The sequence below is a fragment of the Zoogloea sp. LCSB751 genome, from assembly GCF_002028455.1.
In the GTDB taxonomy this organism is placed as follows: Bacteria; Pseudomonadota; Gammaproteobacteria; order Burkholderiales; family Rhodocyclaceae; genus Zoogloea.
Genome location: NZ_MWUM01000010.1, coordinates 1 through 114,005, shown reverse-complemented (window position 1 = coordinate 114,005; position 114,005 = coordinate 1). Strand labels below are relative to the sequence as shown.

Genomic DNA, 114,005 nt, shown 5'->3' with positions numbered 1-114,005 from the left:
TCCTTTTCCAGCTCGTGAAAGGCGCGGGACGTGTAGCGGGCGTAGGCGATGTCGGCGTCGCCGAGAAACTGGTAGCTCGGCTCGGTGAGATGGGCCGGCGGCTGGTCGCCGTCGGCGCGGATGATTTCGGCGGTGCTCGGCCCCGGGCAGCGGGCGGCGCCGGGCGGCAGGATTTCGGCCGGGTGGTTCATGGGTGCTTCTCCTCCGTGATGCGTCACGCGCTGCGCCGCTCGGCACTGCGCGCTTCCGGTGCCGCCGAGGCGGCAGATTAACGCACTACAAACAGATTGATCTGTCTTTTATATTGTGCAATGCGGCAGCCGGGCTCAGCCCAGCTCGCCGCGGGCGGCCAGGTGCAGGGCCGGCTGGTCCTTCAGGAAGGCGTCGGCGGCCGCGTCGGTGCGGGCCCAGTCGACGATCTCCTTGCGGCGGGCGATCTTCCAGCCCTGGCCGCGATCTTCGTACTCGTCGTGATAGCGGCCGGCGACGAAGAGGTCCTTCTTCTCGCCGTTCTCGGTGATGCGGTGGTGGGCGATGAAATACACCTCGCCCTTCGCCTTGCGGCCGTCCAGCGTGATGCTGACCTGGCCGATCAGGTGCTGGCTGGCGTCGCAGGCGGCCAGGAAGCCCTGGGCGAAGTCGATGAACGCCGCCGCCGGACCGGCGAACAGGCCGCAATCCACCCACGCGTCGGGATGGAAGGCCAGGCGCTGGGTTTCCGGCAACAGGCGATCCTGGCCACGCATGTAGTGGTTGAGGGCCTGGTGGATGTCGCGGCGGGCCGCCAGGTCGGCCACCTCGGCGCGCAGTTGCTGCAGTTCGCGGTCGTTCATCGGATCGTTTCCCCGTTGTCGATGACCACCGAGATGCCGGTGATGTGGCGGGATTCGTCGGAGGCCAGGAAGACCACCAGGTTGCCGACGTCCTCGGGCTTGCCCTGGCCGTGGTTGTGGATCTGCTCGAGGCCGGCCGCGGCGTCGTCGAGGGAGGCCAGCGCGGCGGCGGTCATCGGCGTGTCGTGGGCGCCGGGCAGGATCACGTTGCAGCGGATACCGTAGCCCTGCTCCTGGCAATGCACGGCGATGCTGCGGGTCATGGCCAGGATCGCGCCCTTCGCCACCGCCTCTCCTTGCTCGGCGTTGATGTCGGTGAGCACCACCCGTGCGCCCTCGGCGGCCAGCAGGCGCGCATCGGCCGCCCCCAGCCCCGACGCGGCGCCGGTGACGATGGCCACCTTGCCTTGCAGTCTGTTCATGTAGCCCTCCTCATGAAAGCAACCGGCCCGGCCCGCCGCAAAGGCAGGCCGGGCCGGCGTCGGGTCAGCGCACGCCTTCCTGGGCGATGGCGGCCGAATCGTAGAAGCCGGCCTGCTTGGCCTCCGTCGGCTTGGTGACGACCATCATGCCGCCCTCGGCCGGGGTGTAGGCCTGGCGGACGTAGGCCCCGCTGTTCAGGTCGTGCACGACGAACTCGTGGGGGTTGTGGCCGGTGGTCTCGTAGAAGGGGTAGTAGTTGATCTGCGAGACGCGGAAGATCTTGCCGGCATCGTCATAGTTGTCGGCCATGCCGACCGCCGGAATGTCCTCGTCCCAGTAGATCGTGCGGCGCGGGTAGATATGGCGCTTGCCTTCCTTCAGCGTGGCCTCCACCACCCATACCCGGTGCAGTTCCCAGCGCACGCAGTCGGGGTTGAGGTGATTGGGGGTGAACACCTTGTCGCTGGGGCACAGCTTCTCGTCGTGCAGCCTGAAGGTGTTGTAAGGAATGAAGATCTCCTTCTTGCCCACCAGCTTGTAGTTGTAGCGGTCCTGGGCGCCGTAGAAGACCTGGGTGTCATCCACGGTGCCGACGCCGCCGCCGGCCGGGCTGGGGGTGTCGTAGGCCACGTCCGGCGACAGCTTCACGCGGCGCTGGCCGGGCAGGTAGGTCCACGCGCGGCGGCCGACGTTGAGCATGTCCACCGAATCGTGCAGCACCAGCTTCTCGCCGGCCTTGCGCGCCGGGCCGGTCCAGTCCACACGGCCGTATTCGAGGATGTCATCGGATGAGATCGGCTTGCTGCGGCCCGGCTCGTAGTGGGGATAGGTCTGCCAGTAGGCGAAGGAGCCGGTTTCCACGCGGCGGCCGCTGCGGTCCACCAGCGTCGAGGTCTGGCCCGGCGACTGGTAGGCGTACTGGTCGTACTTGAGGGTACGGTTCCACATCACCTCGGCGCCGTTCTTGGGGATCGGGAAGGGCACGCCACCGAAGCAGGTGCCGGCCAGCTGCAGCAGGTTCGGCGCGAGCGCGCAGCTGGCGGCATTCTTCAGCGTGTTGTCGATGACGTACTTGGGGTACTTAGCGGTGCGGTGGCTCGGATAAACGTCGATGCGGAAGGTGGCGTACTTCTTCAGCATCTCCTTCTGGCCGGCGCTCAGCTTGTCCTCGTACTTGGCCATGTTGGCGGCGGTGATGGAGAACAGCGGCTTCTCATTGGCGAAGGGGTCGGGCCGGAACTGGGGCTTCTTCGGATCGTAGCTGGGCGGCGGTTCGATGCCGCCGCTGTAGGCGGGAATGCTGCCGTCGGCATTGCCGGCCTTGATGGCGCCCCACGGCGTGAGGGTGGTGCCGAGCTGCTTGATTTCCTCCGGCGTCAGCGCGGCGCCGGCAATGCCCGATGCGCCGAGGGCCAGCATCAGGGTGAGGGTCTTTGCACAGGTCTTCATGGGATAACCTTTATTCCTTGGATCAGAAGGTAGCCTTGACGGTCAGGGAGACCCAGCCGCGGTCGCGCAGGACGCCGCTGCCGTTGGTGCCCTGCCACACTTCGCTGGCGACGCCGGGCACGGCGACCGGGTTGGGGCCCATGCTGTAGCCGCCGAAGTAGTCGTTGTAGGAGAGGTTCACGGTGTACTTGGAGAAGATGTCGAGGCCGACACCCAGGCTCCACGCACCGGAGTTCTCACCCGGCCCGAGCGGCACCGGCGAATTGCCCTTGAGGCCGCGGCTGTAGTTGATCGGCAGGGTCACATCGACGCCAGGCAGGACCTGGAACCAGGTCGGCGTGAAGGCCACGTTGAAGCCCCACGCGTCGTTGGTCGCGCAGCCGGAGCGGATGCCGGTGGTGCAGCCGTAGTCCTTGTGCTTGAAGAAGGCCGCGGTGTCGCCATTCACGTCGTCGAGGCGCACGTAGTTCACTTCGACGGTCAGCGGCGCCGAGTCATACAGCGGCGTCTTGCCGAAGTAGGCGATCACGTTGGCCAGCGCGTGCCAGGTGTTGCCAAGGGCCAGGCCGGTGCCGTTGGAGGCCAGCGCCGTGCCTTCCCGGCGCGATGCCTCGGCGCCGAAGGACACCGAACCGATCTGCTTCGACAGGCTCAGGCCGTAGAGCTTCACGTCCTTGGCATAGGCGTTGTACATGTAGTCCGGACCGCTCACCATGGTCGGGTAACGGTCGTCGAAACGGCGGTAATAGACGCCGACGTCACCGCCGATCAGTTCCGAGCGGAGCTTGCCCATCACGCCCCAGCTGCCGGTGTTGCCGGGCTTGCGGTTGGGGCCGGTGGACAGATCGCCGACGACCGGATAGCCGAGGTAGTTGGTGCCGCCGAGGAAGCTCAGATCGGCGCCGCCCAGGTAGGTGCCGCCTTCCGGCAGGCGGTGCGGGTCCCACTGCAGGTAGTAGTTGGCGGCGACGCTGATGCTGGGGGTCAGCTGGGCGCCCAGCGACACCTGGTTCTGCGGCAGGAACAGCTCCTTCGCCTCGACGCCGGGCGTGGAGGTCGCCTTGCGCAGATCCAGCGGACCCTGGCCGTAGGCGATGCTGTTGGCGAAGGTGAACAGGGACTCGCCCCAATACACGTTGTGGCGGCCGACGCGCAGGTTGATCGGCACCTCGGCCACATCCACACGGGTGAAGGCAAAGGCGTCGAGCAGCTCGCCCGATCCCTTGTACCAGCGCTCCACGTGCTTGGTGAAGCTGTTGTTCGGGTAAGCGGTACCCAGCCCGGCCGCCTGGTAGGCCGGATTGCCATGCACGCGGCTGGTGTAGGCGAAGTCGTTCCAGGCCGTGGCGGACACGCGGAAGCCATGGTGCTGCTTGTAGATGAAATCGAATTCCGACAGCACGTCCACCCGGTTGGTCACCAGGTCACCGGAGTTCCAGCCATAGTTGGTAGCCTGCGATACCCAGTTGTCGCCGAGCTTGTTGTCGCGCCCTTCGGCGCGCCAGCCGGCGTTGTACTTCAGCGTGTTGTCCCAGCGGATCTTCACGTCCGGGTTGTCGGTGTCGATCTCGAAAGCGCCGGCCTGCATGCTCGCCATCAGCAGCGCGGTCCCGCCGACGAGGTTCAGCGCAATGCCGCCAACGCGGGCGGCACGCAATTTTCTTTTCTTGTTGTGCACTCGTTCTCCTCCTTTGGATGTGGTCGTCCATACCGGGCGAACCACACATTAAAAACAAATCAACATCTTTTTATTTTGCTTGTGCGACGACTCCTTTCTTCCCAATGGCAAAGCGACGCCACGACCGGGCGTGCCGACCGACCATGCAGGAAACGGGGAAACGGATAAGGCGGAGTCCCGGCAGTCCGGGAACGGGATGCGTCACCCACCCGAGGGGCAGGTTCGAAGAAAGGCGCGGACAGTGTTGCTGCCCGGGAAGATGAAGCCAAAAGCGTATTGAAGCATCTGACGGACTCCCGCACCGGTTCCCTCGGCCAGCAGGCGCAGGGACAACGGTGACGATGAATTCAAGGGTGTCCCCGTTCAGCGGAACGGCGACTGCGCAAAGCTCGCGTCAAACAATCAAAAACAGTCTTGTTCGTTTTTATATTACTCTGGGCAAAAACTCCTTTCAAGCCCGATGTGCAAAAAACATCCCTTCCCGAGACATGGCGCCGGGCGCGATTCCACCGCAGCCCGGACTGCAGACGCCCCTGCGTCAGGGGCTCCGCGAGCCATCCCCGCGCAACGCCCGGGAGACGCCGCTTACGGCCGCTGGCCGCCCATGCACAGGTACTTGATCTCCAGGTACTCGTCGATGCCGTGGCGGGAGCCCTCGCGGCCGACGCCGGATTCCTTGACCCCGCCGAAAGGCGCCATCTCGTTGGAGATCAGGCCCTCGTTGATGCCGACCATGCCGTATTCCAGCGCCTCGGCGACACGCCACACGCGGTGGATGTCGCGGGAATAGAAGTAGGCCGCCAGGCCGTAGGGCGTGTCGTTGGCCAGCGCGATGGCCTCGTCGTCGGTCTTGAAGCGGAACAACGGCGCCACCGGGCCAAAGATTTCTTCGCGGGCGATACGCATGTCGGCGGTGATGCCGGCCAGCACCGTCGGTGTGTAGAACCAGCCCCCACGCGGGTGGCGCGCGCCGCCGGTGACAACCCGCGCCCCCTTGGCCAGCGCGTCGCCGACCAGGCTTTCCACCTTTTCGAGCGCTGCCGCGTTGATCAGCGGGCCGACCTGGGCGCCGGCGGCCAGGCCGTCGTCCACCTGCAGCGCGGCGGCCGCCTCGGCGAGGCGGGCCGCGAAGGCGTCATAGATGCCGTCCTGCACCAGGATGCGGTTGGCGCACACGCAGGTCTGGCCGGCATTGCGGTACTTGGAGGCGATGGCTCCGGCCACTGCTGCGTCCAGGTCGGCGTCGTCGAAGACGATGAAGGGCGCGTTGCCGCCGAGTTCCAGCGACAACCGCTTGACCGTGTCGGCACACTGGGCCATCAGGCGCTTGCCGACCGGCGTGGAGCCAGTAAACGACAGCTTGCGCACCACCGGGCTGGCGGTCAGCACGCCGCCGACCACCGCCGGCCGGGCCGTGGTGACGATGTTCAGCACGCCGGCCGGGATGCCGGCCCGCTGGGCCAACTCGGCCAGCGCCAGCGCGCACAGCGGCGTCGCCTCGGCCGGCTTGACCACCGAGGTGCAGCCCGCCGCCAGGGCCGGCGCAACCTTGCGGGTGATCATCGCGATCGGGAAATTCCACGGCGTGATCGCCACGGTGACACCAACCGGCTGGCGGATGGCCAGCAGGCGCTTGTCGGGGGTCGGCGCCGGGATGGTCTCGCCATACACGCGCTTGCCCTCCTCGGCGAACCATTCGACGAAGGACGCGCCATAGGCCACCTCACCGCGCGCCTCGGCCAGCGGCTTGCCCTGTTCGCAGGTCATCAGCAGCGCCAGGTCGTCCTGATTGGCCATGATCAGCTCATACCAGCGGCGCAGCAGCCCGGCCCGGTCCTTGGCCGAACGGGCGCGCCAGGCCGGCAACGCCCGCGCCGCGGCGTCGATGGCGCGCTGGGTCTCGTCGGCTCCCATGTCGGGTACGCGGGCGATCTCGGCGCCGGTGGACGGATTCACCACCGGATGGGTCTCTCCACCGGCCGCAGCAACCCATTCGCCATCGATGAAAGCCTGCCGGCGCAGCAGGGAATTGTCCTTAAGTTTCATTATTTTCCTTTCGCGAGAAGCAAGCGCACTACAACATTCAGGAAATGTGATGGGCTCACTCTTTCCGTGCACGTCAAACCGTTAAAATCGGTGTCGATTGTCCAACGATAAGAAAAGCAAGGAAACAACTCCATGCACAGATATGCTCCCGGCAGAACCGACGAACAGGGTCAGGCGGTCGACGACACCGAGGAAATCGGCGGCCGCGTGCTGATCGTGGACGACGAAAAAGTCACCCGTGCCTTCCACCGCGCCATCCTGGCCCGCCATTTCGACGTGCTGACCGCCTCGTCGGGCAGCGAGGCACTGGAGTTGTGCGTCGGACAGACGCCGGACCTGATCGTGCTGGACGTGGAGATGCCCGGCATCGATGGCTACGAGACCTGCCGCCGCCTGCGCGCCTTCACCAGCGTGCCGATCCTCTTCGTGACTGGCCACCAGTCCCTCGAGGAACACCTGAAGGCCTTCGATGCCGGCGGCACCGACCTGATCACCAAGCCGGTCAATGCCGACATCTTCCAGCGCAAGGTGGCCGTGGCGATCCGCCAGTACCGCGCCGCGGCCGCGCTGGCCGAGGAAAAGAAGGCCCTCGAGCGGATGGCGATGGGCTTCCTGTCGAGCGTCAGCCAGACCGGCATCCTGCTCGACTTCATGCGCAAGAGCATCGCCAGCCACGACTACCGCGCCCTGGCCGACAGTCTGCTGGCGGCGATCCAGGAGCTCGGCCTCACATCCTGCGTGCTGGTCCGCCACCCGGACGGCGAGGCCACCGCAGTCACCGACCACGGCGAGCCCACGGCCCTCGAACAATCCATCCTCGACCACGTCTCCGAAATGGGCCGCCTGTTCCAGTTCAAGCGGCGCCTGGTGGTGAACTACGACCGGGTGTCGATCATCGTCTCCGACATGCCCGACGAGACCGAGGAAACCGAGAGGGCCGGCATCCTGCGCGACAGCCTGGTGATCCTCGCCGAATCGGCGGAGGCCCTGTCGGTCAATGTGGACATCCGCCAGGAAGGCCAGAAGCGCGCCGAACAGCTGCAGATCGCCCTCAGCGAGGCCGAAGTGGCGCTGACGGGCCTCGGCGAACAGAACAAGGCCGCAATGCGCGACACCCGCCTGTTGCTGCAGGAGATGGTGGACAGCATCGAGAAGACCTACGGCTGGCTCAACACCAGCCAGACCCAGGAAGCGACGATCAACGCCACGATGGAACAGGCCATCCAGCGCATCCTCGAACGCCTGGCCAGCGGCGGCGACTTCGACACCCAGTTCGCCCAGGTGCTGCAGGCACTCAACGCGGGACGCAGCCACAACGCGGTCGAGCTGTTCTAGGCGGGCCCGGGCCCCAGCGTCCCGGGCTCCCCCCTCGCCCCAACGGGTTCCGTGGAGCGGTTTCCTTTTACCTGGATCAAACCCGCCGCAAACCTTCCTTGACGGGATCGCCATAGCATCCTAGCGTTACCCCATCATGACAATCAGCGTGTTTTCGTGGTGGTCGCTGTTGTGCGCGGTGGCCGGGCTCAACATCCTGGCCTGGCTGTGGTCCGCTTCCGCACTCAACCGGCGCCAGGGTCTTCTTTCGGCCGAGGCCTACGGGTGGCGACGCTGGCAGCTGCTGCTGTCGGCGGGCTACGTGTTCGGCTGTGCCTACCGCTCCTTCCTGCCGGTCTTCGACGTGCCGCGCCTGTGCCTGTTCGACTCCTGGCTGTCCAGCGTGATCGTCGGCCGCTCGGTGGCGACCATCGCCGAACTGTGCTTCGTCACCCAGTGGGCGCTGATGCTGCGCGAAGCCGCCCAGGCCACCCGCAGCACACCCGGCCGGCTGGCGTCGAACGTCATCGTGCCGCTGATCGTGGTGGCGGAAACCTGCTCCTGGTACGCGGTGCTGACCACCGCCAACCTCGGCCACGTCATCGAGGAATCCCTATGGGGCGTCAGCGCGGCGCTGCTGGTGGTCGGCCTGCTGGCCGTGTGGCCGCGTCTGGCGGTGGCCCAGCGACCGCTGCTGGCCCTGTGGTGCGTGGCTGGCGTCGGCTATGTGTTCTACATGTTCGGCGTGGATGTACCAATGTACTGGGCCCGCTGGCTGGCCGATGAAGCCCACGGCCGCCCCTACCTGAGCCTCGCCCAAGGCGTGCTGGACGCCTCCAGCCGCTGGGTGGTGTCCCACCGCTGGGCCGACTGGCAGAGCGAGATGGTGTGGATGTCCCTCTACTTCAGCGTCGCGGTGTGGCTCAGCATCGCGCTGATCCACGTCCCGACGCCAGCGCCGGCGCGCGCCCTGCTGCGCCTGGTGGCGAGCCGGCGGCCCGCAGAGCGGGCGCTGCGCTACTGACGGCCGCGCGGGCCGTCGTCAGGGCTACTGCAAGGCCTCTTCAAGCCTTCTTCACGAACTCCGACTTCAACTGCATCGCGCCGAAGCCATCGATCTTGCAATCGATGTCGTGGTCGCCGTCCACCAGGCGGATGTTCTTGACCTTGGTGCCGACCTTCACCACCGAGGACGAGCCCTTGACCTTCAGGTCCTTGATCACGGTGACGCTGTCGCCGTCCTGCAGCACATTGCCGTTGGCGTCGCGGACGACCTTCTGTTCCTCGGCGGGCGCCGCCTGCGGCCACTCGTGGGCGCATTCGGGGCACACGAAGTTGGCACCGTCCTCGTAGGTGTATTCGGAGCCGCACTGAGGGCACTTGGGCAGACTGCTCATGGAGATTTCCTGTATCGGTTGCGGAGTTCAGGCGCTGCGCTTCTTCAGCAGCACGCCGCACTCCAGGTGGTGTGTGTAGGGAAACTGGTCGAAGGCCGCCGAGGCGGCAATGGCGTGGCTGTCCTGCAGCGCGGCGACGTTGTCGCGCAGGCTCTCCGGGTTGCAGGAGATGTACAGGATGTTGTCGAAACCGCGGGCCAGCGCGACGGTTGGCGCGTCGAGGCCACTGCGCGGCGGATCGAGAAACAACGTGGTGAAGTTGTAACCGGCCAGGTCCACGTCCTTCATGCGGCGGTATTCGCGGCCGCCGGCCAGCGCGTCGCTGATCTCGTCGCTGGACATGCGCACCATCGCCACCGTGTCGATGGCGTTGGCTTCGAGGTTGTAGTGGGCGGCATGCACCGACGACTTGCTGACCTCGGTGGCCAGCACGCGGCCGAAATGGGGCGCCAGCGCGATGGTGAAGTTGCCGTTGCCGCAGTACAGCTCCAGCAGGTCGCCACCCAGCCCGCGGGCCTGGGCACAGGCCCAGCCGAGCATCTGGCGGTTAACCCCACCGTTGGGCTGCGTGAAGCTGCCCTCGATCTGCTTGTAGCGCAGCGTACGGCCGTCCAGCTCGAAGGACTCCAGCAACCAGTCGCGGCCGATGACGATCTTCTGCTTGCGGCTGCGGCCGATCACCTGCACCCCCATGTCGGCGGCCAGCTCAGTGGCGGCGGCCTCCCAGGCGGCGTCGAGGGGACGGTGGTAGACCAGGCAGATCATCAGCTCGCCGCTCAGCGTGGCAAGGAAATCCACCTGGAAGATCTTGCGCTTGAGGGCCTCGCTGGCCATCAGACGCTCGCGCAGCACCGGCATGGCGCGGGCAATGGGCTCGCAGGCCGGCGGAAAGTCGTCGATGACCACCGGCACCTTGGGCTCGGCCGGGTCGAACATCGCGTAATCCACCCGCGGCCCCATGTGCCACATGCGGAACTCGGCGCGCAGCCGGTAATGCAGCGGCGCGGAGCGGAACACGTCCGGCTCGGGCAGGCCGAAGGGCGCGAAATCCTGCTTGAAGCGCGCGACCTTGGCGACCAGCTGGGATTCGTAGTCGGCGGGGTTGAAGCTGGGCAAGGGCATGGTGTTCGGGCACGTCCAATTCGCCCCGGCCACGGGCCGGCCGGCAGCGGAGGACGGACTATACGCCTGTCCCCGGCCCACGGCGATGCCGCCCTGCCATCCAGCCCCTGCGCGATGCTGCGGCCCTTGCTGCAGGGACTTTACATTCGCCCCCTTCCAAAGTCCCCTTCGTTCAGCCGAACAGGCGGGCGGCGCTGGTGCAGGACCGTCGGGCCGTGGTCGTCGGCGCCGAACACGTAGTTGCCGGCCTGCGTCCAGTAGCAGCCGCTCAGCGCTGCCGGCATCGCGCCCCCCCTCAGTGCGGGTAGTAGCCGACCGCCACCACCAGCCCGCCGACCTTGCGCAGCAGGGTGTGCTTGCGCTCGACCTTGCTGGTGACGGTGTTGCGCCAGGCATAGTCGATCTCGCCCTGATCCTTGTCCTTCACGCGGGCCAGCAGCGCCTCGATGAAAGGCTTGCCGTCGGCGTCCCGGAGGGCCAGCGCGTCGCTGCCGACCAGGCGCGGGATGGCGCCGTGGGCCTTGAAGCGCTTGTCGTCGAGGCCGATCGCGAAGACGTAGAGGTCGTCCTCGCTGAAGCTGCCGTTGAGCTCGTTGAAGGCGGCGATGGCCTTGGCCGGGTCGTCCTTCGCGGCGGCGGCGGCCCGCTCCAGCAGCGCCCGGGCCTGCTCGGGGCTGCCGTGGGGCAGGTAGTAGCCGACGGCGATGATGCGGTCCTTGACCTGCTCGAAATAGGTCAGCTTGCGCTCCACCTTGCCATCGCGGCGGTTCAGCCAGCGGTACTCCACCGAGCCCCCGCCCTTGGCCTTGGCGACGTCGAGCATCTCGCGGAAGAAGGGCTTGCCGGCGGCATCCTTCATGTCGGCCACGTTGCGGTCGATCAGCGCGGCCGACGAGCCGCCGCTGGCCAGCATGGTGCCCTTGCTGTCCAGCACGTACACGTACAGGCTGGGGGTCAGGAATTCGCCCTGGCGGCTGAAGGCGCCGAGGGCCAGGTCCTGCTTGTCCTTGTAGTAGGCCACGGCCTTGGCGAGCAGCGCCTGGGCCTGTCTGGCCTCGTCCTCGGCGGCCTGGGCCAGCAGCGCGCTCGACACCAGCAACGCGGCAGCAAATTTGGGGAACATCGGTTCTTCCTTTCGTCGTTCAGACCAGGTCCGGCACCAGCACGCCGCGCCCGACCAGTTTTCCGTCACGCAGGTCCTGCAGCACCTGCGGCCCCTGCTCGATGCCGAAGTAGCTGGCATCCACATGGATGCGCCCGCTCTGGGCCAGCGCCATGACTTCCATCAGCTCGGCACGGGAGCCCCACAGCGGGGTACTCACCGAGCAGCCGAAGGGCAGCGTCCATTGGGTCAGCGGGATCGTCCCGCCACCGACGCCGACCACCGTCAGCTGGCTGTTGCGGCCGACCAGCTGCACGGCCAGATCGAGGGTCGGCTGGATGCCAACGAAGTCCAGCACCAGCGCCGCCTTGCGCCGGCCGGTGAAGGCGCTGATCTGCTCGGCTGCCGCCGCAGCGTGGCGGGAATTGACCACCAGTTCGGCGCCCAGCTGGCGGGCGTGCTCCAGCTTGCGGTCGTCCACGTCCACCGCCACCACGCGGGCGCCGCACAGCACGCGCAACAGCTGCACCGCCATGTGGCCGAGGCCGCCGACGCCGATCACCACCGCCGTCGCATCCGGCGTCAGCAGGTGCAGGCCGCGCTTGATGGCGTGGTAGGGCGTCAGCGCCGCGTCGGTCAGCGGCGCGGCCTCCCGCGGCGCCAAGCTGCCCAGCGGCACCAGCAGGCGCGGCGAGGGCACCAGCATGTATTCGGCCATGCCACCGTCGGTGCCGATGCCGCCGCCGTTGTTGGGCAGGCTCTCCCAGTTCTCGCAGTAGGCCTCCATCGACAGCAGACAGGCGTGGCAATGGCCGCAGCCCCAGAAGCCGAACACCGCCACCGGATCACCCTCCTTCAGGCCGGTAACGCCGGCGCCCAGCGCGGCCACCCAGCCGGCGTTCTCGTGGCCGAGGGTGAAGGGGCCATGGAAATGCATCGCGCCATGGTCCAGCACATGGAGGTCAGAATGGCACACGCCGGCGCCACCGATCCTGACCAGCACCTGGCCGGGGCCAGGCTGCGGGATCGGGACTTCCTCGACGATGGGCGGCGCGCCCGGAACGGTGAAGCGGACAGCTTTCATGCTCATGGATGCATCCTTCGCGGGGCGGCGGGTGTCAGCGGGAAGTAGCGGCGGCGAGGCCCTGGAACATCAGTTCGTAGGCCATGCGCAGGAAGGCGTCGGCCTCATCAGGCTGGCCGGATTCGGTGGTGAATTCGCTGTGGTAGTTGAGGCGGCTGCGCCCGCCGGCCAGCGCTTCGATGCGCCCGGTGGCCTGGTAGGCGGTGATGCCGGCGGGGCGCTGGCCGACGATGGACAGCTTGTAGGTCATCGTCGCCGGATCCTGGAAATCCAGCCGTTCGCTGACCGGCGCGGCAAAGCCCTTGTTGTAGATGTGGCGGGTCAGGCCGATGCCCTCGCCTTCGAGCTCGACGCGCTCGATCTGCACGGCCGGCACGTCCTGCGGCCACCAGCGTTCGATGTGGGCGAAGTCGGCGAGGAGGTCCCACAGCAGCGCGGCGGGGGCGTCGAAGTCGTGATGGGTGGTGATCTGGTGCATGGTGTCTCCGGGTTTTTTATTTATCGGGGTGCTGTGCTCACGGCTACGGCAGCGCGGCCGACGGCCGTGCCGCAATGCGTTCGCGCCAGGCGGCGAGGCGCCGATGGGCGGGATCGAGCCCCTGCCCCACCAGCGCGCCGAACTCCACGAAGCAGAACAGCAGGAGGTCGGCCACAGTCAGCGCGTCGCCGGCAATATACGGCTTGTCGCCGAGCTGCGCCTCGAACCACGCGAGGCCCTCGCGGGCGCTCTGCTTGAGATCGTCGGCAGCCTGGGGCAGGCAGCGCACCCGTTTCTGGAACAACGACAGGCCCTCGGCACCGCGGAAGCCGGCGGTCATCGGCTGGACCACCAGCAGGTCCACCCGCCGCCACCACATGCGCGTGACGGCGCGGGCCTCCGGCGTGGCACCGATCAGCGCCGGCGCCGGCCGGAACTCCTCCAGGTACTCGCAGATCGCGGTGGTCTCGGCGATGCGCAGGCCGCCCTCCAGTTCCAGCACCGGCGTCGTGCCGGTCGGGTTGATGGCCTGCCAGGCAGGCTGGCGGTTCTCGCCGGCGATGATGTCCACCACCACGTGGTCGAGGGAAAGGCCCTTCTCGGCGGCGAACATCCTGACGACGCGCGGGTTGGGTCCGATGGAGGTGTACAGCTTCATGGCCGGCGCTCTCCGCTCAGAACTGCACGCGCTTGGTGTAGCCGCCGTCGATCACCAGGTTGGTACCGGTGATGTAGGAGGCCGCCGGGCTGGACAGGAAAACCATCGCGCGGGCCACGTCCTCCGGCGCGCCGAAGCGGCCGAGGGGCATCTCGGAGAGGGTCTTGTCGTACAGCTCGGGCATCGCCTCCTTGATCATCGACCAGTTGCCGCCCGGGTAGGCGATGGGGCCGGGGCACACCGTGTTGACGCGGATCTGCTTGGCGGCCCACAGCTGGGACAGCTGCTTGGCGTAGGTGATGATGGCCGCCTTGATGGCGTTGAAGGCCTGCGGGTAGATGAAGGTCTCCACGGCCGCGGTGCTGGACATCAGGATCACCGACGGGGATTCGGACTTCTCGAGGAAGGGCTCGAGGGTCTGGCAGCCGGTGACGGCGCCCATCATGTCGAGGCGGAACGTCATGTCCCAGTCGGTGGTGCCCTGGGCACCGGACGAGCTGGCGTTGTGGATGAAGATGTCGCAGCCGCCCAGGCGCTCGGCGGCGCTGGTCAGCCAGGCCTGGTAGGCAGCGCCGTCGTTCATGTCGAAGGCGTCGCCGATGACCTTGCCGCCGTGCTGGCGCAGCTCGCCGACGGTCTGCTCGACGCGTTGCTTGTCGCGGGAGAAGAAGGCGATGTCACAGCCTTCCGCCGCGTAGATTTCCAGCGCCGCCTTGCCGATGCCGCGGCTGCCGCCGTTGATGATGACTTTCTTACCGCGCAGTCCGAGTTCCATTTGTCTCTTCCTTTCGAGTGAAGTGCGGCGGGCTGGCGCCCGTCTGATCTTGCTTGTGTGCGGTGGGCGAATGAATTCGCCCCTACATGTCGGTGCTGCCTTTTCGTGGGGGCGAATTCATTCGCCCGCCGCCGGTTCGGCCCGGCCTTTGCCCCAGGCGATGCCCCGGCGCAGCAGCTCGTAGAACACCGGCTGCTCCCACGCGCATTTCTGCTTCTCGGGCCAGTAGTCCATGAAGGGCTGCATGTCGTAGTGGCCGCGGCAGTGGCCGAGGGTCAGGTAGAGCACCGCGCCGGCGCCGATGGGGCGCAGGTAGAGCACCGGGTGGCGGGCGCGCTTCCACTTGCTGCGCGCGAAGCCGGTGCCCTCGCCTTCGAATTCGGTGTCGAGGAGCACGTGCAGTTCGGCGTGGATGTCGGACAGGTAGAGCTCGTCCACCACCTCGAAGGGCTCGATGCCCTGCACCAGCTCGTGCTTCGGGTCGGCCACCCCGACCCGGTAGGGGCCGATCGGCGGATGGGCGATGAACTGGCTGCCGAGGGTTTCCATGAAGTGCGGCGCCAGCGCCGGCGAATCCACCAGGCCGTTGTCGAGGAAGCGCAGGATCGACGCGGTGCCGTGCAGCGCGTACCAGCGCCCGCCGCCGGCCACCCAGGCGCGCAGGGCTTCCTGCTCGTCGAGGCTGGGGATCACGTCGCAGGTGTAGGTCACCAGGAAGGCCGCGTTACGGATCGCGTCGAGGTTCGAGTAGTCCTCGAAGACCCGCACGCGGATACGCTCGTCCTCGCCGAGCAGCTTGAGCAGTTCGAGGCGCGCGAAGTCGATGTCGTGGAACTTGCCGGAAGCCACCAGCACGCAGTCGATGCGGCCGGGCGTGTTGCTGTCGCTCATCGCCGCCTCCTCAGCCCACCGCGCGGATCGGCTCGCTGCCGTCCCAGTGGCGGGCGGCATCGCGCATCACGTCGAAGAAGGCGTAGTTGTCCGGCGGGAAGCAGATCATCTCGATCAAGCTGCCCGGGCCGCCGCCCGCATCCACGTAGATCGCCTCGCCGCCGCCGGGCAGCCAGATCTCCTGCAGCACCGTGGCGCCGGCCTCGGCGCAGATCCCCCGCGCCCTGGCCATGTCGGCGACGACGATGCACACATGGTGCAGGCCTTCGCGGCCCTCGCTGCGCCAGCTTTTATAGATCGACGGTGCGTCGTTGTGCTGCTCGATGATCTCCACCTGGGTGTCGCCCCAGTAGGCGATGTACACCGAGAAGTCGATGCTGGCCGGCTCGCCCTTGTACTTGGCGGCATCGACGGCGATGTTGGACAGCTTGAAGAACGGGCCGACGCCCATCGTCTCGGTCCAGTAGCGCAGCGCGCCGGGCACGTCGGCCGGTACGTAGGCCATCTGCATCACGCTGCCGAGGCGGCTGATGAGGGATTGATTGCTCATCGCGGCGCTCCTCAAGCCTGGGCCGCCGCGGCGACGGCGGCCTGGATTTCTTCGCGGGTGGGGTTGCGGCGCAGGGTCAGGCCGCCATTCACCTGCAGGTTCTGGCCGGTCATGAAGCACTCGTCGCTGGCCAGCCACACGGCGGCGGCGGCGATGTCCTCCTTGGTGCCGATGCGCCCCAGCGGGTAGCCGGACAGGAAGCTGTCGAAGAGGCCCGGCACGTCCTTGGCGCCGGCCGTCATCGGCGTGTCGGTGAGCCCCGGCGAGATGGAGTTGGCGCGGATGCCGCGCTCGCCGAACTCGTGGGCGACGCAGCGGATCACGTGGTCGGTGCCGGCCTTGGTGCCCATGTAGGCGGCGTGGTCGTTGAGCATGATGGTGGCGGTCGCCGAGCTGATCTGGATGATCGAGCCGCCCTTGGCCAGCGTATCCACCGCCGCCTGGCAGAAGTAGAACGGGCCCTTGAACTGCAGGTCGGTGATCTGGTCGATCTCCGCCACGGTGGTTTCGGTGAAGCCCTTCAGCAGGCCCCAGCCGGTGGCATTCACCGCGATGTCCACGCGGCCGCCCCAGTCCTTGGCAAAGGCGAACAGGGCCGCGACCTCGTCCTTGCTGGTGATGTCGCACTGGTAAGCCGCGCCGCCGATGGTCCTGGCGAAGCGGTCCAGCTCGTCCAGCTTGCGGCCGGCGACGACGACCCGTGCGCCTTCGTCATGGAAGCGGCGGGCGATGACCTGGCCCATGTTGTCTTTGCCGGCGGCGCCGAGAACGATCGCCACCTTGCCTTCGAGTTTCTTGCTGGCTGCCATGTCAGGCTCCTCCGCCGATGATCGATGAAGCGTTGTCGAGAACGATGTGGGCGCCGCTCATGTGGCGCGACTCATCGGATGCCAGGAACAGCACCGTGTTGGCCACGTCGGTGGGCTGGCCGAGGCCGGGCAGCGTGTCGGCGCCGACCGCCGCCAGCAGCGGGGTGTTGATCATTCCGGGCAGGATCGCGTTGCAGCGCATGCCATAGCCCTTCTCGCGGATGTGCGCGGCGAGGGTGGTGGTCAGCGCCAGGATCGCCCCCTTGGCGGCGGCGTAGGTGATGACCCCCGGAAAGCCGCGGATCGCCGACAGGGACGAGATGTTGATGATCGAGCCGGTGGCGCCGGGGTTGGCCTTCATCGCCCTGATGGCGGCCTGGCAGCCGAGGAAGGTGCCCTCGGCGTGGATCGCGTTGAGCAGCCGGTACTGTTCCAGCGTGGCCGTCTCGATGTCGGCCGGCACCACGATGCCGGCGTTGTTCACCAGGATGTCGAGCTTGCCGAAGCGCTCCAGCGCGGTGCCTACGGCCTTGTGCCAGTCGTCCTCGCTGCGCACGTCGTGGCGCACGAAGACCCCGTCGATGTCCTTGGCGAGGGCCTGGCCGGCGTCCTCGTTGAGATCGGTGACGACCACCCGCGCCCCTTCGCGCGCCAGCGCCAGCACATCGGCGCGGCCGAGGCCGGACGCAGCGCCGGTGACGAGGGCTACCTTTCCATTCACACGTGCCATTCTTTTGTCTCCTTCGGTCGATCTGCGCGGCCCGCCTCGAGGGGCGGACTCACTTTAAAAAACAGACTTGATTCTTTGCATAAAAAACGGACGCCGGGACCAATCTGGGGACCGCCACTTTCCCGGCGTCCGGGCGCAAGACTCAGTCCTGCAGCGCCTCCTCCGGCATCAGCGCCTTTTCCGCGGGGGTCATGACGTGGTTCTTCACGGTCTCGCCCTTGAGCAGGAAGTGGGACAGGGCCGGGATCAGGATCAGCGCGCCGAGCATGTTCCACAGGAACATGAAGGTCAGCAGGATGCCCATGTCGGCCTGGAACTTGATCGGCGACCAGGCCCAGGTGATCACGCCGGCGGCGAGGGTCACGCCGACCAGTGCCACCACCTTGCCGGTGAAGGCCACCGAGCGCTGGTAGGCCTCACCGAGGGAGTAACCCATGCGCTGCTGGGCCAGCTGCACGCTGAGCAGGTACAGCGCGTAATCCACGCCGATGCCGACGCCGAGGGCCACCACCGGCAGCGTCGCGACCTTCACGCCGATGCCCAGCTTGACCATCAGGGCTTCGGCCAGCACCGAGGTGAGGACCAGCGGCAGAACCGCCACCACCACCGCCCGCCAGCTGCGGAAGGTGATCGCGCACAGCAGGATCACCGACGCATAGACGTAAAGCAGCATGGTGCGGTTGGCTTCGCGGACCACGATGTTGGTGGCCGCATCGACGCCGGAGCTACCGGCCGCCAGCAGGAACTGGCGATCCTTGGTGTCGTGCTGGGCGGCGAACTCGCTGGCCGCGGCGACGACGCGGTCGAGGGTCTCGGCCTTGTGGTCGGACAGGAAGGCCAGCACCGGGATCAGCGAACACTGGGTGTTGAGGAACTCGGAGTTCCAGCTCATCGCGTTGCCGATCTGCGCGTCGATCAGGCCCTGGTTGTCGCTGACGGTGATCCACTTCGGGTTGCCCTCGAAGCCGCCGGCGGTGTAGTTGCGCACCGTGTCGGCCAGGGACACCGTCTGCTGCACGCCGGGCACCTGGGCCAGGTGCCAACTCAGGCGGTCGGTCTCGGTGAGGGTCTCGAAGGAGCGGCAGCTGTCCGGCGGCGTCTTCACCATCACCGCGAACACGTCGCTGGAGATGCCGTAGTTGGCGGTGATGAAGGCGTTGTCCTGGTTGTAGCGGGAGTCCGGGCGCAATTCGGGCGCACCGGCGTCCAGGTCGCCGATCTTCAGGTCGTGGGAGACGACGAAGCCGATCACGCCGAGCACGGTGCTGGCGACGATGGCGATGGTCGCCCAGCGGCGCTCGGTGAAGTGGTCCAGGCAGGCCCACAGCTTGCCCATGCCGCGGCCCTTGATCTCGTCGCTCTCTTCCTTGAGGCTGCGCCTGGCGGCCGCCGGGCTGACGCCGACATAGGACAGCAGCACCGGCAGCAGGATCAGGTTGGTGGTGATCAGCACCGCCACGCCGAGACTGGCGGTCATCGCCAGTTCGCGGATCACCGGGATGTCGATCACCATCAGCACCGCGAAGCCCACCGCGTCGGCCAGTAGCGCGGTGAGGCCGGCCAGGAACAGGCGGCGGAAGGTGTAGCGGGCCGCCACCAGCTTGTGGGTGCCGCGGCCGACGTCCTGCATGATGCCGTTCATCTTCTGGGCGCCGTGGCTGATGCCGATGGCGAAGACCAGGAAGGGCACCAGGATCGAGAACGGGTCGAGGCCGTAGCCGAAGGTCACCACCAGGCCGAGCTGCCAGATCACCGCCACCAGCGAGCAGAACAGCACCAGACCGGTACTGCGCACGCAGCGGGTGAACATGTAGATGATGATGGTGGCGATCACCGCAGCGATGGCGAAGAAGGCCATCACCTTCTGCAGGCCGTCGATGAGGTCGCCGGCCAGCTTGGCGAAGCCGATCACGTAGATGTTGACCTTGGCGTCCGGGCCGCTGGCGTAGCGGGCGCGGATGTCTTCCAGCGACTTCGACAGGTCGTGGTAATTGACCGCGTTGCCGTCGCCGTCCTTGGCCAGCAGCGGGATCTGGATCATGCTCGAGGTGTAGTTGTTGGCCACCAGGCTGCCCACCACGCCGGCGCGGCCGATATTGATGCGCAGATCCTCGATGGACTTGGCCGAGCCGTCGTAGTCGTTGGGCAGCACCGGGCCGCCGGTGAAGCCTTCCTCGGTCACCTCGACCCAGCGCACCACCGGCGTGAAGATGGACTTCATCCAGGCCCGGTCGACGCCCTTCAGGATGAAGATCTCGTCGTTGATCTTGGCCAGGGTGGCGAGGTAGTCGGCGTCGAAGATGTCGCCCTTGGGGTTCTCGATGACGACCCGCACCGAATCCCCGAGACCGCGCAACTGCTCCCGGTTTTCCAGGTAGTTGGCGATGTAGGGATGGCTGTGGGGCAGCATCTTGTCGAAGCTGGCGTTCACCGTCATGCCGCGCAGCTGGAAGGCGAAGAAGAGGGTGATCACCAGGCAGCCGAGCACGAGCAGCGCCCGGTTGTTGAAGATGAGTCGTTCGAGCAGGCTGCCGGAGCGTTCGTCGAAATCCTTCGGATCCGAGATCACGGCCATCTGCTGCTGATTGTGGCTAAGGTCCATGGCACTCACACTGAGGTTGGCAGGGGCGGCAGGGGCGCGCTCACTGGATGGATTCGAGGCGCACGCCTTCGGCGCCGACCAGGACGATCCGCTTGTCGTCCAGCGGGGCGAGGCCGAAATAGGCCATCGGGCGGCTGGTCTTGACCGGCTGGAAGGTCTTGCCGTCGTCGCGACTGACGTTCACCGCGCCGGCCTGGGTGGTCAGCAGCACGTTGCCGCCGGCCAGCGCCACGCCGCCGGTGATGCCGGCCGGGGTACCGAGGGAGGCCTTCTCCCAGCTGCGGCCCTGGTCGTCGCTGCGGTACAGGCTGCCGCGCATGCCGAAGGCCAGCACGGTGTCCTTGTCGGTGACGACGAGGCCGAACAGCGTGCCCTTGTAGGGCGTGGCGGCCTGCACGAAGCGCTGTGAGGCCTTGTCGAAGCGCCACACCGCGCCCTGCTCGCCAGTCAGGTAGAGACTGCCGGCGCGCCCGCGGATGCTATAGAAGTGCAGCTCGCCGGGGTTGTCGGTGCGGTCCATCCACGGCGTCCAGGTCTTGCCGCCGTCGGTGGTACGGAACAGGCGATTGAAGGTCCCGACGACGAAGCCGGTCGTCTCGCTCTCGAAATACACATCGAGGAAGGGCTGGGTGCCGCCGCCGGCCTGCAGGTTCTTTTCCCGCTCGACCAGCATCGCCGCCTCCGGCGCGCCGGAACCCTGGAACTGGCGCAGCGCCAGCTCGGCCGCCTGCACGCCGTCGAGCTGCTTGACCCAGGTGGCGCCGCCGTCGCGGGAATGCAGCACGACGCCGCCGTGGCCAACCGCCCAGCCCAGCTTGGGGCTCGGAAAATTGACCGCCACCAGGTCGGAGCCGACCGGCACGCGGGCCTGGGTCCAGCTGGCGCCGGCGTCGTCGGAATAGATGATCATGCCGCGCAGGCCGACGGCGACGATGCGCGTACCGGCCACCGCCGAGCCGAGCAGCGCGCTTGTCGCGCCGATCTTGCTCTGGGCGGCGGGGATGTTGATCGGATTGTCGAACGCCAGGGCGGTCCCCGCCTGCGTCGATGCGATGAGTAGCAGGGACGCGACGACCCCTGCCTTTTTTATTATCGGCAACACGTGTGTTCTCCTTCCACCAGGTGGGACTGGGGCGGGCGCCGGGCCGGATGTACCGGCCCGCGCCTGTCGGGGTGAGGCTGGGTGCGGGCTTAGCGGATACCGCCGCCGGCCAGGGCCTCGGAGCTGAAGAAGTTGTTGGGCTTGGCGTCGGTGACGATCCAGCCGCCGGTTTCGGTCACGTTCTGCTGGCGGGCGTAGTTGCCGGTAGCCAGGTCGGCGGTGACCCATTCGTCGGTGGAGTGGTGGCCCGGGGCGTCATACAGGGAGATCGGCAGGCTGTAGGTGACGCGGTAGATCTGGTTGGCCGAGTCGTAGCCCTCGGCCATGCCGATGCCGGGCATGTCCTCGTCCCAGTACAGGGTGCGCTTCGGATAGACGTGGCGCTTGCCGTCCTTGACGGTCGCTTCCACCACCCACACGCGGTGCAGTTCCCAGCGCACGCAGTCGGGGTTCAGGAAGTTCTTGGTGGCGAAGGCGGTGGAGCTCGGGCAGCTCTTCGGATCGCGCGCCTTGTAGGTGTTGTACGGGATGTACATCTCCTTCTTGCCGACCAACTTGAAGTTGTAACGGTCCAGCGCCCCGTAGAACACCGCCGCCTCGTCCACCGTGCCGGCACCGCCGCCGGTCGGGCTGGGCGTGTCGTAGGCGATGTCCGGCGACAGCTTCACGCGGCGCTGGCCGGGCAGGTAGGACCAGGCGCGACGACCGACGTTGACCATGTCCACCGAGTCATGCACGACCAGCTTCTCGCCGGCCTTGCGGGCGGGGTCGGCATAATCGACACGGATCTTCTCGTAGGGCTCGTCGGCACTGATCGGGGTGGTGCGCTTCGGATCGAAGATCGGGTACTGGATCCACATCGTGCCCACGCCGGTGGTGGTGGAGTTGCCCTGGGTATCCACCACGGTGCCGGTCATGCCTTCCGACATCAGCGCGTAGCCGTCGTACTTGAACAGGCGGTTCCACATCACCTCGTTGCCGGTCTTGGGGATCGGGAACGGGATGCCGGCGTAGCAGCCTTCCAGCTGCAGGCCGTTGTTGATGGTCTTGCAGGCGGTGGCGTTCTTGATCGAGTTGTCCAGATAGAACTGCGGATAGGTGATGTTGCGGTGGGTCGGATAGACGTCGATGCGGAAGCCGGCGTACTTCTTCATCATCGCCTTGATGCCCTCGGACAGCTTGCCGGCATGCTTGTCCATGTTCTTGGCATCGATGGAGTACAGCGGCTTCTCGTTGGCGAAGGGGTCGGGGCGGTGCTTGGGGTTCTTCGGGTCGAAATTGGCCGGCGGCTTGATCGGCCCGCCCAGGTCGGGAATCGTGCCTTCCTTGTTGCCCTTCTTCTCGGCGCCCCACGGAGTCAGCGTGGAGCCGAGCTGCTTGGCCTCCTCGGCGGTGACGGCGGCCAGGGCGGACGCGGAAACGGAAACGGTCGAGGCGACAGCCAGCGCGACCAGGGTGCAGATGTTCGTTTTCATGCCTTGTCTCCTGCCAGATTTTTAGAATGTGGTCTTGAACGTGAAGGACAGCCAGCTGCGGTCGCTGATCGCCGCGTTGCCGTTGAAGGCCGCCACGGTGCCGTTGGCGGCACGCAGGTAATTGCCGAAGTAGTTGGTGTAGGCCAGGTCGAACTTGTACTTGGCCATGTACTCGGCGCCGACCCCGATGCTCCAGGTGCCGCTGTTCTCGTTGCCGCCGAAGGGCACCGGGGAATTGCCCTTGAGGCCGATGTCGTAGTGGACCGGCAGGGTGATGTCGACGCTGGGCAGGGCCTGAAACCAGGTCGGCGTGAAGGTGGCGGAGACGCCGTAGGCCGAATCGGTGGAACAGCCGGACTTCACGCCGGAGCAGGCACCGTACTTGTCGCCGCCGAACAGCGCCTTGGAGCCTTCATCCACGTGGGCCAGGCGGCTGTAGGAGAGTTCGGCCATCAGCGTCGCCGAATCGAACACCGCCGTCTTGCCGACGTAGGCCAGCGCATTGACCAGGCCGTGCCAGGTGGCGCCGCGGGCGATCTGGCTGGCGCCGGACACCGTGTTGAGGGCGCCGTTGTCGCGGCGGACCAGCTCGGCGCCGAAGGCGATGCCGGAGATCTGCTTCGACACGCTGACGCCCCACAGGCGCACATCCTGCGCGTAGGCGTTGTACATGTAGCCGGCCGGGTTGGCGAGGATGGTCGGCACCTTGTCGTCGAAGTGGCGGTAGTACAGGCCCACGGTAGCCTGCAACCATTCCGGCGTCAGCTTGGTATTGACGCCCCAGCTGCCGCGGTTGCCCGGGGTGTGGCCGCTGCGGTCGCCCAGGTAGGGCGTGCCGAAAACGTTGGTGCCGCCGGCGAAGAAGGGATCGGCGCTGGCCAGGTAGGTACCGCCTTCGGGCAGGCGGTACGGCGCCCATTCAAGGTAGTACTGGGCCGCCACCGACACGGTGTCGTTGAGCTGGGCCTGGGCCGACAGCTGACTCAGCGGCAGGTAGAGTTCCTTGGCCTCGGAGCCTGGCGTCGCCAGCGCCTTGCGGAAATCCACCGGGCCTTGCGAGTAGGACACACCGTGGATCGGCGTAAACAGCGACTCGCCCCAGTAGATCGTGTGGCGGCCGAACTTCACATTGACCGGCACGTCGCCGATGTCCAGCCGGCCGAACACGAAGGCGTCGAGCAGCTCGCCGGACTTGGTGTAGTAGCGCTTCACCGTGTCGGTGTAGCGGTTGCCGGCATAGGGCGACGGCAGCGCCGCCAGGGCCGGGTTGCCCTCGAACTTGTCGTTGTAGGCCGCGTCGTACCAGGCCGCGCCGGACAGGCGGAAGCCATAGTTCTTCTTGACCACGAAATCGAACTCGGAGAGCAGGTCGACGCGGTTGGTGACCAGGTCGCCCTTGTCGAACTTGCCGTCGCTGCCGTTGTGCAGCCAGGTGTTGTAGATGCTGGCGTCGCGCCCCTTGGTACGCATGCCGACGTTGTACTTGACGGTGTTGTCCCAGCGGATCTCCACGTCCGACTCCGGCGCCGTCGGGATCTGGAACGCCATGGCCTGGCCAGCGGCCAGGGATGCTGCCGCGACCGTGACTGCGGTCGCCATCCGACGACGCGGAATACCGCTGACGAATCTGTTTTTCACGCCTATACCTCCTCCGGTTTGAACACTGCAAGGCTCTCCGGACACCTTCCCGATCCGGCCCAACCCAGTCTCTTTGCTTGATGTAAAAAACCATCTAGCTCGTTTTTTTTGAAAGATTACTCCCAAACTTTTGAACTGCCAAGCGGGAATTTGGAAATCTCGACAGAAGCACCATGGGCGGTGCCAGAAGACACCCGCACCGCCCTCACGGAACTGGCGGAAAGCCATGCGTGGCGCGGATCTCAGTGAAACCGGGGAATGCCCTGCAGAACGGCGGACAGGCTGGATGGGATGCGGAAACTACGGCTTTCAGGCCCGCCGCAAGGCGACGTGGGAGCGGATCAGATCGAGGGCGTCGGCGCGGAAACACTCCCCCGGCTCGCTCGACAGCCAGTGCTTGATGAGTCCGCTGAGAAACAGGAAAGTGTCCTGGGCCACCACGGCCGGATCGAAACCGGCCCGCAGCACGCCCTTCGCCGCCGCCCGCCGGTAGGCGGCGGCGAGGCTGGCCAGGAACTCCAGCTGGCCGGCCGTCCGCTGGCGCAGGCCGCTGAATTCTTCAACGTATTCGCACTTGTAGCTGAGGATCTCGATGGTCTCCCGCGTCTCCGGTTCATCGGACAGGATATGGATGACCTCGCCCAGCGCACGCTCGATCCCCTGCAGCGGGTCGCCTTCGACCTCGTCGAACACCACCCGGTCCACGAACGGCAGCGTGGCCTGCTCGCGCATGGCAAAGAAAAGATCAGTCTTGTTCTTGAAATGCCAATAGACTGCCCCGCGGGTCACCCCGGCGGCGGCGGCAACCCTTTCCAGCGTCGTCCGGGCCACCCCGCATTCCAGGAAAACCCGCCGGGCAGCATCGAGAATGTGACGGCGGGTGAGCTCGGCCTCTTCTTTTGTATTACGAACCATTCGGGTTTTCCGATATCTGAAATTTGTCGTAACATCATTTACATACATCCGTGATTGTATAAACTTTTCCTGATCACAACCAAAAATCCAGCCCCAGGAAGTCACCCATGAACGCCACCCCGACCGCCTCCTGTACGTTCGCGCGCCGCGCGACCCTGCCCACCCTCGTCGCCGCAGCCCTGCTGCTGGGCGCCTGTACGAGCAAGGACCAGCAGGCCGGCCCACCACCGGGCGCCGGCCAGGCCCTGCCGGTAACGGTGCTGGCGGTGCAGCCGACCCGCGTCGAAACCAGCGTCGAAGCGGTGGCCCAGACCGAGGGCGCGAAGGAAGTCGAAGTGCGCGCCCGCGTCGGCGGCATCCTGACCAAGCGCATCTATGAAGAAGGCACCGCCGTGAAGGCCGGCCAGCCGCTGTTCCAGATCGACCGCGAGCCGCTGGAAGTGGCCGTCGCCCAGGCCAGGGCCCAGCTCGCCCAGAGCAAGGCCCGCCTAGAGCAGACCGCCCGCGAGGCGGCCCGCTTGAAGGCCCTGCTGGCCCAGCAGGCGATCAGCCAGCGCGAATACGATACCGCCGCCTCCGACGACGCGGCCGCCCGCGCCGCCGTGCAGGCCGCCGAGGCCTCGCTGCGCCAGGCCGACCTGAACCTGACCTGGTCGTCGGTCAGCGCGCCGGTGTCCGGCGTCACCGGCCGCGCCGCGGTGTCGGAAGGCAATCTGATCAGCACCGGCGGCCTCCTCACCACGGTGGTCCAGGTGAATCCGATGTGGGTGCGCTTCTCGGTATCGGAGAACGAACTCAACGCGGCAATGCCCGGCGGGAAGTTCAAGCCTCAGGCGGTGCGTGGCGTCGAGCTGGTGATGCCGGACGGCAGCACCTACCCGGTACGCGGCAAGCTCAACTTCGCCGCCAGCCAGATCAACCCCGGCCTCGGCACCCTGCAGCTGCGCGGCGAATTCGCCAACCCGGACGGCGCGCTGCTGCCTGGCCAGTTCGTGCGCGCCCGCCTGCTCACCGGCGAACGCGACGGCGTCTTCAAGGTGCCGCAGAACGCGGTGATGCAGACCGACAAGGGCGCCGTGGTGATGCTCGCCGGCGCCGACAACAAGGTCGAACCGCGGCCGGTACAGACCGGCGCCTGGAGCGGCAAGGACTGGATCATCCTGGGCGGCCTGAAGGCCGGCGACAAGCTCATCATCGACAACCTGATCAAGGTCCGTCCGGGCGCCCCCGTCGCCCCCCACGCGCCGGGCGAAGGCCCCGGCGCCGCCGGCAAGCCGGGCGCCGCCCCTGCCGCGGCACCGGCGGCTGCGCCGGCCAAGGGTTGAGGGAGCACGGTCCATGTCGCGTTTCTTCATCAGCCGCCCGATCTTCGCATCGGTCATCTCGATCATCATCGTGATCGCCGGCCTCATGGCCTCGCTCACGCTGCCGGTCGCCCAGTACCCGGAGATCACGCCGCCGACGGTGATCATCTCCGCCACCTTCCCCGGCGCCAACGCCGAAACCCTGTCGCGCACCGTCGCCGCCCCGATCGAGGAGCAGCTATCGGGCGTCGAAGGCCTGCTGTACTACAACTCCCAGAGCACCTCGAACGGCACGGTCAGCATCACCGCCACCTTCGAGGTCGGCACCAACCCGGACACCGCGCTGATCGCCGTCAATAACCGCGTCAAGGTGGCCGAGCCGCGCCTGCCCGACGACGTGCGGCGCACCGGCGTGCTGGTGCAGAAGCGCTCCAACAACATCCTGATGCTGGCCGCCGTCCGCTCGCCGGACAACACCTTCGACACGCTGTACCTGGCCAACTACGTGGCCATCAACATCATCGAGGAAATCCGCCGCATCCCCGGCGTCGGCGACGCCCAGCAGTTCGACCCGCTGTACGCGATGCGGGTGTGGCTGAAGCCCGACGTGATGGCCAAGCTGGGCGTCACCACCACCGACGTGGCCAACGCGATCAAGGTGCAGAACACCCAGAACGCGGCCGGCAAGATCGGCGCCGAACCGGTGGTGAACGGCCAGCAGCTGACCTACACCGTCAGCGCCAAGGGCCGCCTGCTGACCCCCGAAGAGTTCGGCAACATCGTCCTCAAGGCCAGCGGCCCCAACGGCGTGGTGCGCCTGAAGGACGTCGCGCGCCTTGAACTGGGTGCCGACAACTACGACCGCAGCGCCAAGGTGAACGGCTCGCCGGTGTCCGGCATGGGCATCTACCTGCAGTCCGGCGCCAACGCGCTGGACACCGCCAAGGCCGTGCGCGCACGCCTGGACGAGATGCAGAAGCGCTTCCCGAAGGGCATGGAGTACTTCGTGCCCTACGACACCACGCGCTTCATCCAGGAATCCGCCAAGGAGGTGATCCACACCCTGATCGAAGCGGCCATCCTGGTGATCGCGGTGGTCTATCTGTTCCTGCAGAACTGGCGGGCCACGCTGATCCCCATCGTGGCGGTGCCGGTGTCGCTGATCGGCACCTTCGCCGGCATGTGGCTGTTCGGCTTCTCGATCAACACCCTGACCCTGTTCGCGATGGTGCTGGCGATCGGCATCGTCGTGGATGATGCGATCGTCGTGCTGGAGAACGTCGAGCGCCTGATGAGCGAGCAGAAGCTGTCGCCGAAGGACGCCGCCATCGAGGCGATGCGCGAGGTGTCCGGCGCGGTGGTGGCCATCGTGCTGGTGCTGTGCGCGGTGTTCATCCCGGTGGCCTTCCTCGGCGGCATCGCCGGCAAGCTGTACCAGCAGTTCGCCGTCACCGTGGCGGTGGCGGTGGTGATCTCGGGCATCGTCGCGCTGACCCTCACGCCGGCCCTGTGCGCGCTGCTGCTCAAGCCGACCCATGAAGAGAAGCCGCTGTTCCGCCCCTTCAACCGGGCCTTCGAAGGCTTCACGCGCCTCTACACCAACACCGTCGGCCTGACCCTGCGCCACGGCATCGTCGGCACCGTCGTCTTCGTGCTGACCATCGCCGCCGCCTTCGGCCTGCTGCGCGTCGTGCCGGGCAGCTTCGTGCCGGCCGAGGACCAGGGCTACCTGTTCGGCTTCGTCACCCTGACCGACGGCGCCTCGGCGCAGCGCACCGGCGTGGCCGCCGAGCAGATGCGCCAGCGCATCATGTCCGACGACATCGAGAACATCTTCTTCATCAACGGCTCGGATTTCATCACCGGCAACAACCGCCCCAGCGTGGCGACGACCTTCATCGTCTTCAAGCCGTGGGACCAGCGCCAGGTGACCACCACCGACATGGCCGGCAAGTTCATGGGCATCGGCATGAGCCTGACCGACGGCCTTGGCCTGGTCTTCAATCCGCCGCCGATCCAGGGCCTCGGCACCGCCGGCGGCTTCGAGGTGTATGTGCAGAACCGCGCCGACGGCGACCCGCGCACGCTGGCGGCGGTCAGCGCCCAGTTCGTCGAAGCCCTCAAGAAGCGTCCCGAGCTGACCGGCATCAACACCTTCTTCCGGGTCACCGCGCCGCAGCTGTACGTGGAGGTGGACGAGCCGAAGGCGCTGGCGATGGGCCTTCCGCTGGATGCCATCTACGCCACCCTGCAGGCCAACACCGGCACGCTGTACGTCAATGACTTCAACCGCAGCGGCAAGACCTTCAAGGTCCAGGTGTCGGCCGACTCGGCCTACCGCATGAAGCCGGACGACCTGCTCAAGCCCTACGTGCGCAGCGCCAGCGGCGAAATGGTGCCGCTGTCGGCGGTCGCCACCGTCAAGACCATCACCGGTCCCGAGATGGTGGAGCGCTTCAACGGCTTCGTCGCCGCCAAGGTGCTCGGCAACTCCGCCCCCGGCTACAGCTCCGGCGACGCCATCAAGGCGGTCGAGGAAGTGTCCCGGGAGGTGCTGCCGGAAGGCTACCGCGCCGAATGGGTCGGCCAGGCCTTCCAGGAGAAGCGCACCGGCTCGGCGTCGATCATCGCCTTCGTGTTCGGCATCATCATGGTGTTCCTGATCCTCGCCGCCCAGTACGAGAAGTGGTCGCTGCCGCTGGCGGTGATCATGGCGGTGCCTTTCGCGATGTTCGGCGCGCTGGTCGCGGTGCTGTTGCGCAACATGCCCAACGACATCTACTTCCAGATTGGCCTGGTGGTGCTGGTCGGCCTCGCCGCCAAGAACGCGATCCTGATCGTCGAGTTCGCCGCCCAGAAGCAGGCCGAAGGCATGAAGATCGTCGACGCGGCCATCGAGGCGGCACGCCTGCGCTTCCGTCCGATCGTGATGACCTCGCTGGCCTTCGTGCTCGGCGTGCTGCCGCTGGCCATCTCCAGCGGCGCCGGCGCCGCCGCACGACGCTCGATGGGCACCGGCGTGGTCGGCGGCATGCTCGCCGCAACCTTCATCGCGACGATCTTCGTTCCCCTGTTCTTCAAGTGGCTCAGCCGCGGCAAGGTCCGCCATCCGGCCGGCGACCTGCCCAAGAACCACTCCAGCCACGACGAGGTGAAGCCATGAACCGCCCCCGACTGACCGGCCTTCCGCCCCTGCTGGCGCTGGCCCTCGCCCTCGGCGGCTGTGCCCTCGGCCCCGACTACGCGCGCCCCGACGCCGCCGTCGCGCTGCCCGAGGCCTACACCGCCGCCGCCCCGCTGGCCCAGAGCCCCGGCGTGGAAAGCAACTGGTGGAGCCTGTTCGGCGACGGCCAGCTCGACGCGCTGGTCAAGCAGGCCCTGGCCAGCAGCCCCGACGCCCGCCTCGCCGCCGCCCGCATCGAGGAAGCCGACGCGGTGCTGGCCCAGGTGGACGCCGCGCTGCTGCCCCAGGTGGACGGCAACGCGTCGAGCACCCGCAGCCGCACCGTGCTGCCCAACACCAACCCGCCGAAGAACCTGACCCGCACGGTCAACAAGCTTGGCCTGTCCACCTCCTTCGAGCTGGACGTGTGGGGCAAGCTGCGCCGCGCCTCCGAAGCCGCCCGCGCCCAGGCGCTGGGCACCCGCTACGCCAGCGACACGGTGTCCCTCAGCCTGTCCGCCGCGGTGGTGCAGGCCTACCTCAACCTGCGCGCCATCGATGCCCAGCTGCTGGTCACCCGCGACTCCCTCGCCGCCCAGCAGCGCAGCACCGAGCTGACCCGCAGCCGCTTCAGCGGCGGCATCGCCTCGCGCCTCGACGTGGAACAGGCCGAAGGCGCGCTGGCCAGCTACACCGCCGTGCAGCTGCAGCTCGACAAGAGCCGCGCCCTCGCCGAGAACCTGCTCGGCCTACTGGTCGGCCAGCCCGGCCTGAAGGTCGCCGCCGGCGACCTGCGCAGCCTGCCGCTGCCGCCGGTGCCGCCGGCCGGCCTGCCGTCCGCGCTGCTGGAAGCCCGCCCCGACGTGCGCCAGGCGGAAACCGCGCTGATCGCCGCCAATGCCAGGATCGGCGTCGCCAAGGCCGCGCTGTTCCCGAGCATCACCCTCACCGGCAGCTTCGGCCGCGAAAGCGCGGACCTCTCCAAGCTGTTCGACGCACCGGCCACGGTGTGGTCCCTCGGCGCCGGCCTGACCCAGCCGATCTTCGAAGGCGGCCGCCTGCGCGCCCAGGTGGACCAGGTCAGCGCCCAGCAGAAGCAGAGCCTCGAGAGCTATCGCAAGGCCGTGCAGACGGCCTTCCGCGAAGTGAACGACGCGCTGGTCAGCGTGCGCCAGAACGGCGAAGCCGAAGACGCCTACGGCAAGGCGATGGACGCCGCCAAGCGCGCCCTGCAGCTGGCCCAGACCCGCTACGAGCACGGCTATTCCGCCTACCTCGACGTACTGGTCGCCCAGCGCACCGCCAACGACGCCACGCTGGCCTGGGTGCAGAACCGCCAGGCCCGCCTCAGCTCGACGGTGGACCTGTTCAAGGCCCTCGGCGGCGGCTGGAAGGCCGGCTGAGCGGCAAGGCCACAGCGCACGACGAAAAGGCCAGGGCCGACGCCCTGGCCTTTTCGTTTGCACCGCGAGGGCCTGTGCAAAAATGGCGTCCCGCTACCGACACCCGTCCAGCCCATGTCCGCCGACCGCCCTGCCCTCGTCCAGCTCCATACCGACATCGACACCCGCGTCGCCGGCATCCGCACCGATCACCCCGACTGGCTGTGCGCCAAGGGCTGCGCCACCTGCTGCCGGCGCCTCGCCGACGTACCGCAACTGACCGCCGCCGAATGGACGCTGCTGCAGGAAGGCCTCGCCGCGCTGCCGGCCGAACGCCTGCAGCGCATCGCCACAGCGATGGCCGCCCTCGGCGAGCACCCGCCGCGCCCCGTCACCTGCCCACTGCTCGACCCGGCCACCGACGCCTGCCTCGTCTACGCCCATCGCCCGGTGGCCTGCCGGACCTACGGCTTCTACGTGCAACGGAACAAGGGCCTGTACTGCCACGACATCGAAACCCGCGTCGCGGACGGTGCACTCGACGATGTGGTGTGGGGCAACCACGATGCCATCGACCAGCGCCTTTCCGGGCTCGGCGAGAGCCGGGCACTGACGGCGTGGTTCAGGGAATGGAAAGACGACCCGGACAGCCGTTCCCCGTGATGCACACCATTCCGAAAGAATATTTCCGTACTGGCGGGACACTTCCCGCGGACGCGGGGGAGCGGCTTGCCGAATGCATCCGCCAGCGTCAGCGGTACGGTGCCGTTCAGCTCATTTGCCATTTCGCTTGACCCGGAAATATCGGGCGGCACCCGTTCCCTGCATTTCGAACAGTCCCGTCGCCTTCAAGGCATCGGTCAGGGTCGAGCGTCCCGACTCCTTCACTGTTCGACCCAGGGTTTTCAGCTTTTGTCCGATAGTACTGACCGGTGCCCAACCATTGGCACTGGTTGCCGCAGTAACAGCCTTGAGCAGCGCCTCGCTATAGGCCGATGCCTTGACCGGCTTTCCAGCCATTGCCTGCATCTTTTGCGGGATGAAATTCTTCGGCCGGCAGAAATAAACTTGTCCGTTCTTATGCGAGCGCAATTCGATATCGAAGGCCTCAGTCTTCTGGAGTAGCTCGATGAATTTCGCACAGCCATAACTCCGGGGGTCGAAGTCCGAATGATTGGCATGGATATAGGAAGATAATTGGCCGAGCATCGCCCACCCCTGCTCGTCCGCCACGTTTGTATAGGCTCGCAGCAGGACATGCATCGCCAGAGAGGGCGGCCTGAAATTGACTTTTGGAGACTCCGTTTTGATCGCGGGTTCAGGCGGAACCTTTTCTACGCTGACGATCGGCTCCTCAATGGGAAGCACTTCCGCATCAGTCGGCAAGTCCTCCACGAGATCAGGCGTACGCACCTCCACGACAACAGGAGTTGCGACCTCTTCATTGCCGCCATTCGGTGGGGAAGTCGTCAGGTTTTCCACATAGATATAACGATCGCAGGCGTTGACGAAAGCTTTTGGCGCCTTCTTTTCGCCAAAGCCAAAAACGGTCAAACCATCCTCGCGAATACGCGTGGCCAGCCGGGTAAAGTCGCTGTCACTGCTGACAAGACAAAAGCCTTCGAAACGCCGGGAATGCAACAGATCCATCGCATCGATGATCAGCGCACTATCGCTGGCATTCTTGCCGACCGTATTGCGGTATTGCTGAATGGGCTGAATCGCATGGTCTGCAAGCTTGTTACGCCAACCAGCCAGATTTGACGTGGTGAAGTCGCCATAGATCCGCCGTACAGTCACACGACCATGTCGCGTAATTTCTTCGAGAATCGGCGAGATACTGTCTAAGCGGACGTTGTCAGCATCAATGAGTACCGCAAAAGCAGGAAGGTCGTGCTTCATCCGAGCTCAATAAGCCATTCGTTATATCCAAAACGGATGATGCCACCCCACATCGGGCATGGCCCAGTGGCACAAAGCGCAGGAAATGTGTGACGGAATTCCGGCGCTACGGACATTTCTGATGCGCCGGAATCGGACATCCCTAATTTCTTTCTAAGAGACCGATCGAAGACCTTGACCCCCGCCGCAGCCCGAGCCGATACTCCGCTCGTCACTCAAACAACGGTGACCGGGTGTGAGAACCCGGAATGACATAGGCCGATACGATCAGGCTGCGTTATACGCGGTCCTCTCATTTCGGTGCATGGCTACGCCCATTCAATGGCGGTCCGTGCGGGGCAGCCGCGAGGCTGGCCGGTTCCTATGTCCCGGTTTCTCACCCCCGCACGGTTCCGCCGCCCACCGTGAGAAGTGGGTTGCGGAGATTCAGACCGCCGACATAGGAGCCACCTTCATGCACCGCTTCACACCGGACCGAGTTGTCCGAGCCACGTCTCATTGCGCCTGCCAACCTGCCATTGCTGTCCTGACGACACAGCCGCCGACCGCCACCGGAAGGAGTGCCGTATGAGCACCCCGATGAGTTTCCCCGCAACAACCGATCCGCTCTATCTGCTCAACGACGATGTCGACGCCATGGCCCTCGTCGATCAGCTCTCCGCCCGGCAGATGCAGCTCCAGGCACTGCTTGCGCGAACCTTCGGCGACTCGGGCGACGCCTTCCGCCGCCTGAACCCCACACTCCAGGACAATTACCTGTGGGCCTGCTTCATGATCGCCGAGGAGATGCGGGGGCTGTCCGAAGCGCTACTGGGGCGGAACTCAGGATAAGACGCGGTCTCCACCTTCGCGTCAGGCGTGGCCGCGCAGCCGTGCTTCCGCCTCGGTAAAGCGCAAGCTGTCGATGAGTTCCCCGAGCGCATCGACCTCGTCGGCACCGAAACGCGCGGCGAGGCCGGCGCGGAGGGCGTCGAAAAGCCGCAGGGCATCGACGTCCTGCTCTGCCAGCGCGGTGAGCAAGGCCTGCAGTGCGTCGCGGTCCAGCTCGGCGGGAGGCTTCTCCGCCTCGCCGGCGGGCTGCGCCGGGGCATCCAGCAGCGGCGCCAGATCAGCCCTCAAGCGAGTCATCGCGTGTTGCAGCGCCTCGAGCAGAGGCGCCGGGTCGGTGGCGGCGGTTTCGCTGAAAAGGCTTTCCAGCTGTCCTGCCAGTCCGAACACCTCACCGGCCGCCACATTGCCGGCCTGCCCCTTCAGCTTGTGTACCCGCTGGGCGGCAGCACCCGTGTCATTGCGCGCCAGATCGGCACGCAACTGGGCAACCACGTCGGCAAACTCGTCGCGCAGACCGCGCAGGGCCCGCAGGAACAGGGCGCGATCGTCCAGGAAGCGCCCCCTTGCCTCGTCGCCGTCGATGCCGGAAATGACCGGGAAGGGCTCGCCGGCCGCCGGCATGGCGTTGGGAAGTGGCATCGGACGGGCCCGGCGGGCCTTGTCACCAACGTGGCGCAGGACCGCCGCGACCAGCGCATCCAGCTCGAAGGGCTTGGTCAGGAAACCGGACATCCCGGCCGCAAAGGCCCGCTCACGCTGGCTGGACAGCACGCCGGCGGTGAGGGCGATGACCGGCAACGCAGTGAGCCCCAGCTCGCTGCGGATCAGCCGTGTCGCCTCCAGGCCGTCCATGACCGGCATCTGCACATCCATCAGGACCAGATCGAAGGCCGCCGGCGCGACCCGCAGCAACTCGACGGCCGCCTCGCCATTGTCCATGAGTTCCACCCGCGCGCCCTCGAACTCCAGCAGTCGGCGGGCCACGTCCTGGTTCACCGTGCTGTCGTCCACCACCAGCACGCGGATGCCGGCCAGGCGCAGGTGCGCGTCGCGGTCCGGGCCGTGCGTCTCCAGTACTTCGGACACAACGGCCACGTCGAAGGGGAGTTCGAACCAGAACTCGCTACCCTTGCCGGGCTGGCTGGCGACACCGATCTCGCCGCCCATCAGACTCACCAGTTGCCGGCAGATTGCCAGGCCCAGGCCGGTACCGCCGAACTGGCGGCTGGTGGACGCATCGGCCTGCACGAAGGCATCGAACAGCCGTGCGATCTTGTCGGCGGCGATGCCGATGCCGGTATCGCGGACCGTGAAGCGCAGGCGGACGTGCCCGGCATCCAGGCTGACGACGCGGACCGCCAGCACCACCTCGCCGGCGGGAGTGAACTTGATCGCGTTGCCGGCCAGGTTGTGCAGGACCTGCGCCAGGCGCTGCGCATCGCCGATCAACGCATGCACGTCGGCCGGCAGCGGTTCGAGCCGCAGGGCCAGCTGCTTGGCCGCCGCCGATGCGGTCAGCACGTCCACCAGGTGGCTCATCACGTTGGCGAGCACGAAGGGTTCGGGGGCCAGCTCGAAGTGGCCGGCCTCGATCTTGGAGAAATCGAGGATGTCGTTGATGACCGCCACCAGGCCGCGGCTGGCAGTCTGAACGGTGTGCACCAGATGGCGCTGCTCGGCGTCGAGGCGGCCGCGCGCCAGCACCTGCACCGTGCCGACGATGGCGTTGAGCGGGGTGCGGATCTCGTGGCTCATGTTGGCGAGGAATTCGCTCTTCGCATGGTTGGCGCTCTCGGCCTGGCGCCGCGCCTCCTGCAGCACCCGCTCGGCCTCCCGGTGGCTGCTGATGTCGGTATAGGTCAGCAGGGTCCACCCGTCAGGCAGAGGCGTGCCCTGGATCTTCAGCGACACGCCATTGAACTGGGTACGCTCGAAGACCACCGGCTGTGCGTCTTCCATGGCCTTCACGAAAACCGGCAGGACCTGCTCCAAACTCGCCCCGCCATGGTCGCCACGGGCCACGTTGAAGCGCACAAAATCGTCGAAACGCACGCCGTCGCGTCCGCACAATTCCGGCGGGTAATCCAGCAGCGCGGCGAACAGGCGGTTCTGCAGCGCCAGCCTGCGCTGCTCGTCGTAAACCACGAGGCCGAAGGGCAGGCTCTCGATCACGCCACTCAACAGGCGGGCCTGCCGCTCCAGACTCCGGTTGGCGTTCTCGGTTTCGAGGCTGCGCACGCGCAGCTCGGCATTCGCCGCCTCCAGATCCTGCTGGATACGCTTGAGATCGGTCACGTCGAAGAAGGTCGCCAGAAAGACACCGTCCAGCGACACACCCGACACCTCCACGTCGCGCACGCCGCCATCCAGGCACTGCACGCGGATCTCGAGGGGCGTGGTGGCGCGCCGCTCCGCCAGGCCCTGCTGCACGGCGGCAGCCCATCTGGCCCGCGCCCAGGCCTGGTAATCGGGATCGGGCACCGTGCAGCGCCACCACTCGTCGAGGCTGCGCACCTGCTTATCGGTGTAACCGAACAGGCGCACGAACTGCTCGTTGCGCATGGCGATGCGCTCGTCCTCCAGCGCCGCCATGGCAATCGGAGCACGCTGGACAAAGTCGCGGAAACGGTTGCGGGCCGCCTCCAGCTGCTGAGTCCGTTCGGAAACCCGTGCTTCGAGCCCGGCCGCCGCCTCGGCGAGCGCCTCCCGCCGGGCCAGCAGGCTGCGGGTCATCGCCTGCACCGCGTCGGCGAGGTGACGGATCTCGGTGGTGCGCGAACGGACCTCGGGCAGCGCCTCCTCCTCCCCCTGCTGGACGCGCCGGGCCGAATCGGCCAGCAGCTCAAGGGGCTGGCTCAGGCGGCGGGCGAACAGGAAGACCACCGCGCCCAGGCCGAGAGTCGTCAGGATGGCCAGCAGCAACTGGGCCCGGCGCAACGCGGCAACCGGCGCGAGCCCCGTGCCCACCGGCTCACGCACCACGATCTTCCAGCCGAGGGCCGCCGCCACCGGACTCGGCAGCAGCGCCGCGGCAGTGAAGAAACGTCCCTCCTTGCCCCACTCCACCTGCGCGTAGCCCACGTCCTTGGGCAGGTCCAGCGGCACCTCGCCGGCACCGACCGCCTGGTAGGGGTACAGCACGGCATTGCTGCGGCTGAGGACGAAGACCTCGACCTGGTCGGTGAGCGCCTCTGCCGGCAGGGCTGCCGAGATGATGTGTTCGACCCAGCTCCAGTGGGAATGGCTGGCCAGGATGCCCCGCCATTCGCCCTGGTCGTCATAGATCGGCGCGGCAAAGTCGATGAAACGCAAGGGCTCGCCCGAACGCGGCGGCGGCAGGTGCTTGGCCAGCAACACGGCCTCGTGGATATCGCCGATGTAGGGGCGCTTCTGCCCCTCGACGAACCACGGGCGCTCCCGCACGTTGGCTCCGGCCAGCATCCCGTCGGCGGAATTGAGCACGATGCCGTCAGGACCGGCGACGCCGATCCAGGCGTACTGGGGGTGGGAATGCTTCATGCGTTCCAGCACGCCGCGCAGATCACCGGCCTCAAGGCTGCCGCGGATCATCCCCGGCGACTGGGCCAGCAGGGTGATTTCCCGCGCCCGTTCCTGGATGTTGCCATCCAGCTGGACGGCGATCGCGTGGGCCAGATTACGCAGCGCAGCGCCCCGCTCGCGGGTCAGGGCCGCGGTGGTGACCTGCTCCAGGTAGAGGTTGTGGCCCAGCGCGACGGCCAGCGACAGGCCGCCGAACAGCAGGGTCAGGCGGACACGGAAGGAGTAGAGCCAGTCAGGCATCGGCCTCGTATCCCTGCCCGACGATTCCGACCCGGTCCACCACCCGCGCCCGACCGTCGGCCTTGGCCGCGTACAGAGCTTCGTCGGCGAGGGCCAGCAGCGCCTCCGGCGCAGCCAGGCAGTGGGGCGCCTGATCACAGTCGTGGCAGGCCGCGCGGGGCGGCTCCGCGCCATCGCAGGGCAGGACCAGCGTGGCAACGCCAACGCTGACGGTGACATGCGCCGCCGCCGACGACGCGGCATGGGGAATCCCCAGCGCCGCCACGCCCTGACAGAGGCTCTCGCCCAGGCGGAAGGCATCGAAGGCGTTGGTGGCCGGCAGGAACAACGCGAACTCCTCGCCCCCGTAGCGGGCCACCAGATCGCCAGCCCGCCGGGCCGTCTGCGCCAGCACGCGGGCGACCGCGCGCAGGCAGGCATCGCCGGCCGGGTGCCCGTAGGTGTCGTTGAAGCGCTTGAAGTAATCCACGTCCACCATCAGCAGCGACAGCGGGGCATGGCTGCGCAGTGCACGCCGCCATTCCAGCTGCAGGCCGTCGTCGAAGGCGCGCCGGTTGGCGATGCCGGTCAACGCGTCGGTGGCGGTCAGGCGGCGCAACACATCGCTCTGGCGCTTGAGGGCCAGGTGGGTGCGGACCCGCGCCTGGACCACCGGCGGATTGAGCGGCTTGGGGATGAAATCCACCGCGCCGATGGTGAGGGCGTGGGTTTCCGAGGCGGTGTCGGTGTGGGCGGTGACGAAGATCACCGGCACATGGACCAGCGCCGGATCGGCCTTGAGCTGGCGACAGGTTTCGTAGCCGCCCAGGCCGGGCATCTCGGCATCCAGCAGCACCAGATCCGGCGGGTTCTGGCGGATCTGCAGCAACGCGTCCTCCCCGCTGGTGGCGAAATGGATGCGCGCCATTCCTGCCAGCAGGCGGCTCAGCAGGCGCACCATGCTGGGGTCGTCATCGACGACCAACAGCCGTTGCATGGGATCGGCGGGATCCGGATTCAGTGCGTCCACGACCAGGGCCCTCGTCAGGCGCGTTATTTGTCATATCGTAGCGGAAGCCATGGCTCCCCGTGCGGGCGAATTCATTCGCCCGCCAGCCCGACATGACTGCGGTACAGCCGGCGGCGCTCCGCCGGCACCGGCATCAGGCCGGTTCGCCCCGCTCGGCGTCCGGCATCACGGTGACACGCACGTCCGGCGCCTGGGCCAGGCCGCCGAGGATCACCCCGCGCAGCGGCGAGACGTCCTGGAAGTCGCGCCCCCAGCCGAGGGTCACGTGGCGCAGGTCGGGCTGGATGCCGTTGGTCGGGTCGTACTCGACCCAGCCGTTCTTCGGACACCACACCGCCACCCAGGCATGGGAGGCATCGGCACCGATCAGGCGCGGCTTGCCCGGCGGCGGATCGGTGAGCAGATAGCCCGACATGTAGCGGGCCGGCAGGCCGATGGAGCGCAGCGCGGCGATCATCAGGTGGGCAAAGTCCTGGCACACGCCGCGTTTGCGCTGCAGCACCTCGTGGACCGGGGTATTCACCTCGGTGGCCTTGGCATCGAAGGTGAAGGTCTTGAAGATCAGCGCCATCAGCGCCCTGGCGCCGACCAGCAGCGGCACGCCGGGCGCAAAGGCCTGGCCGGCGAAGGCCGCCAGTGCGGCACTGCAGGGCACCCGCGGCGAGGTGTAGAGATAGCGCAACGCATCGAGGGAGTCCGCGCTACGCGGCTTCGGGTAGTAGCGCAGGCTGTCACGCACGGTTTCCCAGGGCGGCGAGTCCTCGGGCTTGGGCAGCTCCCGGCTCATCACCGTGACGTGGCTTTCGGCGCGCACCAGCAGGCCGTCGTGGGGCGTGTCGAGGGACAGCCAGGCCACCGGATTGCCGAAGGCGTCCTCGCCCTCGCTGAGGTAGCCCAGATCCGGCTCGACGACAATGCGCCCGGACTCGCGGCTCTGCCACGGCAGCTCGCGGGGAATCAGGTGCAGCAGATGCTGGGACAGGGACACCGGCACGCCGCAGGGAGCGTAGTCGGTTTCGTGCAGGATGGTGTAGGCGGCGGAGCGGGTCATGGGGCCTTCAGGCGGCAAAGGTGGCCTGGCCGGTCTGGCCGACGTGGCTGAAGAAACGCATCGCCAGGCGATCGGACAGCGTACGGCCGGCGGCGCCCAGGCGGTCGAAGAGGTCGGCCAGCTGCCGGCTGGCGTCTACCCGCTCGAGGGCCGGACAAACCGCCTCCAGGCGCCCCCAAGGGAAAGTACGGATCGCTGCGAAGCAGGCCTCCAGTTCGACCACGCCGAGGTCCACCTTCTCTTCGGCCTCGAAGCGGGCCAGGTAATTGCCGAGCATGCGCACCTGGAAGGCCAGCGAGTGGGGGTTGCCATCGTCGGTCGTCAGCATGTGCAAGGCCGGTAACAGCTCGGGCTGGGCGCGATAGCGGGTGCGGTAGGTAATGATCGAGTCGCACAGCTCGAGCAGGGCCTCCACCGCCAGCTCCCGCTGCAGCGGGCCGTTGATGTCGCCATAGCTGCGCAGGAAGCGGGCCAGGCTGCGGGCCAGGTTGTCGAGGCGCTCGACGCGGCGGCCCACGATGTGCAGACGCCAGCCGGTATCGCGGGTCATGTTGTCCATCGCAAAACCGGACAGGGACACGAAGGTGGTCAGCGCACCGTCGAGGAATTCGAGCAGCGCCGACACGTCGCTGACGCTGGCGCGGGCATCTTCCAGCTCCGCGGACAGGCGCTTGAGGGCGTGCCAGTGGTCGAGGGAGAGGTGCTCGCGGGCCTGGGTGGCGCACCAGGTCAGGCGTTGCAGGTTGGCCGCCAGGCCGCTGTCGGAGCGGCGGTCGAGCACCGCGCGGAACAGGTCCAGCTCGGCCTTGGCGATCGGCAGCTTGGTCACCCGGGACTCCACCAGGCCGGCGCCCTCCGCCAGTTCGAGCATCATCGTCAGTGCCCCGACGCGCTCCGAGCGCCGTCCTTCCGACAGCCGCAACAAGGCCAGGCGGGCCAGGCGGGCGACGGAATCGCAGCGCTCGCCATAGCGCCCGAACCAGAACAGGTTCTCGGCCAGGCGCGACGACAGGGCGCCGGTTTCCTCGATCAGGTCACTGACGCGGATGTTGTTGTTGAGCAGGCTGAAGCTGGCCAGCGGGCCATCGGACAGCACCCAGGTGTCCTTGCTGCTGCCGCCCTTCTGCATGGTCAGGATGCGCGTGTTGTCCACCCCGGCGATGCGCGCCAGGCCGCCGGGCAGCACGCTGTAGCCTTCCGGCGTGATCGCCGCATAGACCCGCAGGCCCATCGAGCGGGTCAGCAGCTTGCGACGCTGGCCGCCACCCCAGGCCGGCGCACGGGACAGCTTGACCAGTTCCTGGGCGACGAAGGCCGACGGTTCGGCCTCGATGCGCCGGGCGACCTCGTCGAACTGGTCCTCGGCGAGCTGGTCGCCGAAGATGATCTCGTTGCCGCCCCCCGGAAAGGTCGGCTTGATGACCAGGCTGCGCAAGTTCTCCAGCACCTCCTTGCGGGCCGGCGCCTCGCCGCACCACCAGGTGGCCACCGACGGCATGGCCAGCTCCTCGCCGAGCAGGTGGCGGCAGATGCCCGGCAGGAAGCCCGGCAGCGCCGCCGATTCGAGCAGGCCGCTGCCCAGCGCGTTGGCCACCAGCACCTTGCCGGCACGCACCGCGCCGAGCAGGCCGGGCACGCCGAGGGCCGAGTCGGCGCGCAGCTCGACCGGATCGCAGAAGTCGTCATCGAGGCGACGCAGGATCGCATGCACCCGCTTGAGGCCGGACACCGTCTTCAGGAAGACCGTGTCGTTGCGGACCGTCAGATCCTGCCCCTCGACCAGCGGGAAACCCATGTTGCGGGCCAGGTAAACGTGCTCGAAATAGGTTTCGTTGAAAGGGCCCGGCGTCAGCAGCACCGTCAGCGGCGGCTCCCCGTCGGTCGGCGCCTGGCTGGCCAGGCTGCGCTGCAGGCCGCGGAAAAAACCCGACAGGCTGCGCACCTGCATGTCGCGGAACAGGTCGGGGAAGGCCCGCGACACCAGCTGGCGGTTCTCCAGCGCGTAGCCGGCACCGGACGGGCTCTGGGTGCGGTCGGCGATGACCCACCAGCGGCCGTCCGGCGAACGGGCCAGATCGGCGGCGTACAGGTGCAGGTAGGCGCCGCCGGGCGGCTTGAGGCCCGAACACGGCCACAGGAAACCCTTGTGGCCATACACCAGCTCCGGCGGCAGCAGGCCTTCGGAGAGCGTCGTCTGGGCGCCGTAGAGGTCGCCGAGCAGGGCGTTGAGCAGGCGGGCGCGCTGCGTGATGGCGGCCGAGATGCCGCGCCACTCGTCGGCGGGCAGGATCAGCGGCAGCAGGTCCACCGACCACGGGCGGTCGGCACCGCGGGGGTCGGCGTACACGTTGTAGGTGACGCCGTTCTGCTGGATGCCGCGGGAGAGCTGGGCGGCACGCACCTTCAGGGTGTCGGCGCTGGATTCGTCGATGTGGTCGAGGAAGTCCTGCCAGTGCGGGCGCACCCCATCCTCGCCGAACAATTCGTCGTAACTGTCCGGTCGATAGGGGTAATGGGCAAGGATTGAGCTGGGCATCTTGCGAAACTAGCACACACCGACCGGCCGACCGTGCCGCAGACGGCACGGAAGTTGTTGATTTTGGTAAAGCGTGCGGGCTTCCCGGGGGGAGGAGCCCCCGGCAAAACCGGCCCCCCTGGGGAGGCCGGCCCGCCCTCAGCGCCGAAGATCCAGCGTGAAGGGGAACTCCCTCTCCACCGGCGAGACCTGCACCGCCGGTTCGCCCGGCGTGTGGCCCATGCGGAAGAAGCGCGCCAGGCGGCGGCTCTCGGCCTCGAAGGCGTTGATCGGGAAGGTCTCGAAGCTGCGCCCGCCCGGATGCGACACGTGGTACTGGCAGCCGCCGAGGGAACGGCCGGTCCAGGTATCCACCAGGTCGAAGACGAGCGGCGCATGGGACGGAATGGTCGGGTGCAGGCAGGACGGCGGCTGCCAGGCCCGGTAGCGCACGCCGGCGACGTGTTCGCCGACGGTGCCAGTGGGCTGCAGCGGGATCGTGCGGCCATTTACCGCCAGCAGGAAGCGGTCGTCGGACATGCCGGTCGCCTTGACCTGCAGGCGCTCGACGGACGAATCGACGAAGCGCACCGTGCCACCGATGGCGCCTTCCTCCCCCATCACATGCCAGGGTTCGAGGGCACTGCGCAGTTCGACCTGGATGCCGCGCACCGCGAAGTCGCCGATCTTCGGGAAGCGGAACTCCAGGTGCGGCGCGAACCACTCCGGCTTGAAGTCGAGGCCGTGGCCCTGCATGTCCTCCATCACGTCGTTGAAGTCCTGCTCGACGAAGTGCGGCAGCAGGAAGCGGTCATGCAGCTCGGTGCCCCAGCGCACCAGACGCTCCGGCGCATAGGGCTTGTCCCAGAAGCGGGCCAGCAGGCCGCGCAGCAGGAGCTGCTGGGCCAGCGACATGCGCGCGTGGGGCGGCATCTCGAAGGCGCGCAGTTCGAGCAGACCGAGGCGGCCGGTCGGGCCGTCCGGCGAGTACAGCTTGTCGATGCAGAACTCGGAACGGTGGGTATTGCCGGTCACGTCGATGAGCAGGTTGCGCAGCAGGCGGTCGATCAGCCACGGCGGCACCTCCTCGCCGGCCTTCGGAAACTGGCGGAAGGCGGTCTCGATTTCATACACCGAGTCGTTGCGCGCCTCGTCGATGCGCGGCGCCTGGCTGGTCGGGCCGATGAACAGGCCGGAGAACAGGTAGGACAGGCTCGGGTGGTTGTGCCAGTAGGAGATCAGGCTGCGCAGCAGGTCCGGCCGGCGCAGGAAGGGCGAGTCGGACGGCGTGGCGCCGCCGAGCACGAAGTGGTTGCCGCCGCCGGTGCCGGTATGGCGGCCGTCCACCATGAACTTCTCGGTGGTCAGGCGCGAGTAGTGGGCTGCCTCGTAGAGGTGAGTGGTGCGGTCCACCAGCTCTTCCCAGTTGCGCGACGGGTGGATGTTCACCTCGATCACGCCGGGGTCGGGGGTGATGCGGAAGTGGGTCAGGCGCGGGTCGGACGGCGGCTCGTAGCCTTCGATGACGACCGGCGTGCCGAGGGCCTCGGCGGTCGCCTCGATGGCGGCGACCAGCTCCAGGTACTTCTCGAGGCTGGACAGCGGCGGCATGAAGATGTGCATCGTGCCGTTGCGCGGCTCAGCACACATGGCGGTGCGGACGATCCAGTCGGCGGACTTGAACGGCTCGGGCCGGCGGTCGGTGGGGCTCAGCTTCTCGGCGTCGCGGGCCGCCTTCAGCGCAGCGGCAGCACGCGCCGCGGCGGACGAGCCGAAGCCGGCCTCGCCGTCCTTCAGCGCGTTGAGCACGGCGGTCTGGCCACCCGGCAGCTGGCGGCGGATGGCGGCGTACTCGGGCAGCGGCGGGAAGACCTGGTGGTGATCCGGCGGATTGACGTAGGGATAGTCGCCCTTCGCCACCCACGGCTGGGAATCCAGCGGCAGGCGGTAACCCAGCGGCGAGTCGCCGGGAATCAGGTAGCAGCGTTCGTCACGCAGGAACCACGGCCCGGTCTGCCACTCGCCGGTGTAGCTGTTGAGGCTGACCGGCAGCACGTAACCGACCGGGTTGGGCAGGCCATGTTCATAGACGCGACGGATGCGGTCGCGCTCCAGCGGGTCGTCGAGGCGCGCATCGAAAGGATCGACGTTGCCCGGCAGGCGGCGCTCCCGCCACAGGTAGTAGAAGGCGTCCTCGAAGGCCGGGAAGACCCGCCGCGGGTCCAGCGCCAGCCGTTCGGCGATGCCGGCCAGGAAAGCGTTGGCCTGGGCGGCGTCCACTTCGCCCGGCGTCGAGGCATCGGCGATCAGGTCCGGATTGGTCCAGATCGGCTGGCCGTCCTTGCGCCAGAAGCAGGTCAGCGACCAGCGCGGCAGCTGCTCGCCCGGATACCACTTGCCCTGGCCGAAGTGGGCCAGGCCAGTGGGGCCGTACTTCTCGCGCAGGCGGTGGTAGAGGTCTTCGGCGCGGACGCGCTTGGTCGGGCCCATCGCCTCGGTGTTCCACTCGGCGCCGTCCGGGTCGTCGATGGACACGAAGGTCGGCTCGCCGCCCATCGTCAGGCGCATGTCGTTGGCGTCGAGGTCGACGTCGATGCGGTGGCCGAGGGCCTCGATCTCGGCCCATTGCTCCTCGGTGTAGGGCTTGGTGACCCGCGGCGCTTCCTTCACGCGGGTGACCTTCATGAGGTGCTCGAACTCGCACTCGCACTCGTCGATGAGGCCGGAGATCGGCGCCGCCGACGACGGATCGGGCGAGGCGGCCAGCGGGATGTGGCCTTCGCCGGCGAACAGGCCGGAGGTCGGGTCGAGGCCGACCCAGCCGGCGCCGGGCAGGTACACCTCGGTCCACGCGTGCAGGTCGGTGAAGTCCACTTCGGTGCCGGACGGGCCGTCGAGGGATTTGACGTCGGCCTTCAGCTGGATCAGGTAGCCGGACACGAAGCGTGCCGCCAGGCCCAGATGACGCAGCAGCTGGACAAGCAGCCAGGCCGAGTCGCGGCACGAGCCGGTACGCTTGGTGAGCGTCTCCTCCGGCGTCTGGACGCCCGGCTCCATGCGGATCACGTAGCCGATGTGGTTCTGCAGGTCGGCGTTGAGCTTGACCAGGAAGTCCACCACCCGAACCTTGTCGCGGGAGATGCCGTCCAGGTACTTCTTGAACTCCGGCGTGAGCTCTTCCTTCAGGCGGTACGGGGCCAGCTCGTGGCTGAGGGCACCGGCGTACTCGAAGGGGAAGTTCTCGGCCTCCGGCTCCAGGAAGAAATCGAAGGGGTTGATCACCGACATCTCGGCCACCAGGTCGACCTCCACGCTGAACTCGGTGACCTTCTCCGGGAAAACCAGGCGCGCCAGGTAGTTGGCCTGGGGATCCTGCTGCCAATTGATGAAATGGGGCTTGGGCAGCACGCGCAGGGAGTAGGACAGAATGCGCGTGCGGCTATGGGGAGCAGGCCGCAAACGGACGACCTGCGGGCCGACGTTGATCGGCCGGTCGTACTTGTAGGAGGTCAGGTGATTGAGGGCAACATGGATGGTCACGGGATACTCCGTTCTTGGGGCGCGGTTTGCAGACTTGTTGTCTGACTTAGCAAGCTTCACGCCAATCGGTTTACGCCGCGCCCGTTGCACGGATGTTGCGATCCAGCGCCCAACAAGGGCTTTTGGAGTATCAAAACGGGGATCAGGAGTGCCTGCCAGGCAGCAGGCCCCGTTACATGCACCAAAATGGACACCGGGATATGCACCAATGATGTGCATATCCCACAAGAATCCGCCCCCACGGATGCCCCAGCAACCCGCCCCGTTGGGCTAAGCCATCACCGCGGCCCCAGCCCCCGCGGCCGCGCCGTCGAACCAGGCCAGCTTGCCAGCCAGGCTGACCACCTCGCCGACGATCAGCAGCGCCGGCGGCCGGATGCCGGCCAGCGTCGCCTTGTCCGGCAGGGTTTCGAGCGCCCCGGTCACGATGCGCTGGCGCGGCGTGGTGCCGTTCTCGACCAGCGCCGCCGGCGTCTGCGGATCGCGGCCGTGGGCGATCAGCGCCGCGCAGTGAGACAGCAGCATGCCGACGCCCATGTAGATCACCGCGGTCTGATGCGGGCGCGCCAGCGCCGTCCAGTCCAGCGCCGACTCGCCGGCGCGGCGGTGGCCGGTGGCGAACACCACCGACTGGGCGTAATCCCGGTGGGTCAGCGGAATGCCGGCGTAGGCCGCCACGCCGCAAGCGGCAGTGATGCCCGGCACCACCTCGAAGGGAATGCCGGCGGCCAGCAGTTCTTCCAGTTCCTCGCCGCCGCGCCCGAAGATGAAGGGGTCGCCGCCCTTCAGGCGCACGACCCGGCGGCCGTCGCGGGCCAGCTCGACCAGCAGGCGGTTGATCTCTTCCTGCGGCAGCGTGTGCTGGCCGGCCTCCTTGCCGACGTAGATACGCTCGGCATCGGGCCGTGCGAAGTCCAGCACGCCATCGCCGACCAGATGATCCACCACCAGCGCGTCGGCCTCGCCGATCAGCCGCGCGGCGCGCAGCGTCAAGAGCTCTGGATCGCCCGGCCCGGCGCCGACCAGCGCCACCCGCCCCGTCGGGCGGATGCCGCCGGCAAGCGGCTGGAAGGTCTCGGCCGGAGCGCTGCCGCGGCCACCGACGAGCTGATCGACAAAGGCGCGCAGGGTGCCGGCGGCTGGCAGGCCGAAGCTGGCAACGGTGGACGGAGGCATGGCGGAACTCCCGGAATCATGACGACCGCAATCTATCAGCCAGCCACCTTTTTCGAACTTGACCCGAGTCAAGGAAGGGGAATAGCCCGGAAGCGCACTCTTCGCCGCAAGCGGGATAGGCCGCTCGTTGGGTTCATAAAGGGAGATGCACGATGAGTATGTGGAAAACCGGAGCGATTGCCGCGGCCTTGCTGCCGCTGGCCCTGGCACAAGCCTTCGCCGAAGAGCCGAAGACATCGACGAACGACCCCGCCGCCAAGTACCAGGCGGCTGGTTCGCCGCTGGCCGACGTGGAGATGTACCAGGACATCAACCCGAAGGCGCCGCCGATGAGCAAGGCGGAATTCGACAAAGCGCGCCAGATCTACTTCGAACGCTGCGCCGGCTGTCACGGCGTGCTGCGCAAGGGTGCCACCGGCAAGCCGCTGACGCCGGACAAGACCCTCGCCGCCGGCACCGACTACCTGAAGGTCTTCATCAAGTACGGCTCTCCCGCCGGCATGCCCAACTGGGGCACCTCCGGTGAATTCGACGACGCCACCGTCGACCTAATGGCCCGCTACGTCCAGCAGACGCCTCCGCAGCCGCCGGAATACGGCCTGAAGGAAATGAAGGCGACCTGGAAGGTCATCGTGCCGCCCGAACAGCGGCCGAAGAAGAAGATGAACAGCTACAACATCGAGAACATCTTCTCGACCACCCTGCGCGACACGGGTGAGGTGGCACTCATCGACGGCGACACCAAGAAGATCATCAACGTGGTCAAGACCGGCTACGCGGTGCACATCTCCCGCGTATCCGCCTCCGGCCGCTACCTGTTCGTGATCGGCCGCGACGCCAAGATCAACATGATCGACCTGTGGATGGAGAAGCCGGACAACGTCGCCGAGATCCGCACCGGCCTCGAGGCCCGCTCCGTCGAGACCTCCAAGTTCAAGGGCTACGAAGACAAGCTGGCCATCGCCGGCTCCTACTGGCCGCCCCAGTACGTGATCATGAACGGCGATACCCTCGAGCCGCTGAAGATCATGGCCACCCGCGGCATGACCGTCGGCGACCAGGAATACCATCCGGAGCCGCGCGTCGCCTCCATCGTGGCGTCCCACTACAAGCCCGAGTTCCTGGTCAACGTGAAGGAAACCGGCAAGACCCTGCTGGTCAATTACACCGACCTCAACACCATCTCCACCAAGGAGATCCCGGTCGCCAAGTTCCTGCACGACGGCGGCCTCGACAGCAGCAAGCGCTACTTCATGGTGGCCGCCAACCAGTCCAACAAGATCGGCGCGATCGACATGAAGGACGGCAAGCTGGCCGGCCTCATCGAAGTGGGCAAGATCCCGCACCCGGGCCGCGGCGCCAACTTCATCCATCCCAAGTACGGTCCGGTGTGGTCCACCGGCCACCTCGGCGACGACAGCATCGCGCTGATCGGCACCGACCCGGCCAAGCACCCGCAGTACGCCTGGAAGATGGTCGAGTCGCTGAAGGGCCCGGGCGGAGGCGCGCTGTTCATCAAGAGCCATCCGAAGTCCAAGCACCTGTACTCCGACGCCCCGCTGAACCCGGATCCGGCGATTTCCCAGTCCATCGTGGTGTATGACGTCAACAACCTGGCGGCCGGCTACAAGACGCTGCCGATCGGCGAATGGGCCGGCCTGAAGGACGACGGCGCCAAGCGTGTGGTGCAGCCCGAGTACAACAAGGCGGGCGACGAAGTGTGGTTCTCGGTGTGGAGCGCCAAGAACAAGGAATCGGCGATCGTCGTCGTGGATGACAAGACCCTCAAGCTGAAGAACGTCATCAAGGACCCGCGCATCGTCACGCCGACCGGCCACTTCAACGTCTACAACACCCAGCACGACATCTACTGAGCATCGTGTCCAGCCGCCCCCGGAGCCTCCGGGTGACGGCGCCTTCATTCAGGAGACAAGAAATGAAGAAACGCTTCCTGCTGCTCGCCCTGCTGACCACCGCCGCCAGCGGCAGCGTCTTCGCCGACCCGGCTGCGTCGGCCCAGAAAGCCGGCTGCCTGGCCTGCCACTCGATGGACAAGAAGCTGGTCGGTCCGGCCTTCAAGGACGTCGCCGCCAAGTACAAGGGCCAGGGCGACGCCGTCGCCAAGCTCACCGACAAGGTCCGCAAGGGCGGCGCCGGCAACTGGGGCCAGATCCCGATGCCGCCGAACCCGGCCGAGAAGATCAGCGACGCCGAGCTGAAGGACGTGCTGGGCTGGGTCCTGAAGGGCTGAGCAGTCTCGTAACCCGGGGATGGGGTTATGCGAGGGGGACGCATGCATGCGTCCCCCTCATTCATTCGCGGCTCGTACTTCTAATCCTCCCCCAGCCACACCAGACGCCCATGGCAGGCCTCGTCGAGGCAGGCCACCAGTTCCGCCGCCGCATCCACGGGCAGGCTGAAGGCGAATTCCACCTGCTCGCCATGGCTCACCCCCAGCAGCACTGCCCCGGCGCCGTCCAGCGCCCGCCGCACCAGTCCTTCCTGCGCATAGGGCACCACGCAACGCAGGGAGGTGCAGCGCACGATGGCGACCTTCTCCGCCACCAGCAGCGCCTGCGCCACGCTGTCCGTATAAGCCCGCACCAGCCCGCCAGCCCCCAGTTTGATGCCGCCGTAGTAGCGCACCACCGTCGCCAGCACGCCTTCCAGATCTTGATGGCGCAACACGTCGAGCATCGGCCGCCCGGCCGTGCCGCTCGGTTCCCCATCGTCCACCGCGGCCGACTGTCCGCCCGCCAGCAAGGCCCAGCACACGTGGGCCGCGCCCGGATGCTGCGCCTTCAGCACTGCCACCACACGTTGGGCCTCGGCACGATCGCCCATCGGCTGCACGCAGCCGAGGAAGCGGCTCTTCTTGATCAGCAGTTCGCTGTGGGCAGCAGCGGCGAGGGTCTGAGGCATCGGACGGCGGGCAAGCGGCGGGACGGGGCGCAAGGATAAGGCCAAGCGTCGGCGGGCGCCCAGCGGCCCGGCCTTCTTGATGCCCATCAATGACCCTGCCGGCGCGTCAACCTACTGTGAGGGCGTCGTCAAAAGGAGTTCTGCGATGGACCGCTCGTTGTTGATCCACGTGGCCGTACTGCTCGGCCTGACCGCCCTGGCGGTGAGCGCCGCCCCCGCCGCCGAGCCGGCACCGACGCCGGAGCGCCAGCAGACGCTGGTGCACATGGTCCGCCAGGACTGCGGCTCCTGCCACGGCATGCGCCTGGCCGGCGGCCTCGGCCCGGCCCTGCTGCCGGAACGCCTCGCCGAACTGCCCGACGAAGCCCTGGTCGCCACCATCCTGAACGGCCGCCCCGGTACCGCGATGCCCGGCTGGAACCGCTTCATGGACGAAGCAGAGGCCAGCTGGATCGTCGCCCGCCTGAAGGAAGGCTTCCCGAGCCTGCAATGACCATGCGCCTCCTCACCTCCCTCAGCACCCTCGCGGCCGCCCTTGCCCTCTCCGCCTGCGCCAGCGCGCCCACCGAACTGCGCGGCACCGGCGACTTGGGCGTGGTCATCGAACGCGCCGCCGGTCGCGTGCAGATCGTCGAACACAGCCACGACAGCAGCCTCGGCAGCGTGGACGGCCTCGGCGACCTGTCCCACGCCCACGTCGTTTTCTCCCGCGACGGCCGCTACGCCTACGTGTTCGGCCGCGACGGCGGGCTGACCAAGGTCGACCTGCTGACCCGCCGCATGGCCAGGCGCATCATCCAGGCCGGCAATTCCATCGGCGGCTCGGTGTCCCAGGATGGCCGCCTGGTGGTCGCCCAGAACTACGAGCCGGGCGGCATCAAGGCCTTCGACGCCGACACGCTGGAACTGCTCGCCGAGGTCCCCGCCGAATACGCGCCGGGCAAGTTCTCCCGCGTCGTCGGGTTGGCCGACGTGCCGGGCCAGCGTTTCGCCTACGCCCTGTTCGACGCCAACGAGATCTGGGTCAGCGACTTCAGCGACCCGCGCAAGCCGATCACCACCCGCTACCCGGCCGGCAAGCAGCCCTACGACGGGCTGGTCACGCCCGATGGCCGCTACTTCCTGGCCGGCCTGTTCGGCGAGGACGGCATCTCCCTGCTCGACCTGTGGCACCCGGAAGCCGGCAGCCGCAAGATCCTGTCCGGCTACGGCCGCGGCGAGGAGAAGCTGCCGGTCTTCAAGATGCCCCACCTGCGCGGCTGGTCCCTGGCCGCCGGACAGGCCTGGCTGCCCGCCGTCGGCCGCCACGAGGTGCTGGTCGCCGACGCCCGCAGCTGGCAGGAGACGGCACGCATCCCGGTCAAGGGCCAGCCGGTGTTCGTGATGGCGCGCCCGGACGGCCGCCAGGTGTGGGTGAACTTCGCCTTCCCCGACAACGAGTGGGTGCAGGTCATCGACACCGTCGAAAAGCGCGTGATCCACACCTTCAGCCCCGGCAAGGCCGTGCTGCACCTGGAATTCACGCCGCGCGGCGAGGAGGTGTGGCTGTCCTCGCGGGACAGCAACCGGGTCACGGTGGTGGACACCGCCAGCTTCGCGGTGCGCAAGGAACTGCCGGCCGACGCGCCGTCGGGCATCTTCTTCACGTCCCGCGCCCAGCGCATCGGCTTTTGAGACGGAGCCCCGCCATGATCGCCGCCGACCCGCGTGACTTCCAGCTCCTCAACGACTTCCAGCGCGGCTTTCCGCTCTCCCCCGAGCCCTGGGCTGCCGTCGGCGCGCAGGTCGGCTGCAGCGCCGAAGAGACCATGGCGCGCCTGGCCTGCCTGCGCAACGCCGGCAAGATCAGCCGGGTCGGCGCGGTGTTCGCGCCGCGCCGCCTCGGTGCCAGCACCCTCGCCGCGATGGCCGTGCCGGTCGACGAGTTGCCCCGCGTGGCGCGCATCGTCAGCGCCTTTTCCGGCGTCAATCACAACTACCGGCGCGAGCACCGCTACAACCTGTGGTTCGTCGCCAGCGCCCACGACGAGGCCGCGCTGGCCGTGCTGCTGGCCGAGATGGGCGCCGCCACCGGCTGCCCGCCGATCGCCCTGCCGCTGCTCGAGGAATTCCACATCGATCTGGGCTTCGACCTGGCCAGTGGCCGGCGCACCCGTCACGCCACATCGGCCGGCCCGCGTCAGCCGCTGAGCGACGCCGACTGGCGCCTGGTGGATGCCCTGCACGACGGCCTGCCGTGGGTCGCCCGGCCGTTCCGCGCCCTCGGCCACGCCGCCGGCCTCGGCGAAGACGCCGTGCTCGCCACGCTCGAACGCTGGCTCGCCGACGGTACGCTGCGCCGCTTCGGCGTCGTGGTACGGCACCGGGAACTGGGCTGGCAGGCCAACGCGATGTGCGTGTGGGCGGTGCCGGACGCGCAGGTCAGCGCCCTCGGCCACGCCCTCGCCGGCCAGGACGGGGTCAGCCTGTGCTACCGTCGGCGCACCGCCCCCGACTGGCCCTACAACCTGTTCTGCATGATCCACGGTCAATCCCGCCCCGCCGTCGAAGCGCGCCGCGCCGAGCTGACCGACGCCGTCGGTCTGGCCGCCTTCCCGCACGCGGTGCTGTTCTCCACCGACTGCTACAAGCAGTGCGGCGCCCGCTACCAAGCGCCGCAGGGGCTCGCCGCCGCATGAACGCCCCTTCGAGCGCCTCATCCCGCCGTCCGCCACCGGCCGTCCTCGACGAACTCGACCGGCGCATCATCAACGCGCTGCAGGGCGGCTTTCCGATCAGCGACGAGCCCTACCGGGAAGTCGCCGCCCAACTCGGCACCACCGAGGCCGAACTCCTCGCCCGCCTGCAGCGCCTGCTCGACGCCCGCGTGCTGACGCGCTTCGGGCCGATGTTCCAGATCGAACGCCTCGGCGGGCGCTTCGTGCTGGCCGCGCTGGCGGTGCCGGAAGAACGCTTCGACGAGGTCGCCGCGGCGGTCAATGCGCTACCCGAGGTGGCCCACAACTACCGGCGCGAGCACCGCCTCAACATGTGGTTCGTGCTTGCCACCGAAACGCCGGACGGCATCGCCGCCGCCACGGCGCGCATCGAGGCCGCCACCGGCCTGCCGGTGTTCGCCTTTCCCAAACTGCGGGAGTTCTTTGTGGACATGAGGCTGAAGGCATGAGCAGCGCCCTGCCGCCGGACGATTTCGAGCGCCGCCTGATCATCGCCACCCAGGCCGGCCTGCCGCTGGTACCGCGCCCCTACGACGTGCTGGCCGAACAGCTCGGCGTCGACGCGGCGCTGGTCAAGACGCGCCTTGCCGCCATGTTGCAGGGCGGCCGCATCCGCCGAATCGGCGCGGTGCCCAACCACTACGCCCTCGGCTACACCGCCAACGGCATGTCGGTATGGGACGTGGACGACGCGCGCATTGGCGAGCTGGGCGAAGCCGTCGGCCACCTCGACTTCGTGACCCACTGCTACGAGCGTCCTCGGGCCCTGCCCGACTGGCCCTACAACCTGTTCGCAATGGTGCACGGGCGCGACCGCGACACCGTGCTGGCCCACGTGGAGGAGATCGCCACACTGCTCGGCGCCGCCTGCCGCGCCCGCGACGTACTGTTCTCCAGCGCCATCCTCAAGAAGACCGGCCTGCGCATCGGCGGCGACGGCTGAAGCGGCCGTCAGGGCTGGCGCAGCTTTGCGCCGACCCGCGCGAGCATCGTCCCGCAGGGGCTGTCGCCGTTGCCGGTTTCGCCGATCTGCACAAGGGGCAGCAGGGCCAGCGGCGGCAACACCAGGCCGAGGCCCACGCTGGCCGCGATGCGGCCGCCCAGCGGCAGCGGCTCCGGCGTCACCGACGGCGCAGCGAAGCTGCCCTCCACCTTCAACGGCCCACGCAGGGCCAGCAGGCTGCCGTCCTTGCCGGCGGCGCGCAGGCGCAGGTCGAGGGCCTCGTCGCGCAGGCTGATCGTGCCCTCGCCGCGGATCAGCATGCGCTGGCTGTCCATCAGCAGGTTCTGGGTCGTCAGCACGCCGGCCTGGGCGCGGAAGTCGCCGATCGCGCAGCGGATCTCCTCCCGCTGGCCGCCGGCCAGCCAGGCCATCAGCCCGTTGGCCACGTCGAGGTTGGCCAGGCGGACCAGCAACAGGCTGGTGCTGCCGCCATTCATCACGAAAGCCGCCTCCCCGTTGGCGCTGCCCAGCAGCTCGGCCACCGACACGCCGCGCATGGCCAACTTGGCCCGCCCGCCGAGCAGGCCGGTGGTGAGCTTGCGGGTATCCTCCGCCGGCATCAGATCGCGCAGACGCAGGCGCGCGGCCTGTACGTCGAGACGCGCCGCCGGCACGGCCTGGCGGGCATCCAGCTCGAGCGAACCCTCTACCCGGCCGTGGGCCAGCCCCAGCTTGAGGGGCGACAGGCTGACCAGCCGGTCGTCGATGCGCAGCCGGCCCGCCGCCGTGTCGAGGGGCAGGCCGCTGTTGCGGATCTCGTCGGCGACGAATTCCACGTCCACGTTCGCCGCGGCGATCTTCTCCAGACCCAGTGGCCGCGACGGCAAAACCTTGCCCGGCCGCGGCGCGACGGCCTGTCCGGATTCGCGGCGGGCGCCGATGAAGCCGGACAGATCGGCCAGGTCCAGGCGGCGGAAGCGCAGCGTGCCGGCGATGCGCTGGCGCGGCGCACGGCGGTCGATGTTCAGCGTGCCGGCGATGTCGCTGCGCCCAACCCGCCCGTCGATGTCGCGGAAGGTCCAGGTCTTGTCCTGATGGAACAGGCGCGCCGCCAGCCGGAACGGCGGCGTGGCCGGCAGCGGCACCCCGGTCGGCGAATAGAGCTCCGCCAGGCTGCGCCCGGACAGGCTGAAATCCACGTCCAGCCCGGCCAGCGCCAGCAGGTTGGCAACGCGGCCGTTGAGCGTGAAGCGGGTCGCCCCCACCGTGCCCTTGGCCTCGACCGGGTAAGGCTGGTCGGCGCGTTCCAGGTCCAGCAGGCTGCCGGCCTGGCCGTCGGCCTGCACGGCCTGGCCGCGCCAGTGGCCGGCCAGGCCGAAACGCACGCGGCGGGCCACCACGTCGGAGGCGATGCTCAGCTGCAGGTCGGTCTGCAGCGACGGCAGCGTCGCCGACACCTCACCGTCGCGGATCAGCAGCGTGCCGACACGCAGCCGCGGTGCGACCGGCGCCGCATCGGTATGGGCGCCCAGCCGCCAGTTGCCCTGCCCGTGGGCATCCTCCTCCAGTTGCAGACGCGGCCCGTCGATCTCCAGCCGCGGCAGCACCAGCTCGCCACGCAGCAGGCGGATGAGGTCCACGCTCACCGTCAGCTCCCGCACGGTGAGCATCTGCGGCGCCTTGCCCCAGCTCGCGTTGTCGAGCTGCACGTCGCCGGCCGACAGCGACGGCGTCAGGCTCCACAGCTCCACGTCCAGCGGCCCGGCGATGCGGAAACCGCGCTCCAGGCGGGCCGACACCATCTCGCCGATCGGCCCGCGCAGCATGTTCCAGTCGAACAGGACCATCCCCAGCACCGCCAGGGCCAACACCACCAGTCCGCGCCAACGCTTCCGGCGACGCGGCGGCGGATCCTCACGTCCTGCGTCCGTCATTTCAACTCCTTCCGTCCTGCCCCGCCCGGGCACGCCGGGCCTCGCACCGCAACAGCGCGGCAGGAACCGTCACGCCACCGCCACTGTCCGACACCCACGCGCAGCATGACGGAAAAGCCCGCCATGCGCCTCCTCCAGCCGGCCGTGGACAGCATGCCCGATCCCCTTTCCAGCGGAAAATCCCGTTTCGCCGACCTCCGCGCGCACATGCGGGTCCTGCGCTACTGGCCCTACGTGCTGCTGCTCGCCGGCTGCGCCATCGTGCTGACCCTGCTGGCGACCAGCCGCGACCACTCCCGCCTGGGCCTCGAAGCCATCCATACCGTACAGGAGAACCGCAGCCGGCTGGACCGCCTGGACGCCCTGCTGCTGACCGTGGTGGACGCGGAAAGCGGCGTGCGCGGCTACATACTGACCCACAACGACGACTACCTGGAACCCTACCGGGACAGCGAGACCCGCGTCGGGCACCTGCTGGTCGCGATGGAAGACGACTTTCCAGCCGACAGCGTGGACCGCGATGAGTTCGAGGTGCTCAAGAAACTGGTCGCCCTCAAGCGCCGTCACCTGGCCCAGGCCGTCGCCTCCGGCGACATCGAGGACACGGGAAGCCCGGAGCAGGCCGGCCCCGGCAAAGCCTTCATGGATCAGATCCGCCTGTCCATCGCGGCACTGCACGAACGCCGTGCAGCCAGCAACGCGCAGCTCACCCGCGACTCCCTGCTGCGCCTGGAGCACATGCAGACGGCCGTCACGGCCCTCGCCGTCGGCGCCCTCGGGCTGCTCATCATGCTGTTCGGCGTCCAGCAGCAGCGCACCCGCCTGCGCACCCGCATCGCCACGCTGCTGGCCGACGAGAACAACATGCTGGAATCGACGGTCAGCCAGCGCACCCGCGAACTGAGCGACCTGGCCAGCTACCTCACCAATACCCGCGAAGCGGAACGCGGCCGGCTGGCACGGGAACTCCACGACGAGCTGGGCGCCCTCCTCACCGCCGCCCGCATGGACGCCGCCTGGCTGCTGCGCAGCCTCGGCCCGAGCGCCGGGCAGGACATCCGCGAGCGCTTCAAGCGCCTCATCGACACCATCGGCTCCGGCATCACCCTCAAGCGCCGCCTCATCGACGACCTGCGCCCGCCACTGCTGCAGGGCCTCGGTCTGGTAGAGGCGCTGCGCGCCCTCGCCGACGACTTCAGCCGCGAGGTCCCGGTGGAACTGTTGCTGCCCGACACCGATCCCGACCCGACCGAGGACCAGGCCCTGGCGGTATTCCGCATCGCCCAGGAAGCCTTCACCAACATCCGCAAGTACGCCCATGCCGCCCATGTGGAACTCGGCCTCGACGTGGCCGACGGCGAACTGCAGCTGTGGATCCGCGACGACGGCGTCGGCTTCGATGCCGACTCGCCGATGCTGAACCGCCACGGGCTGGCCGGCATGCAGCACCGGGTCCAGATGTTCGGCGGCCAGCTGACGGTGACCGCGGCACCCGGCAAGGGCTGCACCATCGAGGCCAGCATGCCGCTGCAGCCCCGCACGGCCTAAGGCGGCAACATGCCGCGGCGGCGCCTCGTCAGGCCACCATCAGGCCGTGCTGCAGGGCGTAGGCCGCCAGCTCGGCGTTGCTGGCCAGGGCAAGCTTTTCCAGCAAACGCGAACGATAGGTGCTGACCGTCTTGACGCTCAGGTTCAGCGCCTCGGCGATACCCGACACCGACTCGCCGCGGGCCAGCCGCAGGAAGACCTGCAGCTCCCGTTCCGACAGGCTCTCGTGGGCCGGCGCGGTGGATTCACCGGCCAGATCGTCGGCCAGCAGTTCGGCGGTGCGGCCCGATACGTAGCGCCGCCCCCGCGCCACGGTCTGGATGGCCTTCAGCAGCTCCTCCCGTTCGCAGTCCTTGCACAGGTAACCGTTGGCCCCATGGCGGAGCATCGGCAGCGCGTAGCGCTCCTCCGGAAAACCGCTGAGCACCAGCACCTTCAGGTCGGCATAGCGCTGGCGCACGATCCGCAGCACATCGATGCCGCTCTGCCCCGGCAGGGACAGGTCGAGCAGCAGCACGTCGCAATCGTGCTCGCGCAGCTTCTCCAGCGCCTCCTCGCCGGACGCCGCCTCGAAGGCGATGCGGATGCCCAGTTCGTCCACCAGCATTTCCCGGAAACCGGCACGCACGATACCGTGATCATCGACGATGGCCAGACGCAGCATGGGGTCCTTTCCGCACGTTCAACAGTGTTCATTGTAGCCAGCCGGCACCGACGGCAAAGCCCGCGGAGTCCGACATGCTTGCCAGCGCAGTCCTACACGCCGTTCCGCCCTTGTCGGACAGCCCGCCGCCCGGCCGCTGCATAAAGTGGGAAGCATGGAAGCGCGGCAGCCTCTGCCGCCTCCCGGACATACCGACTACATTCCCAAGGAGAACAGCCATGCCCAAGCCCTTCACCCGACTGCTCGTCGCCACTACCCTGAGCCTGTCCGTCGCCGGCCTCGCCCAGGCTGCCGAGCCCCAGCCGGCGCACCACGAGACGGAGAAATCCACCACCGCCCAGTTCATCGACGACGCCTCGATCACCGCCAACGTGAAGGCCCGCCACGCCGAGGACAAGACCGTGCGGATCACCGCAATCGGCGTGGAGACCCACAACGGCGTGGTCCAGCTGTCCGGCTTCACCCCGTCGGCGAAGGAGAAGCTGCGCGCCGAGGAGATCGCCCGGACCACCCAGGGCGTGAAGGACGTCAGGAACGACATCATCATCCAGCGCTAGACATGGCGGCCGGCCAGCCCGGCCGCTTGCCGCCCCCGTCCCGAACGTCCAGGAGACGACCATGACCCACGCCACTTTTCCCCGCCTCGAACGCAGTCATGCCTGGGCGCCATCCGGCGAATGGGACTGGACCGTGCATGCCAGCCTGCTCGGCAGCCTGCTGCTGTGCGGCGGCATGCTGTTCGCCGCAGCGGCCAATCATGCCGCCACCGCCAGCCAGACCAGCCCGTGCGTCCGCAAACTGGACGAGGTGTACCGCGTGCTCGGCCCCTCGGCCTGGGGCGTACTGCGGGAATGCCGCGCGCCAGAAGCCCTGTCCCTCCACCTTTCCCTCCGCTGAGCAGACCCGCGACATGGCCACCGCCCACCATCCCGTGCGGATCGTGCTGGTCGACGATTCGGCGGCATTGCGCGACCTGCTGGCGGAGATGCTGGCGGGCGTCGCCGATATCGAGATCGTCGGCGTCGCCGGCAGCGAGACGACGGCCATCGACCTCCTCCGCCGGCTCCACCCCGACCTGGCCATCATCGATCTGGAACTGCAGAGCGGCACCGGACTGAAGGTGCTCGCCGCCCTCCACGACCTGCCGCCTGGCGCGGACACGCCGCGGGCGGTGGTCTTCTCCAATCACACCCATCCCATCGTCCGCGAGCGCTGCCGCATGCTCGGCGCACAGGCCTTCTTCGACAAATCCTTCCAGCTCGACGAACTGCTCGCCTACGTCCACGCCGCCACCGACGCGCCCGGCGCCCACCCTGGCTGATCGATACACTTTCGTCGCCGTACGCCCTGTCCACAAAAAACGCCAGCGACCCACCGGACGCTGGCGCCTCGCACCTTCCTCAACCCCGGGCCGCCCCCGGGAACCATCAGGGCTTGATTACGATATCGTTGATCACGCCCTTCACGCTGGCCGTCGTGCGGGCGATCTCTTCGGCCCGGCCCTTCTCGGCTGCGGATTTGGCGAAGCCGGACAGTTGGACCACGCCCTTCAGGGTTTCCACGCCGATGGCCATGCCGCTGACCTTCGGATCCTCGGCGAGCTTGGCCTTGACGCGGGTGGTGATCGTCGCGTCGTCCAGGTATTCACCGACGGTGGATTGTTCGCGGGTCACCGCGCAACCCACGGCGGTGATGCCCAGCAGGCCGGACAGTGCAAGCGTGGCGATGGTGTGCTTCATTCTTGCCTCCTTGAAGTGTGGCATCGCGGAGCGCCAGGGACCGGATGTCCCCGGCCCGCGATGTCCGTCAGGGTGACTTGAATATAGGTCCCCGGCATGGCCTCGCCCTGTCCGACGCAGCCGATAACGATGTAGGAGAAATCCTGCCTGCGCGGCGTCCGGCCGCGGCGCGGCAGGCGCCTAAGAGGCCGCAGGGCCGCCTTCGAGGCGCTTCACCAGCGTGAACGCCGCCCGGTGCGTCGGCACGTCGGCCCCCTGGGCGGCCGCCATGGCCAGCAGCGTGCCGGTGATCGCATCGATCTCGGTGCGCCGGCCGGCCAGCACATCCTGCAGCATGCTGGCCCGGTTGCCGGCGGTGGCCGTCGCCACGGCGTGCACGCGCGTCCGGGCGGCGTCCGCGTCGAGTTGCAGGCCGGCAGCGCGCAGCACCGGCCAGGCCTCGTCCACCAGCGCATCGAGCAGCACCCGATGCGGCGCCTCCAGCAGCGCACCGTTGGGCACCCGGAACAGGGCCGCAAGCGGGTTGATGGCCACATTCACCAGCAGCTTGGCGAGCCGTGCGGCGGCGATGTCCGGCTCGACGCGGGCGCGGAAGCCGGCTGCGACCAGTGCCGCCGCGACGGCCTCGAAGCCCGGCGGCACCAGGGTTTCCCCCGCGCCGGAAGGCACCACGCGGGCGCCGTCGCGGAAGGCACCCTCGGTGGTGATGCCCTGGTCGGCCGGGATGGCGCCGCAGGCGGCGGCCAGCACGTCGCCGGTCAGTCCGTTCTGCAGCGACAGCACGCCGCGCGGCGCCATCGCCCGCGCGGTACGGGCCGCGTCGGCCGTGTCGGCCGCCTTGACGAGCACCAGCACCCAGTCGGCGGCGGGCGCGTCCTCCGGCGCGAAAACGTTCGGCAAGTAACGCTGCGCGCCGATGTCCACGCCGGCCCGCAGCGCAACCGCCCGCTCTTGGTTGCGCGCCACGACGGCGACCGGCCCCTGCGCCGCCAGGCGGGCCGCGAAGTGCAGGCCCAGCGCACCGGCGCCGATGATCGCGATGGGGAAACGGAGGGTGTCCATGCCGCTCAGCGCCCGGACGACGGATCGAGCACGGGCACCGTCGGTTGCGGCGGCGTGTCGGCCGGCGGCGCCGCCGGCGGCGCGCTGTCCGGCGACGGCTCCGGCAGCGCCGGCACCGGCAGCGGCTCGTCGGGCCCCGGCACCACAGGCACCGGCGGCGGCGCCTCAGGTTCGACCGGCTTGATGCGTCGGGTTGGCGCCGCGGGCGCTGGCTCAGACGGCTTGAACAAGCCCTGCCACCAGTCGCGCAGCCCCGTCGACAGCCATTCCCAGGCGCGCGCCAACAGGCCCGGCTGGGCCTTCGACTCGAAGCGTTCCTTGGGATCGATGAGGCGGCTGCGCAGCGCGTAGCTGAAGGTGTCGCCGACAATGGGCAGCGCGCTGTGGGCGCCCTGCCCCCAGTAGTCGCTGCGCAACGTCACCCGGTTGTCGTTGAAGCCAACCCAGGCTCCAGCCACCAGCTGCGGATGCATCAGGATGAACCAGCCGTCGGTGTTGTCCTGGGTGGTGCCGGTCTTACCGGCCACGTCGGCACGGATGCCGAACTGGTTGCGGATGCCAACACCGGTGCCGCGGTTCACCACGCCGCGCATCACGTCGATCAAGGTGTAGGCGGTGGCCGGCGGCAGCACTTCCTGCGGCTTGGCCGGCGCGAACTCCTCCAGCACCTTGCCTTCGCTGTCCTCGACGCGGATCACCAGCATCGGCTCGATGAAGCTGCCGCCGTTGGCAATGCTGCCGTAGGCGGTGACCATTTCCTTCAGCGTCACCGGGCTGGTGCCGAGGGCCAGCGACGGCACCTCCTCCAGCGGGCTCTGGCGCACACCCATCGCCTTGGCCAGCTTGGCGACGCGGGCCGGACCGACCTTCTGCATCAACTGGGCGGTGATGGTGTTCTTCGAATAGGCCAGGCCATCGCGCAGGCTCATCGCCCGCCCGCTCGGCGCCCCGTCGTCGCTGGGCCGCCACACCTCGCCGCCGGGCAGCGGAATCTCGACCTCCTGGTCGACGATGGTGTCGTCCGGGCTCATGCCCTTGTCGAAGGCAGCACCATACACGAAGGGCTTGAAGGTCGAGCCGGGCTGGCGGCGCGCCTGGGCCACGTGGTCGAAGGGGTCCTGCACGAAGTCGCGGCTGCCGACCCAGGCGCGCACCTGACCGTCCCGCGGGTCGATGGCCATGAAGCCGATCTGCACGCGGGTCTTGTCGCGGCGCAGCGCGTCCATGAAAGCGCGGTCGGCGCGCAGGCGTTTGAGGGCGTCCTCCGGCGTCTGGCCGGCGGCCAGCGCACTGCGATACTCCTTCGACTCCTTGATGAAGGCGTCCACCAGCTCCGGGCTGCCACTCCAGCCGCGCCGACCGCTCCACGCCTGGTCGGCCAGCGCCTGCAGCTGGCGGCCGCGGCGCTGCACGGCCTGGTTGGCCTGGGCCTGCAGGCGGGAATCGAGGGTGGTGCGCACCACCAGGCCATCCGCGTAGACGTTGTAGTCGTTGCGGTCGGCCCAGGCGATCAGCCACTTGCGCAGCTGCTGGGCGAGGTGCGGTGCGGCGCCGGGCGCCTCCAGCTGGCGCTCGAAGTCGAGGCGCAGGGGCTTCTTCTGCAGCGCAGGCAGGCGCTTCTCGTCGAGCTTGCCGTGCTTGGCCATCTGCGCCAGCACGGTGTTGCGGCGGGTCGCTGCGCGCTCCGGGTTGATCACCGGGTTGTAGTAGCTGTTGCCCTTCAGCATGCCGACCAGCGTGGCGCTCTCGAGCACGTCGAGATTTTTGGCCGATTTGTCGAAGTAGGTCCGCGCCGCCATCTCGATGCCCCACGCGTTGTAGAGGAAGGGCACGGTGTTGAGATAGGTCTCGAGGATTTCGTCCTTGGAGTACAAGGCCTCGATCTTCAGCGCGGTGATCGCCTCTTTCAGCTTGCGGGTCAGCGTCGGCGCGCGGCCGATATCGTCCGGGAACAGGTTGCGGGCGAGCTGCTGGGTCAGCGTCGAGCCGCCCTGCTTGTCGCCGGAGAAGGTGCGCAGCGCGGCACCGCCGAGACGGTAGAAGTCGATGCCGTGGTGTTCGTAGAAACGGTGGTCCTCGGTGGAGATGAGGGCTGCGGTGACCTGCGGCGAGATGTCGGCCAGCCCGACCCACTGGCGGTTGGCCCACTTGAACACCGCCAACTCCTTGCTGTCCGCCGACAGCACCCGCGCCGGCTGTTCCACCTTGGCCTTGCGGATGTCGCTGATGCCCGGCGTGAAGGGGATCAGGATCAACGCGTAGACCAGCAGCAGCGCCGGCGGTGCAGCCACGGCCAGCAGCACGCCGCGGCGGGTGGGATGGCGCAGACGTTCGAGGAGGGGACGGACGCGGGCGACGGCTTGCGTCAGGAAGGCGGAAAGAGCGGGCAGAGGCATCAGGGACGAATCACGGACTGTGTTCGGGTGGAAGGCGTTTTAACACAGATCGGGCCCCCCTTCGCCGCCCATGTGTGGCGGAAATGTGCAGGCATACCGGCCTTGTGGGGGCGAATTCATTCGCCCCCACAAGGGTCGTTGCCACACCAGCAGAACGCTCGGGGCGAGGCCTGGCGCACACGTTTTGTTGCAAAACCCATCTTGAGTCCGGCTCCTTGCGTCCCTATTTTGCGACATGCACGGTATCGTCGGTCGACGATGCCCTCGGGCGCCACGCTGCGCCCCCGCGAACCCGGAACGACAGGAAGGAAACCTCGATGTCCCGAAAAACCCTGATCGGCCTGATGATGCTTGCCGCCACCACCTTCATGAATGGCGCCGTCCTCGCCGCCGAGCCCAGCCTGCACCAGGTTTACCAGGCCGCCGAAGCGGGCAAGCTCGACGAAGCCCAGTCGATGATGCGCGAAGTCCTGCAGGCTCACCCCAACAGCGGCAAGGCCCACTACGTGGAGGCCGAGCTGCTCGCCAAGCAGGGCCAATTGCACAAGGCCGAGAGCGAGCTGGCAACGGCCGAGAAGCTGGCCCCCGGCCTGCCCTTCGCCAAGCCCCAGGCCGTGCAGGAGCTGAAGAACATCCTCGGCGGCAGCCACAAGACGACGGGAGGTGGCGCCAGCGCCGCCACGTTTCAGCCGGCCACGCCCGCCGTCGCCCAGTCCTCCGTCCCGTGGGGGCTGCTGCTGACCGGCGTCGGGCTGATCGCCTTCATCGCCTTCGTGGCCCGCTTCATGAGCCGTCGCAATGCGCAGCCCGCCATGGGCGGCGCGGCCTACGGCGGTGGCGGCTTGCAGCCCTATGGCGCGGGCGGTGCCCCTTATGGTGGCGGCAGCGGCGGAGGCTATGCCGGCGGCTACGGCGGCGCCCCTGCCCCCAGCCAACCCGGCCTCGGCTCACAGGTGATGGGTGGCCTCGCCACCGGCGCGGCGGTCGGCGCCGGCATGGTGGCCGGCCAGGCACTGATGCATCACTTCCTCGACAAGGACGGCAAACCCGTGCCGCGCGACACCACCTCATCGCCGGACAACAGCAACCTGGGCTCGCTGGACCTGGGTACCCCGGAAATCGACCGCAACGACATGGGCGGCACCGACTTCGGGATTTCCGACAACTCGTCGTGGGACGACAGCTCGGGCGGCGACAGCGACTGGAACTGAGGCATGCGGCAGGCTTATGACGCGATCCACCATTTCAATCAAGAAACAGCCACATTCGTGTCAACGCCAGTCCGCCAGGCGCGTTTGAACAGGCAGGCACCGCATTTCGACGGTGCCTTACAAGATCAACCGTTCAAGGAGAACTTCCATGATCAACAAGCTCGTCGCTCTTGCTATCGCCGCTGCCTTCTCTTCCGTCGCCCTGGCTGAGGCCCCCGCCGCTGCTCCGGCTGCCGACGCTGCCGCCACCGCTCCGGCTGCTGCCCCGGCTCCCGCCAAGAAGGCCCCGGCCAAGAAGAAGCACAAGAAGGCTGCTGCGAAGAAGGCTGAAGCTGCTGCTCCGGCTGCCGCTCCCGCCGAAGCTGCCAAGTAAGACAGCTTGTGCCGCGGGTCTTGCGGGAGAACATCCCGGCAAGCCCCGCAGGAAGAACAAAGGCCCGTCCATGCGACGGGCCTTTGCTTTTTTGTGCTGCCAGCGGCCACCCACACGGATAGGCGCCATTGGCGGGCCATCGCCCGCCGTCAGCCAGTCTTACAGGTTGGCTTCGATGAAGGCAGCCAGCTGGGACTTGGACAGCGCGCCGACCTTGGTCGCCACGACCTGGCCTTCCTTGAACAGCATCAGCGTCGGGATGCCGCGCACGCCGTACTGGCTGGGGATCTGCTGGTTTTCGTCGATGTTGATCTTGGCGACGTTGAGGCGACCGGCAAAGCTCACGGCCGCGTCGTCCAGCGCCGGGGCGATCATCTTGCAGGGGCCACACCATTCGGCCCAGTAATCGACCAGGACCGGCGTCGTCGACTGCAGGACGTCGGTTTCGAAGGAAGAATCGGTAACGTGCTTGATTGCGTCGCTCATGCTGTACTCCGTTGAAGGGGGGAAACCGGTGTATCGACCCGGAAGGCCCCCAGTCTATTGTTCGCGTTTTATCGATTCAACAGGCAAAACCCGAATTGATCATTCAAAATACCGAACAATGAACAAGCTACAAGCCATGGAAGTCTTCGTGCGCGTCGTCGAAAGCGGCGGCATCACCCGCGCCGCCGACAGCCTGCGCCTGCCCAAGGCAACCGCCACGACGCTGATCCAGAAGCTGGAAGCGGCTCTGGGCGTAAAGTTGCTCAACCGCACAACGCGCCAGATCAGCGTGACGCCGGACGGCGCGGCCTATTACGAGCGCTGCGTGGCGATCCTCGCCGCCGTGCGCGAGACCGAGGAATCCCTGGCCCAGCGCCACGCCACGCCAAGCGGGCAGCTGCGCGTCAACGTGCCGACGCTGATCGCGCGCTCGGTGATCGTGCCGGCGCTACCCGGCTTCTTCGAGCGCTATCCGGAGATCGAGCTGGAATTGGGCTGCAGCGAACGCCGCGCCGACCTGATCGAGGAAGGCATCGACTGCGCGCTATGGACCGGTGAGCTGGAAGACTCCAGCCTGGTCGCGCGGCGCATCGGCGAGCTGTACTTCGCCACCTGCGCGGCGCCGTCCTACCTGGCCAAGCACGGCCAGCCGCGCCATCCGGACGACCTGACGCAGCACCGCTGCATCAACCACTTCCTGCCGCGCACCGGCAAGATCGTCGACTGGGTCTTCGCCAAAGGCAACCAGCGCATCCAGGTGTCCCTCGACGGCCACATCGCCCTCGACGACGAGAACAGCTACGTGGCGGCCGCCGAGGCTGGGCTGGGCATCGCGCAGATCCCGGCCTTCGTGCTGAAGGACGCGATGGAACGCGGCAGCCTGGAACTGGTGATGGCCGACTGGTTTCCGGAGCCGGTACCGCTCAACCTGGTTTATCCGCAAAACCGCCACCTGTCCGGCAAGATCCGCGTCTTCGTAGACTGGATCGCCGAACTCTTCGGCGAGCACGACGGCATCCAGCTGCGCTCCACACTGCGCCGGCCCTGAAGCAGTGGGGTAAGACAACGGCCAGCGCCCGCCACGCAGCGGGCCGGCCTTCCCGCCTCAGTTCTCCAGCGACAACACCGCGGCGCCCTGCAATTCGCCGCGGCGCAGGCGCTCCAGCGCCATGTTGGCCGCCTCCAGCGGAAACACCGTCACCGCCGTCCGTACCGGAATGCGCGGCGCCAGTTCGAGGAATTCGAGGCCGTCCTGGCGGGTCAGGTTGGCCACCGAGCGGATGATCCGCTCGCCCCACAGATCGGCATACGGAAAGCCCGGGATGTCGCTCATGTGGATGCCCGCGCACACCAGCCGGCCGCCCTTCTCCAGGTGGCGCAGCGCCGCCGGCACCAACGGCCCGGCCGGCGCGAAGATCAACGCCGAATCCAGCAGCTCCGGCGGCATCTGGCTCGCGTCACCGACCCAGCTGGCGCCGAGCCGGCGCGCGAAGGCCTGGCTCTCTGTATCGCCAGGACGGGTGAAGGCGTAGAAGCGGTGTCCCTGGTGGCGGACCACCTGGGCGATGATGTGGGCCGCCGCGCCAAAGCCGTAGATGCCGACCCGCTCGGTGTCGCCGGCCAGGCGCAGCGCCCGGTAGCCGATCAGGCCGGCGCACAGCAGCGGCGCCAGGTCGGTGGCGGCCGGCAAAGCGGCGGTCTCGGCCAGCGGAAAGCAGTAGCGGGCATCGGCCACGGTGTAGTCGGCGTAGCCGCCGTCGATCTGGTAGCCGGTGAAGCGCGCCGCGTCGCACAGGTTTTCACGGCCGCTGGTGCAGTAGCGACAGGTGCCGCAGGTCCACCCCAGCCACGGCACGCCGACCCTCTGGCCCGCCTTGAAGCCCGCCACGCCGTCGCCGGTCAGCGCCACCCGGCCGACGATCTCGTGGCCCGGCACGATGGGCAGGCGCGGCTCCGGCAATTCGCCGTCGATCAGGTGCAGGTCGGTGCGGCACACACCGCAGGCCTCCACGCGGATCAGAACCTGCCCCGGCCCAGGACGCGGCACCGGGCGACTCTCCAGGCACAGCGCCTCGCCCGGACGATGCAGGACCATCGCACGCATGGTCGCGGGGATCGAATCAGTCATGGCAATGACCTCCGGAGAATGAAAGGAATGTACGGGCTGGGGTGGAAATCCGCTCATGGCGGCTCCCGCTTCGCCAGCCGGCGGCGGACCGCGAACTTGCGGGCCTCCTCCACCGCCAGCATGCCGGCCGCCCACGGCAGCAGGTCCAGCCACACCGGCCACGGCAGGGGCGCGGTGCCAAACAGCGCGTTGCCCCACGGCGTGTAGGCGATCAGCGCCAGCAGGCCGATCTCCAGCGCCACGCCCCCCAGGATCAGCGGATTGCCGCGCAGCCCGGTGGTCCACACGGAACGGACCGTGCTGCGACACAGGAAGACGTTGACGACCTGCAGCAGCACGATGGTCGCCAGGCTGGCGGTGGTGGCCTGGCGGTACAGCAGGCTGCCGGCCGGCAGCTCGGCGCCGTAGGTCCACTTACCACCGTACAACACCTGAAGGAATACCGTCAGCACCGCCGCCGCCTCGAACAGGCCGAGGAACAGGTAGGCGCGCAGCGCCACCGCCAGGCTCAGCAGACGCTCCTGGCGGGAGCGCGGCGAACGCCGCATCAGTTGGGGATCGCCGCGCTCGACGCCGAGGCCCAGCGCGGTCAGCGAGTCGGTGCCCATGTCCACCGCCAGCGCCTGCACCGGGGTCAGCGGCAGCGGGATGCGGAACAGCGCGAAGGCCAGCGTCGGCACCAGCTCGGCCACGTTGTGCACCAGCACGTAGGTGAGGAACTTGCGGATGTTCTGGAACACCGCGCGGCCTTCCTCGATGGCGTTCACGATGCTCGCAAAGTGGTCATCGAGCAGCACCATGTCGGCGGCTTCCTTGGCCACGTCGGTGCCGCTGCGCCCCATCGCGATGCCGATATGGGCGGCGCGCAGGGCCGGCGCGTCATTGACCCCGTCGCCGGTCACCGCCACCACCTGGCCCTTGGCCTTGAGGGCCTCGACGATGCGCATCTTCTGGTCGGCGGCGACGCGGGCGAAGAGGATTTCCGGCGCGTCGAGGGCCAGCTGCAGTTGCGCCGGATGCAGGCGACGCAACTCGGCACCGGTAATCACCCGTGGCGCCTCGCCGCGCACCAGGCCGATCTGGCGGGCAACGGCGACAGCGGTTCCCGGATGGTCGCCGGTGACCATGATGACCTTGATGCCCGCGCCATGACAGGTGGCGATGGCCGTGTCCACCTCGGCCCGCGGCGGGTCGGCGACGCCAGCCAGGCCCGCAAGCGTGAGGCCTTGTTCCTGCACATCCCTCGGGCAATCGGCAGGCACGCGGCGAAAAGCCAGCGCGATGACGCGCAGGCCGCCACCGGCCAGCTCATCCTGGGCAGCGATGAGGCTGCGGCGAGCGGCCTCGTCAAGCAAGCACGGACCGTCGGTCAGCTGGATCGACTCACACAGGGGCAACAATTTTTCCAGGGCGCCCTTGCACACCAGCAGAGGCCCGGCGGCGGCTGGATACAACACCGACTGGCGCATGCGTTCGGAATCGAAGGGCTGCTCGTCGCTGCGGGGTGGAGCCGGCGGCTGCGGCGCATAGCGCTCGGCCAGCTCGACGAGGGCGATCTCCAGCGGATCACCGTCGAAGGCCGGACGGCCGTCGCGGACGGTTTCGGTGAGGTCCTGGCACCAGCGGGCGACGCGGAAGAACATGGGATGGGCAACGACCTGCACGGGCGCCAGGCCCTCGACGTCCATCACCTGCAGACCGAGGACGATCCGCGCCACGCGCATGCGGTTTTCGGTGAGGGTGCCGGTCTTGTCGGTGCAGATCACCGTCACCGAGCCGAGGGTTTCGACCGACGGCAGATGGCGGATCAGCACGTTCTTGCGGGCCAGACGCTGGGCGGCGAGGACCAGCGACAGGGTCAAAGTAGGCAGCAGACCCTCCGGCACCAGCGCGATGATGATCCCCAGCGACAGGATCACGTCGCGCCAGAAGGGCACCCCGGTGAAGTGCCCCACGGTGAAGAAGGCCGCGCCGATGAGCAGCGCCAGCACGGCAATGCTGCGGCTCAGGCGGGCGATTTCCCGACGCAGCGGCGACGCCTCGCCGCCGCTGGCCTGGGTGAGGTGGGCGATCCTGCCGAACTCGGTATGCGCACCGGTGGCGAACACCACCGCCCGGCCCTGCCCGGAGACGACCGAAGTGCCGGCCAGCAGGATATTGCGGGCATCGATGGCCTGCTCCTCGGATGACGGCTCCGCGTCGCCGCTGCGCGGGCGCGATTCGCCGGTGACGGTGGCCCGGTTGATGCGCAGCCCGAAGGCCTCGATCAGCCGGCAGTCGGCCGGCACATTGTCGCCCTGAGCGAGGAGGATCACGTCGCCGGGCACCAGCGCCTCGGCCGGCAGCTTGATCGTCGCCCCGTCGCGCAGGACTTCGGCCCGGCTCGGCAGCAGGCCCTGCAGCGCCGCCAGCGTGCGCTCGACGCGGATCTCCTGCCAGAAGGAGAACAATCCGGAGACCAGGATCACCACCACCACCGCCCAGCCGACCCGCGCCATGCCCTGCGCCGGTTCGTACCAGTCGGCCAGGAAAGCCAGCCCGGCGGCGACCCACAGGATCAGCGAGAAAAGGTGGGTGAATTCCTTCAGCAGACGCAGCCACCACGGCTCCGTGGCCAGCGGCTCAACCCCGTTCGGCCCGTATTCCGCCAAACGCGCCGCCGCCTCGGCCGCAGCCAGCCCCTGCGCCGAGCTGCGCACACTGGCCAGGGCATCGGGGACGGCAAGCTGGTGGATCTTCATCGCAGGCACACCGGGCGGGAGCGGACCAGCGCCTACTTTACGACTGCCGCATGACGACGGGGCGACCTGGATCAAATTCCAGTGACGCGACGGAATGGGGATAATCCGGCCCATGATCCCCCACGACACCCTCGCCGTCCCCGGCGGCGCGCCGATCAAGCTGTGGACGCGCGGCGTCCCGGTTGAGGACGAAGCGCGCCAGCAGCTGATGAACACCGCCAAGCTGCCCTTCATCTTCAAGCACCTGGCGGTGATGCCCGACGTGCATCTCGGCAAGGGCTCGACGATAGGCAGCGTGATCCCCACCGTCGGCGCAGTCATCCCGGCCGCAGTGGGCGTGGACATCGGTTGCGGCATGATCGCCGTGCGCAGCAGCCTCACCGCCGCCGACCTGCCGGACAACCTGCACCGCCTGCGCAGCGCCATCGAGGCAGCAGTACCCCACGGCAAGACCTTCGGGCGGCGCGACGCCGGCGCCTGGCAGGAGGCCCCGCCAGCGGTGGATGCCATGTGGCGCGAGCTGGCCCGGGGTTTCGACCGCCTCGTCGCCAAGTACCCGACGCTGGCGCGCACCAACAACCGCCTGCACCTGGGCACGCTGGGCACCGGCAACCACTTCATCGAAGTCTGCGTGGATGAGGCCGGCCACGTGTGGTTCATGCTGCATTCCGGCTCGCGGGGCGTCGGCAACGCCATCGGCAACCTGTTCATCCAGTTGGCCCAGAAAGACATGCGCCAGCACATCGCCAACCTGCCGGACCGGGACCTGGCCTACTTCACCGAGGGCAGCCGCCATTTCGACGACTACGTGGAGGCCGTCGGCTGGGCCCAGGACTACGCGCGCCGCAACCGGGCGCTGATGATGCAGGCGGTGGTCGCCGCCGCCCGCAAGGAAATCCCCAAGCCCTTCACCGCCGACGTGGAAGCGGTGAACTGCCACCACAACTACGTGCAGCGGGAGAGCCATTTCGGCCGCGAGGTGCTGGTCACCCGCAAGGGCGCCGTCGCCGCCCACCTGGGCCAGCTGGGCATCATCCCCGGCTCGATGGGCGCACGCAGCTACATCGTGCGCGGCCTCGGCAACGAGGAAGCCTTCTGCTCCTGCAGCCACGGCGCCGGCCGCACGATGAGCCGCACCCAGGCCAAAAAGCGCTTCACCGTTGCCGACCAGGTCCGCACCACCGTAGGCGTGGAGTGCCGCAAGGACAAGGACGTGATCGACGAGATCCCGCTGGCCTACAAGGACATCGACGCAGTGATGGCCGCCCAGTCCGATCTGGTGGAGGTGGTCCACACCCTGCGCCAGGTGGTCTGCGTGAAAGGCTGAGTACGGGCTGGCGAAAGACGCAGCCTTTACCGCCGGATGCGCTGAAGAGTATCGCGAGCCGCGTCCTGCGTAGGGCCGCCGAGCTCGACGGCGCGCTGGGCGGCCTTGCGGGCTTCGACCGGGCGCTTCAGCTCCAGCAGCACGTTGGCCAGGTTGTTCCACGCGGCCGCCGCGTCGTGGCGTTTGGCCGCGTCGCGGAAAGCGACTTCCGCCCCGCGCAGGTTGCCGGCCTGGTACTGGCTGTTGCCGAGCCCCATCGCCAGCGTCAGGCTGTCCGGCCAGCGGGCCAGCGCGGCCCGGTAGGCGGGCACCGCGCGCCCGGCCGGCGCGGCCTTCTCGAAGGCCACCAGCGCGCGGGTGGTCAGCGCCTCGTCGGCCGTTGCGGCCAGCTGGCCCGGCGGCACGACGACAAAAGCCCACTTGCCGGCCCGTTCCCAGGTCAGCTCGAACGTCCGGAACGGCATCACCTGGCGCTCCATCGGGCCGGAACGCAGCAGGAAGGACTCGTCGTCCAGGTCGTAGCCGATCACCACCGCGTAGTGCCAGGTCGGCGCCCACGACAGGCCCAGGTTGAGCAGCACGACCACCGGATGCCCGGCCGCTGTCTCGCGCATCAGCGCCTCCAGCGTACCGGGGATCTCCACCGCCAACGCACCTTGGCGCCGCGCGCCGGTGAGCATCTCGATCTGCAGCGACCCCTGCCGCCCCGGCAGGAAGACCTGCCCGGCCAACGCCTGCGGCGTCACGCCGAAGCCGCTGGCCCCCAGCGCCATCGCCAGCGCCGCCGGCCCGCACTGGTAATCCTCCTGCGCGTAATACGGCACCGCCGACAGCTCGACCCGCAGCGGCACCCCGGTCGGCCGCGCAGCGCGCAAGGCCGCCGTCTGCGCCGCGCAACCGCTCAGCCCGAGCGCCGCCAGCGCACCCGCCGCGCCGATCAAACGCCGCCGCTTTTCAAGAAAAAGAGACTTACTCATAGGTTCGACCTTGGCGAAGAAATCGTAGCGAGCGCTCCGAGGTCGCAACGAGGAGCACAGCCGTACATGAGTACGGCGAGCACCGGAATTGCGAGATCGGAGTGCGCAGTAGATTTATTCGCTAAGGTCAGCGGATGGAGCGGGTGAAGGGGTAGACCTTGGTGAAACCGAGGATGTCGGTCACCAGCAGCAGCAGGAACAGGAAGATGATCACCTCGATGAAACCACCCGCTGGCGCCTTATCCATCTGTGTGGCGAGGCGGCTGGCGTCCTCGTCGGTCAGCGCGGCAACGCGCTCGCGGGCATCGGCGGCCTTGACGCCCATGCTCTCCAGGCGGGATTGCACGTCGGCGCGGTCGAGCAGTTCGTTGAGGTGGGCACGCGCCTCGGCGCCGCTGCGGGTGGTGCCCTGGCTGGCCTGGGCGACCTGCTCGGTGCCGATCATTGTGGCCTGGGCAGTCTGCACGAAGGCCACGTGGGTGGTGCTGACGATAAGCAGGGCGGCAAGAGTCTGCTTGAAGCGTTTCATTGTAGTTCTCCTCGGAATCATGGAAGGCCCGCCTTGCGGGCAGCACTTCATGCTGGCAGGCCAGTCCATGCCTCTTCAAGGGCGATCCTGTAACAACACATTTTGGGTAATGCCATTCCTCAGGTCGCTGCCCGCCCCCGCGCGATGGCCTCGACGATGCCCCGGCGGGCCCGCGCGCGGCGCAGCAGGTTGGTGGCCTCCCCTTCCCGCTCCAGCCATTCGCGGAAGCGCCTGAGGCCGAGGCGCACGGCGCCTTCCTCGACGCAGTGGGACAGCAGCACGAGCTGGGTCTGCATCACGTCCTCGGCAGCGAACACACCGAATTCGGAAGCCACCGCCACCGCGTTGCTGGTGCCGAGCAACTTGAGGGCCTGGGATTCCGTCACGCCCCGGTGGCAGGCGATCACATGCACTGGGCCGAAGGCGTCCGCTTCCGCCAGCAGCGCCGCGTAGTCGTGGTCCTGGTAGAAGGGCTGGCCGACCCGCTCCCGCGCCGCCGCCACGCCCAGCAGCGCCGGGATCGCCTCCACGCGCAGCAGCAGGCGGGCCGGCGCTGGCCCGGACAGGCCAAGGTCGGACAGCACGACGCGCTCCGCCGGCACCTCGCCGTCCAGCGCCTCGACGAGGGCGACGCGCATCGCCTCGGCCCGGCCAGGCAGGTCGAGACGCGCCCAGTCCAGTGCCGCCCCTTGGTCGACACGCCGCCCGGTCGGGCGCGCGCCGCGCTTGGCCAGCTCGACGGCCCGCTGCAGGACCAGACGCAACGCGGCGGCGAACAGCGCGTCACGATCCGTCACGCGGGTGTGGATCAGGCGCCGGGCGGCGACATACTGTTGAAACACCTTGTCACGATCTTCCACTGCAGGACGGGTCGGCTCCAGGGAAATCACCGACACCACGTCGCGCCGATGGGTGAGCGCCTCCTGCAGTTCGGCGTGGCAGATGCCGATTTCGCTGCCACCATCCGCGCTACCGGCCTCGCCGGTGTACAGCGCCAACACGATGTCGGCCTTGGCGATCTCCTCCAGCGAGCCTTCGAGGATGGTCTTGCCGGCCGGCTCCGGATCGTCCTCGTGGATCCACACTTCGAAGAGTTGATGCTCACCGACGCGGATGTCCTCGATACGCGCCTTGAGTTCCAGGCGCAGGTCGGTGAGCAGCTCGCCGCCGAACACGGGCGACAGCGCGCGGCTGGAGAACATCACGCGGAGACGGGGAACGGCGGCCATCGACGGGCTCCTCAGGCAGGCGGGCGCCCACGATACCACCCCGTCATGCCGGCGGCCACGCCACGGCCGCCGCCGCTACGTCAGCGCCGTGCGCCGGCCGCACTCCCTTCGCCACCGTTGTTGAGCACCATGCGCACCAGCTCGGCCACGGTGCCGATGCCCAGCTTCTCGCGGATGTGGCAACGATGGACCTCGACGGTCTTCTTGCTGATCCCCAGTTCCTCGCCGATCTGCCGGCTCGACATGCCATCCATCAGCAGGTCGAGGACTTCCCGCTCCCGCGGCGACAGCATCGCCAGGTGGTGGTTGATGGAGCGCACGTGGCGCTGCTGGCGGTGGCGCTCGGCGGCATCGTTCACCGCGTCCTGCACGCGCTCCAGCAGGGCCTGGTCGGAAAACGGCTTTTCGATGAAGTCGAAGGCACCGGCGCGCATCGCCCGCACCGACATCGGGATGGTGCCGTGGCCGGTGAGGAACAGGATCGGCAGCGCCGGGTTGTCGATGCGCAGCACCTCCTGCAGCTCGAAGCCACCCATCAGCGGCATGCGGATGTCGAGCAACAGACAGCCGGGCAGGTTCGGATCGTAGCCATCGAGGAAGTCGCGGCCATGGCGGAACACCCGCACCGGATGCCCGACCGATTCCAGCAGCCAGCGCAGGGACTCGCGCACGCCGTCGTCATCGTCCACCACGTAGACGGTGGGCAGGGCGGGAGGATGGGCGAGGGGGCTAGACATGGGCGTCTCCGCTGGCGAGGGGCAGGCTGAAGTGGAACTTGGCCCCGCCGCCGCCGCCCTGGGTAGCCCACAGGTGGCCGCCGTGGGAGTCGACGATGGAGCGGCAGAGCGAAAGACCGATGCCGAGGCCTTCCTTCTTGGTGGTGAAGAAGGCATCGAAGATGCGGTCCGGGTTGGCCCGCGGCAGGCCGTGGCCGCGGTCTTCGATGGACACGTTGACGGTGCCGGCGGCGGTCAGGTGGGTGGCGATGGTGAGCTGGCGCAACTCCTGCGACGTGTCGGACATGGCCTCGATGCCGTTGCGGGCGATATTGGCGATGACCTGCTCGATCAGCACCCAGTCGCAATCCACCAGCGCCGGCTCGCGCAGCAGGCGGTAGCGCACGCGGATGCGCCGGGAGCGCGCCTCGATCTCGATGAAGGGGGCGATCTCCTCGATGATCTTGCGGATGTCCACGGTCTCCCGGTGATAGCTGCTCTTGCGCGTGAAGTTGCGCACCGTACGGATGATGCGGCCGGCCCGCTCGGCCTGGACCTTGGTGTTCTCCAGCACCTCCAGCAATGCGTCCCCGTCGAGCCGGCCGGCCTGGGCGCGGCGCACTGCCCCGCCGACGAAGTTCATGATCGCGAAGAAGGGCTGGTTGAGCTCGTGGGCCAGTGCCGAGGCCATCTCGCCGGTGGTGGACAGGCGCGCCATGTGGCTCAGCTCCAGGTCGCGCTGGCGCACGCGCTCCTCGGCCTCGATGCGGCTGGTCACATCGCGGAAGGTCACCAGCAGGCCACCCACGCAGTCGTCCTCCAGCAGGTTCACGCAGCTGCCTTCGTGAATGCGCCAGCTGCCGTCCCGGTGCTGGATGCGGCAGCAGAAATTCGCCTCGCCACCCTCGCTGCGGGCCAGCGCCTCCAGCTGACCGGCCAGGCGCGCCGCATCCTCCTGGTCGATGCGCGAGAAGATGCTGCGCCCGCGCACCTCCCGTTCGCGAAAGCCCAGCACCTTGCGGATCGACGGCCCGACCCAGCGCACCACGCCGCAGCGGTCGAGGATCGCGATGCCGTCGCTGATGTTGGCGATCAGGCGCCGGTAATAGGCCTCCCGCGCCACCAGGCGCTCCTCGGCCTGCTTGCGGTCGCGGATGTCGCGCACCAGCGCGATCACCCGCGGATGGCCGTCGGTGATGATGCGCTTGAGGTTCACCTCGGTCGGCAGCTCGCTGCCGTCGGGCTGGCGCAGCCACCATTCGAAGATCTGCGGTCCTTCGTCCACCGCACGATGAATGTGCGCCAATGCACCAAGACCGTCACAGCCGCGGTCCCGCGCGCTGATGTCGCCGACCCGCATCTTGCGCAGCAGCGGCACCGGAAAACCGGTGATCCGCGCCGCCATCCGGTTGGCGTCGAGGATCGCGCCGCTCGCCTCGTCGTGGATGAAGATCGCGTCGTTGGCGTGGTCGAAGACGTCCTGGTAATTCGTCGCCACGTGCATGTCATGACTCCCCCGCGGCCTTTGCCTAGCGCCGCTAAGAACTAATACCTATCCGTTTAGGTGCGTCGCCGGATTTTCCGCACGCACCCCCGTCGATAACCTTGCTAGCACGTTCCGGGCCGTTGCGAGCGGCACCGACGACGAGGCCCGATTCTGTCGAGGTTCGCCATGAATATCGAAATTACAGTGTAAATCGAATTGAAAAATTAACCATAGACATCGGAGGGTCGCGAGCCTCGCCCACCCCGCAGCCTCCCGACGGCGCAAGCCCCTACCCAGCAAGGAGTCCTGTCATGAGCACCAGCACCACACCGCAACAATCGGTCGTCGTCACCACCTACACCCGCGGCATCGTCGGGCCGGGCAACGCCATGCTCGGCCCGCTGGCCGACGGCGGCACGATCCGCGTCGGCACGCCACCGGGCTGCTGGGGGCCGATGATCACCCCCAAGTTCCAGGGTGGCCATGAAGTCTCCCAGCCCGTCGCGGTGGCCGGTGCCGAGGTCGGCGACGCAGTGGCGATCCACATCAAGGCGATGGAGGTCACCTCCCTCGCCACCTCCTCCGGCGTGATGTCCTTCGTGGACGGCCGCTACCTCGGCGACCCCTTCGTCGCCAAACTGTGCCCCAGCTGCGGCACGGTCAGCCCGCCCAGCCACATCGAGGGCATCGGCGACGACGCGGTGCATTGCGACGTGTGCGGCGCCGAGGTGAATGCCTTCCGCTTCACCAACGGCTACGTGATCGTCCTCGACAAGGACAACAAGGTTTCCCTGACGGTGGACCACGCCGCCGCCGGACGCCTCGCCGCCCAGGCCCGCGAGAACGCCGCGCTGCCGGCCAACGCCGAACAGCACTCGATCCTGTCCCTGGCCCGCACCGACATCGTCGGCCTGGCGGCGCACATGCAGCCCTTTCTCGGCAACATCGGCACCACCCCGTCGAAGGATCTGCCGGACTCCCACAACGCCGGCGACTTCGGCGCCTTCCTGGTGGATGCGCCCCACGCCTACGCCATGACCCAGGCCGAACTGGACGCCCACAAGACCGACGGCCACATGGACACCAACTCGGTCCGCGCCGGGGCGATCCTGATCTGTCCGGTCAAGGTGCCCGGCGCCGGCATCTACATGGGCGACATGCACGCCCAGCAGGGCAACGGCGAAGTGGCCGGCCACGCCACCGACGTGTCCGGCGTGACGGAGGTGCAGGTCGAGGTGATCAAGGGCCTCGCCATCGACGGCCCGATCCTGCTCCAGCGCCCCGACGACCTGCCGCCGATGGCCCGCCCGATGAACGCCGAGCAGCGCGCCGCGGTAAAAGCCCTGGCCGAACGCTTCGGCCAGACCGCCATCGAGGAGAACGGCCCGATCACCTTCATCGGCAGCGGCCGCAACCTCAACGACGCCACCCACAACGGCGTCGACCGCGCCGCCCGCCTGACCGGCCTGTCGCCGGACGAGATCCTCAACCGCGCCACCATCACCGGCTCCATCGAGATCAGCCGCCTGCCCGGCGTGGTGCGGGTCACCTTCCTGTGCCCGCTGCCCATCCTCGACCGCCTCGGCATCGGCGACCTGGTCCGCGCCCAGTACGGCCTCGACCGCTGAATCCCTCCCCCTCCAACCACACCAAGGAGTCATCCGATGAACGCACCCTCCGAACTGAAGTGGGCCGCCAAGTATCCCGACCTGGGGACCGGCCCGATCCCCGTCGAACCCTGCATCTCCCCCGAGTTCTTCGAGGAGGAACGCAAGAAGGTCTTCATGAAGAGCTGGCTGAAGGTCGGCCGCGTCGAGGAGATCGCCAATCCCGGCGACTACAAGGTCAAGAAGCTGGCCTTCGCCAAGACCTCGGTGATCCTCATCCGCGGCAAGGACGGCCAGGTCCGCGGCTATCACAACACCTGTTCGCACCGGGGCAACAAAGTCATCGTCGAGAGCGGCGAAGAGACCTTCGGCCGCAACAAGGCCGCCGTCGTCACCTGCCGCTTCCACGGCTGGGTCTACAACGCCGAGGGCAAGCTGGTGCAGGTGCCCGAGGAAAACAAGTTCCACGCCTGCTTCGAGAAGGAGAAGAACGCCCTCACCCCGGTGCATACCGACGTGTGGGAAGGCTTCATCTTCGTGAACCTCGACCCGGCCGAGAAAGTTGTCCCGCTGAAGGACTTTCTCGACGGCATCGGCACCCACCTGGCCGGCTTCCCCTACGGCGAGCTGTCCCATTGCTTCAGCTACCACACCTACCTGGACTGCAACTGGAAGGTCGCCCACGACGCCTTCGCCGAGGCCTACCACGTGGCCACCATCCACGCCGGCTCCTTCCCCAACGTGTTCTCGTCCGGCCTGCAGAACGTCGAGCTGTACGGCCCGCACCGCACCACGGCGATCTGCCTGTCCCTGAAGAACGACCCGACGCCGGTGGCGAAGATCGCCAACGCGCTGGTCACCGGCTCGCTGGTGGCCCGCCGCGGCGCCTCCATGCTGCCGCCGACCGTCAATCCGGACCGCCGCGAGGACTTCTCCTTCGAACTGTCGGTGCTCTTCCCCAACCTGCTGCTGCACGTCTCGGAAGGCATCTGGTTCACCCACCAGTTCTGGCCCATCGCCCACAACAAGACCCTGTGGGAAGGCAAGTACTACGTCCGTCCGCCCAAGACCAACAGCCAGCGCTGGGCGCTGGAGCACGCCCAGGCCCTGCAGCGCAACGCCTGGCTGGAAGACACCGCGACGATGGAAGACACCCAGACCGCGCTGGAGTCCGGCGCCAAGCAGTGGATGCACCTGCAGGACGACGAAATCCTGATCCGCCACGGCTATCACGCCCTGGAAGCCTACATGCACGCCGAATGAGGAACGCCACCATGACCGCCACCGCCCTGCCCAAGTCCTTCGAAGTCCTCGAACCGCTGGTCGCCACCTGGGCCCTGCCCACCCAGAACGCCCGCCAGCAGCGCCGCATCCATTCCTCCCGCGGCGAGCTGCGGGCCTTCTACGAAGCCATGCTGCCGCGCATCGAGGACATCGTCGAATACGTGGACCGCTACCCCCTCGGCCAGCTGCCGCCGGACGCCGACCGCCTGTTCAACCTGGCCCTGTCGCTGGCCGAAGTGGCGCCCCACATCGAGCTGTACGGCGGCGACCCGAAGGTGCCGCACAGCTTCGACGAGAGCCGCTTCGTCGCCGACCACGGCGAACTGGCGGGCTGAACATGGACGCCGCCGCCCTCGCCGCACGCCTGACCCGCCTCGAGGACATCGAGGCGATCCGCAACCTGGTCGCCACCTACGCCCTCGGCGCCGACCGCAACAACGACCCGGCGATCTTCGGCCCGTTGTTCGCCGCCGACGCCGTGTGGGAATGCGCCGGTTTCGGGCGCTACGAGGGAGCGGAGAACATCGCCCGCGAGCTGGCCCGCATCGGCCGCGAGGACATCCGCTGGTCGCTGCACTACATGGTGTCGCCGCTCATCGAGCCGGCACCCGACGGGCGGCACGCCCGCTGCCGCTGGTACCTGTGGGAGCTGGCCCGCATCGCCGCCGACAGCGGCGCACCGGCCGCCCACTGGATCGGCGGCACCTACGACACCCAACTGGAAAAAGGCCCGGACGGCTGGCGCTTCACCCACGTCAGCCTCGACCTGAAGCTCCTCAGCCCGCACACGGAAGGCTGGCACACCCTGCCGCCGGCGGCCTGAACCCCATATCGACGAAAGAGGACACGCACATGCGCAAGATTTCATTGATCGGCGGCGGCCAGGCCGGCCTGCTGCTCGGCTTCGCCCTGCTCGACAAGGGCTATGCCGTCACCGTCTACACCGACCGGACGGCGGAACAAGCGCTCAACAGCCGCATCCCCAGCACCGCCTTCCTGTTCGACAGCGCGCTGGCCACCGAACGGGCCCTCGGCCTCAACTTCTGGGAAGACGTGGTGCCCTTCGGCGAAGGCATGCACGTGGATTTCCGCGGGCCGGACGGCCGCATCGGCCTCACCGTGCAAGGCCGCCTCGGCGACCTGCAGGGCCAGGCCCTCGACCAGCGCACCAAGTTCTCCCGCTGGCTGCAGGAATTCCCGCGCCGTGGCGGCAAGCTGGTCATCCAGGCCGTGTCGGTGGCCGACCTGGAAAAGATCGCCGCCGAATCCGACCTGACCATGGTGGCGGCCGGCAAGGGCCAGATCAACGCCTTCTTCGCCCGCGACGACGAACGCAGCGAGCACCTCAGCCCGCCGCGCAACTTGGCCGCACTGCTGCTCACCGGCCCGAAGATGCTCGGCGACCGGCCGTGGAAGCGGGTGCCCTTCCGTCCCCTGCGCTTCAACTTCGTGGCCGGCGTCGGCGAGTTCTTCTCGCTGCCCTTCTACACCCACACCAAGGGCGAGTGCCGCAGCTTCCTGTTCGAAGCGATTCCCGGCGGCCCGATGGACCGCTTCCAGGACGCGAAGGACGGCAAGGAACTGCTGGAGATCGCCCGCCAGGTGATCGCCGAGTTCGCCCCTGACGACCTTCACCACCTGGACGGTGCCGAACTGACCGACGACGACGCCTGGCTGAAGGGCGCCTTCACCCCCACCGTGCGCAAGCCGGTCGGCCGCCTGCCCTCCGGCGGCCTGGTGATGGCCATCGGCGACACCGCAGTGCTCAACGACCCGATCGCCGGCCAGGGCTCAAACAACGCCGCGCGCATGGTCCGCCACCTGGTGTCGCGCATCCAGGCCCGCGGCAACGGCGCCTTCGACGCGGCATGGATGGAAGACAGCTTCGAGACCTTCTGGGCCGAATCGGCGATGTACACCACCGCCTTCACCAACGCGCTGCTCAAGCCGCCCGGCGCACCGGTGATGGAAGTGCTCGGCGCGGCCTCCCAGCACCCGCCGGTGGGCGACGCCTTCATGCGCTGCTTCGACGACCCGCGCAACTACTGGCCGTGGATCGCCGACCTGGACGAAGCCCGCCGCTTCGTCGCCGAAAGGACGGTGCCCTGTGCAGCCTGATCCCGCCCCCCGCTGGGACGGCGAGCTGGACGCCGCCGACCCGTCCGGCCTGCGCCGCGCCCTCGGCAGTTTCGCCACCGGCGTCACGGTGATCACCACGCTGGCCGACGGCGGCCGGCCGGTGGGCGTCACCGCCAGCTCCTTCAACACCGTCTCGCTCGACCCGCCGCTGATCCTGTGGAGCCTGTCGCGCCAGTCGCCCAACCTGGACGCCTTCCGCAGCGGCAGCCACTTCGCGGTGAACGTGCTGGCCGACGGCCAGCTTGAGCTGTGCAACCGCTTCGGCCGCCCCGGTCCGGACAAGTTCGCCGGCCTCGTCACCCAGCCCGGCGCCGGTGGCGCCCCCCTGCTGGCCGGCGCGGTGGCCCAGTTCGAATGCCAGCGCGAAGCGGTCTACCCCGGCGGCGACCACCTGATCCTGATCGGCCGCGTGCTGCGCTACCGCTGGAACAGCCGCAACCCGTTGCTGTTCTGTCAGGGCCGTCTCGGCCCGGCGCCGCAGCCCGCCCCGATCCCCGAAGCAGCCCTCGCCGGCTGAGCGGACAAGCAGAAAGGAACCCCAATGAGAGGACTCAAGGACAAGGTGGCCATCGTCAGCGGCGGCGCCACCCTGATCGGTGCGGCGGTAGCCCGCGCCTTCGTTGCCGCCGGCGCGCGGGTCGTCATCGCCGACATCGACCGGGCCGGCGGCGAGCGGCTGGCCGCCGAACTCGCCGACGCGGCGCGCTTCGTCGCCACCGACGTGGCCCGCGACAGCGACATCGAAGCCTGCGTGGCGGCAACCGTGCAGGCTTTCGGACGCCTCGACTGCCTGGTCAACGTGGCCGCCGTATATGCCGATCAAGGCCCCGACTCGCCGCGCAGCGACTGGGAGAAGGCCTTCGCGGTGAATCTCTTCGGCGCCGTCGGCTTCCTGCGCGCCGCACGCCCGCAGCTGCAGAACGGCGGCGCGGTGGTGAACTTCGGCTCCACCAGCGCCGGCGTGGCCCAGGCCGGGCGCTGGACCTATCCGGCCAGCAAGGCCGCGGTCCTGCAACTGACCCGCAGCGCGGCGCTGGACCTGGCCCCGGAAGGCATCCGCGTGAATGCCGTGTCGCCGGGCTGGACCTGGTCCGGCATCCTCGACCAGATCTCCGGCGGCGACCGCGACAAGGTGGAGCGGGTCGCCCGCCCCTTCCACATGCTCGGCCGCATCGGCGACCCCGCCGAAGTGGCCGATGCGGTGCTCTTCCTGTGCTCCGACCACGCCCGCTTCATCACCGGCACCAACCTGGCGGTGGATGGCGGCTACGCCGCCCTCGGCCCCGAGCAAGCCCTTTCCACCATCACGGAGCTGCTGTCATGAACCCCGCCACTCTTCGCCCCCGCTGGCGCCACCACTGTCTGCCCGCCGCCGGCGCGGCCCTCCTCGCCGCGGCGCTGCCCGCCCACGCCACCAACGGCACCATGCCCCACGGCTACGGCATCAAGGCCCAGGGCATGGGCGGCGCCTCCATCGCGCTGCCCCAGGACGCGCTGGCCGCCGCCAACAACCCGGCCGGCATGGCCTTCGTCGGCAACCGCCTCGACCTCGGCCTGGCGGTGGTGCTGCCCAAGCCGGCGTCCACCTTCGGCAACACCGATTTCGACGGCGACGGCGTGAAGGCCATCCCGATCCCCGAATTCGGTTACAACCGCGTGCTCGACGAGCGCCAGTCGGTCGGCGTGTCCGTCTACGGCAACGGCGTCACCACCCAGTACGACACCTCCATCCTCGGCGGCCCCGGCAGCGCCAACGACGCCGCCAAGCTGATGCAGGTCATCGTCGCCCCGACCTACGCGCTGCGCCTCGGCCCCGGCCAGGCGGTCGGCGTGTCCCTCGATCTGGCCTACCAGCGCTTCCGCGTCAGCGGCGTGCCGGACGGCCTCGGCCAGGAAGGCCAGGGGAACGAGAGCTCAACCGGCGCCGGCTTCAAGCTCGGCTGGACCGGTCAGGTCAGCGACCAACTGACCCTCGGCGCCATGTACGCAGCCCGCATGCGCATGGGCAAGCTGAAGGCCTACCGCAACCTGCTCGCCCACTCCGGCGAGTTCGACGTGCCGGAGCGCTACGGCGTCGGCGTCGCCTGGCGGCCACGCGACGGCATCGTGATCGCCGCCGACCTGATGCGCGTGAACTGGGGCGACATCGATTCCCTCGCCAATGCCCTCACCGCCCCGCAGCCCGGCTTCGGCTGGCGCAGCCAGACCATCTCGCGGATCGGCGCGTCCTGGCAGGCCACCCCCGCACTGACCCTGCGCACCGGCTACAGCCACGGCACCCAGATCGTCGGCAAGGAGAGCACCACCCTCGACTACCTGGCCCCGGTCACCCCGCAGGACCATGCCACCCTCGGCGCCACCTGGGCGATGGACGCCAGCCACGAACTGTCGCTGGTCTACACCCGCGTCTTCGGGGAGGAGGTACGCGGCAGCGGCCCCAGCGCCGGTGTGAATGTGCGCATGTCGCAGCAATGGCTCGGCGCCGCCTGGGCCTGGAAGTGGTGACCCGCTGAATCCAGCACGACGACCCCGGGCCGCCCCAGCGGGCGGCCCCCTCTGACGGAGACGAAGATCATGAAGAAACTGTGCCCCACCGCCGACGTGCCGACCGGCGGCTGCCGCCGCATCGAACTACCCGACCGCCCGCCCCTCGCGGTCTTCAACCTGGACGGCCGCTTCTACGTCACAGACGACACCTGCACCCACGGCGACGCCTCCCTGTGCGACGGCGAGATCGACTGCGACGACGGCGTGGTGGAATGCCCCTACCACCAGGGCGCCTTCGAGATCGCCAGCGGCCGCCCCGCCGGCGCCCCATGCTCCATCCCGCTGCGGGTGTACCGGGTCGAAGTGAAGGATGCGGCGGTGTTCGCCGCCGTGGATGAGACGGAGGCCGTCCCATGCCCGTAATCACGGTGAACGACGGCGAAGCCGTCTTCGAATGCCGGGACGGGGACAACCTGCTGCGCGCCGGCCTGCGCGCCGGCGTGGGGCTGCCCTACGAGTGCGGCGTCGGCGCCTGCGGCTGCTGCCGCGGCGAGGTCGTGGAGGGCCAGGTGGACGACCTGTGGCCGGAGGCGCCCGGCCTGTCCGCGCGGGACCGCCGCAAGGGCCGCGTGCTGACCTGCCAGAGCCGCCCCCAGGATGACGTCCGCCTCCACCTGCAGCTCGACGCCCACGCCGTACCGGTGATCCGCCCGCTGCGGCGGACGGTACGCCTGGCCGCCGTGCGCGACGTCACCCACGACATCCGCGAGTTCGTTTTCCAGGCCGACGCACCGGCCGACTTCCTGCCCGGCCAGTACGCCTTCCTGGCCCTGCCCGGCGTGCCCCGCGAGCGGGCCTACTCGATGGCCAACCTGCCCAACGAAGCCGGCGAGTGGCACTTCCGCATCCGCCGGGTGGCCGGCGGCGAAGCCACCGGCACGCTGTTCGACCACCTGGCGCCCGGCGCCACGGCCCAACTGGACGGCCCTTACGGCCTGGCCCACCTGCGCCCCGACAGCCCGCGCGACATCGTCTGCATCGCCGGCGGCTCGGGGCTGGCGCCGATGCTGTCGGTGGCCCGCGGCGCGGCGGCCCACCCGGCGCTGGCCGGCCGCCGGCTGGACTTTTTCTACGGCGGCCGCACGCCGGCCGATGTGTGCGGCGAGGCGGAACTGGCCAGCCTGCCCGGCTACGGCGCGCAAGTCCGCTACCACGCCGCGGTATCCGACCCGGCCGCCGCCGAGGCCGCCCGCTGGCCGGGCGCCGTCGGACCAGTGCATGAACTGGTGGAACGCACGCTGGGCGAGCGCCTCGACGCCGCCGAGTTCTACCTGGCCGGCCCACCGCCGATGGTCGAAGCCCTGCAACAGCTGTTGCAGGTCACCCACCGGATCGCCCCCGAGCGCATCCATTTCGACCGTTTCTTCTGACTGGACTGCGACCGATGAACCTCGACGACCTGATCGGCCCACTGGCCGGCTGCCTCAGCACCGCCGCCTTCCTGCCCCAGGCCTGGCAGATCTGGAAGAGCCGCAGCGCCCGCGACGTGTCGTGGGCGATGTACGCGGTGCTGATCGCCGGCGTGCTGCTGTGGATGATCCACGGCCTGCGCCGTGGCGACGGCGCACTGGTGACCACCAACGGCATCATCCTGCTGCTGGCGCTGGCCATCCTGGCCATGAAGAAGCGCTTCGACGGCTGAACCGCCGGGGCTTCGGAAGCCTCAGGACCGCGTGCTCATCACCCGGGCGGCCTGGTCGTACAGGCCGATGAAGTGGCTCATCACCTTGGTGGCGGCGCGTAACTGCGCACGCAGTTGCTCCATCTCTTCGGCCGGGGCAAGCAGCAGTTCGCGCCGGTTGGCCACGAAGGTCGCCACCTCCTGCCGCCCCGCAGCGGTGACCTGGTAGGTGGTGCCGCGCGCCGAGCGGTCGCTGGCCTTCTCGATGAGGCCGGCCTTCAGCAGCTTGCGCACGCTGTACTGGATGTTGGCCAGATCGTCCCGGTTCATGAAACGGCTGATGTCCGACAGGCTCTTGGGACGCTCCAGCGTGGCGACGATGTGCAGGATCGTGTTGTCCTGCCCGCTGAAGGTGTAGCCGCCGGCCACGCTGGCCAGGCCCTGCTGGTTGTAGCGGCCGAAGGCCTCGCACAGGCAGATCAGCGCGTGCTCGAACTCGGCGACCACCCGCTCCGCTTCCGAAGCGGCCAGATGCCAGGCCGCCTCGTCGGAGGTGGCGGTATCGACAGGGGAATTCATGCGGGATGGAATGGGGAAATCGAAGTACCACCATTCTAGCCGCCCTCCTGCCGGCGCCGGACATGGGACAATGGAACCCAGCGGAGACGGCGGGCGCTACCGGACCCACCGCTCCACCACGCAGCGAGAATCCATGAGCGACGATCCCAAGCTTGCCGACCTGCGCAAGAGCTATGAACACGGCAGCCTCGACGACCATGAGGCCGCCGACTCCCCCTTGAACCAGTTCGCCGCCTGGCTGCAGGAGGCACTGGCCAAGGGCCTGCCGGAACCCAACGCGATGACCGTCGCCACGGTCGGCGCCGACGGGCGGCCATCCACCCGCGTCGTGCTGATCAAGGGCTACGACGCCCGCGGCATCGTCTGGTACACCAACTACGCCAGCCGCAAGGGCCGCGAGCTGGGGGCCCACCCCTTCGCCGCGCTGCAGTTTCACTGGGTGGAGCTGGAACGGGTGGTGCGCATCGAGGGCCGCGTCGAGAAGGTCTCCGCCGAGGAGTCCGACGCCTACTTCGCCAGCCGCCCGCTGAGCCACCGCATCGGCGCCTGGGCCTCCCGGCAGAGCGAGCCGATCCCCGGCCGCGGCGCGCTGGTCGCCCGCGCCGCCGAGTACGGCCTGCGCTTCGGCCTCAACCCGCCGCGCCCGCCGCACTGGGGCGGCTACCGGCTGGTGCCGGACTACTGGGAATTCTGGCAGGGCCGCAGTTCGCGCCTGCACGACCGCATCACCTACCGCCTGCAGGACGACGGCAGCTGGCAAAAAGCGCGGCTGTCGCCGTGACGGACGTGAAGGCAGCTTCAAGCCCGAGTGTCTATAATCGGCGGCGCTTTCCTTTGCAGAGATCCGACATGCTTGTGCGCCTCGCCACAGTCATCGCCCTGGTCCTGGGCATCGCCACCGCCCATGCCGACGAAGCGGTCTACCGTTTTTCGCCGGTCAACCAGTGGGACATCAACAAGACGGCCGCCTACTGGAACCCGATCATCCAGTACGTCTCGGAGAAGAGCGGGGTCAAACTGCAGCTCAAGATCGGCCGCACCTCGGCCGACACCACCAGCTACGTGCTGGCTCAGGAAGTGGAATTCGTGTTCACCAACCACCTGTTCAGCCCCGAACGCGAGTCGCTGGGCTGGAAGGTCTTCGGGCGCCGCAACGCGCCGCCGCTACGCGGCCAGATCGCCGTGCCGGCCGACTCGCCGATCACCCGCGTCGAGGAACTGAAGGGCCAGGAAGTGGCCTTCGCCGGCCCCGAGGCCTTCATCGGCTACAAGGTGCCCTACGCCTACCTGATCTCCAAGGGTGTCGACGTCAAAACCGTCTTCGGCGGCAACCAGAACGCCGCCATGGCCCAGCTGTTCGCCGGCAAGGCCAAGGCCGTCGGCAGCAACTCCATGCTGGTAGAGGGCTACGCCAACCGGGAAGGCAAGAAGTTCCGCGTGCTGTGGACCTCCGAGCCCTACCACGACCTGGCCCTGATGGCCTCTGGCCGGGTGCCCGACAAGGATCTGAAAGCCGTCTCCGCAGCCTTCTTCGGCATGCACAAGGACCCCCGCGGCATGGAAATCCTGCATCGCGCATCCCAGGAGGTCGGCCTCAACAGCGACGCCTACTTCATTCCAGCCAGCGGCGCCGATTACGTGTCGTACCGGAAGTTCTACCAGAGCGCACCGGCCACGTTGCGCTGACGCATAAAGGCCCCGCATGGGCAAGCTTTCGAGGTTGCTGCCGCAGTCGCTGGTCACGCGCATCTACGCGTTGTACTCGGTCGCGCTGCTGTTCTTCATCGGCGGCGGGCTGGTACTGTTCTACCAGTACCAGTTCGCCCAGGAGCTGGAGGTCGCCCAGCAGTCGGCCACCATGCTCATCGAGGTGACCGCCCAGACCATCACCGACAGCGCGGTGATCGGCGACTACGACACCATCCAGCGCACCCTCGACAAGTCGATCGTCGGCTCCCAGTTCGCCTCCGCCACCTTCATCGACCTGGCCGGCGGCGGGCTGCGCAGCGTCAACCGCGACAAACCGCCGGTCGTACCGCCGGCCTGGCTGCGCCACCGCGTCGCCGCAGACCTCTACGAGGTCAATCGCAACATCTCGGCCGGCGGCCGCGACTACGGCGTGCTGCGGCTGGAATTCGATGTAGACATGATCGCCGGCGGACTGTGGAAGCTGTTCCGCACGGCGCTGCTGCTGACCCTGCTGGGCTTCACCGGCGGCCTGGCATTGATCTGGTTCCCGCTCAAGCTGTGGCTCGGCAGCCTGGGCAGGGTGAGGAGTTTCGACGAGACCCAGCGCGGACCGCGTGCCCCGCATGACGATGCCGAGCTGCTGGCCGACCTGCCGCTGGAATTCCGCCCGATGTTCGACGTGCTCAACCAGACCGCCGCCCGGCTGCAGCAGGAGCTCGCCCAGCGCGAGAAGGCCCTGACCTCCCTGCGCGAAGTGCTGGCGGGCCTGCAGGCCATCCCCAATACAACGGCCAGCACGCCGTCGGACGAGGACATCGAGGCGGTGACCGCCGCCATCGGCCGACTGGTCAACGAACGGGAAGCCAGCCGCGTCGCCCTGGAACAGGCGCGGGACGCCGCCGAGGCGGCCAACCGGGCGAAAAGCGACTTCCTGGCCAACATGAGCCACGAGATCCGCACGCCGATGAACGGCATCATCGGCATGACCGAGCTGGCCCTCGACACCCGGCTCGACGACGAGCAGCGGGACTACCTAAACATCGTCCGCTCCTCCGCCGGCGCGCTGCTGACCATCATCAACGACATCCTCGACTTCTCGAAGATCGAGGCCGGCAAGCTGGCGATCGAGAACATCGACTTCGACCTCCGCGAACTGCTGCAGGACGCCCTGCGCCCGGTGATCCTGCAGGGCGAGGAAAAAGGCCTGCGGGTGCGCTGCCACGTGGACGACGACGTCCCGCAAAAGCTCGGCGGCGACCCGGTGCGGGTCCGCCAGGTGCTGATCAACCTGCTCAGCAATGCGGTGAAGTTCACCGAAGCGGGTGAAGTGGAATTGCGGGCCTGTCGTGGCGACGGCCAGGCGCTGCTGTTCTCGGTGCGCGACACCGGCATCGGCATCGCGCCGGCCGCCCAGGCCCATATCTTCGATGCCTTCTCCCAGGAAGATACGTCGATCACCCGCAAGTTCGGCGGCACCGGGCTGGGCCTGTCGATCTGCAGCCGCCTGATCGAACTGATGGGCGGCCGCATCTGGGTGGACAGCACGCCGGGGCAGGGCTCGACCTTCTACTTCACGCTGCCCTGCCAAACCCCTGCAGCAAACGCCGGCACGAGCACCGCCGCGCCGTCCAGTCCGCCCCCCGCGCCGACGGAGGAGGCCAACGCAGCGGGCGCCCGGGTCCTGCTCGTCGAGGACAACCCGGTCAACCAGCGCCTCGCCCAGGTCCTGCTGCAAAAGCGCGGCTACGCGGTGAGTCTGGCCGAGAACGGCGCCGATGCTCTGGACATGGTGGGCGCCGGTCGTTTCGACGTGGTCCTGATGGACATGCAGATGCCGGTACTGGACGGTCTTGAGGCGACCCGCCGCATCCGCGAGCTGGAACAGGCGAACGGACAGTCGCGAGTGCCGATCATTGCGATGACAGCCAACGCGATGAACGGCGACCGTGAACGCTGCCTCGACGCCGGCATGGACGACTACCTGACCAAGCCGATCAAGGCCCAGGAACTCTACGACCGCGTGGAAGCCTCGCTGTCGGTGGGGAACACCACCCACTGACGCCCACCGCCGTGGCCCGTCAGGCCGGCAGGCGGCTGCCGCACTCCCCGACGATCCAGTCGTGGAAGCGCAGGCCGGCACCGGCCAGACGCTTGTGGGCCGGCCGGACCAGCTGGTAACCCCGGTCGGTCCGTACCGGCCGGTTCACCGCCGCCACCAGCTGGCCGTCGGCGAGCAGATCGTCCACCAGCGGCGCCCAGCCCAGTGCAACGCCCTGACCGGCCAGGGCGGCCTGGATCACCAGCGAGTAGTCGTTGAAACCCAGTTTGGGCAGCGTATTGCGGCCGTCCAGGCCCTGGGCGCGGAACCAGTCATCCCATTCCAGCCAGCGCCCCGGCTCATCCCCTTCCAGGTGCAGCAGCGGCAGGCCGTAAAGATCTTCCGCCCCGCCCAGCGGGCCGTGGCGCTCCAGCAGGGCCGGGCTGCACACCGGCACCACCCGTTCGCGGAACAGCAGCGTGGATTCGCCTCCTTCGCCGGTGCCGGGCCCGAACAGGATGGCCAGGTCGGCCTTGTCCTTGCGTGGGTCGAATTCCGACTGGGAGGTCAGGATGCGCAGCTCGAGGCCGGGCAGCCGCGCCTTCAGCGCCGGCAGGCGCGGCATCAGCCAGAACTTGGCGAAGCCGAAATCGGTGATCAGGGTCAGGGTTTCGTGACGGCGGGTGGCACTGACCTGGCGGGTGGTCAGGCGGATCGCCTCCAGGCTGTCGCGCACCGTCTCGTACATGCGCTGCCCCTCGTCGGTGAGCACCACGCCCCGGTGCAGGCGGCGGAACAGCGGGATGCCGAGGGATTCCTCCATCTTGCGCACCCGGTGGCTGACCGCCGGCTGGGTGGTGCCGAGTTCTTCCGCCGCCGCGGTGAAGTTCAGCAGGCGGGCGGCGGACTCGAAGAAGACGAGCGACTGGAGCTGGGGCAGCGAATCCCTGGACATGAGGCGACCGTAGGCAAGGAGGCGGAGGGAAACGGATGCCCCCGCGCAACGTGCCCACAGGGCCGGCCGGGCGGCATCGACTGCGCCCGACGATAGCAGAAGGCCTGCCGGCCGATCAGAAGGAATATGGATAAGCTTATCGGCGCCCGGCGCCGCTCAGCGCGGCGGCAGGCCGAGGCTGTGGCGCACCGCGGCGAGGCCGTCGCCGCCCTGGCTGGTGACGACGCCCTTCAGCCAGCCGTCGAGCAGCTCCGGATGGCGCTTGATGAGGGCCAGCGCCGCCTGGCCCGGCTCGACCCGCTCGCCGACGGTCTGCTTGAGCATCTCGTTCTCCAGCGCCACGCTGAAGCGCAGCTGGCCGAACAGGCGGCCGAGGTTGGGACACTGGGCCGCGTAGCCCTTCCGGCTGACCGTGGACACCGTGGCGGCACCGTAGTCCGGCCCGAAATGGGCGTCGCCACCCTGCAGGTAGGTGATCGGGAAGCGCGTGTTGATGACGTGGGGCTCCCAGGCCAGGAACACCATCCACGGTTTCGCGTCGGACTTGAAGCTGCGTTCCAGTTGGGCCAGCAGCGCAGCGTCGCCGGACTCCACCAAAGTCCACCCGCTGAGGCCGTAGGCCTTGCCGGCGATCATCTGGCGCAGGATCTGATTGGCCGGTGCGCCGGGTTCGATGCCGTAGAAGCGCTTGCCGAACTTGTCGGCATGGGCCTGCAGGTCGGCGAAGCTGCGCACGCCGGCCTTCGCCACGTAGTCCGGTACCGCCAGCGTGAAGCGGGCCTTGTCCAGGTTGGTGGCCAGGCGCTCCACCTGACCCTGGCGGAAGAAGGGCTCGGTCAGCTCGCGCTGGGCCGGCATCCAGTTGCCGAGAAAGACGTCCACCTGGCCGCTCTTGAGGCCCTGGTAGGTCACCGGCACCGACAGGGTCTGCACCGCCGGCCGGTAGCCGAGTCCCTTCAGCACCGCGCCGGCCAGCGCGTTGGTGGCGTCGATGTCGGCCCAGCCCGGCGAGGCGAGGCGCACCGTCTGGCAGGCCGGCGCGTCGACGGGCGCCGCGGCGGAGGCTGTGGCGGACACGGCGGCCGCGGCCAGCGCCAGGCAGGTGGAAGCAAGAAGTCGTTTCATCGGGATGCTCGCGGAACGTTCAGCGGGCCGGCGGCTGCGGTGCCGCCAGGCTTTCGGTGAGGCGGTCGAGGACCATCGCCAGCAGCACCACCGACAGGCCGCTGGCGAAGCCCTGGCCCATGTCCAGGCGCTGGATGCCGGACAGCACCTCGCCGCCGAGGCCGCCGCCGCCGACCATCGAGGCGACGATGACCATCGACAAGGCCATCATGATGGTCTGGTTCACCCCCGCCATGATGGACGGCAGCGCGTAGGGCAGGCGGATCTGCACGAGCAGCTGCCAGGGCGTCGCACCGAGCGTCGAGCCGGCTTCCAGCACGTCCTTGTCCACGTCGCGGATGCCCATCGTGGTCATGCGCAGCACCGGCGGCACGGCGAAGATCACCGTCGCCAGCACGGCCGGCACCACGCCGAGGCCGAACAGCATCACCGCCGGGATCAGGTACACGAAGGCCGGCATGGTCTGCATGAAATCCAGCAGCGGCCGCAGTGCCCGTGCCAGGCCGGCGCGGGTGCCGGCCAGCACGCCCACCGGCACGCCGACCAGCAGGCTCAGCAGCGTGGCGGTGAGCACCTGGGCGAGGGTCGTGCGCATCTGCTCGCCGAAACCCAGCCCTTCCACCAGCGCCAGCGCCGCCACCACGAACAGCGCCAGCCGCCAGCCCCGCCGCCACAGCGCGAAGGCCCCGAGCGCGGCGGGCAGCCCCCACCACGGCCCGGCCTGCAGGACTGCCTGCAGGCCGTCGGCCAGCGCGCCGATCCCGTTCCCCAGCGCCGCCAGCGCGGAGGAATCGGCCGTCAGCGCGGCGAGGGCGTCGTTGGCCCAGCGGGCCAGCGGGATGAGGGCTTCGCTCATGACGGCTTACGGGTGGCCGGCGGCGCTCAGAAGCGCGCCCCGACGGTGGCGAAGACGGTGCGCGGTGCACCCGGCAACAGGGTCTGGTAGGTGCCGGCGGCGTCGCTGGTGACGAAACCGTTGGTGCCGATGGAGGCCACGTACTGCTTGTCGAACAGGTTGTTGACGCCGGCCTGCACGCGGATCTCCTCGAAGGCGGCGACGCGCTTGAAACGGTGGCCGATGCTCAGGTCCCACACGCTGTAGGCGCTCACCGAGGCATCGTTGAGATAGCTGTAATAGCGCTTGTCGAGGTAATTCACACCGATGCGGCCGAAGGTGGCGCCGTTGTCGTAGCCGAGTTGGGATTTGGCGATGAGCTTCGGCGAATCGACCACCTGCTTACCGGACACCGCCACCAGGCTGCCATTATCGTGGAAGTCGTCCTTGTACTTGGAATCGTTGTAGCTGAGGCTGTTGAACCACTGCAGGTTGCGCAGCGGCGACCACACCAGCCCGGCCTCGATGCCGTTGGTGCTGACCTTGCCGACGTTGCCGAGCACCGACGGGTTGCCGGCGATGGCGGCGCCCTGCTGGATCGCCAGCAGGCGGTTCTTGAACTCCACGTGGTAGGCGGTCAGCGAGGTCTCGATGCCGTCGCCGCGGTGGCGCCAGCCGGCCTCCAGCGTCGTCGAGGTCTCCGGCTTGAGGCTGTCCTTGATCGCGTCGAAGCCGGCCTGGGTGGTGGCGAAGGGCGAATCCTCCAGCGGCGACACCTTGTAGGCGCGGATGTTGCGCGACAGGCCGGCGAAGACCTCGTTGCGGGCGTCGATCACGTAGTTGGCGCCGAGCTGCGGCAGGAAGCCCTTGGAAGCCTTGATGCTGCCCGACAGGGGGTTGCCGGCCGCGGTGCTCACCGAGGTCTCGGTGCTCGGCGACTTGAAGCCGACGTTCACCTTCAGCTTGTCGCTGAGCTGGATGCTGTCCTGCAGGTGGAACTGCAGCGTGCGGGTCTTGAACTCGTAGGCCCAGCGGGTGGCGAAAAGGTCGCTGGCCGACGGCGTGCGGTACAGGTCGCTGGGGCCGCCGTCCTGGGCGTAGAAGCGCATCGCGTTCTTGAAGTTGTTGTCCTCGTACCAGAAGCCGCCCTTGAGGCTGTGGCTGCCGGCGTTGACGCTGAGGGTGGACAGGATGCCGTTGCGGCTGATGCCGTAGCTCACCGTGCGCAGGGACACCGGCGTGCCGCCCGGCGAGGCCCGGTAGGGGGTGAACCACAGGGTCGTGCCGTCGTCGTCGTGATGGTAGGCGGTGGTCTTGAGGCTCACCGCGTCGCTCAGCTGGCTGTCCAGCGTCACGCCGGCGAGCCAGTCGGTGCGCAGGCCGGCGCCGGCATAGTAGGCGTCGTCGATGCTCGTCTCGCCACGGCTCCAGTTGCCCTGGGCCGACTGCAGCGCGGCGTTCCAGTTGGGGTAGTAGTTGTCCCAGCGGTAGCCGAGGCGCTGGATCAGGGCCTTGGACAGATCCTGGTAATCCACCTCCTGGCGGTCGGAGTAATTGACGAAGGCGCTCAGGCGGTTGGCGCCGAAGTCTGACACCAGCTTGGCGTTCACCTGCCGCTGGCGCTGGTCGCCGCTGCCCTTCCACTTCTCGGAGCCCTGGTCGGTGACGCTCAGGGCCAGGCGCGTGCCGGGCGCCAGCTCGCCGCTGTCGAAGCGTGCAAACGTGCGGTGGGCGGAGTTCTGGCCGACGGTCTGTTCCAGCGTGACGCGCCGGGTGACAGCCGGGTCCAGCGAGTAGAACTGCACGGTGCCGCCGAGGTTGCTGTTGGACGCCGTGTCGAGGGCGCCGGCGCCCTGGGACAGCACCACCCGGCCGATGTTCTCCGACGAGATGGCGCGGCTGATGTGCAGGCCGTTGGCGTTACGGTAGCTCATGTCGCCGAGGGGCACGTCGTCCAGCGTGAAGCCCATCTGGTTCTGGTTGAAGCCGCGCACGGTGAGCTTGGTGGACCACTCGTAGGCGCCGTAGGTGTCGGCGGACTGGAAGTTCACGCCGGGCAGCTTGTCGAGCAGCTTCAGCGGGCTGGTGCCGGGCACCGCCGCGGCCACGTCGGCACGGCCGAGTTCCTGGATCTGGCGGGTCTGGCGGCGCGTGAACACGGTCACCGAGTCGAGCTTGGTGTCGTCGGCGGCCACCGGCTGGGCGGCCTCCTGGGCCAGCACGGCGGTGCCGTGGAGCACCGGTATCAGGGCCAGGACGAGGGGTAGTTTGCGAAAGCGGCGGGGCATGGAGGTCTCCGGCAATAACAGTTGAATTCAGACGCGCGGGAAGCGCGCACGGGCTTCGGTAGTGTCCAGGTCCAGCTGGCTGCGCACGTATTGCCGGCTGGCATCCACGTGGGGCTGGAAATCCCAGGACGGGCGTGGCCCGTTGGCTTCGGCGGCAAAGTGGAAGCGGCGGCGGCGCTGGCTGAGGACGACCTCGTCGCGCAGCGCGGCCAGGTCCCAACGCTGCGCGAGCTCGGCACGGAAGGCCCGCAGCGTGTCGGCGGCGGCCGGCTCGGAGGCCAGGTTGCGCAGCTCGTCGGGGTCGTCGCCCAGGTGATAGAGCTGGTCGGGATCAGGCGCCGAGTGGATGAATTTCCACGGCCCGCGGCGGATCATCACGATGGGCGCCAGCGCCCCTTCGCCCAGGTACTCGCCGATCACCTCGTCGTGGCCGGCGGCACCGGTCAGGTGCGGCCACAGGGAGCGGCCGTCGATGGACTCCGGCGCGGCGGGCGCCCGGCCGTCGTGGGCCAGATCCACCAGCGTCGGCAGGATGTCCGCCAGCGACACCGAGGCGGCCACCCGGCGCGGCGCGAAGCGGCCCGGCGCATGGACGATCAGCGGCACGCGGGCGGCGCCTTCGAAGAAGTTCATCTTGTACCAGAGGCCCCGCTCGCCGAGCATGTCGCCGTGGTCGCCGACCAACAGCACGATGGTGTCGTCGGCCTGGCCGGACTCGTCGAGGGCCTGCAGCAGGCGGCCGACCTGCTCGTCCACGAAGGAGATGGCGCCGTAGTAGGCACGCCGCGCGGCGCGCACCTGGGCCTCGGAGGGCGGATTGCGGCCGATGTCGCAGACCTCGCGCAGGCGCAGGGAATGGGCGTCCCAGGCATCCACCGGCAGGTCGACGCGCGGCAGGTCGATGTCTTCGTCCCGGTACAAGTCCCAGTAGGGCCGGGGGATCACGTAGGGGTCGTGGGGGTGGGTCATCGACACGACCAGGCAGAAGGGGCGCGGATCGCTGCCGCGGGCAAGGTCGAACAGGTGGCGGCGGGCGGTGAACACCACCTCCTCGTCGAAATCCAGCTGGTTGGTGCGTACGCAGGGGCCGGCGTCGAGCACCGAGCTCATGTTGTGGTACCACTCGGGGCGCACACCGGGCGCATCCCAGTTGGGCGTCCACCCGAAGTCCGCCGGGTAGATGTCGGTGGTCAGGCGCAGCTCGAAGCCGTGCAGCTGGTCAGGCCCGGCGAAGTGCATCTTGCCGGACAGTGCGGTGTGGTAGCCGGCGTGGCGCAGGTGGTGGGCGAAGGTCAGCACCTCGGCCGGCAGCTCGGCGGCGTTGTCGTAGGCGCCGATGCGCGACGGCAGCTTGCCGCTCAGGAAGCTGTAGCGCGACGGCGCGCACAGCGGGCTGTTGCAGTAGGCCGAATCGAAGACCACGCCGCCAGCCGCCAGGCGGTCGATGTGCGGGGCGCGCACCACCGGGTTGCCATACACGGGCAAGGCACCAGGGGTGAGCTGGTCGGCCATCAGGATCAGGAGGTTGGGGCGGCGTACGGTCACGGCAGGGTCCGGAAATCATCGGCGATGGGCCAGATTATTCGGACCCGCCGAAACCCTGTGAAGACGCTGTTTTCTTATGCTGGCATGACGCCAGCTCATGGCAAAGGTGGGCCTCCGCCCCGGGCCGCCTTTGCCCGTCAAGTTGCCGTCAATGCGCCTGGGAGCGGGAGAACAGCTGGATCACCAGCACGCCGACGACGATCAGGCCCATGCCGAGCAGGGCCGGCAGGTCGAGCTTCTGGCCGTGGGCGAAGTAGGCCACGATGCTGATCAGCACGATGCCGATCCCCGACCAGATGGCGTAGGCCACGCCGATGGGAATGGCGCGCAGGGCCAGGGACAGGAAATAGAAGGCCGCGCCGTAGCCCACCGCCACGACCAGGCTGGGCAGCAGGCGCGTGAAGCCTTCGGCGTTCTTGAGGGCCGAGGTGGCGACCACCTCGGAGAGGATGGCAATGCCGAGAAAAAGGTAATGCATGGGATCGCAGGGTTCGGGTTGGAGAGGCAAGGCCCACAGGCTAGCATTCCGGAACAGGAGGACGCATCCCATGAACATTCCGTTGCCCCCGGCCAAACCCGCCCGCCGGCGCTACCTGCTGGCCGCCCTCGGCCTGGCCGCCAGCCCGTCCGTCGCCCGCGCCGGGCCCCTGCTCGACCGCCTGCGCGAACGGCGTGCCGCCCGTCTCGCCGCGGCCGATGAGGACGCCGACGGCAGTCTGCCGGCCGGTGCCCGCAAGCTGACCGACATCGCCTATGGCCCCGATCCGGCCCAGACCTTCGACGTGTACCTCCCCGCCGCGGCCCTTGGCGCGCCGGTGATCCTGATGGTCCACGGCGGCGCCTGGAACGGCGGTGACAAGGCCATGGAACGCGTCGTGGACGCCAAGGTGGCGCGCTGGGTCGAACGCGACATCATCTTCGTGTCGACCAACTATCGCCTGCTGCCGCAAGCCCCGGTCAACGTGCAGCTGCGCGACGTGGCGCGGGCCCTGGCGGCGGCCCAGCAGAAGGCTCCGGCCTGGGGCGGCGACCCGCGGCGCTTCGTACTGATGGGCCATTCCGCCGGCGCCCACCTGGTGGCCCTGCTGGCCGTCTCGCCGCCGGCCCGCTTCACCCCGCCACCGTTGCCGGTGCTCGGCACGGTGGCGCTGGACAGCGCCGCGATGGACGTGGAGGCGATCATGAACCAGCGCCACCTGCGCCTCTACGATCGCCCCTTCGGCACCGACCCGTCCTACTGGCGCTCCCTGTCGCCCCTCCACGCCCTGACACCGGGCGCCGCACCGCTGCTGGCGGTGTGCTCGACGCAGCGGGAGGACGCCTGCGAGCAGGCCCGGCGCCTGGCCAATCGCGCCGACGAACTCGGCGTGCAGGTGCAGGTGCTCGGCGAAGACCTTCATCACGGCGCCATCAACAGCCAGCTGGGCCTCGACAATGCCTATACGCGCGCCGTCGAACGCTTCATGGCCGGACTCCACCCGGACCTCGCCAAGCACCTTCGCTGAACGCCCTGTGGGGGCGAATTCATTCGCCTCTGTCGGCCAAACAAGCTCCGCGGGCGAATGAATTCGCCCCCACAGCCGCCCCCACAAACCGGGCCCCAGCAAACTCAAAGCACGAGCCCTGGTCTCCCTCGACCTGTCCTGCGTGGCACACAACGCAAAGCGGCCGTCAGGGGCGCGCAAACGCACCCGTGACGGCCGGCTCGAGAAGAACGCAGGCGAAGCGCGTCAGCAACCCTTGACCGCAGTGGCCTGGCCACAGGCCAGCCTGGTGGGTACGGCAACGGCCGGAGCCTGCACTGCGCTACGGTTGGCCGCCACCGGCTGGGCGCGCGGGCCATAGCTGACCGGCTGAACGGCGGCCGCCTGCGGCGCCTCGCTGGCCAGGGCGGCACGCTTCAACTGACGACCATGCTCGATCAGGTACCAATCGGGGCCGGCAAAAGCGGCCGTAGCCACGAACCCACTCAACAGGGCGAATACGAGGCTGGCAAAACGGCGGAACATGAGGCGAATCCTTTCTTCGTAAGATGTCACAGGGCGATCAGCACATGCCCCCACGGCGCCGGTTCTATCGCCGGACGATCTGCAGGAAGCAGGGCCCTACAGCCTGCACGTTCCGTACCAGTTATATAAATTCTGTTATATCAACTATTTGAGTGGAAACGGTGGTTTTGTGGCAAACGCGATCCCGCCGTTTTGTAATAAACCACACTCAAATTGTGGTCTTTGATTCATGTCTTCAGCCGAATCAGCGGCTTACATCCGCCCGAAGCCGCCCCCCATGCCATCGGGACTGCCCATTCCGCCACGGCTGCCCCGGCCACCGGCGCCGCCGCGCCGCTCTGGCCGGTCCGCGCCCCGCTCGGCAGATGCTCCTGCATCCCCGCCGCCAAGGCCGGAATACAGGGCCGGCACGGTCTGCGCGAGGCGCTGGTCGGCGATCTTCTTCTGCGTGTCGTCGAGGGTGGCGTACAGCTTCTCGGCCGCATCCTGGATGTCCTCCATCGCGGCGAGGCGGTTGCGCACCACCTCCACCTTGTGGGCGACCTGCTTCGGCGCACTCTGCGCGGCCGCACCGTAGGACGACAGCTTGAGCTGGTCGGCCATCAACGCGCCGACCTTCTCCTGGTAAGCCTCCCACAGGGGCAGCTGGCGCGGCGTCAGCAGCAGGGCATCGGCCGTCTCCTGCAACTGGGTCTGCAGCTGTGCCACCGCCGACGCGCCACCGCCGCGGCCCGGGCCGCCCTGCCCCGACGGCTCGCCTCCCGGCCCACCAGGGCCACGCAGCGGCGCGCAGGCCGAAAAGACAAGGGCGGAAGCCAACAGCAGGGGCAGGATCCTGGCGTTCATCGGAATTCGGGTGCAGAGGGAAATGCGCCGAGTATTGCCGCAGAACGGGTTAGATTCCTTCAAGGACGTGTAAAGGCTTCCAAAGCTCCGGTTACCGGATGCGGCGGAGCACGCGGCTCACAGCGTCGTCATCCGCGCCAGCTGGCGGCCGAACAGGGCCGTCACCAGCAGCAGCGCCGGCGTGATCGTGATGAAGCCGTACAGCACGCGGCGGATCAGCGGATGGGCGCTGTCGGCCTCGATGAAGTGGCGGATCACCAGCCAGCCCTTCAGCCACAGGACGACGGCCACTACCCATTGCAGCCCGGCCTCGCCATGCAGGACATGGCCCAGCAGCAGGGACAGCCCGGTCAGCGCGAGCAGCCCCAGCCAGGTCTTCACCAGCGGCGCCAGCACGGCGCCGGAATTGCGGTGCATGTCGTTCATGATTCACACCAGCACGTAGAAGAAGGAAAAGATCACCAGCCAGATGATGTCGGTGGCGTGCCAATAGCAGGCCAGCGCCTCCAGGCCGCTGTAATCGTCGGCCGAATAGCCGCCGGCCAGGTGGCGCGCCAGCACCCACAGAATGCCGAGGATGCCCCACACCGCATGCACCATGTGGTTGAAGGTCAGGTAGTAATAAACGCCCGAGAAGATGCCGGCCTGCCCGTCGATGCCATGGGCCAGGTTCCACTGGATTTCCAGGATCTTGGCGAGCGGATAGCCCAGCGCCAGCAGCAGCCCGCCGACCAGCCAGGCAATCGATGCCGAACGCCGCCCGGCGCGCATCAGCGCTGTGGAACAGGCGATGCAGAAGCTGCTGCTGATCATCACCAGCGTGATGACGGTGCCCAGCGTGGTGGACAAGCCTTCCGCGCCTTTCTCGAAGGCCTCAGGGAAGTGGGCGCGGGCGACGAAATAGACGACGAAGAGGACCAGGAATTCGACGAACTCGCAGCAGATTCCGACCCAGATCCCCTTGTTGCCGGGAATCCGCCCGCTGGGTGCGGCCACCAATCCGGGCCTCGGGGCGGTCATGGTATTTGCAGTCATCGATTTCCCCATTTGCTTGGCAGCCCCCATTCTTCGCCACCGGGGTCCGGCCGCAGAAGGAACAGACGGAATGGTTTACTGCCGATACAGATTGGGGAATTGATCGACGTCAATTCTGCAACGGAGCACAACGTCCCGGAGCCGTTCCCTGAACCTTCCGGCGTTCAGGGACACGCATCAAAGTGGCGCCTCCAGCCCTTTCAGGTGTGGAGACAACATGTCCATGAAGTGACTTGATTCGCGCTGCATGTGGCCGATGACCAACTCCTTCATCACGAACTCCACCACCTGGGCCATCGGGATCGCCGACAATTCGCTCAGGCGCCGCAGCTCCGAGGCCTGGGACAGCAGCGCGGCATGCCGGGCGGCATGTTCGGCCATACCGGCGTAGCCGTAATTTCCCATCAGGGATTCTTCCCGCGCAAAGTGGGCCTCGATCAGCGCCATCAACGCGTCCAGAGCCTTGGCGACGGCCGCCTTGTCCTGATAGCCATGGCGGGAGATCAGCTCCAGCAATTCATCCGCGCATTGAAAGAGCTGTTGATGCTCCCGGTCCAGCTCGGCATTCTGGCTGACGTAGGCCGGCACCCAGTCCAGCTTCGCGGGGGACGGAGCGGTGTCGGAGGGCAAGGTTTCCAGCGGGGCAAAGAGTTCCACGGTATTGCGGCCACTGCGCTTGGCGCGATACATGGCCTCATCCCCGCAGCGCAGCAGGTCCCGGCTGTTACTGGCGTGACCGGGATAAAAGACGACGCCGATGCTGGAGGAAATCTCCAGGATCTGGCCGCCCGGGGTCAGGAAGACGTCATTCAGGGCACACCGGATCTTTTCCGCCACACGAACCGCCCCCTGGGGTACTTCCAGCTGGGGCAGCAACACCACGAACTCGTCGCCCCCAATCCGCGCCACCGTATCGGAGCCACGCACGCAGTGCTGCATGCGCTCGGCCACCTGCTGCAGCAGCCAGTCCCCGGTTTCATGGCCGAATCGGTCATTGACCGGCTTGAACTTGTCCAGATCTATGAACAGCAGGCCCATGGCATGACAGTGCCGTTCGGCCGCCGCAATGGCCTGGCGCAGGCGGTCTTCCAGCAGGCGACGGTTCGGCAGGTTGGTGAGACGGTCATAGAAGGCCATCTTGCGGATGGCCTCTTCCGCCGCCCGGCGTTCGCTCAGATCCCGGGCAATGGAGATCAGCTGGGTCGGCTCACCGGCCTCATTCAGCGTGACCGTGGCGCTGATTTCCAGCGGCAACAGGCGGCCGCTCTTGTGGGGAAAATCGATCTCCAGCGAAAAAACGGGATTCGCCGTGTCGCCGTGGCGGATCCGCTCCAGCAACGGCGATACGGTCTCCAGCACGCGCCGGCGCATGTCGGGGGTGAGCACCTCCAGCCACGGCAGCTGCATGAACTCCCCGGGCGTCCACCCCCGCTGCCGCTCGATGGAGGGGCTGACGTAGAGACACTGCATGTCCGGCAGGGCAATCACGGAAATCACGTCGTTGCTGTTTTCCGCCACCAGCTGGTAGATCTCCTGGGCCCGCTGCAGCTCCTCCGCCAGGCGGGAGCGCGCCACCGCAAGGCGCGCTAGTTTGGCGTAGTCCTCGATGAGGTGGATTTCCTGCTCCGACGGCATGGCCGTCTGCCGATGGTAGATAGCGAAGGTTCCCAGCACCTTGCCTTCCCTGTCCTTGAAAGGCTGGGACCAGCAGGCATTGACTCCGGCCCTGGCGGCCAGGTCGCGGAAATCCCGCCAGTAGGGATGGCTCTGGATGTCGTCCACGATCACCCGCTCGCCCCGGAAAGCCGCCGTCCCGCAGGAGCCAACCCCGTCGGCCACCGGCACGCGGGCCAGGGCCCGGTTGTAGGCATCCGGCAGGCTGGGTGCCGCGCCCTGCAGCAGGGTGTCCCCGGCCTCATTCATCAGCAGGATGGAACACAGCGCGCCGGGATGCAGCACTTCGATCCGCAACATCAGTTCGCCGAGAATCTCCGGCAGCGCCACCCCGTCGCTGACCTGCTGCAGGATCCGGTTATTGATGGCCAGATAATCGCTGCGTTCCTTGTACTTCGTTTCGGACTGCTCGTAGGCCTGGGCCAGATCGCTGAGGCGCCGCCGGGTCTTGTCGATCCAGGCCAGAACGCTGTCGTCGTCTTCATGGGGCTCGTGGGGGTCCGGCGTGAAGTCGCCGTAGCCGATGCGGGCCAGCGCGTCATGCAGGTGTGCCGGGGTGCCACCGAGTACGCTGCGCAGGGAGCGGTAGCTGCGCCACAGGAGATAGAACCACAGCAGGGCCAGGGCGGCGAACAGGGAACGGAAGGCATCCGAGTAGCGCACCGCCTGCTGGACCGACGCCCGGGTACGGGCATCCATCAGGTCGCTGAACTCACTGATGGGCCGCATGATCTCCAGCTTGGCCTTCCGGTAATCCTCACCGAACAGCATGTCGTGGGCCATGCGCCGATTCTGCGCCGGGTCCGGCCCCCCCTGGTCGTACAAGGCGATGGCCGCCACCTCGGTCTGCACCAGCCGGTCCGACAGCGCCTTGGCCCGGGCCAGCAGGCCGGATTCGTATTCACCAAAGGCGGCACTCTTGACCCGCTCCAGCAGCGGCAGGACTGGCCCGGCATCGGCTGGCGGAACCTTCGCCCCGTACACCACCAGATCCCAGTAATAGTAAGGATTCCTCGGGGACGCCCGGCGTCCATCGCGCATGTCCAGAATTTCGAAGAAATAGCGCTTGTACATCGGATCGCCGATATCGATGTAACTGCGCGCCATCTTGGTCAGGCTCTCGGATGAATGACGCAATTCATCCGCCAGCAGCAGCGCATTGAGCCGCTGCTCGGAAACCCGCTCCACCTGCTTCTCGCTATGGACATAAATGCCGAAGCTGAGCAGAAGGACCAAGAACATCGCAGTGGAAACTGCGATCCAGAAATTGAAGTTGCGATTACGAGAAATCCAGACCATAGGCCTCCTGAAAAAATGAAATTTCCTAATTTTTCATTTTATTCCTTCCACTGCGGACAGGGGTCGGCAGGCCGCACAGGAGCGGCGGGACTAACCTGCGCTGCTGAAAGTCGAAAGGCAATAGCCGGAGCGCTCCGCCTGAACGCGGATGGATCGACAGGGTGGCTCAGGAACGGACGCTCCGCCCCTTGCGCGACGCATACCACGTCATCAGCGGCAGTGCGGATATCCCGTGGGCGAGGATCGAAGTGGCCACCGTCAGCAGGCTCAGGCTCACCAGGTCCCGGGCCAGGATGCCGGTGACACCATGATCCAGGGCGAACATCAGGTAAAAGATCGAACCGATACCGCGAATGCCGAACCATCCGACGATGGCGATCTGCGCTCTGCTAAAAGACCCGCCGGCCATGCCAGCGACGATGGCAAAGGGGCGGACCAGCAGGAACAACGCCGGAATGAACCACCATGCTGCCGGCACGGATGACACGGTGGGAAGAAGGATTCCGATGACGAGGACGATCGCCAGCTCCGCCAGCTTTTCCAGTTGCTCGTTGAACCCCCGAACCGCCCGATTCATGGCCGAACTGGCATGGTGGGGGTGGGTGGCCCAGTTGGCACGGTCACCGGCAGAGACCGCTGTCTGCTCGGGGTGCGCCACCTCGCCGCTCAGCGGCACATCCCGGACGCGGCTGATGGCAAAGCCGGCAGCAAACACCGCTAAAAAACCGGAGGCCAGGCAGAGCTGGGCGACACCGTAGGACACCGCAAGGAGCCCGAGCGACAGGAATTCGTCCAGGCCCACTGCACTCTGGTGCCGCGTGCGCAGATAGACAACCAGCTCGCCGATCAGCGCACCGAGTATCGCCCCGATGAGCAGCCCACCCGCTGTCGACCACAGCAGATCCACCAGCAGCCAATGCCAGCCGCCGGCGCCGAGCGGGTGCAGGCCCAGCAGGCCGAGACCGAGCAGGACGAAAGGAAAGGCCGAGCCGTCGTTGAGGGCGCCTTCACCAGCCAGGCTGAAGCGCACCCGGTCAGGGCTGTTCCCGGATTCGGCCTGGATACCAGCCGCCAGGACGGGGTCCGTGGGGGCCAGGATGCCACCGAGCAGTACCGCCGCGCCCAGTGACAAGCCGAGTCCGAAGACGCCGAGACAGGCGATCAGCCCGACGGTAATGAGCATGACCGGAAAGGCCAGGCGCAAGGGCACCAGCCAGCGCCGGTCGATCATGGGCACGCCCAGCTTCAGGCCGATGGCAAACAGGGAGATGAGCACCGCCACCTCGCTCATCAGGGTCAGAAACCCTGCCTGGCCGAACGGATCGAGCTCGATGACGCCCAGGCCTCCGGGCCCGAGGAGATAGCCCAGGCCGAGATAGACCATGGCCGCACTCACCGGCAGGCGCGCCAGAAGCGTTCCCGTCAGGAGCATGGTGATCAGCAGGATGCCGATCAGGAGAGACCAGTGGGCAACTGTCATGGTGTGGCCGCTCGCCCTCGTGGCGTATCCAGGTGGCGGGGCTGGCTTCAATCTAGCACGGACCCTTGGCTGAAAGCCGGATATCTCTCCAGCCATGTCCGGTCCATTGGCCTATGATCGGGGAGCTTTGCGAAAGAACGTTGAGAGGGACGCCATGCCACACGATGCCAGGAACACAGACTCAGCATGGTGGCTGGCAGCGCCGTCGATCCCGGTCACCGGCCTGTCCGGGGCCGAGGCAAAAGCGCGCCAGGTCGAATTCGGCCCCAACGTCTTCCGGCAGCATCGCGAGGCGTCGCTGCTCCGCCAGTATTTGTCCCGCTTCAGAAACCCCCTGGTCGTCATCCTGCTGGCCGCCAGCGCCGTATCGGCCTTTACCGGGGCGGTGGCGGATTTCATCATCATCGCCTGCATCGTCCTGCTCAGCGTGACGCTGGATTTCGTCCAGGAATACCGGGCCGGCGCCGCCGCGGACAAGCTGCGCCAGGAAGTGTCAGTAAAGGCGAGCGTGCAACGCGACGGCAAGCTGCTGGAGGTAGCAGTGAGCAGCCTGGTCCCCGGCGACCTGATCCAGCTGGCCGCCGGCGACCTGATTCCGGCCGACGGCTGGGTGATCGAGGCCCGGGACTTCTTCGTCAAACAGGCCCTGCTCACCGGGGAAACCTACCCGGTCGAAAAGCGGGCGGGCACGCCCGCCGCCGGCAGCGACATGCAGGAAGCCGGCAACGCGGTGTTCATGGGTACCACGGTAATCAGCGGCACGGCACAGGTGCTGGTGGCCCGCACCGGGGCAGGCACCGCCATCGGGAACATTGCGGACAGCATCTCGCGGCCGACCGCGCCGACCTCCTTCGAGCTCGGCACCCGTCGCTTCGGCATGCTGATCATGCGGCTCACCGTACTGATGGTGATGTTCGTGCTGCTGGTGAATGCCTTCTTCCACCGGCCCTGGCTGGAGTCCTTCCTCTTCGCGGTCGCCCTGGCCGTCGGCCTGACGCCGGAACTGCTGCCCATGGTGGTCTCGGTCACCCTGTCGCGGGGCGCCCTGCGCATGGCCCGCCGCCACGTCATCGTCAAACGGCTCAGCGCAATCCAGGATCTGGGCTCGATGGACATCCTGTGCACCGACAAGACCGGCACCCTCACCGAGGCCAGGATCCGCCTCGAGCGGCACATGGATGCGGCCGGCAAGCCCAGCGAGCGGGTGCTCGAACTGGCCTATTTCAACAGCTTCTTCGAAACCGGCGTGAAGAGCCCGCTGGACGAAGCCATCCTGGCCCACGGCCAGATCGATCCCGGCACCTGGCAGAAGATCGACGAAGTACCCTTCGATTTCGAGCGGCGCAGGGTGTCGGTGCTGATCGACGACGGCAGCCGCCGCTGGCTGGTGGTCAAGGGCGCACCGGATGAGATCGTCGGGCTGTGTACCCGCTACGAGGACGCCGCCGCCCCGCTCCCGGTGGAACTGGACGCGGCGGCCCGCACCGCCGTACAGGACCAGTACCACGCCCTCGAGGACGAGGGCTTTCGGGCCCTGGGCATCGCCTGGCGCGAAGTGCCGCGCGATCACCCCCATGCCGTGGTGGATGACGAGAGCCAGCTGATCCTGGCCGGCTTCGCGGCCTTCCTCGATCCACCCAAGCCCAGCGCCGCCTCGGCCCTGGCCGCCCTGAGGAACGATGGCGTGGCGATCAAGATCGTCACCGGCGACAGCGAACGGGTCACCCGGCACGTGTGCATCGAGTTGAAGATTCCGGTCGACGGGATCCTCCTCGGCCAGGAGATCGCCGGGATGGACGACCACGCCCTGCAGGCCCGCGTCGAGGCCGCCAACCTGTTCTGCCGCGTCAATCCGGCCCAGAAGGAGCGGGTCATCCGTGCCCTCAGGGCCCGCGGCCATGTGGTCGGCTACCTGGGCGACGGCATCAACGATGCGCCCTCGCTGCATGGCGCCGACGTGGGGCTTTCCGTGGACTCCGCCGTCGACGTGGCCAAGGAAGCCGCCGACATGATCCTCATGCGCCACGACCTGCATGTGCTGCACGCCGCCGTACAGGAAGGGCGACGAACCTTCGGCAACATCATGAAGTACATCCTGATGGGGACCAGCTCCAATTTCGGCAACATGTTCAGCATGGCCGGCGCCGCCCTGTTCCTGCCGTTTCTACCGATGCTGCCGGCGCAGATACTGCTGAACAACATCCTCTACGACATCTCGGAAATCCCCATCCCCCTGGACAAGGTGGACAACGTCGATGTCCGCGCCCCCCGCGTGCTGGACATGGCCTTCGTGCGCAATTTCATGCTGGTGATCGGGTCCATCAGCTCCCTGTTCGACTTTCTGACCTTCTACATCCTGCTGGTCGTCCTCAAGGCCGACGAACAGCTCTTTCATACCGGCTGGTTCGTGGAGTCCTTGTTCACCCAGGTCCTGGTCATCTTCATCATCCGCACCCGCGGCAGGCCCTGGCACAGCAAGCCCCATCCACTGCTCATCGGCGCCGCCCTGGCCGTCATCGCCTGCGCCGCCGGACTCCCCTTCACACCACTCGGCCGCTATTTCGGCTTCGTTCCACCCCCGGCCAGTTTCTACCTGGTGCTCGGCGCAATGGTGACCGCCTACCTCCTGGCGGTGGAGGTGGCGAAAAGGCTTTTCTACCACTGGCAGGCGGATTGGAAGTGAGGTGGGGCAGGTCACGTGAGAGGGCGTCGGGTTGTCGGCCGGAGCCGTCCTTGGGCATCAAGCGAGGATCAGGCGGCAACGTGCCACTTACCTGCCGCTCAAGCGGTCAAAATAAACTCAAAGCGTTCTACCGAAAAAACGTGTTAGTTGATCCACTGCCTGGTTGACATAGTTCGGCACCCAATAGGTTTCGATATGGGTGGCCCCTTCGATTGTGACAAGCTCCTTGTCCGTCGTGCCAACAGCTTTGGCGAAAGCGTCCTCAGTCATATACAGGCTGTCAGCCTTGCTGCCAGCAATCATCAGCAAGGGTTGCTGGATGAGTTCGATCTGATTGGTGGCATCAAAGCGCATCAAATCCAGCAAACTGCTCGTGGTGTATTTGAAGGTCGAATTGGGGTGTGCATGCGTCTTCCAGTAATACGCATAACCCTGCCGATACAGATCAAACTGCAACTTGGCGATCTGTTCATCGGTCAGATTAGCATCTCCTGAATAGAGCACCTCGCCGCCGGCTGTTTCCTGGGCACGAGCAGTCGAAGCCTGCTGCAGACGCTTCTGGATCGTGTCCAGTTCCGAATCGACGTAACCATTGCGGCGCACTCGTCCGGAGTTGAACATGCTTACCGTTGCAATGGACTTGAAGCGTTTGTCAGTCTGCGCGGCCGCTAACGAGTAACCGCCGCCGCCACAGATGCCGAGCAGACCCAGGCGCTGTCCATCCACACCGGCGTACTGGCTGATGAAGTCGGCCATGCCGTGGATGTCTTCAATGCGATGAGAAGGCTTGTCCACATTGCGTGGCATGCCGCCGCTGGCACCTTGATAAGCGGCATCCGCCGTGATGGTGAGATAGCCTTGCTCGGCCAGACGCTGGGCATACAAACCAGCGACTTGTTCCTTCACGCCACCATTCGGATGGGCCACCACAATCGTTGGGTATTTCTTGTGAGAGTCGTAGTTCGCCGGGGTGTAGACGTTGGCGGAAATATCGAGACCGTCCAGCTTGTATTTCACGGGGTGAATATTGACTTTGCCTTTGACGTTTTCGGTAATCGCGCCGTCGTAGGCCAGCGTGAACGGATTTTGTTTGTAGTCTGCGGCCATGGTGACTCCCGATAAAGTGCTGATGATTGCGCTGAATAGTGCTGCGTTAATAAATTTCGATTTCACAATAGATCTCCAGAAAGCTTGAGTTGATATCCGAATTAGTCCAGATGCTTTTCGGCGAGGAATTGCGACATCAGGTCAGCAATCTGGATATTGTTGAGATCGGAAAACGGGAAGTGTGTGTTGCCTTTAATGCCGATCTCCGGCAGATGGACAACCTTCGCATCTCCACCATGACGATTGATCGCTTCTACCCATTGCCTCGCCATGGCAAGACGTATGCGCCAGCCATCTTGGCCGGGATTTGCAACCGGCTCTTTGAGGATGAAATCCCCGTAGTAGATGACGATGGGGATTCGGGTCAGCTTCATGAACTCAGTCAGTGGGATACTGGTACCTTCCAGCGGTCCAGCGGCACTGGGCATTGCTGCCGGTACTTCGCCTTCCGGGAAAACAAAGCCGCTACCTGGTTCGTAAGAGACGATGGCGCGAATGCGCGGATTCTTCATGGCGGCCAGCCAACCCATACCGCCACTGTGCGAGTGGGTCACCAGAATGCCGGCGCCAATTTTGTCGAACAAGGCCGATACGGCGTTACTGGTCAGGTTGGTGTCGATCGGGCCGGTGTCCGGCGTCATGGCCCGAAAATACTGCTCCAGCGCCTCCTGCGAGCGGGAGAATTGCACGCCTGGGAAGTAGTTCGGCCAGATACCGACCCGGAAGGTATCAAACCAGCGCTGGTCATCCGGCGTCGCGCTGATTGTCCCGGCCACACTGCTTCGCCCCGCAGAGCCGCGACGGGGCTGATCGAGCACATAGGTGGCGAAGCCCCGGCGTAGAAAGATGTTCTGGTAGCCCTCGCGGCCATCCGGTGTCGATTCCCAGGTTTTGGTGGATTGGCCGAAGCCATGCCACATCACCAGGGGTAATTTGCGGGCCTTGACCGGAACTTGGTAAAACACGCGGGCATGGTCGCCGTGGAGCGTCTGGCCACCTGAGCCCGGATTGAGCGGGTCGTAGCTACCGGGGCTCTGCACGACCGTCCCACCCACCGCGAAACTGCCTTGTTCCTGGATCACCAATGGTGCAACAGGTTTCTGTGGCGCAGCTACCGAAAGTCCGGCCGAAAACAGCATGCAGCCGGCCAAGGTGAGCACGGTCTTGCGCAAGTTTGAAGTCATGATTGAAATCTCCTTCGGTTAATTCGGCTACTTGGCCGGCAACACTTCCTTGGCGACCGATATGGCGGAGACGGCACTGGGCCAACCAGAATAAAAGGCCAAGTGGGTCATTGCTTCGGCAAGCTCTTCACGCGTCAAACCGTTCTGGATTGCCAAGGTGAGATGCGAGCGGAGTTGCTCGGGACGGTTCATTGCAACCAGCGCACTGACCGTCACCAGGCTTCTGTCCCGTTTCGACAATCCCGGACGCTCCCAGATGTCACCGAACAATACGCTGTCGGTCAGTTCGGCCAGCTTCGGCGCGAAATCACCCATCAACTGCTGGGCACGGGAAGGCTGTACAGCGGTGGTGGCGCTTGCCTTTGGGGCTTGCACATTCCTGTACTGAGTATCGGTGACCTTTTCCAACCAATCCACCGATTTGCCATCGAGTTGCTCCTGGATGGCCAGATGGGTCATGGCTGCTGTCGCCGACGCACCATGCCAATGCTTTTGGCCAGGCGGGATCGTCACCACATCGCCACGCTCGATGCGTTGAATGGGACCACCCCAGAACTGAATCAGCCCGCTGCCTTCGGTCACGACCAGCGTCTGCCCCAATGGATGCGTATGCCAATCGGTGCGTGCGCCAGGCGTAAAGGTGACGTAGGCCGCCGAAGCTCTGGCCGGCGCAGTCGGAGAAAGGAGCGGTGCCACGCGGGCCTTGCCGGTGAAGTGTTCAGCCGGTGCTTCGTAGGGTGTTCGCATCGTGCTACGCGAGATAACTGCCGCAACAGGCTGCTCATGTTGGTTGCCAGAAGCCTCCCTATCGCTGCTGCCTGGTTCTGCGAATGAGGCAATCGGTATCAATGACAGGAGGAGAAGCGAAGTTTTCATGATGGATACCTTTCCCGGTTCTTTGCTGCACTGCATGGGTGGCATTAAATGAGGTCCGGCTCAGGGTCGAGACCGGCTGAATCGAGTCGCTCTCTCTCGATCTGCTGGCGTTGAGCAGGGAGAATCAAGGCCAGCACGGCCAGCAAGGACAGGGCAAGCATGACTGCGCTGGCATCCATGACGGAGGCAATGCGATGTGCCAGGATTTCCGGGCCTATCGCCAACGCGGAGGATGCTGCGGAATAAACCACGACCAGCACGCCGAGACCCAACGAGCCACCTAATTGATGCGCTACGTTGACCAAGCCTGAGGCAGCGCCAGCATCTTCGGCTGCAACGCCGGTCACGGCTGCGATGGTGAGCGGACCCAAGGCAGCCCCTTGGCCGATCCCGAGCAGAATCATGGGGAGTGCGACGCCCGTCAGATAGGGCGTATGCGCAGTCACTTGTCCAAGCCAGACCAAGCCGGCCACACAAAAGGCCAGGCCGCCCACCAGAAGACTGGCATTGCCGAACTTGCGGACGAGTTTTGGAACACTCATGGCAACGACCAGCTGAGGCAGCGTCGTCGGCAAAAATGCGAGCCCGGCCTCCAGCGGGCTGTAGCCCAAGACCCCCTGGAGAAACTGGGTGGCAAAAAACCAGAATCCCACCATGCCGCCCAAGAAGAGCATGCGTGCCACATATGCTCCACAGCGCAACTTACTGGCGAACAATCGCAGGGGCAAAACGGGTTGCTTGGCACGCCGCTCAATGCTGATGAACAGGAGCATCAAGGCAACTCCGGCGCTAATGGCCCAGGCCGTCAAGGGATGGTCCCAGCCTTCTTCTGCAGCATGAACGATGCCAAAAACCAGTGAACTCATGCCCAAGGTTGAGCTTACGGCACCGGCCACATCGAAATGGCCGACATGCTTCGGTGTCTCCGCAACCAAGCGGTGTGCCGCCAGCATCAACCCAACCCCGATGGGCAGGTTGATGAAAAACCCGGCGCGCCAAGACAACAGATCCGCAAACAAGCCGCCCAGCACCAAACCCAGTGTCGCCCCGATACCGGCCGCCGCCGCGTAATACGAAAGCGCCCGCGTACGCTCCGGCCCTTCGGGAAAGTACATGGCGAGCAGGGCCAGCGTTGAAGGCGCCAGGATAGCGGCCCCCGCACCTTGAATGGCGCGAAACGCCAGGAGCCATGGCGGGGATGGGGCTACCCCGATCACCAAGGAGGCACAGGTGAATAGCCCAAGCCCCCAGATGAACATCCGGCGCCGGCCCAGCAGGTCGCCAGCGCGAGCGCCAAGCAGCAGCAGGCCGCCGAATGCCAAGGTGTAGGCGTTCTGCACCCAGGACAGCGATGCAGGCGAGAAGCCGAGCGCATCCTTGATTTTCGGAAGCCCGGTGATGACGATCGAGATGTCGATGACAATCATCAGGTAGCTCGCCATGATGATGGCGAGCACAGCACCCTGTCGTTGCTTGATCTCTGCCGGCAAAAGATGATCCATGGTGGTGCTTACAGCCCGGTCATTTTCAGCGCGTACTCAGGCAGGCGTGCACCTTCCAGATGCAGCTTCGAGGCGGCTGAATCGATCTGTTGCAAATCATTGGCAGTCAGTTCAACTGCGATGGCACCCAGGTTTTCTTCAAGGCGATGCAGTTTCGTGGTGCCGGGAATCGGAACGATCCAAGGCTTCTGTGCCAGTAGCCAACCAAGAGCAATCTGCGCTGGCGTCACTCCCTTGGCCTCGGCGACTTGCCGGATCAGGCTGACCAGCGCGACATTGGCTTTCAGCGCCTCCGGAGAGAAGCGCGGGACTTGCGAGCGGAAGTCGGAACTGTCGAAACGGGTGTTCTCGTCCATCTTGCCGGTCAGGAAGCCCGCGCCGAGCGGGCTGAATGGGACAAAACCGATTCCCAGTTCTTCCAGCGTCGGCAGCAATTCGCTTTCCGGGCCACGCCACCACAAGGAATACTCGCTTTGTACGGCGGTCACCGGCTGAACGGCATGGGCACGACGAAGCGTCTGGATGCCCGGCTCAGAGAGGCCGAAATGCTTGACCTTGCCTTCGGCAATCAATTCCTTCACGGCACCGGCCACGTCCTCGATGGGGACGCTGGGATCAACGCGATGCTGGTAGAAGAGATCAATTGCCTCGACCTTGAGACGCTTCAGCGATGCTTCGGCGACGACCTTGATGTGCTCTGGGCGACTGTTAACACCACCGGTACGCTGTGCTGTTGCCGGATCGAGATCAAAACCGAACTTAGTGGCGATGACCACTTGCCCCTTGAACGGTTCCAGCGCCTCACCCAGCAACTCTTCATTTACGAACGGGCCATAAACTTCGGCCGTGTCGAAGAAAGTGACACCCCAATCAACTGCCTTGCGGATGAGCGCGATCATTTCCGTTTTGTCTCCGGCTGGACCGTAGGCCGAACTCATGGACATGCAACCGAGGCCCAGTGCGGATACCTCAAGGCCACTGTTTCCAAGAAAGCGCTTTTTCATGACGAATCTCCGATGTGTATTCAGGCGCACACGGCTGTATCGAATGCGGACCACTGCCGAGTGCTGATGTCGTCAATGTAGGTTCTGTGGATTAATTTGTTAATACGCTAAAATCAGCATGGGTTTATGCATGGAGCTAATAAATGGTTGCCGGCGACTTTAGCGATCTTGTTGCGTTCATTGCGGTGGCGCGGGAAAGGAATTTCACCCGTGCAGCGGCTCAATTGGGGATTTCACAATCCGCGTTGAGTCACACGATCCGTAGCCTGGAAACGCGGCTCGGCGTTCGTTTGTTGGCCCGTACCACACGGAGCGTGTCACCAACCGAAGAAGGCACCCGGTTGATGGAAGCCGTCGCTCCACGGCTGGAAGAAATCAATAACGAACTGGCGGCTTTAAGCGACTTGAGAAACAAGCCGAGTGGGCTGATACGCATCACAACCGCCGAGCATGCCGCCAATACGGTGCTTTGGCCTCGACTACAGGGATTTTTGCGGGACTACCCCGAAATCAGGGTCGAGATAAACGTCAATTACGGAATGACCGATATCGTTGCGCAGCGTTTTCATGCCGGCGTACGCCTGGGGGATCAAGTCGAGAAAGACATGGTGGCGGTTCGGATCAGCCCTGACCTACGGGTTGCCGTTGTTGGCTCACCGGACTATTTCGCGCACCATCCACGGCCACAATCCCCGCAAGACCTTTCCAGCCACAACTGCATCAACCTCCGACTGCCGACCCATGATAGCCACATGGTTTGGGAGTTCGAGAAAAAGGGGAATCCCTTAAAGGCTCACGTCGAGGGGCAGTGGACGTTCAACATGGGGTCTCACATTCTTCGAGCTGCGGTGGCTGGTTGCGGCCTGGCATACCTGCCTGCCGACATGGCGAAAGAGGAAATCGCCAGCGGCAAGCTCATTTCCGTGCTGGAAGATTGGTGCCAGCCTTACCCTGGATATCATCTTTACTACCCGACAAGCCGGCAATCTTCTCCAGCGTTTAGCCTGTTGGTGGATTGTCTGAGATACCGTAATTGAACGTTATGAATGTCCGGTACTGAGCACTTTTCTGTCTTCTAAGGTTAATCCGACGAACGTCCGCAAAGGTTAAGGGTTGTCCGATGCCTGCCCCTACGCGCACACGTTGAGGGCCTGACGCCTCCGGCCGGGCAGGCGGCGGAC

100 protein-coding genes (1 of these 100 running past the window's edge) are annotated in these 114,005 nt (G+C 67.3%); 39 read left to right on the top strand and 61 right to left on the bottom strand.

The window, feature by feature from the left end:
• From B4920_RS13310 to B4920_RS13285, 6 genes are all read right to left on the bottom strand, one after another.
• A protein-coding gene (locus B4920_RS13310; protein WP_079435176.1) for an SRPBCC family protein crosses the window boundary here: on the bottom strand, positions 1 to 191 show its 5' portion. Its footprint begins 1,210 nt before the window's first position; 191 of the gene's 1,401 nt are visible here — the first part of the coding sequence; its start codon is at positions 189 to 191; its stop codon lies off the left edge, out of view.
• A gap of 135 nt (positions 192 to 326) precedes the next feature.
• Entirely contained in the window at positions 327 to 833 is a 507-nt protein-coding gene (locus B4920_RS13305; RefSeq protein WP_079435175.1) for a nuclear transport factor 2 family protein, read from the bottom strand.
• Positions 830 to 1,255 (bottom strand): SDR family oxidoreductase, encoded by a 426-nt coding sequence (locus B4920_RS30745; RefSeq protein ID WP_079435174.1) that lies wholly within the window; start codon positions 1,253 to 1,255, stop codon positions 830 to 832. Before B4920_RS30745 ends, B4920_RS13305 begins: the two co-directional genes overlap by 4 nt.
• Before the next feature lie 64 nt (positions 1,256 to 1,319).
• Positions 1,320 to 2,705 carry a DUF1329 domain-containing protein gene (locus B4920_RS13295; RefSeq protein ID WP_079435173.1) on the bottom strand — a complete coding sequence of 462 codons (1,386 nt, stop codon included), beginning with the start codon at positions 2,703 to 2,705 and terminating at the stop codon, positions 1,320 to 1,322.
• A gap of 22 nt (positions 2,706 to 2,727) precedes the next feature.
• On the bottom strand, positions 2,728 to 4,383 hold the full coding sequence (locus tag B4920_RS13290) for a DUF1302 domain-containing protein (RefSeq protein ID WP_254050932.1): 1,656 nt from the start codon (positions 4,381 to 4,383) through the stop codon (positions 2,728 to 2,730).
• Positions 4,384 to 4,968: 585 nt separating this feature from the next.
• Entirely contained in the window at positions 4,969 to 6,429 is a 1,461-nt protein-coding gene (locus B4920_RS13285) for an NAD-dependent succinate-semialdehyde dehydrogenase (protein WP_079435172.1), read from the bottom strand.
• Positions 6,430 to 6,561: 132 nt separating this feature from the next.
• Here B4920_RS13285 and B4920_RS13280 point away from each other — a divergent pair, with 132 nt between their 5' ends.
• Both B4920_RS13280 and B4920_RS13275 read left to right on the top strand, forming a co-directional pair.
• Positions 6,562 to 7,764 carry a PleD family two-component system response regulator gene (locus tag B4920_RS13280; protein WP_079435171.1) on the top strand — a complete coding sequence of 401 codons (1,203 nt, stop codon included), beginning with the start codon at positions 6,562 to 6,564 and terminating at the stop codon, positions 7,762 to 7,764.
• Positions 7,765 to 7,900: 136 nt separating this feature from the next.
• Positions 7,901 to 8,767: a hypothetical protein gene (locus B4920_RS13275; protein ID WP_079435170.1), complete on the top strand. Its 867-nt coding sequence runs from the start codon at positions 7,901 to 7,903 to the stop codon at positions 8,765 to 8,767.
• A 40-nt stretch (positions 8,768 to 8,807) separates the two neighbouring features.
• On the opposite strand, the gene B4920_RS13270 is transcribed toward B4920_RS13275, so the two are convergent.
• The 16 genes from B4920_RS13270 to B4920_RS13195 all read right to left on the bottom strand — a co-directional run bounded on the left by B4920_RS13270 (position 8,808) and on the right by B4920_RS13195 (position 25,071).
• Positions 8,808 to 9,140 carry a zinc ribbon domain-containing protein YjdM gene (locus B4920_RS13270; protein WP_079435169.1) on the bottom strand — a complete coding sequence of 111 codons (333 nt, stop codon included), beginning with the start codon at positions 9,138 to 9,140 and terminating at the stop codon, positions 8,808 to 8,810.
• 27 nt (positions 9,141 to 9,167) lie between these two features.
• On the bottom strand, positions 9,168 to 10,262 hold the full coding sequence (trmA, locus tag B4920_RS13265; protein WP_079435168.1) for a tRNA (uridine(54)-C5)-methyltransferase TrmA: 1,095 nt from the start codon (positions 10,260 to 10,262) through the stop codon (positions 9,168 to 9,170).
• A 295-nt stretch (positions 10,263 to 10,557) separates the two neighbouring features.
• Complete coding sequence (locus B4920_RS13260; protein WP_079435167.1) at positions 10,558 to 11,385, bottom strand: cache domain-containing protein; 828 nt, start codon at positions 11,383 to 11,385, stop codon at positions 10,558 to 10,560.
• A 19-nt stretch (positions 11,386 to 11,404) separates the two neighbouring features.
• Positions 11,405 to 12,454 carry an NAD(P)-dependent alcohol dehydrogenase gene (locus B4920_RS13255; RefSeq protein ID WP_254050931.1) on the bottom strand — a complete coding sequence of 350 codons (1,050 nt, stop codon included), beginning with the start codon at positions 12,452 to 12,454 and terminating at the stop codon, positions 11,405 to 11,407.
• A 28-nt stretch (positions 12,455 to 12,482) separates the two neighbouring features.
• Positions 12,483 to 12,926 (bottom strand): SRPBCC family protein, encoded by a 444-nt coding sequence (locus tag B4920_RS13250; RefSeq protein WP_079435166.1) that lies wholly within the window; start codon positions 12,924 to 12,926, stop codon positions 12,483 to 12,485.
• A 43-nt stretch (positions 12,927 to 12,969) separates the two neighbouring features.
• The gene (locus B4920_RS13245; protein WP_079435165.1) at positions 12,970 to 13,584 is read right to left on the bottom strand and encodes a glutathione S-transferase family protein; all 615 of its coding nucleotides are present in this window, start codon (positions 13,582 to 13,584) and stop codon (positions 12,970 to 12,972) included.
• 16 nt (positions 13,585 to 13,600) lie between these two features.
• The gene (locus B4920_RS13240) at positions 13,601 to 14,359 is read right to left on the bottom strand and encodes an SDR family NAD(P)-dependent oxidoreductase (protein ID WP_079435164.1); all 759 of its coding nucleotides are present in this window, start codon (positions 14,357 to 14,359) and stop codon (positions 13,601 to 13,603) included.
• A 117-nt stretch (positions 14,360 to 14,476) separates the two neighbouring features.
• Complete coding sequence (locus B4920_RS13235; protein WP_079435163.1) at positions 14,477 to 15,250, bottom strand: ThuA domain-containing protein; 774 nt, start codon at positions 15,248 to 15,250, stop codon at positions 14,477 to 14,479.
• Positions 15,251 to 15,260: 10 nt separating this feature from the next.
• A complete protein-coding gene (locus B4920_RS13230) occupies positions 15,261 to 15,800 on the bottom strand; it encodes a VOC family protein (RefSeq protein ID WP_079435162.1) in 540 nt (179 codons plus the stop codon).
• 11 nt (positions 15,801 to 15,811) lie between these two features.
• On the bottom strand, positions 15,812 to 16,609 hold the full coding sequence (locus B4920_RS13225) for an SDR family oxidoreductase (RefSeq protein WP_079435161.1): 798 nt from the start codon (positions 16,607 to 16,609) through the stop codon (positions 15,812 to 15,814).
• A gap of 1 nt (position 16,610) precedes the next feature.
• The gene (locus tag B4920_RS13220; protein WP_079435160.1) at positions 16,611 to 17,339 is read right to left on the bottom strand and encodes an SDR family oxidoreductase; all 729 of its coding nucleotides are present in this window, start codon (positions 17,337 to 17,339) and stop codon (positions 16,611 to 16,613) included.
• Between the two features lie 142 nt (positions 17,340 to 17,481).
• Positions 17,482 to 19,941: an RND family transporter gene (locus B4920_RS13215; RefSeq protein ID WP_079435159.1), complete on the bottom strand. Its 2,460-nt coding sequence runs from the start codon at positions 19,939 to 19,941 to the stop codon at positions 17,482 to 17,484.
• Between the two features lie 40 nt (positions 19,942 to 19,981).
• Positions 19,982 to 21,043 (bottom strand): YCF48-related protein, encoded by a 1,062-nt coding sequence (locus B4920_RS13210; protein WP_254050930.1) that lies wholly within the window; start codon positions 21,041 to 21,043, stop codon positions 19,982 to 19,984.
• Between the two features lie 89 nt (positions 21,044 to 21,132).
• Positions 21,133 to 22,518, bottom strand: a complete 1,386-nt coding sequence (locus B4920_RS13205) for a DUF1329 domain-containing protein (protein WP_079435158.1) — start codon at positions 22,516 to 22,518, stop codon at positions 21,133 to 21,135.
• Positions 22,519 to 22,539: 21 nt separating this feature from the next.
• Positions 22,540 to 24,156 carry a DUF1302 domain-containing protein gene (locus B4920_RS13200; RefSeq protein ID WP_254050929.1) on the bottom strand — a complete coding sequence of 539 codons (1,617 nt, stop codon included), beginning with the start codon at positions 24,154 to 24,156 and terminating at the stop codon, positions 22,540 to 22,542.
• A 309-nt stretch (positions 24,157 to 24,465) separates the two neighbouring features.
• Positions 24,466 to 25,071, bottom strand: a complete 606-nt coding sequence (locus B4920_RS13195; protein WP_079435156.1) for a TetR family transcriptional regulator — start codon at positions 25,069 to 25,071, stop codon at positions 24,466 to 24,468.
• A gap of 107 nt (positions 25,072 to 25,178) precedes the next feature.
• Between B4920_RS13195 and B4920_RS13190 the strand changes: the two genes are divergently transcribed.
• The 4 genes from B4920_RS13190 (at position 25,179) to B4920_RS13175 (ending at position 31,583) form a co-directional block, all read left to right on the top strand.
• Entirely contained in the window at positions 25,179 to 26,396 is a 1,218-nt protein-coding gene (locus B4920_RS13190) for an efflux RND transporter periplasmic adaptor subunit (RefSeq protein ID WP_079435155.1), read from the top strand.
• 13 nt (positions 26,397 to 26,409) lie between these two features.
• Positions 26,410 to 29,538 (top strand): efflux RND transporter permease subunit, encoded by a 3,129-nt coding sequence (locus tag B4920_RS13185; RefSeq protein WP_079435154.1) that lies wholly within the window; start codon positions 26,410 to 26,412, stop codon positions 29,536 to 29,538.
• Positions 29,535 to 30,941 (top strand): efflux transporter outer membrane subunit, encoded by a 1,407-nt coding sequence (locus tag B4920_RS13180; RefSeq protein ID WP_079435153.1) that lies wholly within the window; start codon positions 29,535 to 29,537, stop codon positions 30,939 to 30,941. The genes B4920_RS13185 and B4920_RS13180 overlap by 4 nt, the downstream gene beginning before the upstream one ends.
• Positions 30,942 to 31,055: 114 nt before the next feature.
• On the top strand, positions 31,056 to 31,583 hold the full coding sequence (locus tag B4920_RS13175; RefSeq protein WP_079435152.1) for a YkgJ family cysteine cluster protein: 528 nt from the start codon (positions 31,056 to 31,058) through the stop codon (positions 31,581 to 31,583).
• Positions 31,584 to 31,694: 111 nt separating this feature from the next.
• Here the strand turns inward: B4920_RS13175 and B4920_RS13170 are convergent, their stop codons facing one another.
• Positions 31,695 to 32,822 carry an NYN domain-containing protein gene (locus tag B4920_RS13170; protein WP_079435151.1) on the bottom strand — a complete coding sequence of 376 codons (1,128 nt, stop codon included), beginning with the start codon at positions 32,820 to 32,822 and terminating at the stop codon, positions 31,695 to 31,697.
• A gap of 567 nt (positions 32,823 to 33,389) precedes the next feature.
• Here B4920_RS13170 and B4920_RS13165 point away from each other — a divergent pair.
• Positions 33,390 to 33,653 carry a hypothetical protein gene (locus tag B4920_RS13165; protein WP_079435150.1) on the top strand — a complete coding sequence of 88 codons (264 nt, stop codon included), beginning with the start codon at positions 33,390 to 33,392 and terminating at the stop codon, positions 33,651 to 33,653.
• Between the two features lie 21 nt (positions 33,654 to 33,674).
• Here the strand turns inward: B4920_RS13165 and B4920_RS13160 are convergent, their stop codons facing one another.
• The 6 genes from B4920_RS13160 to cobA form a co-directional block, all read right to left on the bottom strand.
• Positions 33,675 to 37,454, bottom strand: a complete 3,780-nt coding sequence (locus tag B4920_RS13160; RefSeq protein ID WP_079435149.1) for an ATP-binding protein — start codon at positions 37,452 to 37,454, stop codon at positions 33,675 to 33,677.
• Positions 37,447 to 38,430, bottom strand: coding sequence for a diguanylate cyclase (locus B4920_RS13155; protein ID WP_079435248.1), 984 nt, complete (start codon positions 38,428 to 38,430; stop codon positions 37,447 to 37,449). Before B4920_RS13155 ends, B4920_RS13160 begins: the two co-directional genes overlap by 8 nt.
• 166 nt (positions 38,431 to 38,596) lie before the next feature.
• On the bottom strand, positions 38,597 to 39,514 hold the full coding sequence (locus B4920_RS13150; protein ID WP_079435148.1) for a transglutaminase family protein: 918 nt from the start codon (positions 39,512 to 39,514) through the stop codon (positions 38,597 to 38,599).
• Between the two features lie 7 nt (positions 39,515 to 39,521).
• On the bottom strand, positions 39,522 to 42,050 hold the full coding sequence (locus B4920_RS13145; RefSeq protein ID WP_079435147.1) for a circularly permuted type 2 ATP-grasp protein: 2,529 nt from the start codon (positions 42,048 to 42,050) through the stop codon (positions 39,522 to 39,524).
• A 138-nt stretch (positions 42,051 to 42,188) separates the two neighbouring features.
• Positions 42,189 to 45,569, bottom strand: a complete 3,381-nt coding sequence (locus B4920_RS13140) for a DUF2126 domain-containing protein (RefSeq protein WP_079435146.1) — start codon at positions 45,567 to 45,569, stop codon at positions 42,189 to 42,191.
• Between the two features lie 270 nt (positions 45,570 to 45,839).
• On the bottom strand, positions 45,840 to 46,745 hold the full coding sequence (gene cobA, locus B4920_RS13135) for a uroporphyrinogen-III C-methyltransferase (RefSeq protein WP_216819871.1): 906 nt from the start codon (positions 46,743 to 46,745) through the stop codon (positions 45,840 to 45,842).
• A gap of 152 nt (positions 46,746 to 46,897) precedes the next feature.
• Between cobA and B4920_RS13130 the strand changes: the two genes are divergently transcribed.
• Both B4920_RS13130 and B4920_RS13125 read left to right on the top strand, forming a co-directional pair.
• Positions 46,898 to 48,619 (top strand): nitrite reductase, encoded by a 1,722-nt coding sequence (locus B4920_RS13130; RefSeq protein WP_079435145.1) that lies wholly within the window; start codon positions 46,898 to 46,900, stop codon positions 48,617 to 48,619.
• Between the two features lie 62 nt (positions 48,620 to 48,681).
• Entirely contained in the window at positions 48,682 to 48,996 is a 315-nt protein-coding gene (locus tag B4920_RS13125) for a c-type cytochrome (RefSeq protein ID WP_079435144.1), read from the top strand.
• 80 nt (positions 48,997 to 49,076) lie between these two features.
• On the opposite strand, the gene B4920_RS13120 is transcribed toward B4920_RS13125, so the two are convergent.
• Positions 49,077 to 49,667, bottom strand: a complete 591-nt coding sequence (locus B4920_RS13120) for a YigZ family protein (RefSeq protein ID WP_079435246.1) — start codon at positions 49,665 to 49,667, stop codon at positions 49,077 to 49,079.
• A gap of 145 nt (positions 49,668 to 49,812) precedes the next feature.
• Here B4920_RS13120 and B4920_RS13115 point away from each other — a divergent pair, with 145 nt between their 5' ends.
• The 5 genes from B4920_RS13115 to B4920_RS29495 are packed head-to-tail and all read left to right on the top strand — an operon-like array spanning position 49,813 to position 53,327.
• On the top strand, positions 49,813 to 50,160 hold the full coding sequence (locus tag B4920_RS13115; protein ID WP_079435143.1) for a cytochrome c: 348 nt from the start codon (positions 49,813 to 49,815) through the stop codon (positions 50,158 to 50,160).
• 2 nt (positions 50,161 to 50,162) lie between these two features.
• The gene (locus B4920_RS13110) at positions 50,163 to 51,341 is read left to right on the top strand and encodes a cytochrome D1 domain-containing protein (RefSeq protein ID WP_088179460.1); all 1,179 of its coding nucleotides are present in this window, start codon (positions 50,163 to 50,165) and stop codon (positions 51,339 to 51,341) included.
• A 14-nt stretch (positions 51,342 to 51,355) separates the two neighbouring features.
• Complete coding sequence (locus B4920_RS13105; RefSeq protein WP_079435141.1) at positions 51,356 to 52,345, top strand: Lrp/AsnC family transcriptional regulator; 990 nt, start codon at positions 51,356 to 51,358, stop codon at positions 52,343 to 52,345.
• Positions 52,342 to 52,833, top strand: coding sequence for an Lrp/AsnC family transcriptional regulator (locus tag B4920_RS29500; RefSeq protein ID WP_161493301.1), 492 nt, complete (start codon positions 52,342 to 52,344; stop codon positions 52,831 to 52,833). The genes B4920_RS13105 and B4920_RS29500 overlap by 4 nt, the downstream gene beginning before the upstream one ends.
• Positions 52,830 to 53,327 carry an Lrp/AsnC family transcriptional regulator gene (locus tag B4920_RS29495; protein ID WP_161493300.1) on the top strand — a complete coding sequence of 166 codons (498 nt, stop codon included), beginning with the start codon at positions 52,830 to 52,832 and terminating at the stop codon, positions 53,325 to 53,327. The genes B4920_RS29500 and B4920_RS29495 overlap by 4 nt, the downstream gene beginning before the upstream one ends.
• Before the next feature lie 8 nt (positions 53,328 to 53,335).
• On the opposite strand, the gene B4920_RS13095 is transcribed toward B4920_RS29495, so the two are convergent.
• Positions 53,336 to 55,261: an AsmA family protein gene (locus B4920_RS13095; protein WP_079435139.1), complete on the bottom strand. Its 1,926-nt coding sequence runs from the start codon at positions 55,259 to 55,261 to the stop codon at positions 53,336 to 53,338.
• Positions 55,262 to 55,384: 123 nt separating this feature from the next.
• Between B4920_RS13095 and B4920_RS13090 the strand changes: the two genes are divergently transcribed.
• A complete protein-coding gene (locus B4920_RS13090; RefSeq protein WP_161493299.1) occupies positions 55,385 to 56,809 on the top strand; it encodes a CHASE3 domain-containing protein in 1,425 nt (474 codons plus the stop codon).
• Between the two features lie 28 nt (positions 56,810 to 56,837).
• Here the strand turns inward: B4920_RS13090 and B4920_RS13085 are convergent, their stop codons facing one another.
• Positions 56,838 to 57,473 (bottom strand): response regulator transcription factor, encoded by a 636-nt coding sequence (locus tag B4920_RS13085; RefSeq protein WP_079435137.1) that lies wholly within the window; start codon positions 57,471 to 57,473, stop codon positions 56,838 to 56,840.
• A 218-nt stretch (positions 57,474 to 57,691) separates the two neighbouring features.
• On the opposite strand from B4920_RS13085, the gene B4920_RS13080 reads away from it, so the two are divergent.
• The 3 genes from B4920_RS13080 to B4920_RS13070 all read left to right on the top strand — a co-directional run bounded on the left by B4920_RS13080 (position 57,692) and on the right by B4920_RS13070 (position 58,794).
• Entirely contained in the window at positions 57,692 to 58,030 is a 339-nt protein-coding gene (locus B4920_RS13080; RefSeq protein WP_079435136.1) for a BON domain-containing protein, read from the top strand.
• A 61-nt stretch (positions 58,031 to 58,091) separates the two neighbouring features.
• Positions 58,092 to 58,370: a hypothetical protein gene (locus B4920_RS13075; RefSeq protein ID WP_079435135.1), complete on the top strand. Its 279-nt coding sequence runs from the start codon at positions 58,092 to 58,094 to the stop codon at positions 58,368 to 58,370.
• A 43-nt stretch (positions 58,371 to 58,413) separates the two neighbouring features.
• Complete coding sequence (locus B4920_RS13070; protein WP_254050928.1) at positions 58,414 to 58,794, top strand: response regulator transcription factor; 381 nt, start codon at positions 58,414 to 58,416, stop codon at positions 58,792 to 58,794.
• A gap of 106 nt (positions 58,795 to 58,900) precedes the next feature.
• On the opposite strand, the gene B4920_RS13065 is transcribed toward B4920_RS13070, so the two are convergent.
• From B4920_RS13065 to B4920_RS13055, 3 genes are all read right to left on the bottom strand, one after another.
• Positions 58,901 to 59,212 (bottom strand): BON domain-containing protein, encoded by a 312-nt coding sequence (locus tag B4920_RS13065; RefSeq protein ID WP_079435133.1) that lies wholly within the window; start codon positions 59,210 to 59,212, stop codon positions 58,901 to 58,903.
• 180 nt (positions 59,213 to 59,392) lie between these two features.
• Positions 59,393 to 60,274, bottom strand: coding sequence for a ketopantoate reductase family protein (locus tag B4920_RS13060; RefSeq protein WP_079435132.1), 882 nt, complete (start codon positions 60,272 to 60,274; stop codon positions 59,393 to 59,395).
• A gap of 5 nt (positions 60,275 to 60,279) precedes the next feature.
• Entirely contained in the window at positions 60,280 to 62,670 is a 2,391-nt protein-coding gene (locus B4920_RS13055; RefSeq protein ID WP_079435131.1) for a penicillin-binding protein 1A, read from the bottom strand.
• A 317-nt stretch (positions 62,671 to 62,987) separates the two neighbouring features.
• Here B4920_RS13055 and B4920_RS13050 point away from each other — a divergent pair, with 317 nt between their 5' ends.
• Positions 62,988 to 63,881 carry a M48 family metallopeptidase gene (locus B4920_RS13050; RefSeq protein WP_216819869.1) on the top strand — a complete coding sequence of 298 codons (894 nt, stop codon included), beginning with the start codon at positions 62,988 to 62,990 and terminating at the stop codon, positions 63,879 to 63,881.
• Between the two features lie 148 nt (positions 63,882 to 64,029).
• Positions 64,030 to 64,254, top strand: a complete 225-nt coding sequence (locus B4920_RS13045; RefSeq protein WP_216819867.1) for a hypothetical protein — start codon at positions 64,030 to 64,032, stop codon at positions 64,252 to 64,254.
• A 159-nt stretch (positions 64,255 to 64,413) separates the two neighbouring features.
• On the opposite strand, the gene trxA is transcribed toward B4920_RS13045, so the two are convergent.
• Complete coding sequence (trxA, locus tag B4920_RS13040) at positions 64,414 to 64,740, bottom strand: thioredoxin TrxA (protein ID WP_079435130.1); 327 nt, start codon at positions 64,738 to 64,740, stop codon at positions 64,414 to 64,416.
• A gap of 118 nt (positions 64,741 to 64,858) precedes the next feature.
• Between trxA and B4920_RS13035 the strand changes: the two genes are divergently transcribed.
• Positions 64,859 to 65,788 carry a LysR family transcriptional regulator gene (locus B4920_RS13035; protein WP_079435129.1) on the top strand — a complete coding sequence of 310 codons (930 nt, stop codon included), beginning with the start codon at positions 64,859 to 64,861 and terminating at the stop codon, positions 65,786 to 65,788.
• A gap of 57 nt (positions 65,789 to 65,845) precedes the next feature.
• Here B4920_RS13035 and B4920_RS13030 read toward each other — a convergent pair whose 3' ends face one another.
• Positions 65,846 to 66,868, bottom strand: a complete 1,023-nt coding sequence (locus B4920_RS13030; protein WP_254050927.1) for a zinc-dependent alcohol dehydrogenase family protein — start codon at positions 66,866 to 66,868, stop codon at positions 65,846 to 65,848.
• 53 nt (positions 66,869 to 66,921) lie between these two features.
• Positions 66,922 to 69,609 carry a cation-transporting P-type ATPase gene (locus B4920_RS13025; RefSeq protein ID WP_079435128.1) on the bottom strand — a complete coding sequence of 896 codons (2,688 nt, stop codon included), beginning with the start codon at positions 69,607 to 69,609 and terminating at the stop codon, positions 66,922 to 66,924.
• Positions 69,610 to 69,721: 112 nt separating this feature from the next.
• Here B4920_RS13025 and B4920_RS13020 point away from each other — a divergent pair, with 112 nt between their 5' ends.
• The gene (locus B4920_RS13020; protein ID WP_079435127.1) at positions 69,722 to 70,936 is read left to right on the top strand and encodes an RtcB family protein; all 1,215 of its coding nucleotides are present in this window, start codon (positions 69,722 to 69,724) and stop codon (positions 70,934 to 70,936) included.
• A 26-nt stretch (positions 70,937 to 70,962) separates the two neighbouring features.
• On the opposite strand, the gene B4920_RS13015 is transcribed toward B4920_RS13020, so the two are convergent.
• The 5 genes from B4920_RS13015 to B4920_RS12995 form a co-directional block, all read right to left on the bottom strand.
• Positions 70,963 to 71,913 carry a PA2778 family cysteine peptidase gene (locus B4920_RS13015; RefSeq protein WP_079435126.1) on the bottom strand — a complete coding sequence of 317 codons (951 nt, stop codon included), beginning with the start codon at positions 71,911 to 71,913 and terminating at the stop codon, positions 70,963 to 70,965.
• 127 nt (positions 71,914 to 72,040) lie between these two features.
• Positions 72,041 to 72,442 (bottom strand): PA2779 family protein, encoded by a 402-nt coding sequence (locus B4920_RS13010; protein ID WP_079435125.1) that lies wholly within the window; start codon positions 72,440 to 72,442, stop codon positions 72,041 to 72,043.
• A gap of 119 nt (positions 72,443 to 72,561) precedes the next feature.
• On the bottom strand, positions 72,562 to 73,671 hold the full coding sequence (locus B4920_RS13005) for a hypothetical protein (RefSeq protein ID WP_079435124.1): 1,110 nt from the start codon (positions 73,669 to 73,671) through the stop codon (positions 72,562 to 72,564).
• Between the two features lie 80 nt (positions 73,672 to 73,751).
• Entirely contained in the window at positions 73,752 to 74,408 is a 657-nt protein-coding gene (locus tag B4920_RS13000) for a response regulator transcription factor (protein ID WP_079435123.1), read from the bottom strand.
• Entirely contained in the window at positions 74,401 to 75,891 is a 1,491-nt protein-coding gene (locus tag B4920_RS12995) for a PAS domain S-box protein (RefSeq protein WP_079435122.1), read from the bottom strand. Before B4920_RS12995 ends, B4920_RS13000 begins: the two co-directional genes overlap by 8 nt.
• Before the next feature lie 293 nt (positions 75,892 to 76,184).
• Between B4920_RS12995 and B4920_RS12990 the strand changes: the two genes are divergently transcribed.
• The 11 genes from B4920_RS12990 to B4920_RS12940 all read left to right on the top strand — a co-directional run bounded on the left by B4920_RS12990 (position 76,185) and on the right by B4920_RS12940 (position 85,092).
• Entirely contained in the window at positions 76,185 to 77,501 is a 1,317-nt protein-coding gene (locus tag B4920_RS12990) for an acetamidase/formamidase family protein (protein ID WP_079435121.1), read from the top strand.
• Between the two features lie 36 nt (positions 77,502 to 77,537).
• Entirely contained in the window at positions 77,538 to 78,743 is a 1,206-nt protein-coding gene (locus B4920_RS12985; protein ID WP_079435120.1) for an aromatic ring-hydroxylating dioxygenase subunit alpha, read from the top strand.
• 11 nt (positions 78,744 to 78,754) lie between these two features.
• On the top strand, positions 78,755 to 79,099 hold the full coding sequence (locus B4920_RS12980; RefSeq protein ID WP_079435119.1) for a hypothetical protein: 345 nt from the start codon (positions 78,755 to 78,757) through the stop codon (positions 79,097 to 79,099).
• Between the two features lie 2 nt (positions 79,100 to 79,101).
• Positions 79,102 to 79,587 carry a nuclear transport factor 2 family protein gene (locus B4920_RS12975; RefSeq protein WP_079435118.1) on the top strand — a complete coding sequence of 162 codons (486 nt, stop codon included), beginning with the start codon at positions 79,102 to 79,104 and terminating at the stop codon, positions 79,585 to 79,587.
• 29 nt (positions 79,588 to 79,616) lie between these two features.
• The gene (locus B4920_RS12970; RefSeq protein WP_079435117.1) at positions 79,617 to 80,882 is read left to right on the top strand and encodes a styrene monooxygenase/indole monooxygenase family protein; all 1,266 of its coding nucleotides are present in this window, start codon (positions 79,617 to 79,619) and stop codon (positions 80,880 to 80,882) included.
• On the top strand, positions 80,872 to 81,420 hold the full coding sequence (locus B4920_RS12965; protein ID WP_079435116.1) for a flavin reductase family protein: 549 nt from the start codon (positions 80,872 to 80,874) through the stop codon (positions 81,418 to 81,420). The genes B4920_RS12970 and B4920_RS12965 overlap by 11 nt, the downstream gene beginning before the upstream one ends.
• A 24-nt stretch (positions 81,421 to 81,444) precedes the next feature.
• Complete coding sequence (locus B4920_RS12960; RefSeq protein ID WP_079435115.1) at positions 81,445 to 82,227, top strand: SDR family oxidoreductase; 783 nt, start codon at positions 81,445 to 81,447, stop codon at positions 82,225 to 82,227.
• Positions 82,224 to 83,408 (top strand): OmpP1/FadL family transporter, encoded by a 1,185-nt coding sequence (locus B4920_RS12955; RefSeq protein ID WP_079435114.1) that lies wholly within the window; start codon positions 82,224 to 82,226, stop codon positions 83,406 to 83,408. Before B4920_RS12960 ends, B4920_RS12955 begins: the two co-directional genes overlap by 4 nt.
• Before the next feature lie 69 nt (positions 83,409 to 83,477).
• Positions 83,478 to 83,813: a non-heme iron oxygenase ferredoxin subunit gene (locus B4920_RS12950; protein WP_079435113.1), complete on the top strand. Its 336-nt coding sequence runs from the start codon at positions 83,478 to 83,480 to the stop codon at positions 83,811 to 83,813.
• Positions 83,804 to 84,820 (top strand): 2Fe-2S iron-sulfur cluster-binding protein, encoded by a 1,017-nt coding sequence (locus tag B4920_RS12945; protein WP_079435112.1) that lies wholly within the window; start codon positions 83,804 to 83,806, stop codon positions 84,818 to 84,820. Before B4920_RS12950 ends, B4920_RS12945 begins: the two co-directional genes overlap by 10 nt.
• 14 nt (positions 84,821 to 84,834) lie before the next feature.
• Positions 84,835 to 85,092, top strand: a complete 258-nt coding sequence (locus B4920_RS12940; protein WP_079435111.1) for a SemiSWEET family sugar transporter — start codon at positions 84,835 to 84,837, stop codon at positions 85,090 to 85,092.
• A 21-nt stretch (positions 85,093 to 85,113) separates the two neighbouring features.
• Here the strand turns inward: B4920_RS12940 and B4920_RS12935 are convergent, their stop codons facing one another.
• Positions 85,114 to 85,650, bottom strand: a complete 537-nt coding sequence (locus B4920_RS12935; RefSeq protein WP_079435110.1) for a winged helix DNA-binding protein — start codon at positions 85,648 to 85,650, stop codon at positions 85,114 to 85,116.
• A 70-nt stretch (positions 85,651 to 85,720) separates the two neighbouring features.
• Between B4920_RS12935 and pdxH the strand changes: the two genes are divergently transcribed.
• The 3 genes from pdxH (at position 85,721) to B4920_RS12920 (ending at position 89,398) form a co-directional block, all read left to right on the top strand.
• The gene (gene pdxH, locus B4920_RS12930) at positions 85,721 to 86,431 is read left to right on the top strand and encodes a pyridoxamine 5'-phosphate oxidase (RefSeq protein ID WP_254050926.1); all 711 of its coding nucleotides are present in this window, start codon (positions 85,721 to 85,723) and stop codon (positions 86,429 to 86,431) included.
• A gap of 68 nt (positions 86,432 to 86,499) precedes the next feature.
• Positions 86,500 to 87,336 carry a phosphate/phosphite/phosphonate ABC transporter substrate-binding protein gene (locus tag B4920_RS12925; RefSeq protein WP_079435109.1) on the top strand — a complete coding sequence of 279 codons (837 nt, stop codon included), beginning with the start codon at positions 86,500 to 86,502 and terminating at the stop codon, positions 87,334 to 87,336.
• Positions 87,337 to 87,352: 16 nt separating this feature from the next.
• Positions 87,353 to 89,398 carry an ATP-binding protein gene (locus tag B4920_RS12920; protein ID WP_079435108.1) on the top strand — a complete coding sequence of 682 codons (2,046 nt, stop codon included), beginning with the start codon at positions 87,353 to 87,355 and terminating at the stop codon, positions 89,396 to 89,398.
• Positions 89,399 to 89,417: 19 nt separating this feature from the next.
• Here B4920_RS12920 and B4920_RS12915 read toward each other — a convergent pair whose 3' ends face one another.
• The 6 genes from B4920_RS12915 to B4920_RS12890 all read right to left on the bottom strand — a co-directional run bounded on the left by B4920_RS12915 (position 89,418) and on the right by B4920_RS12890 (position 96,603).
• Positions 89,418 to 90,332 carry a LysR substrate-binding domain-containing protein gene (locus tag B4920_RS12915; RefSeq protein ID WP_079435107.1) on the bottom strand — a complete coding sequence of 305 codons (915 nt, stop codon included), beginning with the start codon at positions 90,330 to 90,332 and terminating at the stop codon, positions 89,418 to 89,420.
• A gap of 156 nt (positions 90,333 to 90,488) precedes the next feature.
• Positions 90,489 to 91,457, bottom strand: a complete 969-nt coding sequence (gene choX / locus B4920_RS12910) for a choline ABC transporter substrate-binding protein (protein WP_079435106.1) — start codon at positions 91,455 to 91,457, stop codon at positions 90,489 to 90,491.
• Between the two features lie 19 nt (positions 91,458 to 91,476).
• Positions 91,477 to 92,313 (bottom strand): proline/glycine betaine ABC transporter permease, encoded by an 837-nt coding sequence (locus B4920_RS12905; protein WP_079435105.1) that lies wholly within the window; start codon positions 92,311 to 92,313, stop codon positions 91,477 to 91,479.
• A 26-nt stretch (positions 92,314 to 92,339) separates the two neighbouring features.
• Positions 92,340 to 94,580: a TonB-dependent receptor gene (locus B4920_RS12900; RefSeq protein WP_079435104.1), complete on the bottom strand. Its 2,241-nt coding sequence runs from the start codon at positions 94,578 to 94,580 to the stop codon at positions 92,340 to 92,342.
• Positions 94,581 to 94,607: 27 nt separating this feature from the next.
• Positions 94,608 to 96,125, bottom strand: coding sequence for a choline-sulfatase (gene betC, locus B4920_RS12895; RefSeq protein ID WP_079435103.1), 1,518 nt, complete (start codon positions 96,123 to 96,125; stop codon positions 94,608 to 94,610).
• A 148-nt stretch (positions 96,126 to 96,273) separates the two neighbouring features.
• Entirely contained in the window at positions 96,274 to 96,603 is a 330-nt protein-coding gene (locus B4920_RS12890; RefSeq protein ID WP_079435102.1) for a multidrug efflux SMR transporter, read from the bottom strand.
• 70 nt (positions 96,604 to 96,673) lie between these two features.
• Between B4920_RS12890 and B4920_RS12885 the strand changes: the two genes are divergently transcribed.
• Entirely contained in the window at positions 96,674 to 97,630 is a 957-nt protein-coding gene (locus B4920_RS12885; protein ID WP_079435101.1) for an alpha/beta hydrolase, read from the top strand.
• Positions 97,631 to 97,855: 225 nt separating this feature from the next.
• On the opposite strand, the gene B4920_RS12880 is transcribed toward B4920_RS12885, so the two are convergent.
• The 6 genes from B4920_RS12880 to B4920_RS12855 all read right to left on the bottom strand — a co-directional run bounded on the left by B4920_RS12880 (position 97,856) and on the right by B4920_RS12855 (position 104,468).
• Positions 97,856 to 98,134, bottom strand: a complete 279-nt coding sequence (locus tag B4920_RS12880; RefSeq protein ID WP_079435100.1) for a hypothetical protein — start codon at positions 98,132 to 98,134, stop codon at positions 97,856 to 97,858.
• Between the two features lie 252 nt (positions 98,135 to 98,386).
• Entirely contained in the window at positions 98,387 to 98,980 is a 594-nt protein-coding gene (locus B4920_RS12875) for a Spy/CpxP family protein refolding chaperone (RefSeq protein ID WP_088179457.1), read from the bottom strand.
• A 117-nt stretch (positions 98,981 to 99,097) separates the two neighbouring features.
• On the bottom strand, positions 99,098 to 99,406 hold the full coding sequence (locus tag B4920_RS12870; protein WP_254050925.1) for a hypothetical protein: 309 nt from the start codon (positions 99,404 to 99,406) through the stop codon (positions 99,098 to 99,100).
• Positions 99,407 to 99,409: 3 nt separating this feature from the next.
• Complete coding sequence (locus B4920_RS12865) at positions 99,410 to 100,000, bottom strand: cytochrome c oxidase subunit 3 family protein (protein ID WP_254050924.1); 591 nt, start codon at positions 99,998 to 100,000, stop codon at positions 99,410 to 99,412.
• 192 nt (positions 100,001 to 100,192) lie between these two features.
• On the bottom strand, positions 100,193 to 102,931 hold the full coding sequence (locus B4920_RS12860; protein ID WP_161493298.1) for a diguanylate cyclase: 2,739 nt from the start codon (positions 102,929 to 102,931) through the stop codon (positions 100,193 to 100,195).
• A gap of 223 nt (positions 102,932 to 103,154) precedes the next feature.
• On the bottom strand, positions 103,155 to 104,468 hold the full coding sequence (locus tag B4920_RS12855) for a sodium:proton antiporter (protein ID WP_079435097.1): 1,314 nt from the start codon (positions 104,466 to 104,468) through the stop codon (positions 103,155 to 103,157).
• A 154-nt stretch (positions 104,469 to 104,622) separates the two neighbouring features.
• Here B4920_RS12855 and mgtA point away from each other — a divergent pair, with 154 nt between their 5' ends.
• Positions 104,623 to 107,151 (top strand): magnesium-translocating P-type ATPase, encoded by a 2,529-nt coding sequence (mgtA, locus tag B4920_RS12850; protein WP_079435096.1) that lies wholly within the window; start codon positions 104,623 to 104,625, stop codon positions 107,149 to 107,151.
• Positions 107,152 to 107,268: 117 nt separating this feature from the next.
• Here the strand turns inward: mgtA and B4920_RS12845 are convergent, their stop codons facing one another.
• From B4920_RS12845 to B4920_RS12825, 5 genes are read right to left on the bottom strand one after another with little or no spacing between them, the layout of a single operon-like run.
• A complete protein-coding gene (locus B4920_RS12845; RefSeq protein WP_079435095.1) occupies positions 107,269 to 108,324 on the bottom strand; it encodes an alpha/beta hydrolase in 1,056 nt (351 codons plus the stop codon).
• 35 nt (positions 108,325 to 108,359) lie between these two features.
• Complete coding sequence (locus tag B4920_RS12840; protein WP_079435094.1) at positions 108,360 to 109,442, bottom strand: alpha/beta fold hydrolase; 1,083 nt, start codon at positions 109,440 to 109,442, stop codon at positions 108,360 to 108,362.
• 27 nt (positions 109,443 to 109,469) lie between these two features.
• Positions 109,470 to 110,318: a carboxymuconolactone decarboxylase family protein gene (locus tag B4920_RS30420; protein WP_079435093.1), complete on the bottom strand. Its 849-nt coding sequence runs from the start codon at positions 110,316 to 110,318 to the stop codon at positions 109,470 to 109,472.
• Positions 110,319 to 110,362: 44 nt separating this feature from the next.
• The gene (locus B4920_RS12830) at positions 110,363 to 111,820 is read right to left on the bottom strand and encodes an MFS transporter (RefSeq protein ID WP_079435092.1); all 1,458 of its coding nucleotides are present in this window, start codon (positions 111,818 to 111,820) and stop codon (positions 110,363 to 110,365) included.
• An 8-nt stretch (positions 111,821 to 111,828) separates the two neighbouring features.
• On the bottom strand, positions 111,829 to 112,824 hold the full coding sequence (locus tag B4920_RS12825; RefSeq protein WP_079435091.1) for an aldo/keto reductase: 996 nt from the start codon (positions 112,822 to 112,824) through the stop codon (positions 111,829 to 111,831).
• A gap of 143 nt (positions 112,825 to 112,967) precedes the next feature.
• Here B4920_RS12825 and B4920_RS12820 point away from each other — a divergent pair, with 143 nt between their 5' ends.
• Positions 112,968 to 113,861 (top strand): LysR family transcriptional regulator, encoded by an 894-nt coding sequence (locus B4920_RS12820; RefSeq protein WP_079435090.1) that lies wholly within the window; start codon positions 112,968 to 112,970, stop codon positions 113,859 to 113,861.
• The last annotated feature ends 144 nt before the right edge of the window (positions 113,862 to 114,005 follow it).

Coding starts and splice junctions, on each gene's coding strand:
- B4920_RS13285 (WP_079435172.1), bottom strand. CDS start 6,429: ATGAAACTTAAGGACAATTCCCTGCTGCGCCGGCAGGCTTTCATCGAT.
- B4920_RS13020 (WP_079435127.1), top strand. CDS start 69,722: ATGATCCCCCACGACACCCTCGCCGTCCCCGGCGGCGCGCCGATCAAG.
- B4920_RS12990 (WP_079435121.1), top strand. CDS start 76,185: ATGAGCACCAGCACCACACCGCAACAATCGGTCGTCGTCACCACCTAC.
- cobA (WP_216819871.1), bottom strand. CDS start 46,745: ATGCCTCCGTCCACCGTTGCCAGCTTCGGCCTGCCAGCCGCCGGCACC.
- B4920_RS13185 (WP_079435154.1), top strand. CDS start 26,410: ATGTCGCGTTTCTTCATCAGCCGCCCGATCTTCGCATCGGTCATCTCG.
- B4920_RS12885 (WP_079435101.1), top strand. CDS start 96,674: ATGAACATTCCGTTGCCCCCGGCCAAACCCGCCCGCCGGCGCTACCTG.
- B4920_RS13295 (WP_079435173.1), bottom strand. CDS start 2,705: ATGAAGACCTGTGCAAAGACCCTCACCCTGATGCTGGCCCTCGGCGCA.
- B4920_RS12995 (WP_079435122.1), bottom strand. CDS start 75,891: ATGCACGTGGCGACGAATTACCAGGACGTCTTCGACCACGCCAACGAC.
- B4920_RS12980 (WP_079435119.1), top strand. CDS start 78,755: ATGACCGCCACCGCCCTGCCCAAGTCCTTCGAAGTCCTCGAACCGCTG.
- B4920_RS13245 (WP_079435165.1), bottom strand. CDS start 13,584: ATGAAGCTGTACACCTCCATCGGACCCAACCCGCGCGTCGTCAGGATG.
- B4920_RS13025 (WP_079435128.1), bottom strand. CDS start 69,609: ATGAAGATCCACCAGCTTGCCGTCCCCGATGCCCTGGCCAGTGTGCGC.
- B4920_RS13220 (WP_079435160.1), bottom strand. CDS start 17,339: ATGGCACGTGTGAATGGAAAGGTAGCCCTCGTCACCGGCGCTGCGTCC.
- B4920_RS12920 (WP_079435108.1), top strand. CDS start 87,353: ATGGGCAAGCTTTCGAGGTTGCTGCCGCAGTCGCTGGTCACGCGCATC.
- B4920_RS13000 (WP_079435123.1), bottom strand. CDS start 74,408: ATGTCTAGCCCCCTCGCCCATCCTCCCGCCCTGCCCACCGTCTACGTG.
- choX (WP_079435106.1), bottom strand. CDS start 91,457: ATGAAACGACTTCTTGCTTCCACCTGCCTGGCGCTGGCCGCGGCCGCC.
- B4920_RS13180 (WP_079435153.1), top strand. CDS start 29,535: ATGAACCGCCCCCGACTGACCGGCCTTCCGCCCCTGCTGGCGCTGGCC.
- B4920_RS12960 (WP_079435115.1), top strand. CDS start 81,445: ATGAGAGGACTCAAGGACAAGGTGGCCATCGTCAGCGGCGGCGCCACC.
- B4920_RS12840 (WP_079435094.1), bottom strand. CDS start 109,442: ATGACTTCAAACTTGCGCAAGACCGTGCTCACCTTGGCCGGCTGCATG.
- B4920_RS13075 (WP_079435135.1), top strand. CDS start 58,092: ATGACCCACGCCACTTTTCCCCGCCTCGAACGCAGTCATGCCTGGGCG.
- B4920_RS13160 (WP_079435149.1), bottom strand. CDS start 37,454: ATGCCTGACTGGCTCTACTCCTTCCGTGTCCGCCTGACCCTGCTGTTC.
- B4920_RS13030 (WP_254050927.1), bottom strand. CDS start 66,868: ATGACTGATTCGATCCCCGCGACCATGCGTGCGATGGTCCTGCATCGT.
- B4920_RS13165 (WP_079435150.1), top strand. CDS start 33,390: ATGAGCACCCCGATGAGTTTCCCCGCAACAACCGATCCGCTCTATCTG.
- B4920_RS13250 (WP_079435166.1), bottom strand. CDS start 12,926: ATGCACCAGATCACCACCCATCACGACTTCGACGCCCCCGCCGCGCTG.
- B4920_RS12875 (WP_088179457.1), bottom strand. CDS start 98,980: ATGAACGCCAGGATCCTGCCCCTGCTGTTGGCTTCCGCCCTTGTCTTT.
- B4920_RS13155 (WP_079435248.1), bottom strand. CDS start 38,430: ATGCAACGGCTGTTGGTCGTCGATGACGACCCCAGCATGGTGCGCCTG.
- B4920_RS12870 (WP_254050925.1), bottom strand. CDS start 99,406: ATGAACGACATGCACCGCAATTCCGGCGCCGTGCTGGCGCCGCTGGTG.
- trxA (WP_079435130.1), bottom strand. CDS start 64,740: ATGAGCGACGCAATCAAGCACGTTACCGATTCTTCCTTCGAAACCGAC.
- B4920_RS13305 (WP_079435175.1), bottom strand. CDS start 833: ATGAACGACCGCGAACTGCAGCAACTGCGCGCCGAGGTGGCCGACCTG.
- B4920_RS13225 (WP_079435161.1), bottom strand. CDS start 16,609: ATGGCAGCCAGCAAGAAACTCGAAGGCAAGGTGGCGATCGTTCTCGGC.
- B4920_RS13085 (WP_079435137.1), bottom strand. CDS start 57,473: ATGCTGCGTCTGGCCATCGTCGATGATCACGGTATCGTGCGTGCCGGT.
- B4920_RS13080 (WP_079435136.1), top strand. CDS start 57,692: ATGCCCAAGCCCTTCACCCGACTGCTCGTCGCCACTACCCTGAGCCTG.
- B4920_RS13170 (WP_079435151.1), bottom strand. CDS start 32,822: ATGAAGCACGACCTTCCTGCTTTTGCGGTACTCATTGATGCTGACAAC.
- B4920_RS12830 (WP_079435092.1), bottom strand. CDS start 111,820: ATGGATCATCTTTTGCCGGCAGAGATCAAGCAACGACAGGGTGCTGTG.
- B4920_RS13050 (WP_216819869.1), top strand. CDS start 62,988: ATGTCCCGAAAAACCCTGATCGGCCTGATGATGCTTGCCGCCACCACC.
- B4920_RS13230 (WP_079435162.1), bottom strand. CDS start 15,800: ATGAGCAATCAATCCCTCATCAGCCGCCTCGGCAGCGTGATGCAGATG.
- B4920_RS12950 (WP_079435113.1), top strand. CDS start 83,478: ATGAAGAAACTGTGCCCCACCGCCGACGTGCCGACCGGCGGCTGCCGC.
- B4920_RS13195 (WP_079435156.1), bottom strand. CDS start 25,071: ATGGTTCGTAATACAAAAGAAGAGGCCGAGCTCACCCGCCGTCACATT.
- B4920_RS12825 (WP_079435091.1), bottom strand. CDS start 112,824: ATGAAAAAGCGCTTTCTTGGAAACAGTGGCCTTGAGGTATCCGCACTG.
- B4920_RS13120 (WP_079435246.1), bottom strand. CDS start 49,667: ATGCCTCAGACCCTCGCCGCTGCTGCCCACAGCGAACTGCTGATCAAG.
- B4920_RS13130 (WP_079435145.1), top strand. CDS start 46,898: ATGAGTATGTGGAAAACCGGAGCGATTGCCGCGGCCTTGCTGCCGCTG.
- B4920_RS12890 (WP_079435102.1), bottom strand. CDS start 96,603: ATGCATTACCTTTTTCTCGGCATTGCCATCCTCTCCGAGGTGGTCGCC.
- B4920_RS13150 (WP_079435148.1), bottom strand. CDS start 39,514: ATGACCCGCTCCGCCGCCTACACCATCCTGCACGAAACCGACTACGCT.
- B4920_RS29500 (WP_161493301.1), top strand. CDS start 52,342: ATGAACGCCCCTTCGAGCGCCTCATCCCGCCGTCCGCCACCGGCCGTC.
- B4920_RS13060 (WP_079435132.1), bottom strand. CDS start 60,274: ATGGACACCCTCCGTTTCCCCATCGCGATCATCGGCGCCGGTGCGCTG.
- B4920_RS13110 (WP_088179460.1), top strand. CDS start 50,163: ATGCGCCTCCTCACCTCCCTCAGCACCCTCGCGGCCGCCCTTGCCCTC.
- mgtA (WP_079435096.1), top strand. CDS start 104,623: ATGCCACACGATGCCAGGAACACAGACTCAGCATGGTGGCTGGCAGCG.
- B4920_RS13095 (WP_079435139.1), bottom strand. CDS start 55,261: ATGACGGACGCAGGACGTGAGGATCCGCCGCCGCGTCGCCGGAAGCGT.
- B4920_RS12820 (WP_079435090.1), top strand. CDS start 112,968: ATGGTTGCCGGCGACTTTAGCGATCTTGTTGCGTTCATTGCGGTGGCG.
- pdxH (WP_254050926.1), top strand. CDS start 85,721: ATGGAACCCAGCGGAGACGGCGGGCGCTACCGGACCCACCGCTCCACC.
- B4920_RS13235 (WP_079435163.1), bottom strand. CDS start 15,250: ATGAGCGACAGCAACACGCCCGGCCGCATCGACTGCGTGCTGGTGGCT.
- B4920_RS13190 (WP_079435155.1), top strand. CDS start 25,179: ATGAACGCCACCCCGACCGCCTCCTGTACGTTCGCGCGCCGCGCGACC.
- B4920_RS12860 (WP_161493298.1), bottom strand. CDS start 102,931: ATGTTCTTGGTCCTTCTGCTCAGCTTCGGCATTTATGTCCATAGCGAG.
- B4920_RS12940 (WP_079435111.1), top strand. CDS start 84,835: ATGAACCTCGACGACCTGATCGGCCCACTGGCCGGCTGCCTCAGCACC.
- B4920_RS13015 (WP_079435126.1), bottom strand. CDS start 71,913: ATGAGTAAGTCTCTTTTTCTTGAAAAGCGGCGGCGTTTGATCGGCGCG.
- B4920_RS13255 (WP_254050931.1), bottom strand. CDS start 12,454: ATGAGCATGAAAGCTGTCCGCTTCACCGTTCCGGGCGCGCCGCCCATC.
- B4920_RS30745 (WP_079435174.1), bottom strand. CDS start 1,255: ATGAACAGACTGCAAGGCAAGGTGGCCATCGTCACCGGCGCCGCGTCG.
- B4920_RS12900 (WP_079435104.1), bottom strand. CDS start 94,580: ATGCCCCGCCGCTTTCGCAAACTACCCCTCGTCCTGGCCCTGATACCG.
- B4920_RS13090 (WP_161493299.1), top strand. CDS start 55,385: ATGCGCCTCCTCCAGCCGGCCGTGGACAGCATGCCCGATCCCCTTTCC.
- B4920_RS12880 (WP_079435100.1), bottom strand. CDS start 98,134: ATGTTCCGCCGTTTTGCCAGCCTCGTATTCGCCCTGTTGAGTGGGTTC.
- B4920_RS30420 (WP_079435093.1), bottom strand. CDS start 110,318: ATGAAAACTTCGCTTCTCCTCCTGTCATTGATACCGATTGCCTCATTC.
- B4920_RS13270 (WP_079435169.1), bottom strand. CDS start 9,140: ATGAGCAGTCTGCCCAAGTGCCCTCAGTGCGGCTCCGAATACACCTAC.
- B4920_RS13205 (WP_079435158.1), bottom strand. CDS start 22,518: ATGAAAACGAACATCTGCACCCTGGTCGCGCTGGCTGTCGCCTCGACC.
- B4920_RS12915 (WP_079435107.1), bottom strand. CDS start 90,332: ATGTCCAGGGATTCGCTGCCCCAGCTCCAGTCGCTCGTCTTCTTCGAG.
- B4920_RS12975 (WP_079435118.1), top strand. CDS start 79,102: ATGGACGCCGCCGCCCTCGCCGCACGCCTGACCCGCCTCGAGGACATC.
- B4920_RS13035 (WP_079435129.1), top strand. CDS start 64,859: ATGAACAAGCTACAAGCCATGGAAGTCTTCGTGCGCGTCGTCGAAAGC.
- B4920_RS13145 (WP_079435147.1), bottom strand. CDS start 42,050: ATGCCCAGCTCAATCCTTGCCCATTACCCCTATCGACCGGACAGTTAC.
- B4920_RS13105 (WP_079435141.1), top strand. CDS start 51,356: ATGATCGCCGCCGACCCGCGTGACTTCCAGCTCCTCAACGACTTCCAG.
- B4920_RS13005 (WP_079435124.1), bottom strand. CDS start 73,671: ATGGCCGCCGTTCCCCGTCTCCGCGTGATGTTCTCCAGCCGCGCGCTG.
- B4920_RS12865 (WP_254050924.1), bottom strand. CDS start 100,000: ATGACCGCCCCGAGGCCCGGATTGGTGGCCGCACCCAGCGGGCGGATT.
- B4920_RS12985 (WP_079435120.1), top strand. CDS start 77,538: ATGAACGCACCCTCCGAACTGAAGTGGGCCGCCAAGTATCCCGACCTG.
- B4920_RS13055 (WP_079435131.1), bottom strand. CDS start 62,670: ATGCCTCTGCCCGCTCTTTCCGCCTTCCTGACGCAAGCCGTCGCCCGC.
- B4920_RS12935 (WP_079435110.1), bottom strand. CDS start 85,650: ATGAATTCCCCTGTCGATACCGCCACCTCCGACGAGGCGGCCTGGCAT.
- B4920_RS13260 (WP_079435167.1), bottom strand. CDS start 11,385: ATGTTCCCCAAATTTGCTGCCGCGTTGCTGGTGTCGAGCGCGCTGCTG.
- B4920_RS12855 (WP_079435097.1), bottom strand. CDS start 104,468: ATGACAGTTGCCCACTGGTCTCTCCTGATCGGCATCCTGCTGATCACC.
- B4920_RS12905 (WP_079435105.1), bottom strand. CDS start 92,313: ATGAGCGAAGCCCTCATCCCGCTGGCCCGCTGGGCCAACGACGCCCTC.
- B4920_RS13175 (WP_079435152.1), top strand. CDS start 31,056: ATGTCCGCCGACCGCCCTGCCCTCGTCCAGCTCCATACCGACATCGAC.
- B4920_RS13275 (WP_079435170.1), top strand. CDS start 7,901: ATGACAATCAGCGTGTTTTCGTGGTGGTCGCTGTTGTGCGCGGTGGCC.
- B4920_RS13280 (WP_079435171.1), top strand. CDS start 6,562: ATGCACAGATATGCTCCCGGCAGAACCGACGAACAGGGTCAGGCGGTC.
- B4920_RS12925 (WP_079435109.1), top strand. CDS start 86,500: ATGCTTGTGCGCCTCGCCACAGTCATCGCCCTGGTCCTGGGCATCGCC.
- B4920_RS13115 (WP_079435143.1), top strand. CDS start 49,813: ATGGACCGCTCGTTGTTGATCCACGTGGCCGTACTGCTCGGCCTGACC.
- B4920_RS13125 (WP_079435144.1), top strand. CDS start 48,682: ATGAAGAAACGCTTCCTGCTGCTCGCCCTGCTGACCACCGCCGCCAGC.
- B4920_RS12945 (WP_079435112.1), top strand. CDS start 83,804: ATGCCCGTAATCACGGTGAACGACGGCGAAGCCGTCTTCGAATGCCGG.
- B4920_RS12970 (WP_079435117.1), top strand. CDS start 79,617: ATGCGCAAGATTTCATTGATCGGCGGCGGCCAGGCCGGCCTGCTGCTC.
- B4920_RS13045 (WP_216819867.1), top strand. CDS start 64,030: ATGATCAACAAGCTCGTCGCTCTTGCTATCGCCGCTGCCTTCTCTTCC.
- B4920_RS13215 (WP_079435159.1), bottom strand. CDS start 19,941: ATGGACCTTAGCCACAATCAGCAGCAGATGGCCGTGATCTCGGATCCG.
- B4920_RS29495 (WP_161493300.1), top strand. CDS start 52,830: ATGAGCAGCGCCCTGCCGCCGGACGATTTCGAGCGCCGCCTGATCATC.
- trmA (WP_079435168.1), bottom strand. CDS start 10,262: ATGCCCTTGCCCAGCTTCAACCCCGCCGACTACGAATCCCAGCTGGTC.
- B4920_RS13065 (WP_079435133.1), bottom strand. CDS start 59,212: ATGAAGCACACCATCGCCACGCTTGCACTGTCCGGCCTGCTGGGCATC.
- B4920_RS13240 (WP_079435164.1), bottom strand. CDS start 14,359: ATGGAACTCGGACTGCGCGGTAAGAAAGTCATCATCAACGGCGGCAGC.
- B4920_RS13010 (WP_079435125.1), bottom strand. CDS start 72,442: ATGAAACGCTTCAAGCAGACTCTTGCCGCCCTGCTTATCGTCAGCACC.
- B4920_RS12955 (WP_079435114.1), top strand. CDS start 82,224: ATGAACCCCGCCACTCTTCGCCCCCGCTGGCGCCACCACTGTCTGCCC.